The following is a 115,343-nucleotide window of genomic DNA, read 5'->3' as shown; positions in this document are numbered from 1 at the left end:
CAGCAAGCAACCTGGCTCACATGCCTATAAAAAGGCGACGGTGGAGCGGCCGGATATCCCGAACGTGTTGGATCGAGAGTTCACCGTGTCGGCGCCGAATGAGGTCTGGTGCGGTGACATCACGTATGTCTGGGCTCAAGGTCGCTGGCACTATTTGGCGGCTGTGATCGATCTCTTCGCCCGTCGCGTGGTGGGCTGGGCGTTTTCATCGAAGCCTGACGCTGACCTGGTTATCAAGGCTTTGGATATGGCCTATGAGCAGCGTGGTCGGCCTCAAAACGTTCTGTTTCACAGCGACCAAGGAAGCCAGTACGGCAGCCGAGGCTTCCGTCAGCGACTGTGGCGCTATCGCTTCAACCAGAGCATGAGTCGACGTGGAAACTGCCACGACAATGCACCGATGGAACGGTTGTTTCGCAGCCTGAAAACGGAATGGATACCGACCGTGGGCTACATGAGCGCTTCGTTAGCACAGCAGGATATCGGCCGGTTTTTGATGCAGCGCTACAACTGGCAACGGCCACATCAATTTAACAGCGGGCTGGCGCCTGCTGTGGCCGAGGAAAAACTTAACGCAGTGTCCGGGATTAGTTGACCACTACATCCCGATGGAGATGCGCCCTAGCACTGGGGGCGTCAGGGCTAAGCCTTTCAGCATGGTGGTTCTCCTGGAAATAAAAAAAGGCCAGCCACGCAGCGCGAACTGCATGGACTGGCCAAGGGGGGGATGGAGTGAGGAAAGTGAAAATCAGCCGACCAGGAAGCGCCGAGCACCAGCTTTCAGTAGTGGGTACTTGGCCTGCAAGTAAGGCTTGTCCTGGAGCAGTTGAGCGACATTGAGGCCGACGCTGTCCTTGGCTTTTCGCCAGCTGACATAACCGCCGGTGAACTCCGCCCGGCTGGCATCGCCCATGGCCTGCTGTAGCATCTGCTTGAGCTCTGCCTCGCGCTTTTCCTTGCCGGCAATCGACTGGCGGACGGCCTTGAGCTCGATGAAGGCAGCGCTCAGTCCGGCATGGCCACTGAAGTCGACGACTTGGCCGTTGTCCTCCGGATAAAGGCAGCGCAATGCGGATTCAGCAGAGGCGGTGCCATCGGCTGGCGGTGGCGTATCGGTCTCCACGTACTGCCAGAACTTGCGCTCCAGTTCGATCAGGCGCGCGATAAGTTGTTCGTCCCTCTCAATTCGATGGACCTCCAATGTCTGACCGCCGAGCAGCACCGCCACATCTGCAGCCTGCTTGCCAGTGACGGCGAGTTGGTGCATCACTTGAAGCTGAACATACTCGGGGACGTTCTCTTTCCAGAGGCGTGCCCCGTTTATGCCGGCGGTCTTGCATTCGAGGATCTGTACATCGTCGGCACCGATCACCTCGCGGTCGATGTTGGCGAGCATCCAAGGCAACTCCGGATCCGAATGCTGCAGCACGGCGTTGATGCGACGAACTTTATGCCTGGTGCGTTTGCTGTAGTGCCAGGCCACGATGGGCTCTAGGATATTGCCCCAGTACATCGGGCTTTCCTCATCGTGGGGATCGGCCTTGGGCATGCCGGCATCGCGACCGGTTTTCTCCAGCCACAGCTCCAGCTGGGACTTGTAGGGATTCAGGCCTACGGCAGCGGCTGCATCCGAACTGCCGATGCCTTGCTTGCGTATCTGCAGCCAGTCCTCGCGAGGCAGCTCCTTGGTGCTGACCAGGCGCAGGGCTGGGCGTTTCTTGCAGGTGCTGCCGTTCAATGACCTTGCTTTCATGGTATTCACCTGTAGATATAAGAACGCCCGATCAGCACAAGGCTGACTGGGCGCGAGGATTGATGTGAGTGAGGGTTAAGCGGCGAGCTGCAGCGCAGCATCCAGGGCGCGTTGCTTGATCTGCGCGCCCTGGCCGAACCAGGCCGAGTCCATACGGTACTCGTTGCTGCGCGCACGGCGCTCGTGGTCGACGTACTCGGTCACGGCGTTGAGCAGGCCCCAGGCGGTACCGCGCGCCGAGTCCAGCTCGCTACCGCGTCCACGACCTTCGTACAGCTCCTGAACCTTGCGCAGGGCGCGCTCGTTGGGTAGTTGCTCCGGCAATACTCCGGCCGGACTGGTCTCGCACATCACGGTCATGAAGAAGCCCAATGCCTCATGCCACTGCACCTTGCGCTCAGCTAGGGCACGCATGCGGTACATGAAATCGTCCCATTGCGATACGGCGATACCGAGTTGCTTCTTCACCGCCTTCGGATCGAAACGGGTGTTGTGCGGCACCTTGATCGCCCGGCAGGTGCCATCCAGGGCGATGGTCAGGGTGTTGTTGCACACGACGCGTACCGTGGTTGGTGTGGCTGTGGTGGCCAGTGTGCCGTCGCAGGAGGTCGCCAGCAGCAAATAGCCATTCACCTGGTCGTCGCCCTTGAGCGTCGCGCCTTGCCCAGTACGCGCCAGCGCCCAGAACTTGCGCCCACCCTTGAGCACGCCGGCCGTTTCCAATTCGTAGCCGGAAACTTCGGTGAGGTCACGATAAAATTCGAGTACCTCTCGGGGCTGCACCTTGTGGTAGCGCTGAGAGACCACCGACAGCGGCGCCTTGCTGTCGGATCGATAGAGCACCTTTTGCTCGGGGAAGGAGTGGATCGCGCCCAGGTGGCCGATGGCATCCGATTTGAAATGCACGGGGCTTTCCAGAATCTGCCAGTCCATTCCAGCTTCGCGTTGCCAGACTTCGATAGGTTGATTCTGACTGAGCTGATTACCCAGGCCATGCCACGGGGTAGCGCCAGCGTAGGCCATGGTTTCGATGAGATGTGCCATCTGAGTGATTCCTTTTAGTACAGGCAGGCATAAAACGCTGCGCGAGGCGCAGCACCGGACGGATAAATGAAGAGAGGGCCAATCAGGTCGGCAGGTTGAAGCGATGACCGCATTGCAGGCAGAGGTTGTGGGCCAAGATGTGGCGGTCGAGTGATTCACCGAGCTGAGCGCCGAGCACGCAGCCACCGACACCGCTGGCCAGGCCGCCGAATATGGCACCTGATAGGGAGCCGAGGGTGATACCGACTGGTCCGGCGATAGCGCCGATGGCTGCGCCAGTCTGACCGCCAGATAGGGCCGCGCTGACACCACGCGCAACACCGCCCACGGTGCCGATGGTCGCACCGACCTTCATGGCGTGATGGAAGGAGGCGATTCTAGGGGAGTGGCAGAGAGGGCATTGCAACGACATGGGGGTGAACCTCAATGGTGATGATGTCGTTGGGGTTATGTGTGATTCAAATTTTTTTGAGTAGATTTTTTGCTGAACATCTTTCTCGCGTCTGTCCGATCGGTGTCCTCAATGTTGATTTCTATAGCAATTCATCAGCATTTAAAGGGCCAGTTAGCCACTTTTGCTGAAAGAGCAACCGTGCCAAAGAGAAGAGCGTCCGAGGATAAATACAGACTAGAGTCGATGGCAGGCTAATGGCCATCATTGCGTCGGTTAGATAATCAAGAAATCCCTTCACAAGCCGATGACCTCACTAACATTGCGCGTGTTTCAACAGGAGTAGTTGATGAAAGCCCCCCTGATCAAAGACATGGAAACCACTGTAGCCGGTGTGCTCAAGATCTCGGCCGAGCTGAAGACTCGTAGCAACCCCCGCCCAGCCTTGGTCTCGATCCTCCGCAAGCTGCGCATCGCCCGCGAGCTGTCCTCGGTCTACTACATCTGCGTAGCCGGCAGCCAAAGCGCCGGCAAAACCCGCCTGGTTCGCGAACTCTATGACCTGGGCGATAGCTGGCTGGCAGACAACCAGGGCCGTGGCGAGCGCATCCCGGTGTTCATCCTCGAAAAGGACTGCGACGCCCCTTACGCTGTAGTCGTAAAGTACGACGCCCAAGGCAACGAGCAAGAAGAAGAGATCTCCCAGAGCGTCTTCCGAGCGCTGATCAGCGGCTACGACAATTCCGGCGACCTCGACTGCCTGTTCCCAAAGCTCTACGTCCCACGCCGCTACTTCGACGGCCAGCGCTGCGGCTTCGTGCTGCTCCCAGGCTACGAAATGCTGAACCCGGACAACGTCGAGTGGCAGGGCCTCATGCGCCACACCCTGGTGCACTCCCTGGGCAGCATTCTGGTTACCGACCGCACCCGCGTCGCCGACAACAGCCAAAAGCAGATTCTCAACGATCTGGTCGCCCGCTACTTCCCCGATCGCAAACCCGCCATCGCCGTCACCAAGACCGAAACGCTCACCCCAGGGCAGATGGATGAACTGGCAGGCACTGTGGCCGAAGTCTTCCAGATCCGCTCTGACGAGCTAGACCGTGTGATCTTCACCGGCGTCGGCAACGAAGCCTACCGCTCCGCCTGGACCAGCCACCTCATCCAGGTCATCAACAAGTACGCACTGTCTGCAGGTGGCTCGGATGCAGGCCGTCTGCGTGAATTGGAGAAGCTGCTGGACACTGAACTGGCGACGGTCAAGGCGGCGCTGGAAAGCGAGCTGGACGCGCAAAGCATCAGTGAACACTTGACCGAGCGTCAGGCGGAGCGGATGCGAGAGGTGTTCACCAAAGCCTCGGAGCGCTACCGGAACCGTTATGCCAAAAGGCTCCGCGAGCACACCAACAACTACCTTGGCCAGGTTAGGGACATCGCGGAGGAGAAGTACAACAAGGAAGAAGAGGGCTTTACCAACAAGCTCAGGCACGCGGCCAACTTCCTCACACTGCAGTCCGGTGAAAACGAGACCCGCTTCAGGTCGCGCATTATCGACTGCTGGTGCAATGGCACCGACATTCTGCGATCCCCGCTGGAATCCGATTACCTGGCCATCTCGGACATGTCCGCGAAAGAGCTCGGCATCCAGGAAATCAAATCCACGGAGCTCGCCGCGATCAAGCACGAGGGCCTGAACAAACTGTTGGGTTACGAAGGAGCCTCTCTGGAAGTTCCTTCGGCGGGTACCCAGGAGCTGCAGCATGATTTGCGTCTGCTGCTTTCCAAGACCACCAATGAGGTCTCGCGATTCAAAGCGGAGCATGTCGAAGAGGTGCTCAAGGCGCTGCCCGCGATGACCATGGAGTACTTCCGTCTCAACCAGGCAGTTGCCATCCGCACCCCTGAGTTGGCCCGCACTGAACTGGAAGCTTTCGACTTCGGCAAGCTTGCTTCGTCCATTCAGCAAGACCTCCCCAAGGTCACTGCCTCGGCCAAGCCGCTGCTCAATACCCTGGCGGCAATTCTCGCAGTGGACGTGGTCATAGACGGCTCCATCGACACCATCCCGGCCATCGCGGGCACGCTGACGGGCGGTCAGACCGCTGCTGCTTCGCTGGGTGCTTCTTTGTCCATGGCCGCTGCCGGCGCGATCACCCTGGGCTTCATCGCCTACCGTGGTGCCACCGAAATCCAACGCTACGACGCTGCGCGCAGAGGCTTCATCGCCGAAAGCCTCAACCAGTTCGCCGAGGCCCATATCAAGAAGGGTCTGGAGCTCTACGACGACCTGATGGAAACCCTCGAAGAGCGCTTGGTGCGCAACCTGCGCGTGGCCTATGGCTTGGGCGCTGACCTCACGGTAAAAGACGCACTGGCGCGTGGGTTGACGCGCCTGGAGCACGCTCGGGTGAACCTGGTCAAAGCCATCGACGATGCGCAAAGCCGCCATGTGGCTTGAGAAGTACAGCAACCGTTATCGCTGGGCCTATAACGCGTATCAGCGCTTTATCGACGAGGTGGACCCAAGCCTGGCTGGAGACTTTAACCGCTCCAGCCATGTGACGGTCGCCGTCTATGGCGCCACCCAGGTAGGCAAGACTACGCTGATTCTGGACTTGCTGGGCGTGACCGGTGAGGCACTGGAGCGCGCTTCCAGCGTACTGCGGGGCGATCAACGCATGGGCAAGTCTTCGACGGCCTGTGCGATTCGTTATGGCCGCTCGAAGGATGATTACTGGTATATCGGCGACGACAGAAGTGCGCTGGATGATGAAGCCGCAAGGGTACGGTTTTCCGCGATACGCACTGAAATGGAGGAGGGCCGGGCACAGTCCGTTGATGTGTTGTCCGTGCGGCTGCCATCGAAGTTCTTCGAGCACTGGGGAGGGGATGCGCTGAGCCTGGACCTGCGCATTCTTGATATCCCGGGTATCAATGCGGTCAACGAGGCTGAGCAGGCCCAGGTCGCGCGGGTGGCGGAGAAGTATGTGGCCACGGCCGATCTGATCTTGCTGGTCGGGCGTGCGGATGATCTGGGCTTCCTTCATCCCAACAAGCTCAAGCTGGAGGCGTTGGGTGACTGGATGCTGCAACCCAACCGCTATCGTGTGGTGCTCTCTTATACGTTCTCGCCTGCCAGTTTCAAGACCTGGTTCGGGCAGGACGAGCGCACGCTGGCTCAGGTCAGGTCCAAGCTCTACCAGGAGCTGGGTACCCATGACTACAAACCGCCGAAGTCCGTCGAGGCGATGCTGTATCCACTGGAGTTCGGCGACTCGCTGCAAAGCCTGGGTGCGACGCCGGAGTATCACCAAGCTGCCGTCAAATTGATCCAGCAGCTACGACGCGAGCTATTGGCAAGCATCACCGAATCGGCCAGCCCCTATGGCCGACTCGCTTCCGCCTTCAAGATGAAGACCTTGATCGACGCCAGGCTTGAGCGAGAGCAGGCTCATTACGAAAAGCACAGGAAGGACCTGGAAGTCGACCTTCAGCTAGCACTGGATGAACTGGAGCAGGCGGAAGGCTTGTTGAGTAACTGCCAGAAAGAAAGCGGGGCGCTCGATCATCACAGGCGTCGCCTGCACCGCTACCTGAAGGTGTACCAGGGCAGCGATGTTCGCCGCTTCTTCACCCAGCCTTTGCCGAGCACTACCGAGTCAGTCAGTGCCCTGAAGTTGGTTGCCATGCAGTTCGAGAACGGTATCCAAGCCAAATGGAAGGCAATGTGTGAACGCCACGCCCATCGTCAGTCCAATTTCCGGCTGGCCGAGCTTTCGCCTCCTACGACCAGCGCGCTGAACAGCTTCTATCAGAAGATGAACGGCTACCTTACCGACGGCTACTGGTGGTCCAGCGAGAACTTCCGTACCGATCGCAGCATGCTGCTGGGGGCGGCCGAGAAGGTCGTGGACGCCTACACCGAAGCCGCCACCCAGGAAATCCGCAAGTACATGGAGCATCAGGCGAATGGCCTGAAGCGAAAATACTCGGATTACCAGCGGCGGCTGGCCGTGATGAAAACAGCCGTAGCAGAGCGCCAGCAGGCGGTGGAGGGCATACAAGGCAAGCGCCACCATCTTGAACAGGCCCACGCGCAATTCAAAGCGCGCATGCAGTTCAGCATGGAACACTCGCACAAGTTTGAACAATACATCCTCGAAGCTTTCAAGGCCGAGCTCGATCGTGTCAGGGAAGCCATCCGCCGTCCGCTCAATGCGATAGAACAGCTCTACGACATGTTCTACCTCCATGTACTGCTGGGCGAACTCGACAAAATGTTGGAAGGGAAAAAGTTCTGATGGAACGATCCGATTTGGATGCCGAAATCGCAGCCGCTGATCAAGAGCTGTCAGCGCTGTTGGAAAAGCACATCAATGTGCCGGTGAAACGAAACATCGAGGAAGTGAGCGGGGGGCTGTCGCTCACGCTCAAGGGTGACTTCGAGTCCAGCGTGCTCAGCCTGCGGTCGGAGCTGAAAAAGCTGCACAGCGCGTTCGAGGACTTGGGCGACGACCTTGGCATCGTCCGCCAGGTGTCCAAGCGCATCGAGACAATGGTTCAGCAGGCTGAGTCTGCGCAGGATGGCCGGTTCGAGAAGGCTGGCGCGCAGGTTGTCGAAAGCGCTCGCCTGGTTACCGAAGGGATTGCCGGTGTCGAGGAGCGCCTGAGCAAACTTGGCGCCGCCCAGCTGCATCACCTGAACGCCGCGTTGAAAGCGCTGGCTGCAGACATTCAAACCCAGCGTGCTGAACGCCGTGATGACCAGCAACAGTCGTTGGCCAAGCTTGATGAAATCGCGTCTGCGGTTGCAGCGCAGCAGGCTCAGTCGCAGACGATGCAACAGTTGTCCAAGCGGCGCTTTATCTGGGTCTGTGTGGCGCTTGGCTTGAATCTTGGTGTTCTCGTAGCCGTGCTGGTCAAAGCATTCCTGTAGGGGCTTGCCAGGGTGCCCGGCATTATCGCGGCGCCCGAATGTTGCAGTCGGATCGTCACCTTCCTCGTTATTGAACCGGTCAAGGACAGCCCCTCGTGAGTTCCTCAAACGTACTTTCTTCCCCTGATACCCCTGTACAAAAGCTCCTCGAAGAACACGAGCAGGAGCGGCAAGCCGATCTGCTCGGCCACGTTGCTTTCGCTGATGCAGCCAGCGCACCGAAGGTGGTTGCGGTCATCTGGAGCTTCATTCGCTCTTATGACCAGCACCGCAACGAGATGCCGCTGGAACAGTGGCTCACCCAGGAACTCAACAAGTACCCGCAACTTTGGCAGGGCAATGCTGAGGTCGAGGCTATTGCACGTACGTTGATCAATTCGATTTCGCGAACCAATCAGCACAAAGCGTCGTTGCAACAACATCTCGACAAGGGAAAGAGCCCGGTCAATTGGCTGGCCAGAGAGCTGGAACAGGATGCGCAGAACAACCCCGAGTTGAATCCAAGTGAATACGCGTGCCAGGTGCAGAGCATGTTGGCGTCAGCCAATGTGTCGCTGGCGCAAACACTTGATCCGGGTGTGCGCCATTCCACTGTCCCTGGCGATGTCATCCATAGTCCTTCGTCGATTCTTGCTGAAACCCAGGCGACCATTTGGGACGAAACCTCACGCTTGGAAATTTCCAGGGAGATCAACAAGCAAGCGCTGCTGAATGCCGCCCTGAACGCTTCGTACCACGGTGCCCGTATCCTCGGACAGCGCACCTGGAACTGGCTGCGAGGTGAGGAAAACGCACCGGCGAGCGTGGCAATGCAGGCGTTTTTCGACAGCTCGCTGAAGTCGGCCGACCATGTCGGTGCGCAGGTCGCTGTGTCGGGCGGCGTCATGGTTGCGGCAAAAAGTGGCTGGTTGAGCTTTTTCAGCAACGCGTCAGCCGAGGAAGTTGCGACCACTACTTACGTTGGCCTGGAGCGTGCCAAAGCCCTGTACAAGCTTGGGCAAGGCGACATCCTTGCGGATACCGCGATCAACGCTATCGAACAGACCACCATGGTGGCTGCTCGCTCATTGGCCCAGGCCGCTGAACAAAAAGGCGCGGCGCTCGGCGCCGAGTGGGGTGCTGCTTTGGGCGCTGTGTTTGGTCCAGGAGGTACGGCCATCGGTGGAATTGTCGGTGGAGTCGTTGGCCGCGCGGCTGGGAAGGCCGTCGGCACCCTGATCGAGAAGGGCGGCAAAAAGGTTGTCGAGGTTGCCAGCAAGGTAGTTCGCAAGGTGGTCGGCACACTCAAGGATGTAGCGACGAAGGCCGTCGAACGCGTGTCAGATTTCTTTTCGTCGTTGTTTAGTTGAGGTCGAGAGATGACTGATAAAAAGAGTTTTGACGCCCAACTGGAAGAGCACTTTCTGGCTGGCGCTCCCGCCATCTACATTCAGTCGGCCGAAGAAGCGCGTGTCGATCAGTTGCTGAACGGACTCAAGGACAAGGCCAAGCTCAAACGCATCCACGAGTGGAACCTTGGCTATGGCTGGGTGGATGTCGAGAACAAGCGCCCCTTGAGTAACCTCGATTCCAGTAAAACAGAGCTGGAACACGCGCTGCTGGCGTTGCTGGATGCAGACCTGGAAGAATCGCTGATCGTCATCAAGGGGGCTCGGCTCGCGCTGGAGAACAACACGCTCGCGGTCGCCCGACTCAAACAGCTGTTGAACTCGATCGAACGCAACTATGCAGGCGAATGCTCGGTCATTCTGGTCTCGGAAGCCCTGTGCATTCCCGCGCCGATCGAGGCCCAGGTCACGCTCCTGCCTTTGCCGCTGCCGAGCCGTGCTGAAATCAAGACGTTGCTGGCCGAGGTCGAGTCTCGCGGGGAACTGACCGTTCCGGATCACCTCAGTGACCTGGCCGTCTCTGGGCTGAGTGGGCTGACCTCCAGCGAGATGGCTCAGCTACTGAGGATGGTTGGGCGCCAGACCCAAACCCTCGATGAAAAGTCGTTGAACACGATCCTCCACGAGAAAGAGCAGGTCATCGTCAAGAGCGGTGTGCTGGAGATGGTCCGCGTCGATGTGAGCGTTAGCGATATCGGCGGCCTGGAAAATCTGAAGCAGTGGCTTGAGCAACGCTCGACCATCATCCGCCGCCTGGACGAGGCGACAAGCCAGGGGGTAAAGACGCCCAAAGGCGTGCTCATCGCCGGCATGCCTGGCTGCGGTAAATCGCTGACGGCCAAGGTGGCTGCCGGTTTGTTCCAGCTGCCGCTGTTGCGTCTGGATATCGGTTCGCTGCTGGGCAAGTACGTGGGGGAGAGCGAGCACAACATGCGGCGCGCGCTCAGCATGGCCGAGACCGTCAGCCCCTGCATCCTGTGGGTCGATGAACTGGAGAAAGCGTTTGTAGGCATGGGTGGCGGGAACGCTTCGGAGGTGACTGCACGGCTGCTGGGCTACTTCCTCACCTGGATGCAGGAAAAGACCGGCGCCGTATTTGTCATCGCCACGGCCAACGACATCACCGCATTGCCACCGGAGTTGCTGCGCAAGGGGCGCTTCGACGAGATCTTCTATGTCGGCTTCCCCAACCCTGTGGAGCGCGAAAAGATCCTGGGCATCCATCTGGGCAAATCGGGCCAGCGGGTCGCGGATTTGAGGATGGATGAGCTGGTGAACCTCTGTCGGGATTACTGCGGTGCCGATATCGAGAACTCGATCAACGAGGCCGTTGCCAACGCCTTCATCAGCGGAGGTGCGCTGACGCAGCAGCACTTGGAGGACGCTATTCAGTCCACCATCCCTCTGCGTGAAACCTTGCGTGACCAGGTCGGCAAGTACGAGGAGCTGTTCGAGAAACTGAAGCTGCGCCCGGCATCCGAGCATCAGGGGCTGAGCGTGGCGCAGATGATCAAGATGGCTGCTGACCCTAACCATGTGAAGCGGGAGGAGGTAGCCCGTAATCCTGATTGCCCTGGTGATCAGTTGGAGAAACTCTCCATGGATGCCCAGCGCAGTGTGGCGGAGGCGGTCTATGCAAATCCGCGGTGTCCTGAGCACGTGCTGTCGATTCGGCTCAACCTCGTCAAGGGTCAACCGCAGTATGACCATGGGATGTTCAAGCTGGCTTGCTTGAATGGCAATGCGCCGCAAGATCTGCTGATACGCATGATCGATGAGGATGTACTCGACGATGATTTACGTGCGTCGTTGGCGGCCTGTGCCAAAGGCGAAGCCCTCCAGTTCAAGTTGGCTCGCGACCGACTTGCTTCGGTTGTGGCTGGCCTGATCTTGAATCCCTCACTACTGGCCAGTGTGAAGTCCAAGTTGCTTGAGGAAGGCAAAAGCAGTGTGAGGCAAGCGTTCGCCAAGCATCCCGGTTTGACTGAGGATGAACAGCGTTCGTTGCTCAGCAATGCGAGCCCTGCACTCAGAGGGACCCTCAGCAAAAATCCCAAGCTGTCTGCCGCCTTGCAACTGAACCTTGCCAACGATCCTGATCCGGATGTAAGAGAGAAGCTGGCCAGCAATCCTTCGCTGATCAAAGAGGCTCAGCAAATCTTGGCCGAGGACGGCAGTTATCAGGTCAAGCGAGCCCTGTCAGACAATCCAGCCCTCTGCCTTGATCACGAGCAAAAAATGAAGTTCAAGAAGTACATCATGGAGAACAGGCACCTGGGTGGGAGTGGGGGTGGTTTTTTCTCCAGCATTCATCGCAGTTTCTAGCAGTACCCACCCGTGAGCCAGGCTTGCGCTGGCTCACGTTCACATCCGGGGGACTTCAGCTCTCGGGCGCCACTCCCAGCAGCATCTGAACCTGACGCCGCAGCTGCCCCACCAGCTCACGTTCAGCGCGCAACTCGGAGCGCAGTTCATTGTTCTCGTGCTCGTGAATCCGAGCGATGCGCTGCACATCCCGATCGTTTCTGACCACTTCCCAGACCTCTCCCATCCGCGAGTGCACCAGCACGAGAACGAGCAGAGTGATGCCGCTTAGGCTCAGCAATGCGAGCTGCAGGGTTTCCATTTATCGCTTCCTTGAGTAGTGGCTGTTTGCCGGTAAGCGAAACGATATGTCTAGTAAGACTACATGTCTATATTGGCTACTTGTACAGGTAAAGGATTGGTGCAGATGCCGCCTGGGCTCGGCTGGAGCGAGGACTGATGGATGAAGGCAATGTGCTATCGTGCAGGCCACGAATGGCGTGGCCTTAAGAGGGAAGCGCTCTCGAAATGGAGGTGTACGACCATCCGCTGGATATGTACAAATTCTTTACATATCCAGCGCGTGTTGATCGTAATTGAGCAGACACGTAGGATTTCACGACACGTCACTCGCCTGGTCGCTACCCGCTGCCAACCATTCAGGGCCCACGATGAAACACAAGCAAAGCATGGATCAAATCCGCTGGGACCTTGCCCTGCGCTACCGCCTGATCGAAACGGTGGTCTGGTGGGAGGGTCGCCTGACCACCAATCACCTAGTGCAATGCTTCGGCATCAGCCGGCAGCAGGCATCGAAGGACATCAACACCTACATCACCGACTACGCCTCGAAGAACCTGGTCTACGACAAGCAGATCAAAGGCTACGTGCCGACCCGGCAGTTCAAGCCGTTGTTCATCGACGACAGCGCTAGTGCCTACCTGGACCTGCTCAACCACAACGATGAGCGTGCGCCGCATATCGAAGGGTTGAACCTGGCTTACGCGCACACTGAAGTGCTGAAGGTACCTGATCGCTCCGTGAGGCCCGAGGTGCTGCGGCCGCTGCTCAAGGCGTGTCGTGAAAAGCGGCGTCTGGACATCGAGTACGTGTCGTTCAAAACACCGGAAGTGGAAGGCCGCACCATCGCGCCGCATACGTTGGTGTACACAGGCATGCGCTGGCACGTGCGGGCCTACTGCGAGAAGAACCGGGAGTACCGGGACTTTGTGCTGAGCCGTTTCCGAGGCGAGCCGGACCTGCTCGACGATCAGACGGAAAATGGTATCGAGCACGACGTGGAGTGGAACACCAGGATCGATGTGATCTTCAAGCCGGACGAGCGCCTGACGCCGGCGCAACGGTCGATCATTGAATTGGACTACGCGATGACTGATGGGCAGCTTGTGGTCAAAAGCTCACAAGCATTGGCGAAGTATGTAGTGAAACGATTTCACGTAAATCCGAACCTGCATGACGCCCGCCCTGAAGCCCAGCAGTTGGTGTTGGCGAACCGGGCTGAGTTGAAACTCTGGCTGAGCTTAGACTAAAGACGTCCCTGGTCGACCTCGCGGTTTTACCAATGCTAGGCATTAAAGCCGATGTATGAGTCATTATGTTCGAGGATAGATACATTGCCGCTGTTTCGGCTGCGGGGTTGAGCAAAGCCTCATTAGCGACCACGCTGATCGCGGATGACCGCCTTTGGCCGTTAGGCTGTTGGGACTGGCTACTTCGAGGCAGTGCCAGATGATCTAAACGATCTCCCTGTGCCGATTTTCTTGGATAGCTGACACTGACAGATTACCCGTCGCTGCTTCCTGGATATGCTCACTCCACCAGATCATCATCGGCCGTCTCCGCTCGATGTAGTCCGCACGGTTGTAGGCGCTGCGAACCTCGTCTTTATCGACGTGGGCAAGTGCTACCTCGATCAATTCGGGATTCCAGCCATGCTCGTTGAGGATGGTGCTGGCCATCGACCGCATGCCGTGGCTGACCAGACGCCCCTCGAAGCCCATTCGTTTCAGCGCCATGTTGGCGGTCTGGCTGTTGCAGTGAGTACGTGGGTTTCGGTCTGCGGGGAACACAAATTCCCGATGTCCACTGTAGGGCCTGATCGCTTCGAGGAGTGCACGAGCCTGCTCCGTGAGCGGGACAATGTGCGCGCGGCGCTTTTTCATGCGCTCCGCAGGAATCGTCCAGATCTTCTTCTCGATGTCGATATCTGCCCAGCGGGTGGTCGCTGCTTCGACTGGCCGGGTCATGGTGTGAAGCTGCCACTCTATCAGGCAGCGTGTTGTTCTTTTTATGCTGGCATTGGCGATTGCCACCATGAGCTCTTTCAGCTCATCGGGAGGTAGTGCCGCCATGTTTTTCTTTTTCGGTTTCTTGAAAACGGAACGGATGCCACTGAGCGGGTTTGCGTGAATCAGTCCCGAGTTTACCCCGTAGGTCATGATCTCGTTGAGCCGCTGTGTCAGTCGTTTTACGGTTTCAAGACTGCCCTTGGTTTCGAGTGGCCGGAGCAGGTTAATGACCTGAGGAGCACTAATGGTCGAGAGTGGGGTGTGCCCCAGATACGGAAAGATGTGCAGCGTGAGGGAGCGCCAGATGTCTTCAGCGTAGGCCTGTGTCACTGCATCCTTTTTCAGCTCATACCAGGCCGTGGCCACGTTCTGGAAAGTATGCTCAGTCGCTGCCTTCTTAGCTTGCTGCACTGCATCCCGTTTCTCTTTGGGGTCAATGCCGTGAGCGAGGAGCTCGCGTGCCTCAACGGTACGCTTGCGGGCTTGCGCCAATGAAACCTCGGGGAAGGTCCCGAGGCCCATGTTGATCCTGTTCTTCGTCACCGGATGCCGGTAATTGAAATTCCAGAGTTTAGATCCATTGCTTCTCACTCGCATTTGAAGGCCGTTACCATCGCTTAGGACGTAGTCCTTCTCTTGAGGCTTGGCGGCTTTGACTTTGAGGTCAGAGAGGCGGGTGGCTTGAGCGCACATGCGGTATTCCAAGAGCGGTTTCGGTATTCCAAAAATTACCAGTAGATGGCTTGGAATACCACTTGGAATACCGGATCTCGTAGATCCTGTTGGACGCTATCGGATCCTGATGGCGCTGAAAGCCCCGTATTTACTGAGTTTTAGGCACAAAAAAAGACGTCCGTGGACGTCTTTAGATGGTTATTTGGTGGAGCCGGGGGGATTTGAACCCGCGTCTAGCCCTTATAATTAGCGGCCTCCAGCCGAAAAGCTGGCATAAAGCTGTCATATGTCGCGATGCCGGCATGAATGTGCCATTCTTAGATCACCTTAAGCAGCTCTATCGCCTTTAGCATCCATACGGAAGGAATCGAATGGCCGTGCCCATTGCTGTAGCTCCTGGTGACGCCAAGCGCGCCGAACGTACTGTGTTCGACGATCACGGCGCATACTTGAAATCGCTGACACCTGAAATTGTCATAGCGCTATGCGGCCCGATGGGCACTCCGCTCCATGAAGTGGCTAAGACATTTCAAGAGCTGATTCGCGGAACGGATTTTGGATACGCGGAAGTCAAGATATTGCGTTTGAGTAAGGAGATTCGCCGTTTAAAGGGCTTGGAAGAAGAGAAGTCCATTGAGCGGCTGATTGATGCTGGGAACGAACTTCGCCGCGATTACGGTAACGCGATCCTCGCGAAGTTGGCTATTCAAGACATTTTGTTGTCAAGGGCGACACATCAGCATCTTCACGATGCAGAGCTAAAACAGAAAGACCCTGAGGCGGCAGAAGATCCCGCAGCAGTGATGCCTAGAGCGGCTAGAAAATGTTGTCATATTATTGATTCAATAAAAAATATTGATGAACTAACACTTTTGAGGTCTGTTTACGGCGATATGCTCCACGTTGTCGGTGTGTACTCTCCAATCGAGATGCGACTGGAGCGCCTGGCACGGATCAAAGGTCCTAGCGATGAGATCCACAGGCTTATTGATCGCGACTCCGGGGAGGAGGTCAAGTATGGCCAAAGTGTTGAGGATACGTTCCCTCGATGTGATTTTTTCTTGAGAGTTGATTCGGCTACAGATTCGCAGCGAAACACAAGGGTTCGACGTTTTCTTGAATTAATGCTGGGGACGAGAATTATAACCCCAACCGTCAACGAGCGTGCCATGTATGCGGCTTACTCAGCCGCGCGCAACTCTGCTTGTCTTTCGCGGCAGGTAGGCGCAGCCATAACTAACTCGGAAGGCGAAATACTTGCTTCAGGTTGGAATGATGTGCCAAAGGCGTTTGGCGGTTTATATCACACGGTTGATCAAAACTCTTCTACCGACGATGATCGTAGATGCTGGAACATTGAAGGTGGACGCTGCTTTAATGATGACGAAAAGACCACAATTGCTAACGCAATGGTTGATAGACTCATTGCAAATGGTCTTGTTGAAGAGAAAAAACGCTCATCTGCATTTGAAATGCTTAGAAAAGATTCTCAGCTAAAGAGCCTTATTGAGTTTTCACGCGCGGTCCATGCGGAAATGCACGCTCTTTTGACAGCTGGAGAGACAAAGGGAGGGCAGATCAGGAATGGAAAGCTATTCGTTACCACTTATCCTTGCCACTCGTGTGCAAGGCATCTTGTTGCAGCAGGCGTCAAAGAGGTGTATTTCCTCGAACCCTATAGGAAAAGCTTAGCAACTAGATTGCACTCAGACTCCATCACCGAGCGAGAAAGCGATGAATCCAAGGTTCGAGTGATGCCCTTTGACGGTGTCGCGCCCTCCCGGTTTTTGCGGTTTTTCTCGGCACATCCAGGCGGCAGAAAGGACCCGAAAGGTATCATGCACGTCCACGAGGCCTCCCCCGTGACAGCGATCACTCTTGAGGCTATACATACGCTTGAAGCATTCACCTTAAGGGCATTAGAATCCGCCGGCTTGAACAAACGGTGACCACCAATGTCAGACAGAGACCAGCCTCCTATGGGGACTATCATGGAACAGCAGATGCAGCTTTCCCTGGATTTTCAGTCTGTTACGATTCCGTCTGGTGAGCGTTCAGCTGGCTCAGATGCCGCTGGCGGTGCGAGGTACTGCGCTGAAGTCTCGGCACCTCGCTCAAACGTGGTGCAGTTCAGGGGCGACCGCACCCTCGCAACTTCACATTCCGGATCGACGGTAGCCACGGACTCCAGCGCAGACCTGATCAACCGGATCCTTAGCAGTGTTCGCTTCTACGAGTGACTGACACTGTTCCATCGTTAGGAGCCCAAAGCTTTTCAGCTTTGGCTCCGGCATGGATATCCGCGTTAGGCATCCACCGCCCATACACTCTCGCAATCATCGTCCAGTCGCTATGGCCCATCTGCTTTGATACCCACATCGGATGTTCTCCGGCGGAGAGCATCATTGAGGCATAGGTGTGCCGCGTCTGGTAGGGGCGACGGTAGCGCACGCCAGCCTTCTTCAGTGCCGGTTGCCACATCGTCTTTCTGATCGGCTGATCGCCGGCCCAGCGCTCCAATGTTCGCGGGTTTTGAAAGACCTCACGCCCAGCCTGGAAGGTGACGGTCTTCTGTATGTTAAGCGCCTCTAGCGCCGGCCCAAGCAGCTTGACGCTGCGCTTACCTGAAATTGTCTTGGTCACCTCGGCCTTGCCCTTGGCGTCTTGGGTCATCGCCCGGGTGACGTGCACCTCCTTGCGGATCCAGTCAATGTCGCCCCAGTCCAGCGCTACTAACTCGCTAGTACGCATGCCGGTCCAGAACGCGAATTGCACCAAGTTCCGGCCTTGGCCATCGAGGGCAGCTAGGATGGCTCTCTGCTCCTCGGGCGAGAAGGGGTCCACGTCATCCAGGCGCACCTCGCCCTTGCGTGCGTAGGTCCACCCGGCTAGCGGGTTGAGGTCGATCAGCTCTTCGTCAACGGCGTCATTCAGCGCCGAGCGAAGGCAGCTCTGAATGTTACTTAGGGTCTTGTTGCTTACCGGCAGCGTGTCTAGCCAGCTCTTCACTGCCTTGCGCTTGAGCTCCACCACTAGACTGTCACCGAGCGTGGGAACCAATCGCAGCTCCACGATCTTCCTGTAGCCTTCCCATGTGCTGCTGGAGACGTGCTTTTTCTTTCCGGCCAGCCAGCGGGTGAGGAAACCAGCCACGTTTTCCCGGCAAGCCTCTGGCGCGAACTTTGCTGCACGTGGGGAGCCAGGGAAGGTAGCTGAATAATCAAAGATGCCTGTGGCGATGGCCTCCTCAATAGCAATTTTGTGCCGCTCGGCGAGCTTCAGATTAGTGGCGGTGGGCTTGCGCGAGATGCGCTCACGGCACCGAACCCCACGGTACATGAACGTGATTTCGATACTCGAGTCCGAGACCGCCCGAACTCCCCGCCCATCTCTACCCATGACTCATATCCCTCTACATCGATTAAAATCCGGCCATCTGGGGCCTTGATCCATATTTCACCGACCCGCCAAATCCCGTCGCGAAGCTTCGAGCGGATAGCGTCTTCGGAGTAGCCAGACTCGCTGGCAAATTTCCTGACGGTTACGTAGCGCATGCGTCGTTAGTCCTGGCTATTCAGGGGTGACGATTGCGCGTAGGCCGCGTATCGATTTGTCGATGCCGGCTTGCAGGAACACGTTGTCCGATTTGCCGTAGAGGACTTGCTCACGCAAGCAGCGTCTAACAGTACTGTTGGTCATATCCGACTCCCTTTAACTACTCGGATACAGCCTACGGACGGCTCCCAGGCGTGTGTTTCGCTTTCACGCAACAAAAGCGACGGAAATTAGAAATCAGGAAGTTCCCCACCAGGGGCATGGGCAAGCCGCACGACGCAATCAGATTGCTGGCTGCTCTGAAACCCAAGGCCAACGTCAGGTCTGATGCAGCTTTTTCTGCTCGAAAGTGATGCGGTTCATTACGCAAACTGGAATTGCGAACCCTTGGATATTTGTTTTGAGTGTTTCGCAACCGTCTTCGACGATTCCACAGGGCACACCCCGGCGGAAACGCATTCCCCTCCCGATGTAATTGCGCAGGATGATTTCCCAAGACTCGTCATCGTAATAGAAGCCCGTGATCTCAGCCCACCTGGCCGTAACGCCGCTTCCAACAATGCCTTCAGATGTCAGGCAGAAAATTTCTACTTGGTTTTCCTGGGTGACAGGTACGGCGTAAATCCGGCCGTTCGGTGCTACAGGTGGGAAAGTCTGTCCATTCCCTAAGTGGCGAAATTCCATGGTGCTACTCCGCATGCATGAGGTTGCATGACACGCTATGCCAAGGTCTGGAAATCCCAAGCCTGCAGAGCTCACCGCCTTATGCCATTGGGTTTCCTGAAAGCCTTCGTAAGCTGTGGCAATCAAAACAGGGAGTGGCGCAATGGGTAACAAATCAACTACGGTCCGAATCGGTTTGCTGGCAGCGACAGTAGCTCTTCTGGTTGGGTGTTCTGGCACTCAGGGAGCTAGGACTGCGCAGCTTCCTGAGCCAAAGTATGTGCCGAGAGAAAAATGGTCGGATGCTATGCATGTTCTGACCGCCATGGGGATTTCCGGGCAGCGGGACGTTCCGATCGAGCTGTCGGGGGGAGTTGATGGAGCTAGCCCTGTTGGCGGCTCTGGGGCAGTGCTTGGGGATGCTGGATTAAGCGCGGTTGGCTCTGCATCTCCATCTACAGGTCTGAGTGGCGGCGCAGCAGCGGGAATTGGCTTGGGTTTGATGCTATTGGGTGGGGCGAGCGATCCGGCGCGCACAACTCAGGTTGTCGCGTGGGTGCCCGCTGACCAGGCAAGCTCGCCGGACGCGGCATCTGCTCTTGCATTGCGTAAGGTCGAAGACGCTCGTAAGAAGGTTTTTGCCAATGGCCTATCGAAGCTGCCAATGCAGACAGGTAAATATCCTGATGGTCATGCCCGCGGCTATGCATCCTTGGCAGATAGCTACGCGGAGCGGCCGATTCCATACAGTGATGAGGTTTCTAAATCGCCGAGCTTTCTGAGATCGCCGCTCAGCTACGGGCCGATCTTCATCCGTGACAACCAGTTCACGCTTGATGCCTACAAGAACGACATGACGACTTCGGAAGCCATGCAGCTTGCATCGCAACACCTGCCTGAGTGGATCTACATCTACCACCCTGGCCAGCGGCTGAGGAAAAACTCGATCCCTGCGGCAATCTTCAATCAGGGCAGGGGACTCTACTTCGTAGGGAAGTAATTCTGCTGCTCTGTATCGCCGTGGGTTTTCGCAAATCTGCGGAGATTTTTTAGGTATGCCTTAGCTGATACGTTCGGGAGCAAGTTTTCCCTGGTGCTCGAATTTGTAAGTAACGGTCTAACTGATACGCCTGAAAAACACCACCCAAACTGATACGTGAAAGGAAATCTTATGTTTGTCCGCGCCTACCTTCGTGCGTCCACTGCCGAGCAAGACGCCAATCGTGCCCGTGGCGCTCTGCAGCAGTTCGCTGCCGACCATGGCAGGGCCATCGCTGCGCAATATATCGAGAACGCCAGTGGGGCCAGAACTGACCGAGCAGAGTTGTTGAGACTGATAGCGGACGCCCACAACGGGGACGTATTGCTGCTGGAAAGCATCGACCGGCTTTCCCGATTGCCGGTGGCTGATTGGCAGGCACTCAAGGCTGCGATTGATTCCAAGGGGCTGCGTATTGTCGCCCTGGATCTTCCGACCAGCCACCAGAGCATGAGAGACACGGCTGGTGACGAATTCACTGGCCGAATGCAGGCCGCGATCAACGGCATGATGATCGAGATGATGGCGGCTATCGCGCGCAAGGACTACGAGCAGCGTCGTGAGCGTCAGGCCCAGGGAATTCATCGGGCAAAAGCTTCCGGCGCTTACAAGGGTCGGCCGGCTGACAAGAACCTACATCAGCGCATCGGTGAACTGCTGGGCGCTGGTCTGGGTATTCGCGCGACTGCTCGCCATGCAGGTTGCAGCACCACGACGGTGCTTAAAGTTCGCGATCAGATGAGCGGCAGTAACGTGATTTGAAGGGGGCGAGGTGAGCGGGTTTAACGTCTCAAACGCTGCCGCAGCACGCTGATAATTCTGCTGCGTAGTAAGAAGGCTGTGACGGATACAGCAAGCACTATCCCGCCCCCCAGTTCTCCGAGACGGACGAAGGCAACGATGTTTAGTAGGGCGAGAACCAAAATGCCGTAGAACTCTGCATTGGCCCTGCCAACGGCCAGAGCCTGGCGCTAGGTGAGCATCCATTTCGGCGACAGACAGAAGGGGCATACAGATGACTCGGGATCACCACCGCCTAGGGGAACTCCGCTTATGTAGATCGGCGCGCCGGTGATCACCTTCGGAACCATCCTCTTCCTACAGCACTGGCATTCAACTTTGCTCACGATGTCATCCTCCTTGACTTGGCACGTGCTTGAACGTGACCTGATCGCTCACTTGATCCAATTAATCAGCAGTCGAGTTCGGGCGTGTTCCGCTGTGTTTGCTGTTGTCGTGCTGCTTGTCCAGGTAAGCGGCGATCCTGTAACCAATCGCGGCTGTTACCCCCAAGGCGCAGAGCACGCCGAACACTGAATAGATTAGTAGCTCAAACCGGTCCATGTCCTTCTCCCGTGCTGATGGGCATCAGAGTCTAAGAGACTCGTTCACTGTACAGAAACGCACAGCAATTTTGCATGCTGGTTCAACGTTCTAGCGCCGGCAACTGGCGGGCGCTGATTCAGTCTGCGAACGCGCCACCGTGATCGAACCACAGACTGTCGCTCATCGAGTCCATGCCGTAAGCATTGCCCATGACATCGACGCAGCCATCCATCATCGGCAGCCCGTTGGCCGGGTTTACCCAAGCGTTGTCCATCAGATCCATGAAGCTGCTCTGCAGGCTGCAATTGTCAGCCTGAGTCTGCATGACGGGCTCGACCCAGACCGCGTTATCGTCGTTGTGAAGATCGAACGGGTAGGTCGACTTCTCTTCTTCGCCGGTCAGCGACTCGGGATACTGGTACCACGTGCGCTCACTGAGTAGGTTGAGACCGTCATGCAGCACTACTGCTTTCCCTTGGGTGGGATATACCACTGTGGTGTACAACGGTTTTGTCGGCTGGACGATTGAGGCCATCAGGTTGGCAATGGTGGCGAGCAGATCCATGGTAGTGCTCCTCGATGTAGGTGAGCACAGTCTCCCCTCGATCTCGGAAAACCCAAATCTCTGATCAGGCGCTTTTGGGTGGCCCTGACATCCGCTTCGCGACACATCGTAAAAAACAGGGCTCACCTCCCATCTATTGCTTATGGGAGTCTGACGCTTCACCTCCCATAGAGAAACTTACCGATTTGCTGGAAGGGGTGTCGTGAAGGGGTGTTGTGGCTGCAAGCCGCATGAATACTGGACTTCAGCGTTTTCACGGGCTTTTTCCAGGTGGTTGGCGTTGTGAAGGGGTGTCGTCAAGAGGTGTCGTGAAGGGGTGTTGTGGCCGCAAGCCGCATGAATACTGGGTTTCAGCGTTTTCACGAGCTTTAGCCGGGCAATTGGCGTTGTGAAGGGGTGTCGTTAAGAGGTGTCGTGAAGGGGTGTTGTGGCTGCAAGCCCATGAATACTGGGCTTCAGCGTTTTCACGAGGTTTTTCCAGGCAATTAGCGTTGTGAAGGGGTGATGTCAGTATGATGCCGCTCCTGAGGGGTTAATCTGTTCGCGGGGAAGACCCAGTGGTAGCGACAAACCAGCGTCAGACGACGATCCGGCATCAAAGGTGTAAATGCAAGGCTCCGGCTGCGACGAGAAACGGACGGCAGATGACGGTGTGTTTTCCTGAGCGCAGGGCCAGTACGGTGAGTGGGCAACAAATGACGACGGTGACGTGCGTTCATGATAGCCAGATAGTGATCGGTAGACCGAGCCGGTCAAGAATGGTCGCCGAAGGTGGCTGCTTGCGACCCTGGCTGTGTGAAAACGTTAGGCACGATCCGACTGGTTAGAGAACGATCAAAATTTCGCGCTCCTGCGCGAAATCTGGGTTAGCTGAATAGCCAAGCCATTGCAGATTTTACGTACGCTCGCGCTCCTCAGAGATCCGTTTGGGTTTTCACACAGCCTGGACCAAAAGCAGTCATCCAGGTTTCCAAGCGTGGCACCGAAGGCAACCAGCCTCACCACGTGGAGGGTTCTACCGGCCAGAGATGAATACCCGGAGGACTCTGGATTTCCCAGTTTGGTTTGCAGCCATGCTAGCCGGATGGAACCAACCCTCAACTATTTCGTCTTGCGAGTACTTGCTGTATCACAAGGCCTTCAGGCTATAAGCTAAGGCCTCAGTCAGCCTGACGCCCCCCTAAAATGCACACACTATTTCACGTAGATACAGCGGACATAAAATCCCTGAACGACGAGCAAGCGCGCGCACTGATCGCAAGATTGTGTCGGGCTGAGATTCGCAAGCACGGTGGCTCCGAGTCGGCCGTCACCTGGGGTGGCGATCAAAGAGCAAAAGATGGAGGGGTGGACGTCAGGGTAGAGATAAATCCGCCACTGGGGATATCCGGCTATCTACCCAATGACAACACAGCCTTTCAGGTAAAGGCCGAGGTGTTCACCCCCGGCAAGATACCTGGGGAAATGGCGCCCAAGGGAGTGCTAAGGCAAGCAATACGTGACCTCGCCACGATCAAAGGAAGTTACGTCATCGCCGCAACGCGAGACGATACCTCCGAATCCGCTCTCGATCTTCGACTCAATGCGATGAGAGATTGCTTGTCGGCCAACGGCCTCGGCTCCTCGCCGCATATTGCCTTCTATGACGCGAGAAAGATTGCAGACTGGGTCGAGCAACACCCAGCGATCGTCGCCTGGGTAAAACACCAGCTAGGCAAGCCACTTGTGGGTTGGCGCCCATACTCGGGATGGGCCTACCAAGAGACGACCGTCGACTCCGAATATCTGATCGATGATCGAGTCAATGTGTTCACGCCTGACGCAGAGAAGGGCATTAATGTTTCGGCCGCCATTGATCGCCTGCGTATCGACCTGTCGAAGGGGGCAAGCGTACGCATTGTCGGCTTATCTGGCGTCGGTAAAACGAGACTGGTACAGGCGCTCTTCGATCCGCGCGTGAGGGCACATCAGGCTGCGCTGAGTGCTGACGACGTGCTGTACACGGACCTTTCAGATGGACCTTCACCTCAACCTTCAGCGATGCTCGAAGCGCTGATTGAAGACGGTAGTCAGTGTGTTCTCGTCGTGGACAACTGCGGAGCTGACACTCATCAGAGGCTCACCGAGCTGCTGAAAAAGTCTGGCAGCAAGATAGGCTTGGTCACTGTTGAGTACGACGTTCGGGACGACTTACCAGACGCCACGAAGTGCTACCGTCTCGAAGGCTCCTCCGATGATGTAATCAAGCAGCTTCTTCAGCGGCGTTATCCAGTCCTATCGTTCAGTGATGTCGATACCATCACCGCATTCTCCGACGGTAACGCTCGCGTCGCGTTTGCGTTGGCAGCGACTGTTACGACGACTGGTGAGCTGGCGCGGTTGCGAGACTCCGACTTGTTCAAGCGCCTGTTTCATCAGAAGAACGCGGAGAATGAAGATCTCCTCCGCTGCGCAGAAGCGGCCAGTATTTTGTACTCGTTCGACGGCGAGGACGATGGCCCTGGCTCAGAGCTCAACAAAATTGCCGCTGTTGCTGACGTTTCATTGATCACCCTAAAGCGAAAAGTGTTTGATTTACAGCGAAGAGGTCTCGTACAGGTGCGCGGCAAATGGCGTGCTGTTTTGCCACACGCGATTGCTAATCGACTTGCAGCCCAGGCACTAGAAGCGATACCCAAATCGCAGATCGTGAATGCCTTTGTCGATAACGCGACCGACCGTGTTGCCCGGTCGTTCTCGCGGCGACTTGGTTACCTACATGAAAGCGCAAAAGCCGCCGAGCTCGTACGGGACTGGCTCTCGCCATCCGGGCGCTTGGGCGATCTAACGGCTCTCAATGACATTGGCCATGAGATCTTTCACAACATTGCGCCTGTATCTCCAAAGATCGCTCTAGCGGCAATTGGACGGGCTGCCAATATCCCTAGCTTTCTTTCGGATGAAAACAGGCAACGTGCCCAGTATGCGCACACGTTGAAAGCCATCGCGTTCGAAGACGAAGACTTCGATATCGCCGCCGATATTCTTGTCCGATTCGCCTTGGCGGAGCCCCAAGAAAATGGGGGGCACGAATCCACTGTAGGAATTCTGACGTCTCTGTTTTTCTGCGTGCTATCCGGAACGAATGCCCCACCCACTCAAAGGGCAAAATTCGTCAGAGAACTACTTGAATCGGGGGACTCCAAACGAGAGCAGTTGGGGCTTTTAGCGCTCGAAGCGGCGCTTGAGACAGGATATTTTACCTCCGTGAGCAGATTCGATTTTGGAGCCCGAAAGCGCAGCGAGGGATGGGCTCCTGCATCCAGCTCAGATGTTAATGCGTGGTACATGCCATTCATTCGCATGGCACTAGACATTGGTAAGCAGACGTCCGAGCTTTCTGAAAGTTGCAGATCTATTTTGGGACGCCGCTTAAGAGGACTTTGGGTTGACACGAATCTGAGGCCAGAAGTGTGTGCAGCAATAGAAGAACTGGCTTCAGTCGTGAGCTGGCCTCAGGGTTGGTTTGGGATCAAAAACATTCTCCGCTTTGACTCGGGTCAACTCGATGAGTCGGTTCAAAACGAGCTGCGCGAACTGGAGAAACTTCTCAAGCCGAAGGCTATACCCGACATGATTCGAGCTCGACTTCTAGAATCGAATCAATTCGACCTAGATCTTGATGACGATGATACAGATCAGAGCGCTGAAACGACTGGGGAGCGCATCCGCAGATCAAACCAGGCCGCGGAGGAGCTTGGGGAGGCTGCTGCCACCATTGAGGGCCTTCTCTTCGAGTTACTCCCGCAATTGATTTCAACCAAGTCAGGAGCCAGTGCATTTCATTTTGGGGTTGGGGTTGGAAAACAGATTGCGGACCCGAGCTGGATTTTGGATGCGGCAAAAGAACATATCGCCACTGCCATGCCCGGAACCGTCGGTGTCTTGTTCCTCCGCGGCTTGCTTAACGGCTGGCATCACGCATCTCCCGCTTCTGCCGAGGAGTTTCTCGACAGCGCGGTGAGTGATGCAGTTTGGGTCAAATGGATCATGGACCTGCATTGCAGCATACCGATGAACCAAGCGGCTTACGCTCGAATCCACCAATCAATCAAGGGTGGAAATACTCCTGCCTGGCAATATTCCTATCTCGGGATGGGCAGACAAACTGACTCATTCTCTGTTGCGGAGATTGGCGAGCTGCTTTCTGCGATAGCACTGCTGCCAGATGGTGGTGTCGTGTTTCTCGACATCCTCGCCATGGTCGTCCACTGCGCATCAGATCACGATGATGCGTATAAGGAGCCACTGGCGGCAGCCTGCCTCAATCTTCTGGGCTCAGCCGAGTGGGGAAAGGTTCTTGGAGATCGTGCCAATAGCGGTTACCGCCTTGAGAGCATACTGGAGTTTTCATTGAAGCGATTAGCTTCTTCCGAAGCAGCGCTGGAGGTGTTGAACGGTCTAGTTGCCTTTGCGCGCACGAAGGAATGTAGTTACCTCAATAGGGACGTCATCAAAAACGCTATCTCGCCGTTCCTCAGGCACATGCCGCGACGAGCGCTCGACGCGATTTATATTCCCGGTGAAGAAGCTTACTACCGTCAGGTGTCGCCGGTGATTGGGCGCGCTTTCAGTGATCGGAAAGAGACAGCACTCAGCGTAGTCCCAGTGGACATGTTGATCGATTGGTGTAATGCCTCGCCGTCTGATCGTTACGTGTTCGCGGCGCGGAGCTGCAAGCTATTCGACACTCGAAGTCAAGCAAGTGAAGAGCATACCAATATCGACTCTGTGGACGATTCTGAGTTGGTTATTTCGGATGCCGCGCTGGCTGTGCTCGCTAATGCTCCTGATAAGAAGTCTGTGATTGAAGCCTATTTGAAGCGATTCACGCCTTCAGGCTGGTCCGGGTCTTTGGCCGAAATCTTGAAGAAACGGATTCCGCTTCTCGATGCTCTGAGTCTCGATAACGAAGAACAGCTGAAGCCAGTATTGGCGACAGCCAGAGCGAGCCTCGAACGAAGAATCGCAGCGGAAGAGCTTCGAGAGGACGAAGAGGAGCGCGAGCGTACTGGGAGCTTCGAATAAGCTAGCCCTACGTCCCATTGGCCAGTAAATGCCTGTCCTTACCGGCAGCTATTGGCCCAGGCTGTGTGAAAACCCAAACTGCTCTTGGAAGAACGCGAGCGTACGTGAAATCTGTCAAAGCTTGGCTATTCAGGTTACCCAGAATTCGCGTAGAAGCGCGAAATTCTGGCTGTTTTTCAACCAGCCAGATCGCGCCGGAGGTTTTCACACAGCCTGGGCCGATTCCGGCCTGATTCGATAGATTCTGAGCGGCCGGTTCGCAAGCCTGGAAGTTGCCCTAAGCGCTCCGGGACGTCCATTTTGGCGCTGATTACTTATCCCAACCAGTAAAAGGGTGCCTACAAAACCTACAGAACTTGGTTTCGTAGGTTGTGTAGGTTGCCCTACCGGCTTTTTGGTAAACAGGTTGGGTCGAGGCTACGGATTTCGCCAGATGTAGCGTGTTGATGGGCGGCCACCTTTTTCTCCGGCCACTTCGTAGCCAATGATTAAGTCGTGTTCAGCCAGAACTGCGAGTGCGTTGTTCACAGCGTCCTGTGAGCCCAGTCCTATCCAGTCCTTCTGACGCACCTCGCGTGGGGTAAACGGTTCGGGTAATTTCCGCTGACGCTCCAAGATCAGCCTGGCACCGAGTAGTGGGGCGTTGATAGCTGCGCCGTAGAGTCGCAAGGCATGGCTCATCAGGTAGCTCGCCCAGTTAATGGCGCGGGACGTGGACTCTGTGCCCACGGCTCGCTGTCCACCTTCGACCAGTTCGAACAGTAGGGCCAACCCCGCAATGGTCTGCGGCATTTTTAGATAATGGGATTGCAATGCTGGGTGAAGTTCTTCGCTCCGGCTTTGTCGCATATGACGCGTATACCAGGCGTTAAATATTTCCTGTGCTTCTGGGCTGAACCTGAGAGCAGCACGAGGCTCGGATGGGAGCTGGTCGAGGTGGTTAATAATCTGTTCCACCTGCTCAGCGGCAGCTTGGTTCGGCCAGCGATCGATCAGACGCCACTCACGGATGTCGTCGGGATAGACGGCGAGTTGTAGGCGCTGAATCAGGCCGTCATCCACTTCTCCGCTGATCGCGGCGTTCACCAGGGAAGCGATTCGTGAGGGTTGGATTCCGCCTATCAGCGATAAACAACATGACTCGATGAACAGGGTGCCTCGGCCAATACGATCGTAGGTAAATGAGCCGTTGCCATCGAAGCACTCCAGGTAGAAAGCGCGTGCCACTGAGCCGTCCTCGCTCTGTATTGTTGCGAGCCAGCCCCCGAGCTCGTCACGTACTAGCAGCAGGCCATTTGGGTTTTCGTTGAGCAGCTCTCCGAGCTTTTCTACCGTTGAGTCGTTGACGGTGTAACGACGCTGCACTGGAGGCAGCACATCACTCGAAACCTTGGTAAGTTCCTCCCGCGCTCCAAGTTTGTCGCCGCTGCCTATAAGTTTCGTGGCCTTGCTCTTAGCAGCCTTGCGCTCGATGTCGAGCAGCTCACTGTTGGTCCTGTACTCCTCCAACGCCATGGAATGCCGATTTCGCTCTCTTGTCTCCAATGCGTCCAAGGGACGAAGCGCTTGCTTGAGCGCTGGTGTTTTCATCGCAGACGGTCGTCCAATGATGACTCCCCATTGGTTGGGAACGACAGTCCAATCATCATGCTGTTTCGGATGGATGGTGAATTTGCGCCCGACCACGGCGCTGACAGCAACTACAAGCGCGACCCCAACAAAATCCGGCGGGCACTGGGTACGCTCAGCGACATCCCGCACGTATTCTTGAAGAACAGCAGGCAGTAGCTCTCCACGCCAGGGCATAACCCTGGCCAATCCGCTCGGCAGAGGCTTTGGCACGATGCTTGGATTCAGATACGAAGCACGTGCTGCCTCCGGCATTTCTGCCAAGAACGACGGTATCTGCTCGTGTGTGGTCATTGCTCATCTCTCTCAGAGAGAGCCCGAGTGACTCCATCACGCTCGCTGATCTTGCTCTCCAGCCAGGCTTCCACCTCCGCGACGACGAAGTAAACGCCAGCCTGTTTGCTCGGGCCAAACTTGATGGGGCGAGGGAAGCTGGGGTCGCTTTCGCGCAGCTTCTCGAGGCCAGAGCGGCTCTTGTCAAAGCAGTGCTGCAGCGAGGCGTGACTGATCAGGTACTTTTTGGGGGCATGTGTCGGCATGTGCGGGTCTCTGTGTGTAAGCCGACACAAATTTAATAACCCCGACAGCTCTCTGGGGCGCGATTTCAAACCACAAAAGCGACGGAAAACGTTTTCTCGGTCATTAGGGGAAATACGGCAGCAGCGGATAAGCTTCGTCGCGGGCAGCGAGCCTGTCATAAAGCTCGCATACTCCAGTCATTTTCCAGCCACAACAGCCATAAAAGGCACTTGCGATAATCGCTAAGCTCATGATTTTTAATTATTATTTGGTGGGTAGGGGAGTTTAAATCCTCGCCTACCCTTTGTTTTTAAGGCTTACAGCCTAGACACTGTCATTTTGTAATTATTGTAGAACGATCGCTGGCTTAGCTACGTCCTGTTCAGCAAACTCCGAAGCCATTAGGTAAAGAAATTGCATCGGTTGCCCGGTGATAAAATCTTGAATCAGAGGGCCAAATATATCTTTCGATATTTTCGGAAGCTGGTGGGGTCGGTATCGTGTAATAGAGCCTAGATAGTATGAAATTGCATAAATGCTTAATAGCTGCGGAATAACGTGCTGCTGCTCATTTTGTGGGCATGCGTATACGTAGTGCTTTCTGTATGGAGGCACTGTAGAAACGACCGACCAAACTCGATCCTTTATGAGTCTTGAAAGCTCATGGATTTTATCTGAGGCGTATCCTGTTATTGGAAGGGGGGTTTTCATTTCCAGGGTTGTAAGAGTCTTGTCTGTGCTGAAGTCTTGAGAAACAATTCGGAAATCCGAATGTAGCCCTGTGTCTTTCAGGAGACGGGAGCGAGACATACCATGTCGGGTGAGATTTTCGTTCTCAAATAATACTCGAAGCCAGATGCTCTTTCCGTCCGTGCTCTTCCAGTACTGAATATCATGGATAGGGAACATCCGCTCATCAGCGCCTGCAGCTGAGCACCAGAGTCTATGTCCACTCACTGTCTGCGGTAATAGCTTTACAAGGTCATAAGCGAAGTTAGCGGTCAGCGGTGCTCCAGTCAATGCTTTGAGAAATTCATCAAAGTTTTGAAGTTCACCTCTTTGGTTTGGACTCGTGAACGCAGAGAGAAAAGCGTCAATCAACTCTTTCCCTGCTGGGCGTAGTCTTTCCGAAAGACCATGTTGAGCTTTATCGAATGTCGTCTGAGTGCCTTTTGTAAGACAAAAAGCTTTTACTAAGTTCATGTAGCTATAATAAAGCGAGAGAGGCCTCGACTCCAATGTGCCAGCCTGATTGGCCGCCTGAAAAAAGTCTCTTGCTTGATTCAGGCAGGCCCGAGCCTCGTCCATTGAATTGGCGGGGCATTTGCGGCCAATGCTTCCTTCAATAATTGCCCAAGGATCAAGTGCAAATAAAGTTGATATTACTCGGTAGCGATTCTTGTGAGCATGTGCAGTTGGCCAGAAAGAAAAATCTACAACACGCTGCCTAGCTTTGACTCTTTCACCTTTCCTTGCCTGTTGAAGCTTCATCCATTACTACCCTTGATGTCGAAATTGCACATAGTTTAGGCTTTTGCACCTGCCGTCAAATCGGTACTCGGCATCCATCTACCGTACACTCGGACGTTAATTGTCCAATCGCTATAGCCCATCTGCTTAGCAACCCACATTAGATGCCCACCCGCAGAGAACATCATCGAGGGTAAGGTGTGCCTAGTCTGGTAAGGACGGCGGCACCGTGTGCCGGCCTTCTTCATCGCCGGATGCCAGATTGTCTTGTGAATCGGCTGGTCGCCGATCCAGCGCTCAAGCATACGTGGATTTTGGAAATCTCTCTGTCAGCCATGAAGATATGCACCTTCTGCGCCTTGAGCGCTTCGAGGCTGGACGGAGCAACTTCACTGACCGCCTGCCGCGCGACGGCCAGGTAGAACCACAGATCCATTAGGTGCGCGAACAGGTTCCGGTGCAGGTGCCTTGCCGCGTTCCCGAAGTAGATGTGACGATTTGGGCAACTGCCGGCTTGCGCAAGACCGACAGCCTGGAAGTGAGGTTTCGGGCGTTGCTGGCTAAGCGACGTCAGTGGATCGGCTACAGGAAGGAGCTGGAAGAAGCGACAAGATCATGTCGCTGAGTAGGTTCAGGCGGCCATGTCCGAGCCCATGGCCTCCCTAGCCTTACAACATCGCCAAGACGACAGTAGCCAAAAGCGCCAGTGCAACAGCGGACACTGGATCGATGCCCATCAAGCCGAAGCCGATGGCCATGCTACCGAACGCACGAATGCGCTTGTGCAAAACTGCTGAACCAGCCTGATTCATATCACCCATGAGGTGACCTCCTCTAGCTGTTTCTCCTGGTCTCATAAAGCAGTGGGCGAGGAGGTTCAGACTTCGCTGCCTGTTGTTTCTTTTCACCAGAGTCCGGCGGCAGCGTCCCAACTGGACAGTTGCAGGGCGAAGCAAGGCTTCGCTTCCTGGCATCTTGCAGTGGCGCGACAGTATCAGTAAATCGCGCCGCCTGTCGATTATCTCCTCGCCCGAATAGCCTGAATGCGTGCAGTGAGATCGACTGTCAATTGGTGCAGGTCATTCGCGAAATACCGGATGTGCCGGATGTGTGCTAGGTCGAAGGGCACGTCCCCGCCACTCTGTGTGATCAGGATAACCTCCTTTCCTAGCGCATGAGCCACTCCGATCTCATAGAAAACGTTGGGATTCCGGTTAGTACAGTCGCAGACCACAATCGAGGACCTATCAATCAGGTCGACAACATCCTGAATGATCGCGTGATTCTCCCAAATATCATCAGCTCGGTGGCAGCGCATGAGATTGTTTGCAGCTGCTCCTTGGATTGCGTGGTAAACCCCACCGAAACCAGCAAAGGGCATCATCGCACTCAACAAGTCCTGTTCTACAAGTTGCGGCTCTCGCAACTGGAAAACCCTCGGGGTTCGGTCTGTCCGACTGACTTCAGTAGCGATCACTTTGTACAGATCGGCCCTAGGTACACGCCAGTGGCTGTGCTCAAAAGCAGTAAACCCTCGCGTAGGCATTGGGATATCCAAGGCTGCAGCTAAACGCATCACCTCATCGTGGGGGATAGGTGGAACGTTAGGCTCGTAGCTATATTGAATGCTTACACTGGCGCCCGCAGCCGTGATGGAGGTGATGCTGCCCACTCTGGCAAATTGCGTCTCGCCCCGTGCAGTCTCTTCGACGAAGAGAGCTGGGATTTGGGTCAGTGCTGCGAAATTGACTGAACCGTCAGGAAGACGGTGAACCGGGTCATCCTGTGGAACATAGATTCGGCTGAGCGATACCTCGTCACGGCGACCGCTCCATCCGCCGTACCGCACCAAGAGATTGTACAAGCCTGCCTCCTGCCTACTTATCGCTTCATGAGGCTGTCATAAAGCTGGCATTCCCCAGCCAAAACAGCCCATTTGGACACAAAAAAGGCACTTGCGAAATTCGCTAAGTGCCTGATTTGTAAGGATTATTTGGTGGAGCCGGGGGGATTTGAACCCCCGTCCGCCAGTACTCCGCTGTCGGTACTACATGCTTAGCCGTGTCTATTGAGTTAATCCGCAGCCGCCCGACGGGCAGGGTGCTTTGGACGAGTTGGGTAAGTTTTAGTCGCTTTGCCCCCAACGTGCTACACGACGATCCTGTTCTGTATGACAATCACTTCGGGTTTACAGGCATCCCCTAGTGATTGCTGGAGCCGAAGCTACCAGGAGAGCGGGCTCGGCTGCTTACGCAGCGAGAGCGTAACCCTCGTAGTTTTCGTCATTGGCAACTATAGAAAGTTGCAACAGTGGATTTACGAGTTCTGTTACCAACTCGGCATGCACCTAGAGTTTCATCACCGGCGTCGAATCCTAATCGGCCCCATTTTTTACTGCTCTAGCGCTAGCACCGTTTCGGGTGCATGTGACGGAGTATACGCCATCGGTCGGGCGACGTCGACTACCGGTCCGGTCGCCCACCGAGGTTACTGACCGTTGCCGCCCTTGTCGGTCTTCTCGAGGCGCGACAGCACCTTGGCGCTGATGGTGATGCAATCCTTGTCGTTGCCCGCCGCCTGCGCGGCCTTGGCGTCAGCCACATGCTGTTTCAGCGCATCGTCCAGCCCTTCGGAGGTCGCGCCCATGGTTGCCATCTGGTCGTCGATCTTCTGCAGGTTGCTGGTACACAGGTCTTTATCCGCCGCGAACACAGGCGAGGCTAGCAGTGCGGCGCTGAGGAACAGTCCGGTAATCGCAGTACGCTTCATGTGAATCTCCTTGGCTGGGAAGGCCTCAGGATAAGGGGCCTATTTGCATGGACTGCGGCCGATGCCAGGGGTTCAGACGGATGTTGTGGCAGATGGCCTGTTCGCCGGCAAGGCCAGCTCCTGCCGGTGTGCAGGAGCCGCCTTGGCTCACAGCGCCCTGGCTCTGGTCACCCGGTCCACCAGGTACACCAGGCCGTGATAGTCGATGCCGCCATGCTCGCTCAGGCCGATTTCACAGGTGCGGCTGGTGGAGATGCCTTCGCTGCAGTACTGCACGGCGTCCTTTAGGCTGCGCAGTGAATGTGCGTTCAGTTCGGGGGTGGTGAAGCCCTTGTCGCCGGCGAACCCGCAGCAGTGGATGCCCTCGGGTATCACCACCTCTTTGCTGCAACGCCGCGCCAGGTCGATCAGGGCCTGGCTCTCGCCCAGGTGCTGGGTGCTGCAGGTCACGTGCACGGCAATGGGTGCGTCCTGCGGGGTGAACTCCAGCTTGTCCACCAGGTGGGTGCGGATGAAGCGCACCGGGTCATACAGGTCCAGGCGCGAGTCCTTGAGGTCTTGCACCAGGCGCAAGGTGCACGGGCTGGTGTCGCAGTAGATCGGGTCGAGCCCGCCGCGGCTGGCATGCAGCAGCGCGCCAATCAGTTCCTGGCGCTTGTGCTCGGCCTGTTCGGCATAGCCCTTGGAGGCGAACGGCTGACCGCAGCACAGGCTGTCCTGGTTCTCGGGGAACACCACCTGGTAGCCGGCCTTTTCCAGCAGGCCGCGGGTCTTGTCCAGCAGCGAGGTCTGTTCGCGATCGCCCGCGGCCGGGCCCATGACGCGCGATACGCAGGCCGCCAGGTACACCACGCGGGGCCGCGCATCGTTGCTCGCGGGGCTGAACTGGATGGGCTGCAGGGGCTGCGGCATGGCCGGCGTCCAGAGCGGCAGGCGGCCGTTGCTGGCTTTGCTCAATGACTGGCTGATGCGGGCCAGCCGTGGCGCGCCCAACAGGCGGCGGGCACCGTTGGCTGCGCGCAGGGTGAGGCGGGCGCCGCTTAGCGCGGTGTGGAAATGCTCCGCCAGCCAGTCGGCTGTCTTCACGTGGCTGGCAGCCTGGGCGCGCAGTTTCTTCACCAGTTCGCCGGTGTTGATGCCTACCGGGCAGCGCTGGGCGCACAAGCCGGTGGCGGCGCAGGTGTCGATGCCCTGGTACTGGTAGTCGCGTTCAAGCGCGGTGGTATCGACCCCGGCGCGCTTCTTGGCCTGGATGTCGCGCCACATCACGATGCGCTGGCGCGGGCTCAGGGTCAGCCCCTTGGACGGGCATACCGGTTCGCAGAAGCCGCACTCGATGCACTTGTCGACGATCTCGTCGGCGGCCGGCAACGGCTTGAGGTTTTTAAGGTGGATCTGCGGGTCGTCGCTGAGCACCACATCCGGGTTGAGGATACCGTTGGGGTCGAGCAGGCGCTTGAGCGTCCACATCAGCTGGTAGGCATCGTGGCCCCATTCCAGTTCGACGAACGGCGCCATGTTGCGCCCGGTGCCATGCTCGGCCTTGAGCGAACCGCCGAATTCGACCGCCACCAGGTGTGCCACGTCGTCCATGAACGCCTGGTAGCGGGCGACCTCTTCGGCACTGTTGAAACCCTGGGTGAACACGAAGTGCAGGTTGCCCTCCAGCGCATGGCCGAACAGGATGGCTTCGTCATAGTGGTGCCGCTCGAACAGCTCGATCAGGCGGTTGACGCCGATGGCCAGTTGCTCGACCGGGAAGGTCACGTCTTCGATGATGACCGTGGTGCCGGTCTTGCGCACGGCGCCGACGGCCGGAAAGGTGTCCTTGCGGATGGCCCAGAGCTTGGCGTTTTCCTTGGCGTCTTCGGTGAAGTCGACCTGTTTCTCGACCGGAAATTGCGCCAGCGAGGCCATGATCAGGCCCAGCTGCTCGTGCAGCAGTGTCTGGGTGGCAGCACGGGACTCGATCAGCAGGGCGCACGCACCCTCGGACAGCTGCTGCACGAAGGCCGGCATGCCGGGCTTGTCCTGCACCGAGCGCAGGCTGCGCCGGTCGAGCAGTTCCACTGCCGATACCGGCTGGCTTTTCAGCACGGTGACGGCGGTGCAACAGGTTTCCACGTCCGGGAACACGATCAGCGCCGACGCCTTGTGCGGGTGATCGATCACAGTGTCGTAGGTAACCGCGCTGATGAAGCCCAGGGTGCCCTCGGAGCCCACCAGCAGGTGGTTGAGGATGTCCAGTGGCTGGTCGTAGTCGACCAGCGCGTTGAGCGACAGGCCGGTGGTGTTCTTGAGCCGGTACTTGTGGCGGATTTTCGCGGCCAGTTCGGTGTTGGCGCGGGTCTCGCGGCCCAGGCGCGCGAGCGATTCGAGCAGGTCGGCATGGCTGCTCTGGAAGGCCGCGACGCTGGCCGGGTCTTCGCTGTCCAGGCGGGTACCGTCGGCCAGCACCAGGCGCAGGCCGGCCAGGGTGTGGTAGGTGTTCTGGGCGGTGCCGCAGCACATGCCACTGGCGTTGTTGGCAACGATGCCGCCGATCTTGCAGGCGTTGATGGACGCCGGGTCGGGGCCGATCTTGCGTCCGAACGGCGCCAGCCAGGCGTTGGCCTGGGCGCCGATCACGCCGGGTTGCAGGCGGATCTGCCGGCCTTGCTCGCGAATCTCGCGACCGTTCCAGTTGTCGCCCAGCACGATCAGCACCGAGTCGCTGATGGCCTGGCCCGACAGGCTGGTGCCGGCGGCGCGGAAGGTCACCGGCACGCGGTCGCGCTGGGCCAGCTGGAGCAGGCCCACCACTTCGTCTTCGCTTTCCACGCGTACCACCAGCTTGGGGATCAGCCGGTAGAAGCTGGCGTCGGTACCGAAGGCCAGGGTAGACGTGGGGTCGTCGAAGCGGCGCTCACGGGGGATCAGGCGTTCAACCGAGTCGAGAAACGCGGTGGGCAGGCTCATGCAAACTCCTCGCGGGGCCACGGCGTCTATCGCGCCGCGTGCCCCGGACAATCAGGCGGTGATGGGGCAGGCGGTCAGGCGCCGAATTCGCGTACCAGCGAATCGCGAGTGATCTCGCTGATGGACTTGGCGCCGGTCAGCACCATGGCCACGCGCATTTCCTTTTCGAACAGGTCGAGCAGGTTCTTCACGCCGGCTTCGCCTGCGGTGGCGAGGGCATAGAGGAAGGCACGGCCGATCAGTACGGTGTCTGCGCCCAGGGCGATCATGCGCACCACGTCCAGGCCGCTGCGGATACCGGAATCGGCGAGGATCTTCAGGTCGCCCTTGACCGCATCGGCGATGGCCGGCAGGGCACGGGCGCTGGACAGCACGCCGTCGAGCTGGCGACCTCCGTGGTTGGACACCACGATGCCGTCGGCACCGAATTTCACGGCGTCGCGCGCGTCGTCCGGGTCGAGAATACCCTTGATCACCATCGGGCCATCCCAGAACTCGCGGATCCATTCCAGGTCCTTCCAGGAAATCGACGGGTCGAAGTTGGCGCCCAGCCAGCCGATGTAGTCGGCCAGGCCGGTGGGGCTGCCGCGGTATTTGGAGATGTTGCCCAGGTCGTGGGGCTTGCCCAGCAGGCCTACATCCAGCGCCCACTGGGGGTGGGTCATGGCCTGCCACATGCGCCGCAGCGGTGCGTTAGGGCCGCTCATGCCGGAGTGGGCGTCACGGTAGCGTGCGCCGGGTACGGGCATGTCCACGGTGAACACCAGGGTGGTCACGCCGGCGGCCTTGGCACGCTCCAGGGCATTGCGCATGAAGCCGCGGTCCTTGAGCACATAGAGCTGGAACCACATGGGCCGGTCGATGGCCGGGGCCACTTCCTCGATCGGACACACGGACACGGTCGACAGGGTGAAGGGGATGCCCTTGGCCGCCGCGGCACGTGCCGCCTGCACTTCGCCACGCCGGGCGTACATGCCGGTCAGGCCGACCGGTGCCAGGGCCACGGGCATGCTCAGGGTTTCATCGAACAGGCGGGTCTCGAGGCTGAGCTCGGACATGTTCTTCAGAACGCGCTGGCGCAGGGCGATGCTGGCCAGGTCTTCGACGTTGTGGCGCAGGGTGTACTCGGCGTAGGCGCCGCCGTCGGCGTAGTGGAACAGGAAGGGCGGCAGCTTGCGTTGGGCTGCGGCGCGGTAGTCGGTAGAGGCTGAAATGATCATGGTGTCTCGCAGCGTCGGTTGAAAGGGGCAGCTGCCGGGCGCCCTTGGGGCGCCCGGCCTCTTTCACTTTAGTGAACCAGCATGCCGGTCAGCCAGTACGCCTGGATCAAGGTGATCAGGCCGACGATGGTGGCGAAGAACAAGCTGTGCTTGAGGGTGAAGCGGAACAGGTCCGACTCCTTGCCGACCAGCCCGGTGGCCGCGCATGCCACGGCGATGGACTGTGGCGAGATCATCTTGCCGGTAACGCCGCCGCTGGTGTTCGCGGCCACCAGCAGGGTGTCGTTGACCCCGATCTGGTGCGCGGTGGTGGCCTGCAGCGAACTGAACAGCGCGTTGGACGAAGTGTCCGAACCGGTCAGGAACACGCCCAGCCAGCCAAGGAACGGCGAGAAGAACGGGAACGCTGCGCCGGTGCCGGCCAGTACCAGGGCCATGGTCGACGACATGCCCGAGTAGTTGGTGACGAAGGCAAAGGCCAGCACCATGCCGATCGACAGGATCGGCCAGCGCAGTTCGAAGAAGGTTTCCTTCAGCGTGGTCAGGCCGGTCTTGAAGTTGATCTTCAGCACCAGCATCGACAGCAGCGCGGAGAAGAAGATCGCGGTACCGGTGGCCGAGATCGGGTCGAGCTTGAACACCGCCGGCATGGCGGTCGGGGCGGCGACGATCGGCGCGGTCTTGATCACCAGCTGGTCAAGGTGCGGGATGGCGAAGTTGAACACCCAGCTGTACATCGAGCCACCGGCGGCAAAGGCTGCCTTGAATGGCTTGAGGGTCCAGATGGTGACCAGCACGGTGAGGATCAGGAACGGCGACCAGGCCTTGAAGATCTCGCCAAAGCTGTAAGGCGAAGGCTGGCTGCCGCCACCGTTGACCACGGCTGCACCGACGCTGCCGGTGGCGGTGGTCATCGAGCGCTTGGGCTGCCAGACCTTGAGGAACAGGGTCAGGGAGATCAGGCTGGCCAGTGCCGAGGTGATGTCCGGCAGTTCCGGGCCGATGAAGTTGGAGGTGAAGTACTGGGTGACGGCGAAGCTCAGGCCGGCCACCAGGGCTGCAGGCCAGGTTTCCTTGACGCCGCGCAGGCCGTCCATCATGAACACCAGCCAGAACGGCACGAACAGCGACAGCAGCGGCAATTGACGACCGGTCATGGCGCCGATCTTGAAGGCGTCGATACCGGTGACCTGGCCGGCCACGATGATCGGGATGCCCAGGGCGCCGAAGGCCACCGGGGCAGTGTTGGCGATCAGGCACAGGCCGGCGGCGTACAGCGGGTTGAAGCCCAGGCCCACCAGCAACGCAGCGGTAATGGCCACGGGTGCGCCGAAGCCTGCCGCGCCTTCCAGGAAGGCGCCGAAGCAGAAGCCGATCAGCAGAACCTGCAGGCGCTGGTCGTCGGTGATCGACAGCACCGAGCTGCGGATCACTTCGAACTGGCCGCTCTTGACCGTCAGTTTGTACAGGAACACCGCCGCGACGATGATCCAGGCGATGGGCCACAGGCCATAGGCAAAACCGTACCCGGCAGCAGCCAGGGCCATGTCGGCGGGCATCTGGAAGGCGAAGATGGCGACCAGGATCGACAGCGCCAGCGTGATGCTGCCTGCCACATGACCCTTGAGGCGGAACACGGCCAGCGCCAGGAAGAAGAACACGATAGGGATGACTGCCGCCAGGGCGGACAGGCCGAGACTACCAAGCGGACTATAGAGTTGTTGCCAGGTTTGCATATGGGGTGGCCCCTAATTGTTGTTGGTCATGCAGTGGCATTGGCTAATTGGTCATACCAATTTACAATGTCGAGCCGCTAGGTTAAGAGCCCTGTGGTGGGTGTGTCAATTTGCCCCGCTAAAACTTTCGTCGGACGGTTGAAAAAAGGTCGGCTGAGCGGCTTCGAAATTCGCCAACTGGTGGGTGTGGCGTGGGCACCGATAGGCCAAAATAGGCGGCCCCGAACGAACTCGGGATTGTGGAGAGCATGTGATGGTTTTCAACCAGGTCCGCCAACGCCGTTTGTCCGACGATATCGTCGAGCGGCTTGAGGGGATGATTCTTGAAGGCACCTTGACCGCCGGTGAGCGGTTGCCGGCCGAGCGGCAACTGGCCGAGCAGTTCGGGGTGTCACGCCCGTCGTTGCGCGAGGCGATCCAGAAGCTGGTAGCCAAGGGCATGCTGGTGAGCCGACAGGGTGGCGGCAATTATGTTGCCCAGTCGATGGGTTCGACGTTCAGCGACCCCTTGTTGCAATTGCTGGAGAACAATCCGGAGGTCGAACGCGACCTGCTGGAGTTTCGTCATACGCTGGAGGCGTCGTGTGCCTATTACGCCGCATTGCGTGCCACCGCGGTGGATCGCGAGCGGTTGAAGGTGGCGTTCGATGCGCTGCAGGACTGTTATGCGCGTGCCGATGAGGTGAGCCGAGCCGAGGAAGGGGCGGCGGATGCGTCGTTCCACCTGGCGATTGCCGAGGCCAGCCATAACGCGGTGCTGCTGCATACCATTCGCGGGTTGTTCGACCTGCTCAAGCGCAACGTGGTGACCAACATCGGCGGTATGTACAAGCAGCGCAGCGAGACCCGCGACATGCTGATTGCGCAGCACCGGGACCTGTACCTGGCGATTGTCGAAGGGCGTGCGCAGGATGCACGGGAGGTGTCGAGCCAGCACATTCTGTATGTGCAGGAGGTGCTCGAAGAGGTGCGTCAGGAGGTGCAGCGGGTCGCGCGGGCAGAGCGGCGCAACGGGCGCTAGACAAGCGTTGCGGCTTTCGCCGGCAAGGCCGGCTCCTACAGGGTTTCGCTTGGCCTGTAGGAGCCGGCCTTGCCGGCAAAGTGGCTAGAGCAGGCGTGCCTACTCGTCGCGGCCCTTGCTGCGCACGGCGCGCTGCAACTCGCGATCGGAATCACGCTCGCGCTGGGTATCGCGCTTGTCGTATTCCTTCTTGCCCTTGCCCAGGGCAATCTCGCACTTGATCAAGTGCTTGCTCCAGTACATCGACAAGGCCACGCAGGTATAGCCCTTCTGCTGTACGCCCACGAACAGGCGCTCCAGCTCGCGGCGATTGAGCAGCAGTTTACGGGTACGGGTCGGGTCGGCGATCACGTGGGTGCTGGCTGCGGTCAGGGGGGTGATATGGCAACCCATCAGCCATGCTTCACCGTCCTTGAGCAGCACGTAGCTGTCCACAAGATGCGCCTTGCCGGCACGCAGACTTTTTACTTCCCAACCGGACAGGACCAATCCGGCCTCGAACTTGTGCTCGATGAAGTAATCGTGACGCGCTTTTTTATTCTGCGCGATGGTCCCTGTCGGATGCTTCTTTTGTTTAGCCATAGGGGCGGCATTATAGGCAGTCGTCGCGCTGTCGGCTACGGGGTAGCGGTACGCTTGAGCCGTTGGAGTGAATCCCGGACAATACGCGCTGTTTTTCCTCTTGATGCGCTATGTGGCGCCCCTCGGCATTCGCATCGTGTTTACCGCTCAGCTTTGGAAGTGACGCCTGGATGACTACCCATATTCAACGTTCGGCACTGTTGCCGTACCCCGCTCAGGCGCTGTATGACCTGGTGAATGACGTCGCCCGCTATTCGGAATTTCTGCCGTGGTGCTCCTCCAGCACGGTGCTGGAGCAGAGCGAGACCCTGATGCGAGCGCGAGTCGAGGCGGCCAAGGGCGGCATGAGCCAGAGTTTTGTAACGCGAAATGAGTTGGTGCCAGGGCAGTCCATCGAGATGAACCTTGAGGAGGGGCCGTTCAATCAGCTGCACGGGCTGTGGACGTTCAAGGCACTCGGCGACAAGGCCTGCAAGATCAGCCTGGACCTGTCGTTCGATTACGCCGGGCCGCTGGTGCGCGCCACCCTGGGGCCGATCTTCAACCAGGCGGCCAACACCCTGGTGGATGCGTTCTGCCAGCGGGCCAAGCAACTCAATGGCTGAGCCGATGCTGCCCATCGAAGTGGTCTACGCCACCGCCGAGCAGCAGCTGTTGCTGGCGCTGGAGGTGCCAGCGGGTACGTCGGTGAGCGAGGCGGTTCGCTTGTCGGGCATCGCCGGGCAGTTGCCGGGCGTGTCGATCGGGGATTGCCCGATGGGTATCTTTGGCAAGGTGGTTGCGTCGCAGCATCCGGTCGAGGCGGGTGATCGGATCGAGCTGTATCGGCCGCTGCTGATCGACCCCAAGGAGGTGCGCAAACAGCGCGCGGCCAAGGTAGCCAGGGTGTTCAAGAAGGCCAAGCGGTGAAACGCCGCGCATGAAAAAGCCCGGAATGATCCGGGCTTTTTATTGCCTGCGCCTTGCTTACTGCGGCGAGGTGTCCAGCGGTTCCGGCACTGGAACCGGGATGACTTCGATGGTATCGACGTCGCGCTGGATCGTGTCTTCCAGCGAGCCAGGCTTGGCGGGGGCTTCCTGCTTGGCAGGTGTCTCGCCTTCGGCAGGGCTGACAGTGGTGCCCGCTGCGCCGCCAAGGATTTCCTGATCGCGGCTCACACCCGGCATGAAGTCACCCGACAGGCTGGCGAGCTGGTCGTTCTCGTTGAAGAACACGCTCATCCGTTCCTGCTGGCGCTCGCCCCCACCTGGTTGCAGACTGTACAGGTAGTCCCAACGGTTGGTGTGGAAGGTGTCCTGGATCAGAGGGTTGCCCATGATAAACCGTACTTGCCGGCGGGTCATTCCCGGCCGCAATTGGTCTATCATGTCCTGCGTGACGACATTGCCCTGCTGGATGTCGATTTTGTAAACCCCGGGGAACGAGCAACCGGCGAGTGCGAGCAGTCCCACAAAGGTGAGGCTGGTTAGCAAGAGCTTGGTGTTTTGCATCGGTGGGCGACTTCCACTATCTTGGCTGGACAACGTAAACCCCGATCATACCCGTATTCAGAGAAGCTGCGAAGCAGCATCGGCGAGAAAGCTGACCATGGTTGAAAATAGCGAATTACGCAAAGCCGGTCTCAAGGTGACCCTGCCTCGAGTCAAGATTCTACAGATGCTCGACTCCACCGAGCAGCGCCACATGAGTGCTGAAGACGTCTACAAGGCGTTGATGGAGGCAGGCGAGGACGTCGGTTTGGCCACGGTTTACCGTGTTCTGACCCAGTTCGAGGCGGCAGGTCTTGTCGTTCGTCACAACTTCGACGGCGGTCATGCAGTGTTTGAACTGGCCGACGGCGGCCACCACGACCATATGGTCAACGTGGAGTCTGGCGAAGTCATCGAGTTCTTCGATGCCGAAATTGAAAAGCGCCAGAAGGAAATCGTGCTGGAGCACGGCTACGAGTTGGTAGATCACAATCTCGTGCTGTACGTGCGCAAGAAAAAGTAAGCACTTTGCTTTGAATTGCACGGCATTGAAGGCGACCCTGGGGTCGCCTTCGTGCTTTGTGGGGGCTGTAATGTTGTACGCCGGTAAGGCCGGCTCCTGCGGGGGCAGTCAGGCTTTGCTGGTGACGACCATCTTTCTGGCATGCGCCAGTGATTCCTTGGTCAGGTCGATGCCGCCCAGCATGCGCGCCACCTCTTCGACCCGCTCGCGTTTGCCCAGGCTCGCCACCGCCGTATGGGTCGCATCGCTGTTGCGCACCTTGTGCACGAACAGGTGATGGTGGCCCTGCGCGGCAACCTGCGGCAGGTGGGTGACCGTCAATACCTGCCCACGCTCGCCCAGGCGACGCAACAGCTGCCCCACGATTTCCGCAGTCGGGCCGCCGATACCCACGTCGACCTCGTCGAACACCAGGGTCGGAATGCGCGAGGTCTGAGCGGTAATGACCTGGATCGCCAGGCTGATCCGTGACAATTCACCCCCGGAAGCCACCTTGGCCAGTGCCTTGAGCGGCTGGCCGGGGTTGGCGCTGACCAGCAGTTCGACCTGCTCCAGGCCCTGGGGCAACAAGTCTTCGCCACTGTTGGGGCGAAGTTCGATGCTGAAGCGTCCACCAGGCATGCCCAGGCGCTGAATCTCAAGCTCCACCGCGCCAGCCAGCTGGGTCGCGGCCTGCTGGCGCAGGCGGCTCAGCTCCGAGGCCTTTTCCTGGTAATGGCGGGCAAAGGCGGCAAGTTCGTCACCCAGTCGGGCAATGGACTCGTCGTTGGCGTTGAGGCCTTCGAGCTCCTCCATCAAGCGTTGCTGCAGGTCGGCCAGCTCGCTGGGGTGCACGCGGTGTTTGCGCGCCAGGGTGTACAGGGCGTCGAGACGTTCTTCCAGCTGCTGCAGCCGCGCGGGGTCGGCGTCGAAATGGTCGAGAAAGCGGTTGAGCTCGCCCACTGCTTCTTCTACCTGAATCTGCGCACTGGCGATCATGTTGGCCGCCTCGGCCAGCGCCTTGGGGGCATTCTGTACGGCGGTCAGGCGATTGAGGCTGACGGTCAGCGCACTGAGCACATTGCCCGAGTCGCTCTCGCTGCAATGGTCGATGACCTGGCGGCAGATACCGAACAGGGCCTCTGCATTGGTCAGGTTCTTGTGTTCCTGTTCCAGTAGCTCAAGTTCGTTTTCGCCCAGGTTGAGGTTTTCCAGCTCTTCGAGCTGATAGCTGAGCAACTGGTGCTGCGCGCGCTGTTCGTCCCCGGAGTTGCTCAGCCGCTCGAGCTCCTGGCGGGTCTGCCGCCAGCGCTGCGCCGCCAGCTGCACCTGGCGTGCAAGGTCGGTGGCGCCGGCGTATTCGTCGAGCAGGCGGCGATGGGTGTCGGTCTTCAGCAGCGACTGGTGTTCGTGCTGGCTGTGGATGTCGATCAGCAGCTCGCCCAGGGCCTTGAGGTCGCCCAGCGGGCAAGGCGTGCCGTTTATATAGCCGCGGCTGCGGCCTTCGGCGGTGATCACCCGGCGTAGTATGCACGGGCCGTCGGTGTCCAGGTCGCGCTCGGCCAGCCAGGTACGGGCCTCGGGAATGTCGCCCAGGTCGAAGGTGGCCAGGATGTCGGCCTTGTCTGCCCCGGGGCGCACCACGCCGCTGTCGGCGCGATCACCCAGGGTGAGGCCGAGGGCATCGAGCATGATCGATTTGCCGGCCCCGGTTTCACCGGTGATGACGCTCATCCCGCGGGCGAGTTCGAGGTCCAGGTGTTCGACGATGGCGTAGTTGTGTACGGAAAGATGCACCAGCATTGGGGCGGCTCCCAGGCGTAAGGTCTGGTTATTTATACAGTGTTTTTAAAACCCCTGACAATGCTTGTGCTTAGTTTGATTCGGTTGCTCGGTGAGGGTTTTGATCGCAAGGGGTTATGAGGGTAATGCTGCGGACTGTTCATCAGCCCTTGAAGCTGCATTTTCAGACCCCATATAGCCGGCAGACGTGCGAGTAAGTTCGCTGACGAAATTGCAAAGGAGAGATTTTATGGCTGACGAACAGACGCTGGATGAACAGAATCTGAACGCCGAGGCGGCCGGCGATGAGCTGAGCACGCGCGTGCAGGTGCTCGAAGAGCAACTGGCGGCGGCCCAGGATCAATCCCTGCGCACCGCCGCAGACCTTCAGAACGTGCGCCGTCGCGCCGAGCAGGATGTCGAGAAGGCGCACAAGTTCGCCCTTGAGAAATTCGCTGGTGACCTGTTACCGGTGATCGACAGCCTTGAGCGCGGCCTGGAGCTGTCCAGTGCCGAAGACGAGAGCATCCGCCCGATGCGTGAAGGCATCGAGCTGACCTTGAAGATGTTCCACGACACCCTCAAGCGCTACAACCTCGAGGCGATCGACCCGCACGGCGAACCGTTCAACGCCGAACTGCACCAGGCCATGGCCATGCAGGAGAGTGCGGACGTCGAGCCCAACAGCGTGCTCAAGGTGTTCCAGAAGGGCTACCAGCTCAATGGGCGTCTGCTGCGCCCGGCCATGGTCGTGGTCAGCAAGGCTCCGGCTCCGGTTTCGCCCTCGATTGACGAGAAGGCTTGAAATTAGCCTGGCGGCCCCCATTTAAGTGTCAAGCGTTTAAGTGCTACCGCAGTTGGCAACCACCGCTGCGGCAACCAAATCCAAAGTTTCGGGAGAGTTAACATGGGCAAAATTATCGGTATCGACCTGGGGACCACCAACTCCTGTGTCTCCATTCTGGAAAACGGCAACGTCAAGGTCATCGAGAACGCCGAAGGCGCTCGTACCACCCCTTCGATCATTGCCTACGCCAATGACGGCGAGATCCTGGTCGGCCAGTCGGCCAAGCGTCAGGCGGTGACCAACCCGCACAACACCCTGTACGCGGTAAAGCGTCTGATCGGCCGTCGTTTTGACGAAGAAGTCGTTCAGAAAGACATTCAGATGGTCCCTTACAAGATCGTCAAGGCTGACAACAACGACGCCTGGGTGGAAGTGAACGGCCAGAAGATGGCTCCGCCTCAGATCTCGGCTGAAATTCTGAAAAAGATGAAGAAAACCGCCGAAGACTATCTCGGCGAGGCAGTGACCGAAGCGGTCATCACCGTACCTGCCTACTTCAACGACAGCCAGCGTCAGGCTACCAAGGACGCCGGTCGCATTGCCGGTCTGGACGTCAAGCGCATCATCAACGAACCGACCGCAGCCGCACTGGCCTACGGTATGGACAAGGCCAAGGGTGATCACACCGTGATCGTCTACGACCTGGGTGGCGGTACCTTCGACGTGTCGGTGATCGAGATCGCTGAAGTCGACGGCGAGCACCAGTTCGAAGTACTGGCTACCAACGGCGACACCTTCCTGGGTGGTGAAGACTTCGACATTCGTCTGATCGACTACCTCGTCGACGAATTCAAGAAAGAAAGCGGCATGAACCTCAAGGGTGACCCGCTGGCCATGCAGCGCCTGAAAGAAGCTGCCGAAAAAGCCAAGATCGAGCTGTCCTCGAGCCAGCAGACCGACGTGAACCTGCCGTACATCACTGCAGACGCCACCGGTCCTAAGCACCTGAACGTGAAGATTTCCCGCGCCAAGCTGGAATCGCTGGTCGAAGACCTGGTTCAGCGCACCATCGAGCCATGCCGCATCGCGCTGAAAGACGCCGGTATCGACGTGAGCAAGATCAACGACGTGATCCTGGTCGGCGGTCAGACCCGTATGCCACTGGTGCAGAAGCTGGTGACCGACTTCTTCGGCAAGGAAGCACGCAAGGACGTGAACCCTGACGAAGCTGTCGCCATGGGTGCTGCCATTCAGGGCGCCGTACTGGCTGGTGACGTGAAAGACGTGCTGCTGCTGGACGTCAGCCCGCTGACCCTGGGTATCGAAACCATGGGTGGCGTGATGACTGCGCTGATCGAGAAGAACACCACCATCCCGACCAAGAAGTCGCAGGTGTTCTCGACGGCCGACGACAACCAGGGCGCCGTGACCATTCACGTGCTGCAGGGCGAGCGCAAGCAAGCTGCGCAGAACAAGTCGCTGGGTAAATTCGACCTGGCCGAGATTCCGCCAGCACCACGTGGCGTACCGCAAATCGAAGTGACCTTCGATATCGACGCCAACGGCATCCTGCACGTAGGTGCCAAGGACAAGGCGACCGGCAAGCAGCAGTCGATCGTGATCAAGGCCAACTCGGGTCTGTCCGAGGAAGAAATTCAGCAGATGGTGCGTGACGCTGAAGTCAACGCCGAGGAAGACCGCAAGTTCGAAGAGCTGGCCGCTGCCCGCAACCAGGGTGACGCGCTGGTTCACTCGACCCGCAAGATGGTCGCCGACGCCGGTGACAAGGTAACCGCGGACGAGAAGGCTGCTATCGAAGCTGCCGTTGTCGCCCTGGAAGCCGCTGTCAAAGGCGACGACAAGGCTGCCATCGAAGCCAAGGTCGAAGAGCTGTCGAAGGTCTCCGCGCCAGTGGCTCAGAAGATGTACGCCGAGCAGGCCGAACAGCCTCAGGGCGGTGCTCAGCCAGAAGCTGAAGAGCCCAAGCACGACGACGTGGTCGACGCTGAGTTCGAAGAAGTAAAAGACAACAAGTAATAGCTACAGGTTGTCGCCCGGTTGACTGCTGTTCGGCAGTGACTGGTAGGATGTCGCCGCGCGGGGGCTTGCTCCCGCGTTGGCGTGTCTGGAATACCCGAATTTTTACAGCATTCGAGCGTGCTCGAATGCTGGCGGCACAGCGCGGTATGCGCCGAGGTATGCCGAACGTCCTCAAGAGTGCAAAGAATTATGGCAAAGCGTGACTATTACGAGGTTCTGGGAGTCGAGCGCGGCTCGAGCGAGGCCGACCTGAAGAAGGCCTATCGTCGCCTGGCGATGAAGCACCACCCAGACCGTAATCCTGATGACAAGGCCTCGGAAGAGCTGTTCAAGGAAGCCAACGAGGCTTACGAAGTGCTCTCCGATGCCAGCAAGCGTGCTGCGTATGATCAGTATGGTCATGCCGGTGTCGATCCGAGCATGGGTGGCGGCGGTGCCGGTTTCGGTGGCGCCAACTTCTCCGACATCTTCGGTGATGTGTTCAGCGACTTCTTCGGCGGTGGCCGGGGCGGTGGTCGCGGTGGCGCTCAGCGTGGCAGCGACCTGCGCTACACCCTCGAGCTGAACCTGGAGGAGGCCGTGCGCGGCACCACGGTCAACATCCGTGTGCCGACGCTGGTCAACTGTGCGCCGTGCGATGGCTCGGGTGCCAAGAAGGGCTCGTCGCCTTCGACCTGCCCGACCTGCGGCGGTATTGGCCAGGTGCGCATGCAGCAGGGCTTCTTCTCGGTGCAGCAGACCTGCCCGCGCTGTCACGGCCAGGGCAAGATCATCACCGATCCGTGCGATTCGTGCCATGGCGAAGGCCGTGTCGAAGAGTACAAGACCCTCTCGGTCAAGGTGCCGGCCGGCGTCGATACCGGTGACCGCATTCGCCTGTCGGGCGAAGGCGAGGCAGGTTCCCAGGGTGGCCCGACCGGCGACCTGTACGTGGTGATCAATGTGCGCGAGCACCCGATCTTCCAGCGCGACGGCAAGCACCTGTACTGCGAAGTGCCGATCAGCTACACCGATGCGGCGCTGGGTGGCGAGCTGGAAGTGCCGACCCTCGATGGCCGGGTCAAGCTGAAGATCCCCGAGGGGACCCAGACCGGCAAGCAGTTCCGTCTGCGCGGCAAGGGCGTTGCGCCGGTGCGTGGCGGTGGTGCGGGCGACCTGATGTGCCGGGTGGCGGTAGAAACGCCGGTCAACCTGAGTCGTCGTCAGCGTGAGCTGCTCGAAGAGTTGCGTGTTTCGCTGGATGGCGACAGCTGCCATTCTCCCAAGGCCAATGGCTGGTTCGAAGGCGTGAAGCGCTTCTTCGGCGATCTGTAAGAAGGAACAGGGCATGCGACGTATAGCGGTAATGGGCGCGGCAGGGCGGATGGGCAAGACCCTGATCGAGGCAGTGCAGCAGACGCCGGGGGCGGGCCTGACCGCCGCCGTGGATCGTCCGGACAGCACGCTGGTCGGGGCTGACGCCGGCGAGCTGGCGGCGCTGGGGCGTATTGGTGTGCCGCTGTCGGGTGATCTGGATCGGGTGGTCGACGAGTTCGATGTGCTGATCGACTTCACCCATCCTTCGGTGACCTTGAAGAACCTGGCGTTCTGCCGCAAGGCGGGCAAGGCGATGGTCATCGGCACCACCGGTTTCAGTGTTGAAGAGAAGCAACTGCTGGCCGAGGCGGGCAAGGACATCCCTATCGTGTTTGCCGCCAACTTCAGCGTTGGCGTCAACCTCAGCCTGAAGCTGCTGGACATGGCGGCGCGTGTGCTGGGCGACGATGTGGACATCGAGATCATCGAGGCCCATCACCGTCACAAGGTGGATGCGCCGTCGGGTACCGCGCTGCGCATGGGCGAGGTGGTGGCCAATGCACTTGGCCGTGACCTGCAGGAAGTGGCCGTGTATGGCCGGGAAGGCCAGACCGGTGCGCGGGACCGCAAGACCATCGGCTTTGCCACCGTGCGTGCCGGTGACGTGGTGGGTGACCACACCGTGCTGTTCGCCGCTGACGGCGAGCGCCTGGAGATCACCCACAAGGCCTCCAGCCGCATGACCTTCGCCAAGGGTGCGGTACGTGCCGCGCTGTGGCTGGATGGGCGTGCGCCGGGCCTGTACGACATGCAGGACGTGCTCGACCTGCGTTGATCGCTGCACCAGGGGCTGCCATGCGGCCCCTTCGCCGGCCTCCCTGGCCGAGCGTTTGAAACAAGCGACTTTCTGTCGCATTCCCATGCCTTTCAGGCACATCAGTGGTAGACCGAAAAAGCCTTTTTCTGTAAGCTACAGCTTTAGTGTGTCCACTAAAAGCGCGCAGATAATTCGACGAAGAAAGCGGGGTGACGTGTCTATACGTCATTCCGCTTTTTTGCAACCTGCGATCGCCCCTTCAGGCTTTATTTTTGGGAGGTCTTCTTGACTAAGCCAGCCATACTCGCCCTTGCCGATGGCAGCATTTTTCGCGGTGAGGCCATTGGAGCCGACGGTCAGACCGTTGGTGAGGTGGTGTTCAACACCGCAATGACCGGCTATCAGGAAATCCTGACTGACCCTTCTTACTCGCAGCAGATCGTTACCCTGACCTACCCGCACATCGGCAACACCGGCACCACGCCGGAAGACGCCGAGTCCGATCGGGTCTGGTCGGCCGGCCTGGTCATCCGTGACCTGCCGCTGATCGCCAGCAACTGGCGCAACACGATGTCGCTGTCCGATTACCTCAAGGCCAACAATGTGGTGGCCATTGCCGGTATCGACACCCGTCGCCTGACCCGCATCCTGCGTGAGAAGGGCGCGCAGAACGGCTGCATCCTGGCTGGCGACAACATTTCTGAAGAGGCGGCCATCGCAGCCGCGCGCGGCTTCCCAGGCCTGAAGGGCATGGACCTGGCCAAGGTCGTCAGCACCAAGAGCCGCTACGAGTGGCGCTCCAGCGTGTGGAACCTGAAGACCGACAGCCACCCGACCATCGACGCCGCCGAGCTGCCGTACCACGTCGTGGCCTACGACTATGGCGTCAAGCTGAACATCCTGCGCATGCTGGTAGAGCGCGGCTGCCGCGTCACCGTGGTGCCGGCGCAAACCCCGGCCAGCGAAGTGCTCGCGCTCAACCCCGATGGCGTGTTCCTGTCCAACGGCCCGGGCGACCCCGAGCCTTGCGACTACGCGATCCAGGCGATCCGCGAAATCCTCGAAACCGAAGTGCCGGTGTTCGGTATCTGCCTGGGCCACCAGCTGCTGGCCCTGGCCTCCGGTGCCAAGACCGTCAAGATGGGTCATGGTCACCACGGTGCCAACCACCCGGTCCAGGACCTGGACACCGGCGTGGTGATGATCACCAGCCAGAACCACGGTTTCGCGGTAGATGAAGCGACCCTGCCAGGCAACGTGCGCGCCATCCACAAGTCGCTGTTCGACGGTACCCTGCAGGGCATCGAGCGCACCGACAAGAGCGCCTTCAGCTTCCAGGGGCACCCTGAGGCGAGCCCGGGCCCGACCGACGTCGCGCCACTGTTTGATCGTTTCATCGATGCCATGGCCAAGCGCCGCTGAGCACCCCCGGAGGCAGCCCTGAACCGGCACAGGCCGCGTTCAGGCGCTCCTCGAGTGGATTGTTCGACACAGCTTGCCCACTGACCCGCGGATTTGAGTGACAACCCATGCCAAAACGTACAGACATCAAAAGCATCCTGATTCTCGGCGCCGGCCCGATCGTGATCGGCCAGGCCTGCGAATTCGACTACTCCGGCGCCCAGGCCTGCAAGGCCCTGCGCGAGGAGGGTTTTCGCGTCATCCTGGTGAACTCCAACCCGGCCACCATCATGACCGACCCGGCCATGGCCGACGCCACCTACATCGAGCCGATCAAGTGGCAGTCGGTGGCCAAGATCATCGAGAAGGAGCGCCCTGACGCGCTGCTGCCGACCATGGGCGGCCAGACCGCGCTGAACTGCGCGCTGGACCTGGAGCGCGAAGGCGTCCTGGAAAAATTCGGCGTGGAAATGATCGGTGCCAACGCCGACACCATCGACAAGGCCGAAGACCGCTCGCGTTTCGACAAGGCCATGAAGGCCATCGGCCTGGAATGCCCGCGCTCGGGTATCGCCCACAGCATGGAAGAGGCCAATGCGGTGCTCGAGAAGCTGGGCTTCCCGTGCATCATCCGTCCGTCCTTCACCATGGGCGGCACCGGTGGCGGCATCGCCTACAACCGTGAAGAATTCGAAGAAATCTGCGCCCGTGGTCTGGACCTGTCGCCAACCAAGGAACTGCTGATCGACGAATCGCTGATCGGCTGGAAAGAGTACGAGATGGAAGTGGTCCGCGACAAAAAGGACAACTGCATCATCGTCTGCTCCATCGAGAACTTCGACCCGATGGGCGTGCACACCGGTGACTCGATCACCGTCGCACCGGCGCAGACCCTGACCGACAAGGAATACCAGATCATGCGCAACGCCTCGCTGGCGGTGCTGCGTGAAATCGGTGTCGAAACCGGCGGCTCCAACGTGCAGTTCGGTATCTGCCCGGACACTGGCCGCATGGTCGTGATCGAGATGAACCCGCGGGTTTCGCGTTCCTCGGCCCTGGCCTCGAAAGCCACCGGCTTCCCGATCGCCAAGATCGCCGCCAAGCTGGCTGTTGGCTACACCCTCGATGAACTGCAGAACGACATCACCGGTGGTCGCACGCCGGCCTCGTTCGAACCGTCGATCGACTACGTCGTCACCAAGCTGCCGCGCTTTGCCTTCGAAAAATTCCCGAAAGCCGATGCCCGCCTGACCACCCAGATGAAATCCGTGGGTGAAGTCATGGCCATCGGCCGCACCTTCCAGGAGTCGCTGCAGAAAGCCCTGCGCGGCCTGGAAGTCGGTGTATGCGGGCTGGACCCGAAAGTGGACCTGGCCAGCCCGGAAGCTGCCAGCATCCTCAAGCGCGAGCTGACCGTGCCGGGCGCCGAGCGTATCTGGTACGTGGCCGACGCCATGCGTTCGGGCATGAGCGTGGATGAAATCTTCGCCCTGACCATGATCGACCGCTGGTTCCTGGTGCAGATGGAAGACCTGATCAAGGAAGAAGAGAAGGTCAAGACCCTGGGCCTGGCCGATATCGACAAGGCACTGATGCTGCGCCTTAAGCGCAAGGGCTTCTCTGACCAGCGCCTGGCCAAGCTGCTGGGCATCACCGACAAGAACCTGCGTCGTCACCGCCACAAGCTCGAGATCTTCCCGGTCTACAAGCGCGTCGATACCTGCGCTGCCGAGTTCGCCACCGACACCGCCTATCTGTACTCCACCTACGAGGAAGAGTGCGAGGCCAACCCGTCGACCCGCGACAAGATCATGATCCTGGGTGGCGGCCCCAACCGTATCGGCCAGGGCATCGAGTTCGACTACTGCTGCGTCCATGCGGCACTGGCACTGCGTGAAGACGGCTACGAGACCATCATGGTCAACTGCAACCCGGAGACCGTCTCCACCGATTACGATACCTCCGACCGCCTGTACTTCGAGCCGCTGACCCTGGAAGACGTGCTGGAAGTGGTGCGTGTCGAGAAGCCGAAAGGCGTCATCGTGCACTACGGCGGCCAGACTCCGCTGAAACTGGCCCGTGCCCTGGAAGAAGCCGGCGTACCGATCATCGGTACCAGCCCGGACTCCATCGACCGTGCCGAAGACCGTGAGCGCTTCCAGCAGATGGTTCAGCGCCTGAACCTGCTGCAGCCGCCAAACGCCACCGTGCGCAGCGAAGACGAAGCGATTCGTGCTGCCGGCGTCATCGGTTACCCGCTGGTGGTGCGCCCGTCCTACGTACTGGGCGGCCGTGCGATGGAGATTGTCTACGAACTGGACGAACTCAAGCGCTACCTGCGTGAAGCGGTGCAGGTGTCCAACGACAGCCCTGTGCTGCTGGACCACTTCCTCAACTGCGCCATCGAGATGGACGTGGATGCGGTCTGCGACGGCACCGACGTGGTGATCGGCGCGATCATGCAGCACATCGAGCAGGCCGGTGTTCACTCCGGTGACTCGGCATGCTCGCTGCCGCCGTACTCGCTGCCTGCCCACGTGCAGGACGAAGTGCGCGACCAGGTCAAGAAGATGGCACTGGAGCTGGGCGTTGTCGGCCTGATGAACGTGCAGCTGGCGCTGCAGGGCGACAAGATCTACGTGATCGAGGTCAACCCGCGTGCTTCGCGTACCGTACCGTTCGTGTCCAAGTGCATCGGCACCTCGCTGGCGATGATTGCGGCTCGCGTCATGGCCGGCAAGACCCTGAAAGAGATCGGTTTCACCCAGGAAATCATTCCGAACTTCTACAGCGTGAAGGAAGCGGTGTTCCCGTTCGCGAAGTTCCCGGGCGTCGATCCGATCCTCGGCCCTGAAATGAAGTCCACCGGTGAAGTCATGGGTGTCGGTGACACCTTCGGCGAAGCCTTCGCCAAGGCCCAGATGGGCGCCAGCGAAGTGCTGCCGACCGGCGGCACCGCGTTCATCAGCGTGCGTGACGACGACAAGCCGCAGGTGGCTGGCGTTGCCCGCGACCTGATCAACCTGGGCTTCGAAGTGGTTGCCACGGCCGGTACCGCCAAGATCATCGAGGCGGCAGGCCTGAAAGTGCGTCGCGTGAACAAGGTGACCGAAGGTCGTCCGCACGTGGTCGACATGATCAAGAACGACGAAGTGTCGCTGATCATCAACACCACCGAAGGTCGCCAGTCGATTGCCGACTCCTACTCGATTCGTCGCAATGCGTTGCAGCACAAGATCTACTGCACCACGACTATTGCGGCCGGTGAAGCCATCTGCGAAGCGCTGAAGTTCGGTCCGGAAAAAACCGTACGTCGCTTGCAGGATCTGCATGCAGGACTCAAAGCATGAGTATTACCAAATACCCGATGACCGTTCAGGGCGCTCGCGCCCTGGAGGAAGAGCATCTCTTTTTGAGCAAGACCGAGCGCCCGCGCCTGAGCCAGGCGATTGGCGAAGCCCGCGAGCTGGGCGACCTCAAGGAAAACGCCGAGTACCACGCTGCCCGTGAAGAACAGGGCATGGTCGAGGCGCGTATCCGCGATATCGAAGGCCGCCTGCAGAATGCGGTAGTGATCGACGTTACCACCATTGCCCACACGGGCAAGGTGATCTTCGGTACCACCGTGAACCTTGAAAACACCGAAACCGGCGATCAGGTGACCTACCAGATCGTTGGTGAGGACGAAGCGGACGTCAAGAACGGCAAGCTCTCGGTCGGTGCTCCGATCGCCCGCGCCATCATCGGCAAGGAAGAGGGTGACACTGTGGTGATCAAGACGCCGAGCGGCACAGTCGAGTACGAGATTGTCGAAGTCCGTCACATTTGATCGCCCGCGCGGCTTTGCCGCGTCGGCAGTGATCTGGCAGCTGGCCCAGGTGCTCTGGGTCGGCGGCGTGTGGATGCTGCATTTTGCGGTACTGCCGGTGCTGGGCCAGATTGGCCTGGCGCCGCTGTTGATCGAAGATTTTGGCGTGCTGGCCGCGTCGCTGCTGGTCGCCTTTGCGGCGGTGGGCTGCGGCGTGCAGGTGCTGGTGCTGATTCAGGCCGAAGGGATGGCCAGCCTGTGGCGAGACATGCGTGGGCAACTGCTGCTGATGGCAGTGGCGGCGTGCGTGATGTATTTCGTCTTGCGGGTTGGCGGGGCGGGGCAGTTGCGTTGGCAGCTGTTCTGCTACCTGGTGCTGGGCCTCAGCGGTTTGCTGCTGGTGCTGCAGCCGCCGCCGGGCAGGGCGCGCAAGGCGCGCCACTGAACGGCGCGAACATCACTTGTAGCGGTGGATGTTCGACAGTTGCTTGTTGGGCTGCGGGTTGCGGCGATAGATCAGTGCCTTCTTGCCGATGGTCTGCACCAGTTCGGCGCGGCCGGCCTTGCACAGTGCGGCAATGGCGGCGGCACGTTCTTCGCGGTCTTCCGAGCGGATCTCTACCTTGATCAGTTCGTGATCGGCCAGGGCGCGCTCGAGTTCGGCGATAACCCCTTCAGTCAGGCCGTTGCCTGCCACAATCAGAACTGGTTTCAGGTCGTGGCCAATGGATTTGTACTGTTTCTTCTGCTCGTTATTGAGCGGCATAATCTGACCCTTTGTCTAGATTCTGTAAAAATGGCGGCCATTTTACCCGAGGGCCCGTGGATCCGCCCAGTTAATCACGACCCTTATCATCGAGGTGCCCAGTGGCGCGTTCCAAGACAAGCCTTGGCTGGCTGAAAGAACACTTCAACGATCCTTACGTCAAAAAGGCGCAAAAGGACGGATATCGCTCGCGCGCGAGCTACAAATTGCTCGAAATCCAGGAAAAGTACCGTTTGATCCGCCCGGGCATGAGCGTGATCGATCTGGGCGCGGCGCCCGGTGGCTGGTCGCAGGTGACCAGTCGTCTGATTGGCGGTCAGGGGCGTCTGATCGCCTCCGACATCCTTGAAATGGACAGTATTCCCGACGTTACCTTCATCCAGGGCGACTTTACCCAGGATGAAGTGCTCGCGCAGATTCTCGAGGCGGTCGGTAATTCGCACGTAGACCTTGTGATTTCCGATATGGCCCCCAATATGAGTGGTACGCCCGCTGTGGATATGCCCAAGGCCATGTTCCTGTGCGAGCTGGCCCTTGATCTGGCGACCCGGGTACTCAAGCCGGGTGGCGATTTTCTGATCAAGATCTTTCAGGGCGAGGGGTTTGACGTCTACCTCAAGGACGCCCGCAAGAAATTCGACAAGGTGCAGATGCTCAAGCCCGATTCTTCACGCGATCGCTCCCGCGAGCAGTACATGCTGGGGCGTGGCTACAAGGGCGAGTAGGGCTTCAGGCCGGCAGCTTCCAGGGTATCCGATAGCTATTTCCAATCGGATGTCCTGCCTGACCTGGATGAACATCGTGTAGTCTAGGTTTCACAAAGGGTTACAGACGGCGCCTGCAGACATGTAGGTAATGTAGTAAGTTAAGCCGGTGATTATCATGCGAGGCACGGCTGCGCCTAAGGCCTGCCTCAGAGGGTAGCTAATTGAACGACATGGCAAAGAATCTGATCCTGTGGTTGATCATCGCCGCGGTCCTGGTGACCGTGATGAACAACTTCTCCAGCCCGAACGAGCCGCAGACCCTCAACTATTCCGACTTCATTCAGCAGGTCAAGGATGGCAAGGTCGAGCGTGTGACGGTCGACGGTGCAGTCATCATTGGTAAGCGTACCGACGGCGACAGCTTCAAGACCGTGCGTCCCGCGATCGCCGACAACGGCCTGATCGGCGACTTGGTCGACAACCACGTCGTGGTCGAAGGCAAGCAGCCTGAACAACAAAGCATCTGGACCCAGTTGCTGGTCGCCAGCTTCCCGATCCTGGTCATCATCGCCGTGTTCATGTTCTTCATGCGCCAGATGCAGGGCGGTGCCGGTGGCAAGGGTGGGCCGATGAGTTTCGGCAAGAGCAAGGCGCGTCTGCTCTCCGAAGACCAGGTCAAGACCACCCTGGCCGACGTCGCAGGTTGCGATGAAGCCAAGGAAGAGGTTGGCGAGCTGGTCGAGTTCCTGCGTGATCCAGGCAAGTTCCAGCGCCTGGGCGGTCGTATTCCGCGCGGCGTGCTGATGGTCGGCCCGCCCGGTACCGGTAAGACCCTGCTGGCCAAGGCCATTGCGGGTGAGGCCAAGGTGCCGTTCTTCACCATTTCCGGTTCCGACTTCGTTGAAATGTTCGTGGGTGTCGGTGCCAGCCGTGTACGTGACATGTTCGAGCAGGCCAAGAAGCACGCACCGTGCATCATCTTCATCGACGAAATCGACGCCGTCGGTCGCCACCGTGGCGCCGGCATGGGCGGTGGTCATGACGAGCGCGAGCAGACCCTCAACCAGTTGCTGGTGGAGATGGACGGCTTCGAAATGAACGACGGCATCATCGTGATCGCCGCTACCAACCGTCCGGACGTGCTTGACCCTGCGTTGCTGCGTCCAGGCCGTTTCGACCGCCAAGTGGTCGTTGGCCTGCCCGACATCCGTGGTCGCGAGCAGATTCTCAAGGTGCACATGCGCAAGACGCCGATCGGCGACAACGTGAACCCTGCTGTGATCGCCCGTGGTACGCCCGGCTTCTCCGGTGCCGACCTGGCCAACCTGGTCAACGAGGCGTCGCTGTTCGCTGCGCGCGGCGGCAAGCGTGTGGTCGAGATGAAGGAGTTCGAGCTGGCCAAGGACAAGATCATGATGGGCGCCGAGCGCAAGTCGATGGTCATGTCCGAGAAAGAGAAGCAGAACACCGCTTACCACGAGGCGGGTCATGCCATCGTCGGTCGCGTGGTGCCCGAGCACGACCCGGTGTACAAGGTCTCGATCATTCCGCGCGGTCGCGCCCTGGGCGTCACGATGTTCCTGCCGGAAGAGGACCGCTACAGCCTGTCCAAGCGTGCGCTGATCAGTCAGATCTGCTCGTTGTACGGTGGTCGTATCGCCGAGGAAATGACCCTTGGCTTCGATGGCGTTACCACGGGTGCCTCCAACGACATCATGCGAGCCAGCCAGATCGCTCGCAACATGGTCACCAAGTGGGGCTTGTCGGAAAAACTCGGCCCGCTGATGTACGCCGAAGAAGAAGGCGAAGTGTTCCTGGGCCGCAGTGCCGGTTCCCAGCACGCCAGCGTTTCGGGCGAGACGGCCAAGTTGATCGACTCCGAGGTGCGCAGCATCATCGACCAGTGCTATGCCACTGCCAAGCAGATCCTCACCGAAAACCGTGACAAGCTCGATGCCATGGCCGATGCGCTGATGAAGTACGAGACCATCGATGCCGACCAGATCGACGACATCATGGCCGGTCGCGAGCCGCGTGAGCCCCGTGACTGGGAAGGTGGTTCGGGCACTTCGGGCACCTCTGCAACGCAAGGTGATCGCCCCGAGTCCCCGATCGGTGGTCCGGCGGCGCAGCTCTAAGGGTTGACATGACTTCACAGCAGTACCCAACCCGGTTGCCTTGCGGCAACCGGGTTCTCGACCTTTCCCGTACCCATGTGATGGGTATCCTCAACATAACCCCTGATTCCTTCTCGGACGGCGGTCGCTTCACCCAGCGTGATGCGGCCTTGCGCCATGCCGAAGCGATGGTGGCGGCCGGTGCTACGCTTGTCGATGTCGGTGGGGAGTCCACCCGGCCAGGTGCACGCGTGGTCACTGCTCTCGAAGAGCTCGAGCGGGTTGCACCCATTGTCGAAGCGATCAGTCGCGAGCTGGATGTCATCATCTCGGTCGATACCTCGACGCCGGCGGTGATCCGCGAGACTGCCCGCCTGGGCGCGGGGCTGATCAACGATGTGCGCTCGCTGACCCGCGATGGCGCCCTGGATGCCGCTGCAGCCACCGGTTTGCCGGTCTGCTTTATGCACATGCGCGGCGAGCCCGGCGACATGCAGAACAACCCGCACTACGACGATGTGACCGTCGAGGTGGCGATGTTTCTCGAGCAGCGCATGGCAGCCTGTGCTTCGGTGGGTATCGGCGCCGAAAAGATTGTGCTCGATCCGGGCTTTGGTTTTGCCAAGACGCTTGCGCACAACCTCAGCCTGTTCAAGCATATGCAGGACCTTTATCGCCTGGGCCGTCCCCTCCTGGTGGGCGTTTCGCGCAAGAGCATGATCGGCCTGGCGCTGGAGCGTCCGGTCGGTGAGCGGCTTTATGGCAGCCTGGCGCTTGCTGCGCTGGCGATGACCCGGGGTGCGAGCATCCTGCGGGTTCACGATGTTGCCGAGACCGTCGACGTGGTACGGATGATTGCAGCGGTTGAAGCCGCCGAATAAGAGTGACGGAGCATTTCACTATGAGCAGAAAATATTTTGGTACCGACGGCATTCGTGGCCGTGTCGGCGAATACCCGATCACGCCGGATTTCATGCTCAAGCTCGGTTGGGCCGCAGGCATGGCCTTTCGCAAGCTCGGCGCCTGCCGGGTGCTCGTAGGCAAGGACACGCGTATCTCCGGCTACATGTTCGAGTCGGCCCTTGAGGCCGGTCTGTCTGCGGCGGGCGCAGATGTGCTGCTGCTCGGCCCGATGCCGACGCCGGCCATCGCCTACCTGACCCGCACCTTTCATGCCGAAGCCGGGATCGTCATCAGTGCGTCGCACAATCCGCATGACGACAACGGCATCAAGTTCTTCTCCGGTCAGGGCACCAAGCTGCCCGACGATGTGGAGCAGATGATCGAGGAGTTGCTCGACAAGCCCATGACCGTGGTCGAGTCGAGCAAGCTGGGCAAGGTGTCGCGCATCAACGACGCGGCCGGCCGCTACATCGAGTTCTGCAAGAGCAGCGTGCCGACCAGTACCGATTTCGCCGGCCTCAAGCTGGTGGTCGACTGCGCCCACGGCGCCACGTACAAGGTGGCCCCCAGCGTGTTTCGCGAGCTCGGCGCCGATGTCACGGTGCTGGCAGCGCAGCCGGATGGCCTCAACATCAACGAGAACTGCGGTTCGACCCATATCGAGTCGCTTCAGGCGGCGGTCCTGGTAGGGCATGCCGACCTGGGGATCGCGTTCGACGGTGACGGTGACCGGGTGCTGATGGTCGACCATACCGGCGCGATCGTCGATGGTGACGAATTGCTGTTCATCATTGCCCGTGACCTCCAGGAGCGTGGCAAGCTCAATGGTGGCGTTGTGGGTACGCTGATGAGCAACCTGGGCCTCGAACTGGCCTTGCAGGAGCTCTCGATACCGTTTGTGCGTGCCAAGGTGGGTGACCGCTATGTGATGGCCGAACTGCTGGAGCGCGACTGGAACATCGGCGGCGAGAATTCCGGGCACGTGGTGTGCTTCAGTCATACCACCACAGGAGATGCGATCATCGCTGCCCTGCAGGTGCTGATGGCGCTCAAGCGTCGCGGTGAAACCCTGGCTCAGGCCCGTCAGGCGCTGCGCAAATGCCCGCAGGTGCTGATCAATGTTCGCTTTGGCGAGAGCAAGGTGGACCCTGTCGAGCACCCGGCGGTCAAACAGGCCTGCGAGCGGGTCACCGAGGCCATGGCGGGTCGTGGTCGCGTGCTGCTGCGCAAGTCCGGCACAGAGCCACTGGTGCGTGTGATGGTCGAAGGTGACGACGAAAGTCAGGTGCGCGGCTACGCCGAGGAACTGGCAAAGCTGGTAACTGAAGTTTGCGCCTGATTAGCGCTTGCCAGTGGTGATCGGGTTGGGTAACATCTGCGCCCACTTTGACCGACGAGGTACAGCATGCGTCGCCCTATGGTAGCTGGTAACTGGAAGATGCACGGTACCCGCGCCAGCGTCGCTGAGCTGATCAAGGGCTTGAGCAATCTAGCCCTGCCGAGCGGTGTTGAAGTCGCGGTGTTCCCGCCCTGCCTGTACATCAATCAAGCGATTGAAGGGTTGCAGGGCAAGTCGATAGCCGTGGGTGCTCAGGATTCTGCGGTAGAGCCCCAGCAAGGCGCGCTGACCGGTGAGGTTGCTCCGAGTCAGCTGGTCGATGCGGGATGTGAGCTGGTGCTGATCGGGCACTCGGAGCGTCGCCAGATACTGGGCGAAAGCGACGAAGTGCTGAATCGCAAGTTCGCTGCGGCTCAGGCTTGCGGGTTGAAGCCTGTGCTCTGTGTAGGGGAAACCCTGGAGGAGCGCGAAGCTGGCAAGACGCTTGAGGTTGTAGGGCGTCAGTTGAGCAGCATCATCGACGCATTCGGTGTTGAGGCCTTCGCCAGTGCAATCATTGCCTATGAGCCTGTATGGGCCATCGGCACCGGCCTCACGGCCAGCCCGCAACAGGCTCAGGATGTGCACAAGGCCATTCGTGAGCAACTGGCGGCAAAGAATTCAGAGGTCGCGATGAATGTGCGGCTTCTATACGGCGGCAGCGTGAAGGCGGCCAATGCGGCTGAGCTGTTCGGCATGCCGGATATCGATGGGGGGCTCATTGGTGGAGCTTCCCTGAACGCAGACGAATTCGGTGCAATTTGTCGCGCCGCAGGAAACTGAAAAATGCTGGAAACAGTCGTAGTAGTTTTTCATCTGTTGGGCGCACTGGGTTTGGTAGTGCTGGTGTTGCTGCAACAGGGTAAAGGTGCGGAAGCAGGTGCATCTTTCGGCGCAGGGGCTTCAAATACTGTGTTCGGAAGCCAAGGTTCTGCTACCTTTCTTAGTAAGTTTACTGCTATACTTGCCGCCAGTTTCTTCATAACCGCCCTAGGGTTAGGTTACTTTGCTAAAGAGAAAGCTCATCAGCTGACTCAGGTAGGGCTTCCAGATCCAGCGGTACTTGAAGTGAAGCAGCAAAAACCGGCAACAGATGATGTACCGGTGCTCCAGGAGCAACAGGCACCCGCCAGCAACACCGGCGATGTACCTCCAGCTCAAGAGCAGAAGTAACGGGTTTCAAAGTAGTATTGCCGAGGTGGTGGAATTGGTAGACACGCAACCTTGAGGTGGTTGTGCCCATAGGGTGTAGGGGTTCGAGTCCCCTTCTCGGTACCAATTGAAACAAGACAGCCCGCTACAGCGGGCTTTCTTGTAGGTGGAGGTTAGATTGACCCCTCGCGGGGTTCGGTCGTATACTTTCGCCCCAGCTTTGACGCGGGGTGGAGCAGTCTGGTAGCTCGTCGGGCTCATAACCCGAAGGTCGTTGGTTCAAATCCAGCCCCCGCAACCAGTTTCAGCAGAGCCCCTTTTCAGGGGCTTTTTGTTAGCTGATCAGTTCTCAGCGCCGGTATTCACCCGGCGTATCAGGGATGGGCGCTTCGCCCATTTTTTATTTGCATAGCATGCACAAGGGGGTTCAGGTGTCGAGCAAGCTAGAAGAGTTGCAGGCCTTGTTGGCCCCGGTGGTCGTGGCCCTAGGCTATGAATGCTGGGGTATCGAGTTTTCGGCTCAAGGCCGCCACTCAATGTTGCGCGTTTATATCGACAAAGAAGGCGGTGTGCTGGTGGATGACTGCGCCATCGTCAGCCGTCAGATCAGCGGCATTCTGGATGTCGAAGATCCCATTTCCGTTGAATACACCCTTGAAGTTTCCTCTCCTGGCATGGAACGCCCGCTGTTCACACTTGAACAGTTTGCAAAGTATGTCGGTGAGCAGGTGAAGATTAAACTGCGCTCGCCTTTCGAAGGTCGACGTAATTTTCAGGGCCTTCTGCGCGGTGTGGAAGAGCAGGATGTCGTGGTGCAGGTAGATGACCACGAATTCCTTCTGCCGATCGACATGATCGACAAGGCCAACATTATTCCCAGTTTTGACTGAGACATGCCGGGTCCGATAGTTCGTGCGGACCCAATGGCTTGCGAAAGGCGAGGCGTACGATGAGCAAAGAAGTACTGCTGGTTGTTGAGTCGGTATCCAATGAAAAGGGTGTACCGGCAGACGTGATTTTCGAAGCATTGGAAGTGGCCCTGGCCACTGCTACCAAGAAGCGCTTCGAAGATGAAGTCGACCTGCGTGTGGAGATCAACCGCCACACCGGTAACTACGAGACCTTCCGTCGCTGGACGGTGGTCGAGGAAGAGGATCTTGACGATCCTGCGATCGAAACCTGGCCAAGCAAGATTCAGGAAACCCATCCTGAAGCCAAGGTTGGCGATGTCATCGAAGAGAAGATCGAGTCCATCGAGTTCGGCCGCATCGCTGCACAGACCGCCAAGCAGGTCATCGTGCAGAAGGTCCGCGAAGCCGAGCGCGCACAGGTGGTCGATGCCTATCGCGAGCGTCTGGGCGAAATCATCTCGGGTACCGTCAAGAAGGTTACCCGTGACAACGTGATCGTCGACCTGGGCAACAACGCCGAAGCGCTGCTGGCCCGTGAAGACATCATCTCCCGCGAGACTTTCCGTGTCGGTGTGCGTGTACGTGCGCTGCTCAAGGAAATCCGCACCGAAAACCGCGGCCCGCAGCTGATCCTGTCGCGTACCGCGCCCCAGATGCTGATCGAACTGTTCCGCATCGAAGTGCCGGAAATCGCCGAGGGCCTTATCGAGGTCATGGCGGCTTCCCGTGACCCGGGTTCTCGCGCCAAGATCGCTGTCCGCTCCAAGGACAAGCGCATCGACCCGCAAGGCGCCTGCATCGGTATGCGCGGTTCGCGCGTACAGGCAGTGTCTGGCGAGTTGGGCGGCGAGCGAGTGGATATCGTCCTGTGGGACGACAACCCGGCCCAGTTTGTCATCAACGCCATGTCGCCGGCAGAAGTCGCGGCGATCATCGTTGATGAAGATGCCCACGCGATGGACATCGCTGTAGCCGCGGACAACCTGGCGCAAGCCATTGGCCGTGGTGGTCAGAACGTACGTCTGGCCAGCCAGTTGACCGGCTGGACCCTGAACGTGATGACCGAGTCGGACATCCAGGCCAAGCAACAAGCTGAAACCGGCGACATTCTGCGTAACTTCATCGAAGAGCTGGAAGTCGACGAAGAGCTGGCGCAGGTTCTCGTTGACGAAGGTTTCACCAGCCTGGAAGAAATTGCCTACGTACCGCTGGAAGAAATGCTCAACATCGATGGCTTCGACGAGGAGATCGTCAACGAACTCCGCGCGCGTGCCAAGGACCGCCTGTTGACCAAAGCCATCGCTACTGAGGAAAAACTGGCAGACGCCCATCCGGCCGAAGACCTGCTCTCGCTTGAGGGTATGGACAAGGATCTGGCGGCGGAACTGGCGGTGCGCGGCGTGGTTACCCGCGAAGACCTGGCCGAGCAGTCGATTGATGACCTGCTCGACATCGACGGCATCGACGAAGAACGTGCCGGCAAGTTGATCATGGCCGCCCGAGCCCACTGGTTCGAGTAAGTAGGCTGGCCTGAGGAGAGAAGTGCATGACGCAAGTCACGGTGAAAGAATTGGCCCAAGAGGTCGCTGCACCGGTAGAGCGCCTGCTGCAGCAGATGCGTGAGGCAGGTCTGCCGCACACCGACGCCGGTCAGGTAGTGACCGACAGTGAGAAGCAGGCTCTGCTGACCCACTTGAAAAGCAGCCACAAGGCGAAGGTGGAAGAGCCGCGCAAGATTACCTTGCAGCGCAAGACCACCAGCACCCTGCGTGTTGCTGGTAGCAAGAGCATCAGCGTAGAAGTACGCAAGAAGAAAGTTTTCGTACAGCGCAGCCCCGAAGAAATCCAGGCTGAGCAGAATCGCGAGCTGGAAGAACGTCGTGCCGCTGAAAACGCAGCACGCGAAAAGTCTGAAGCTGAAGCGCGTAAACGTGCCGAAGAATCCGCCAGCCGTCAGCCGGCCAGCGCCCCTGCGCCAGCCGCTGCAGCACCGGCCGTGACAGCTGCGCCTGCAGCTGCCGAGCCGGTTGCAGCTCCGGCCCCGGGTGTCGAGCGCAAGAAAGCCGAAGACGCCCGTCGCAACGACAAGTCGCGTGACGACGACCGCCGTGGTGGCGAGCGCCGCAACGAGGCCCCGCGCGTATCGGTCAAGGTCAAGGAAAAGGAAAAGGCGCCAGCTCCACGTGCCGCCCCACGTACCACCGAAGAGGAAAGCGACAGCTTCCGCCGTGGTGGCCGTGGCAAGGGCAAGATGAAGAAGCGCAATGCCCACGGCTTCCAGAGCCCGACCGGTCCGGTTATCCGCGACGTGGCCATTGGCGAGACCATCACCGTTTCCGAGCTGGCACAGCAGATGTCGGTCAAGGCCGCTGAAGTCGTCAAGTTCATGTTCAAGATGGGTACTCCGGTCACCATCAACCAGGTGCTCGATCAGGAAACTGCTCAGCTGATCGCCGAAGAGCTGGGCCACAAGGTCACGCTGGTCAGCGACAACGCGCTGGAAGATTCCCTGGCCGAGTCCCTGAAGTTCGAAGGCGAGTCGTTCTCCCGTGCGCCGGTCGTGACCGTAATGGGCCACGTTGACCACGGTAAGACTTCCCTGCTCGACTACATCCGTCGTGCCAAGGTAGCTGCCGGCGAAGCCGGTGGTATCACCCAGCACATCGGTGCGTACCACGTGGAAACCGACCGTGGCATGGTCACCTTCCTCGACACCCCGGGTCACGCCGCGTTTACCGCAATGCGTGCCCGTGGTGCTAAGGCGACCGACATCGTGATCCTGGTGGTCGCGGCGGACGACGGCGTAATGCCGCAAACCCGTGAAGCGGTACAGCACGCCAAGGCGGCAGGTGTTCCACTGGTCGTTGCAGTGAACAAGATCGACAAGCCAGGTGCAGACCTGGACCGCATCCGCAACGAACTGGCCGTCGAAGGCGTGACCTCCGAGGACTGGGGTGGCGACACGCCATTCGTCAAGGTTTCGGCCAAGATGGGTACCGGCGTCGACGAACTGCTCGAAGCCGTTCTGCTGCAAGCCGAGATCCTCGAGCTCAAGGCCACCCCATCGGCCCCTGGCCGTGGTGTCGTGGTCGAGTCGCGCCTGGACAAGGGCCGTGGCCCGGTGGCTACCGTGCTGGTTCAGGACGGTACCCTGCGTCAGGGCGACATGGTGCTGTGCGGTTCGAACTACGGCCGTGTACGGGCCATGCTCGACGAGAACGGCAAGCCTGTTAAGGAAGCCGGCCCGTCGATCCCGGTCGAGATTCTCGGCCTGGATGGCACCCCGGATGCCGGTGACGAACTGAGCGTGGTTGCCGACGAGAAGAAAGCCCGTGAAGTGGCTCTGTTCCGTCAAGGCAAGTTCCGCGAAGTCAAACTGGCACGTGCCCACGCTGGCAAGCTCGAGAACATCTTCGAGAACATGGGCCAGGAAGAGAAGAAAACCCTCAACATCGTACTCAAGTCCGATGTGCGTGGTTCTCTGGAGGCCCTGCAGGGCTCCCTCAGCGGTCTTGGCAACGACGAAGTACAGGTTCGCGTGATCGGCGGCGGTGTCGGTGGTATCACCGAGAGCGACGCCAACCTGGCCCTGGCTTCCAATGCAGTACTGTTCGGCTTCAACGTGCGTGCCGATGCCGGCGCGCGCAAGATCGTCGAGCAGGAAGGTCTGGATATGCGTTACTACAACGTGATCTACGACATCATTGAAGACGTCAAGAAAGCCCTGACCGGCATGCTCGGCAGCGATGTTCGCGAGAACATCCTGGGTATCGCCGAAGTGCGTGACGTGTTCCGTTCGCCGAAGTTCGGCGCCATCGCCGGCTGTATGGTCACCGAGGGTGTGGTTTACCGCAACCGTCCGATTCGCGTACTGCGCGACGACGTGGTGATCTTCGAAGGCGAACTGGAGTCGCTGCGTCGCTTCAAGGACGATGCGTCCGAAGTACGTGCCGGCATGGAGTGCGGTATTGGCGTCAAGAGCTACAACGACGTCAAGGTCGGCGACAAGATCGAAGTCTTCGAGAAAGTCCAAGTGGCTCGCACGCTCTAAGCCGCGAGCTTGGGAGCCGCAGACCGCCCGCCGCAAGGCGCAGGTCGGCGGCTCTGAACGCAACGCCCGGTCAGGCCCAAGCCTGGCCGGGCGTTTGCCGCTTTAGTTACAGGTAGCAAAACATGGCAAAAGAATACAGCCGTACCCAACGTATCGGCGATCAGATGCAGCGCGAACTGGCGCAACTGATCCGTCGCGAAGTCAAAGATCCGCGCGTCGGCCTGGTGACCATCACCGCCGTCGACGTCAGCCGCGATGTCGGCCACGCCAAGGTGTTCATCACCGTGATGGGCGAGGACAGCGCAGAAGACATCAAGCAAAGCCTCAAGGTGCTCAACAGCGCCGCCGGTTTCCTGCGCATGCAACTGGGCAAGGAAATGAAGCTGCGCAGCGTGCCGCAACTGCACTTCCACTACGACGAGAGCGTGACCCGCGGTGCCCATCTGTCGGCACTGATCGAGCGCGCGGTCGCCGAGGACAGCCAGCACAAGTCCGACGATACCCCCCTGGACACCAAGGAGTAAGCGGTGGCTCAGGTCAAGCGTATCCGTCGTAACGTCAGCGGCATCATCCTGCTCGACAAGCCGTTGGGGTTCACCTCCAATGCTGCCCTGCAGAAGGTGCGCTGGCTGCTCAACGCCGAGAAGGCCGGACATACCGGCAGCCTCGACCCGCTGGCCAGTGGCGTGCTGCCGCTGTGCTTCGGCGAGGCGACCAAGTTCTCGCAATACCTGCTCGAGTCCGACAAGGGCTACGAGACGGTGATGCAACTGGGGCAGACCACCAACACGGGCGACGCCGAAGGCGAAATTCTGCAAACCCGCGAAGTGACCGTTGGTCGCAGCGACGTTGAAGCCGTACTGCCACAGTTTCGTGGTCCAATCAGCCAGATACCGCCGATGTACTCGGCGCTCAAGCGCGATGGCCAGCCGCTGTACAAGCTGGCACGTGCAGGCGAAGTAGTGGAGCGTGAAGCGCGTTCTGTTACTATTAACCGCTTGGAGCTGCTCGAGTGCGAAGGCACCCGGGTACGCCTCTCGGTAGGCTGCAGCAAGGGCACCTACATCCGTACGCTGGTAGAGGACATCGGTGAGCAGCTGGGCTGCGGCGCCTATGTTGCAGAACTGCGCCGTACGCATGCAGGCCCCTTCGAACTGGCCCAGACCGTCACCCTCGAAGAGCTCGAGCAGGTGCACGCCGAAGGTGGCAACGAAGCGGTCGACCGCTTCCTGATGCCATCGGACAGCGGGTTGCAGGACTGGCCGTTGCTGCACTTCTCCGAGCACAGCGCGTTCTACTGGCTGCATGGTCAGCCGGTACGTGCACCGGATGCGCCGAAGTTCGGCATGGTCCGCGTGCAGGATCACAACGGTCGTTTCATCGGTATCGGTGAAGTGAGCGAAGACGGGCGCATTGCGCCACGTCGACTGATTCGGTCGGAATGATCGAAACCTTCAGTGTCGGGTTCAGGCCCGGCACTGGCGGGCAAGAGGATGGCTGTCAATAGGCACGGTCACGCCTCACTTTTAAATACAGGGATCTGTCCCTGGCCTATTGGAAACCGTGTGTACGGTTTCCCTTGATATTGGAGAAGCCAGATGGCACTCAGCGTTGAAGAAAAAGCAAAGATCGTTGGCGAATACCAGCAAGCAGCCGGTGACACCGGTAGCCCGGAAGTGCAGGTTGCCCTGCTGACCGCCAACATCAACAAGCTGCAAGGCCACTTCAAGGCCAACGGTAAAGACCACCACTCCCGTCGTGGTCTGATCCGCATGGTAAACCAGCGTCGCAAGCTGCTGGACTACCTGAAAGGTAAAGACACCACTCGTTACAGCGCCCTGATCGGTCGTCTGGGCCTGCGTCGCTAATAGCGGCCTGGTCAGTGGTGTGCACGGCGTGCTGCTGTCATCCGCCGAGGGCTTCGGCCCCCGCGCGGGTGAGCACGCCGCGCGTATCTATGAGGTTGGCTGTCTGCCTCGCCCGCGCGGTTTACCGCAAGGGCAGGGCAGGCTCCCAACCTCTAGTTTTATCTGGACTGCCAACAGGGCCGATTCCCTGTGCTGCCCAAGAATTCGCAAGAACCAGTTCCCCCAGAGCCACTGAAGAAGGTAGGAAACCGTGAACCCGGTAATCAAGAAATTCCAGTTCGGTCAATCGACCGTTACCCTCGAGACGGGCCGTATTGCTCGTCAAGCGTCCGGCGCCGTATTGGTCACCGTCGACAACGATGTCACCGTGCTGGTGACCGTGGTCGGTGCCAAACAGGCCGATCCAGGCAAAGGCTTCTTCCCCCTGTCCGTTCACTATCAGGAAAAGACCTACGCCGCCGGCAAGATCCCTGGTGGTTTCTTCAAGCGTGAAGGCCGTCCTTCCGAGAAAGAGACCCTGACCTCGCGTCTGATCGACCGTCCGATCCGTCCGCTGTTCCCTGAAGGCTTCATGAACGAAGTGCAGGTTGTCTGCACCGTCGTTTCCACCAGCAAGAAAACCGATCCGGACATCGCTGCCATGATCGGTACCTCGGCTGCGCTGGCCATCTCCGGCATTCCGTTCGAAGGCCCTATCGGCGCCGCCCGTGTCGCTTTCCACGAAAGCACCGGCTACCTGCTGAACCCGACCTACGAGCAACTGGCTGCCTCGAGCCTGGACATGGTCGTTGCCGGTACCTCCGACGCCGTGCTGATGGTCGAATCGGAAGCCAAGGAGCTGACCGAAGACCAGATGCTGGGCGCCGTGCTGTTCGCCCACGACGAATTCCAGGCCGTGATCCAGGCTGTCAAGGAGCTGGCTGCCGAAGCCGCCAAGCCTACCTGGGACTGGACTGCCAAGGCCGAGAACACCCCGCTGCTGAGCGCCATTCGTGGCGAATTCGGTGCCGCGGTGTCCGATGCCTACACCATCACCGTCAAGGCCGACCGTTACGCTCGCCTGGGCGAGCTGCGCGAGCAGGTCATCGCCAAGTTCTCCGGCGAAGAAGGCCAGCCGACTGCCGCTGAAGTCAAAGAGATCTTCGGTGAAATCGAATACCGCACCGTTCGCGAAAACATCGTCAACGGCAAGCCACGTATCGATGGTCGCGACACCAAGACCGTGCGCCCGCTGAACATCGAAGTCGGCGTGCTGCCGAAAACCCACGGTTCGGCCCTGTTCACCCGTGGCGAAACCCAGGCCCTGGTCGTTGCGACCCTGGGTACTGCACGTGACGCACAGCTGCTGGACACCCTGGAAGGCGAGCGCAAAGACCCCTTCATGCTGCACTACAACTTCCCGCCGTTCTCGGTGGGCGAGTGTGGCCGCATGGGCGGTGCTGGTCGTCGCGAAATCGGTCACGGCCGTCTGGCCCGTCGTTCGGTCCAGGCCATGCTGCCGGCCGCCGACGTGTTCCCGTACACCATCCGCGTGGTGTCGGAGATCACCGAATCCAACGGTTCGAGCTCGATGGCTTCGGTCTGTGGCGCTTCCCTGGCCCTGATGGACGCTGGTGTACCGATGAAGGCGCCGGTAGCCGGTATCGCCATGGGTCTGGTCAAAGAGGGCGAGAAGTTCGCCATCCTGACCGACATTCTGGGTGATGAAGACCACCTGGGCGACATGGACTTCAAGGTAGCCGGTACCGCCAAGGGTGTGACCGCGCTGCAGATGGACATCAAGATCAACGGCATCACCGAAGAGATCATGGAAATCGCCCTGGGCCAGGCCCTGGAAGCGCGCCTGAACATCCTCGGCCAGATGAACCAGATCATTGGCCAGTCGCGTACCGAGCTGTCGGAAAACGCACCGACCATGATCGCGATGAAGATCGACACCGACAAGATTCGCGACGTCATCGGCAAGGGCGGCGCAACCATCCGTGCCATCTGCGAAGAAACCAAGGCGTCGATCGATATCGAAGACGACGGTTCGATCAAGATCTTCGGCGAAACCAAGGATGCTGCAGAAGCTGCGCGCCAGCGCGTTCTGAGCATCACTGCCGAAGCCGAGATCGGCAAGATCTACGTCGGCAAGGTCGAGCGCATCGTCGACTTCGGTGCATTCGTCAACATCCTGCCGGGCAAGGACGGTCTGGTTCACATCTCCATGCTGAGCGATGCTCGCGTCGAGAAAGTGACCGACATCCTGAAAGAAGGCCAGGAAGTCGAAGTACTGGTACTGGACGTGGACAACCGCGGCCGTATCAAGCTGTCGATCAAGGACGTTGCCGCCGCCAAGGCGTCGGGCGTCTGATGATGCAGCAGGGCAGGTAACTGCCCGGTAGTGCCAATGCCCCGTATCGCAGGATACGGGGCATTTTTTTTGCTTTCAGCCGGCAGCGCCGGCAAAGCGCCTGCGCCCCAGGTTGGTGATGATCAGGCTCAGCGAGTCGGCGTTGGCCAGGATCAGGTCGGTGCGTACCTGCGGATCGCTGTAGAACGCAGTGCGTGCAGCTGCCAGGGTGTTTGTCTTGCTTAGCCGAAAGATCGCGGGCAGGGCTCGTCCATCCTTTTTCCTGATATCTCTCCAGGTCTGGCTCGAGGTGTCGAAGGTTCTGAACAGCGCCTGGGCGGGGGTGTTGATCGAGAGCCCGTTCTGTTTGTAGCCAAGGATCGTCTGATAGGCGATACGCCCGCCCCGCGTGTGCTGGCTGATCTGGTCCGGGAAGGGGGCCGCGGCTTCCACGTAGGCGATATCCACGGTTCGAAGTACCTGGTGTGACAGCTCGTGTATCAGCGTCGTTGCTTGCTGGTGGGCGAGCAGCTCGATGGCCGGTGGCGTTGCGTAAATCGAAACGTCCCATGGCAGGGTGAACACGCGCTCGGTGAGAAAGATCCGCTTGCCGGGGTCGTTGTGGTAGGTGAAACCGTAGGTATCGCGCTGACCGGGCATGTTCATGCCCACTACGAGGCGTTTGGAGGTGACCGTGTCCATCGAGGCTGACAACAGCTCGTCCAGTATCCGCTGGGTATAGTCACGCAGCAGGCGTACTGTCTGGTCTGAGGGAGGGTGGTCGAACACGTTTTGCAAGATGCTCAGTGTCTCGGGCGGCAGGGGCGCCTGGGGCGAAGACAGGTTGAGGTTCTTCAGGCAGGTGTCCAGATAGTGGCGGCTCAAGGCATGGGCACGCAGTAGCATCTGGTACTTGGTCGGCTGGAGCGCGGCAATGTTCTTCATTCCCGAAGCCAGCGTGGTGTAGCGCAGGGATATGTCTTCGTTGGCCAGGGCCGTTTCGAAACTGCTGTAGGCCGCGCCGCCGCCACGCAAGCCTTCCTGCAGATCAACCTGCCACTGATTTCCCGTTCTTTGCAGCGTGGGCCCGAGTCGGCCCTGCTTGATGATCTGCCACTGCTGTGCTGGCTTGGCCACTTCATAGACGTGGCCCGCGATCACGCAATAGAAACGCTCGGTACCCGGGGCGAAATAAAGCCCCAGGGTGGTGTTGCGGACCATGTCCTTGAGTTGCACGTTCTGCGCCTGCAGGTCACTCAGCCGGTTGGGTACCAGGGGGTTGAGCAGTACCTCGTTCCAGGCAGGGTCCAGTTCCAGTGCAGGCGTGACTGGTGAAGGCTCGTCAGGTGTCTTCCTGCTCACGCTCGAGCCACCTGGGCGCATCATGACCAGGCCACTCAGGGCGGTGACGAACTCCGCAAGCGATTCGCCCCAGTTGTGCTGCAAAGCGGCGTTACCGGATGCCTGCAACCACTGGACACTCTGTAGCGAGCTGAGCATGGCTGCCAGCTTTCCAGGCAGGAAAAACGAACTCTGCTCGATGGCAAGGCCCATTACATAGCGCAGCACATTCCAGTATTCCTCGGCGGTAGTTACCGTGCGTGCCTTGGTCAGTGCCCGCAGGAATGCCACGTTCTCGGTGAACAGGTAGTCAAGGGCATTGCCTTCGATCTCGCTGCGCACCAGTTGAACCGCACCGGGGGTGGGCGAGAAATCGAACAGGTCCGATGAGGACCAGAACAGATGGGGGTGAAGAAAGCCGTTGTGGTCGTATCGCGACTGCACCGTGTCGGGAAGCCGGTTCAGAATATCTCGTTGCAGCTCTGGGTCCGAGAGGATGGCACTGCGCAGTGCGCCCTGGTCCTTGAACTCGAGCAACATCTTGTGTGGCCGGTAGGCACAGTACAACACCAGGGGCCCGTCCTGTTCGCCCTGCGGTCCGATCACATACATGCCCCTCACGGTATCGGGGGCGAACCCTTGCTCGGCTCGTAGCTGCAATTGGCACAGGGTGATCTTCCTGCCCTCGACCAGGTCGCGGGCGAGGGCATCCGGCTTGGCCAGCACATGGGAAAAGTAGTAAAGCGCCTTGGCCGATAGTTTGTTGTCCAGAAAATGCTGATACCCCTCTTCCATCAGGTAGGCGGTGGATACCAGCGTGTAGCGATGACGGCGTTCGAGGTAGTCGGGATCCTGCGGGGTTAACTTCTTCTCGAGCAGGGCACGGTATGCACTGGCCACGTCGAGGCGGTCGATCATGTTGCGGATGGTGGCTGCTTCCAGCGCTTCAGGTGCCATGCCTGGTCGCGTGACGCTGACCTTCATGCTTGTCGCTGTGCCGGTCAACCGGCTGTGGGTCAGGGCGTACTCGCTCAGTGTCTTGGTGGTGGTGGCCAGGTCCGAGGAAATCGGCGAGGGCGTCTGGCCGGGCATTACCGGGTTGGGGGTGAAGTGCGTGAAGGTGACGGTAATCAGGTCGGGATCGTCCGGTGCGCTCGGGTAATCCTGGGCGAGCCCTGCCTTGAGCTGCTGGTTGGCGAAGTCGTTGAGCGTTGGGATCGAGAACAGGTAGTTGAACTTGGGGTTGCTGACACGGGCGCAGGCCTGCACCAGTTGCGCGTAGTTTTTCATTTGCTGCGGTGTCGCGTTGCATAGCCATGCCGGTAGAAGGGTGCGCAAATACTGAACCTCGAGGCTGTCGCGTACCCGCTGCAAGGCCCCTTCGAACGGGTGCCTGGCGGCCTGGTTATCGATGAAGCGTTGCAGCAATGAGGTGCCGAGCCTGCTGCGCAGGGCATAGCCCAGGTAGTAACGCCGGGTTGCAGCACGAAAGCGTGCCGCACTGTGTTCAACAAACGCGAACAGCTCGCTTTGTTCGATGAGGCGTACGCTGGGCTGACTGGCACCTGGAAGCTGCGCCAGGGTGTGCCAGTTGCGCAGGTCTTCGGCGTTCACCAGGCTCAGCCACTGATGAAGCTTCTCCGGGTCGTCGAATGCGCCGGTCATTTCAGAGCGCAAGGCTGCTTCGCTGCTGAATTGACTCAGTGGCTCCAGCGGTGACCAGAGCAACAGGCTGTCATTGTCGGCCGTTGCCCGCTGCAGCACGAATGCATCGGCCAGTGGCAGCAGCCCGGCCTTGCCGGGTACCGACAAGCTCAGGCTGTGCAGGCGAATGGCACTGTGCCCCGGCCGGTCCAATGCTTGCTGCAGCAGGTCGAGCAGCGCGTCATCGATCACGCCGTTCTCGCGGGCTTGCTCCAGTTCGATGCGCAGCAGCGCTTCGTACAAGCTGCGCATGCTCGTGAGCGGGGACACCACACTGTCCTTCAGGCGCAACCGACCCGTGTCGAACGCCTCGAGTTGTTCAAGGTAGGTCGAGGCAAAGCCCGCTTTAAGGGTGTCGATCTGTTGCCGGATCACGGGTGCCGACGGCCACGACAGTGGCAAGCCTTGCCGGTCCTGCACCTGATCCTGCGGCGCGTGCTGGTTGCCTGTTTCGCCCAGCTGTTCGAGAAACCTGTCGACCACCGTGCCAGTCTTTTCTGCCCATTTGAGCTGGATGTCCAAGGGGTGCAACTGGCCGTCGCTGATGGCGTCGAGGCTGGGGGCAAGCATGTCCAGAACACAGGACTGCACCTTCGGCTGGGCGGTGGCCAGGGATTGAAACAGCTGATGCAGTGCCCTGGCACGGGTGAGGCGCTCTACCAGCGTAACGCTCTGGCTGGGTGGCACGGGCAGCCTCATGGCGACTGCTGGCTGTGCATCGGGCAGCCATCGACCGTTGACCCCCAGGTGGGTCAGGCGCCTGTCCACCAGCGCGCGCATGTCCAGTGCATCTTCGACCCCGGCCATGGCCGTGCTGCTCTGGGCACCGGGGAAGCGTAGTGCGTGGGCAAGACGCCGGTTGACCAGTGCGATCAGCGCATCAGCAAGTGCGAGGAACATCGGTTGGCCGACCTCGACCAGCCTGACCACAGGCGTCGCGCTGGTTTGCAACTGCTCCCAGTCATCGCGGCTGATCGAGGCGGGGCAAGCAGGTTGTGTGAGCAGGGCCTGGCAATGCCGTTCAAGGGCGGCCTGATCGGCGAAGTATTGGAACCCGGTTCGTGTGCTGAACAGGAACACCCCCTTGCTGGTATCGGTCGGTTGTTGCAGGGCCAGGCTGTCGGCCAGCAGCACCGTCCTACCCATGCCCTGAGCCGCTGGCACCAACGCCAGGCTACACACCCGCAAGGCGCCCAGGTCGGGGATCAGCGCTTCACGCAGCCATTGCAACTGAGGGGTGTCGATGCGTTGTTCATTGGCCGCTCGCAACAGCGTACGACAGTAGTTGTCGGCAAGGCCAAGTGCCAGGGCTTCGCGGTTATCGCTGCCCACGTCGTTGTCGACACTGCTCCAATAGCTTCGCAGGGCCTGTGCAAAGGCCCCCGGAACGGCCTTGGCAGTGCTGGCAAGGGCCTGCTCGCAGGCGAGCGGGTCGGGCGTGTCGTGCGTTGCGGTGCCATCGCGTACGAAACGGCGCTTCAGGTCGATGCCCAGCGGCTGGCCGCTGAACGCGTCCAGTGCAACATCGGCCAGGGCCTGCGTGCGCACCACGCTGGGATTACTGGCAATGACCTGGACCCGTTGTTGCGCGATGTCGTCGACGCCCTCCAGCAGCGTCGAGAAGGCTGTGCTCAAGCAACTGTCGAGAACACCGGCCAGGGTGGGCAGTTTGGCCAGCCCGCTGGCTTGCCCCCGCAGCAGATCGATTTGCTGTTGCATCAGGTGGTGTGACCACCGGGTGAACACGGCATCGCTCAGGTTCACGAACTGCAGCGGTTCGCTCGGCACGCCCAGGTGAGTCAGCTGGGCCTGCAGGGCACTTTCAAGTTGTTGCAGCGTGTTGAAGCCCTGTACGCCATGCAATGGGCTGTACAGGTAGGTCGCCTCAAGCAGTGGGTCGCGCTGATGAATGACCAGGCAATTGGCAGACAGTGGCTGCAGGTTGCCTGTCACCTCCACCCGCATGCTCGCCGGCAGGGTCGTTTGATCGGCCAGGCGACGCAGCCACCGCGCTTCGATGATGCTCAGGCTCAGGTCGCGCTGTGCGGTCTCCAGCGCGGTGATGAAGCCTGCGCGCAAGGTGCCGGGCTCAAAGTAGGGCATCACGATCATGGCGTTTCCTGCAGCGGGGGACCCGGTTCATCCGGCTCACGACGCCTGCCACGTTAGAGGGTGCCCTGTTGAAGGCAGTGGTACATATTGCAACGCCCGTTGGATTCCCGGGCATGGGTGCGGCGGTATTTTGTGAACATGCAACTTGCACGCGCATCCATCGCAAAGCATGCAATGTGCACGATGGGCTATTTTTTGGTGATTTTTAAGCTGTTGATTTTTAAAGGTTTTATTTTTTATTCGGGTTGGCACAGCTTCTGCACTATCCCTGTTACCTGCTGCCAGGAATGACGGCGCAGACCTTTCGAAAAACAGGAGTGTCTCGTATGAAGAAGTTCGCTATTGCTGCTGCTACTGCCACCGCGCTGACCCTGACCATGGCTAACGCCGCCTTTGCAGCCCAACCTGCATCGCAAGCACCGATGATGCTGGCTGCTGGTGAAATGACCAAGGCCAAAGAAGAAACTTCCGATACCTGGATCACCACCAAGGTCAAAGCCGACCTGGTCACCGAGAAAGGCATCCCGGGTACCGACATCAAGGTCGAAACCAACAAAGGTGTGGTTTCCCTGTCCTCGACCACCGCGATCACCGAAGCGCAGAAAACCACTGCGGTGAACATCGCCAAGAAAATCAAGGGCGTGAAAGCCGTTTCGGCTGATGGCCTGAAAGCTGAGTAAGCGTTTCGCTCGCTGATCCTGACGGTTCATGCGAAAGGCCACACGGAGGTGGCCAACCCTAAAGCCCCGGCGCAGTCAGCCGGGGCTTTTCTTTGTGCGCTGGAACGCTGGCCTGGCGCCAGTGCTCCCGCCAGCCCTACTCGGCGTCCAGGTGCAGGGGCGAGATCACCCGGCCATCCGCTTCGGCCTGGCCCAGCGTGGCGTCGATGAAGTACACCCGGTCGTCTTGCAACTGACCCTTGTCGACCAGGTAGTCCTTGATGCTGCTGGCGCGTGCCTGACCGAGCTGGCGCAGCAGCACGGTGCTCTCGGCCCATGACTTGATCACCGCTTCCTGCAGCTTGGCAGTACGCTGTGCACGGTCCAGCTGCTCCCACTCGGCCGGTGGCTGCTGCTTGAGACGGGTACGGTAGATGCCCTCGAGCATGGCCGGCTTGTCGCCATCGGGCACCTGCAGTTGCGAGGCCTGTGCCGGCACCTTGTCGCCGCGACGCTGAAGGATCTTGTAGTAGGTGCTCTGGTACTCACGATCCAGACGCTGTGCGGCAATCAGTGGCCCGTCGCTGCTCTGGGCGCTGGTGCCTTCGATTTCCAGGCGCAGGGCAGGGCGTTCCTTGAGTGCTGCCGCCAGCTTGTCCAGCGAGCCCTGGGCATCGCTGCTCAGCTCGCTTGAGCCAGGGGCGAAGGACACGGTGCCCAGGTCTTCGGACCCGCCACCACTGACCAGCCCGCCGATGAACTTGAACGGCGCCTGGGCGGCGCGCAGCACCAGGTTGCGCAGGGTCTGCCACACGATCGGCATTACGCTGAACTGCGGGTTGTTGAGGTCGCCCGACACCGGCAGCTCGATGGAGATCTTGCCCTCGGTGTCCTTGAGCAGCGCGATCGCCAGGCGAATCGGCAGGTTGACGGCGTCGGGGCTGTCGACCTTCTCACCCAGTTGCAACTGCTCGACCACCACCTTGTTCTCGGCCTTGAGCTGGCCCTTGGTGATCAGGTAGTGCAGGTCCAGGTTCAGGCGGCCCTTGCGAATCCGGTAGCCGGCGAACTTGCCCGAATACGGCGTCAGGGTCGTCAGCTCGACACGCTTGAAGCTGGTGGCGATGTCCAGGCTGGCCATCGGGTCGAACGGGTTGAGCGCGCCCTTGATGGTGACGGGCGCATAACGGTCCACCTTGCCCTTGATATCGACCTTGGCCGGGTGTGGCTGGCGGTTGTCGATGGTGCCGATCTGGCCGTTCAGCTGCTGGATGGCGGTAGCGAAGTTGGGCGTCAGGCTGAAGTCGGCGAAGTTGGCCGAGCCATCGTTGATGTCGATGCCACCGATACGGATACCCAAGGGCTTTTCATTGCTGGCCGTGCGCTTGCCCTGGGGCTTGGCGGCGCCGTTGGCCGGCTGCGGAATCAGCAGGTCATCCACGCTGGTGGTGCGGTCTTCGTTGATCATGAAGCGGGCATAGGGCTGCTGCAGGGTCACCTTGGCAATGCTCAGCGTATCGCCGTGGCGATAGTCCAGGCCGTCCACGTTCAGTTGCTGCCATTTGACGAAGTCACGGCCCTTGATGGTGTCCAGGGTATGCAACTGATTGACCTGCGCCTTGCCGGTGACGCTGAACGCCAGCGGGGCGGTGTTCTTCAGGTCCACGTTCAGGTCGCTGCCGAGCATGCCGCTGCGCAGCTCCAGGCGAATGAACGGGCTGATGTAGGCCTGGGCTACCCGCAGGTCGATGTCCTGTGTGCTGACCTTGAGCCGGGCGCTGACCGGTGCCAGGTTGACCTCACCCGATGCCTGCAGCTTGCCCTGGCGGCCGACGCCGCTGTCGAGCTTGAGGGTGAAGGGGCTCTTGTTGAGGCTGTCGAAGTTCTGCAGGTCGAGATTGAGCGGGCCTACATCCAGCGCCACCGCTTCTTTCTGCGAGCGATCGGCCAGATGAACCTGGTAGTTGCGCAGTTGCACGTCGCGCAGCAGCACCTGCCACGGCTTGCCGGGCGCGGCCTTGGCGCTGGCTTCCTGCGGCGCGGCCCCGGCAGTGGCCGGCTCGGCCTTTTCCTTGGGGGTGGCCTTGGCAGGCTGGCTGGCGAAGAGTTTTTGCCAGTCGAGCTGGCCGTCGGCTTCCAGGGCCGCCCAGGTTTCCAGCTTTTCGCTGCGGATCTTGCCGACCGTGACCAGCTGTTTGGCCAGGTCGACCGTGGTTTCACTCACGTCCAGCCTGGCCAGGCGGGCCAGCGGGCGACCATCTGGGGCCTTGATCGCGAAGGGGGCGATGCTGAGCGAGGCGTTGTCCAGCAGCAGCTCGGTTTCCTTCGACAGGTTGAGCTTGTAATGGGTGTCCAGGTTGAGCACGCCGTCTTCCAGCACCAGCGGCAGGGCGTCGCGCACGTACGGCCACCACACCTTCATCTTGCCGTCGGTGACCTTGAGGGTGCCTTCGGAGGCGATCGGTACCAGGCTGATGGTGCCGGCCCAGTCGATGCGCCCGCCCTCTGGCCCGGCGGCCACCAGGGTCATGTCGGCATTGTCGTCGGGCAGGGTGCTGAGGTTCTTCAGCTCCAGGTTCATCGAGTCGTAGAGGAATTCGATCGGCTCGCTCGGGCGCAGGTCCTGGAAGTGCAGGTAGCCCTCGCTCAGCTTGATGCTGCCGATGCGCAGCGGGAACGGTTCGCTTGCCGGCGTCTCGGGCTTGGGCTCGCTGGGCGGCAGCTTGAACAGCTGGGTCAGGTTCAGGCTGCCGTCCTTGGCGAACAGCAGCTCGGTGCGCGGCTTGTCCAGCTCGACGGCTGCCAGGTGCAGGGCACCGGACCACAGGCTGTCGAGCTGCAGGTTGGCGTAGAGGCGTTCGAAGCCGACCTGCTCCTTGCCGGTCTCGCCGATCTGCAAGCCCCATAGCGTCAGCTCGAGGCTGAACGGATTGAGCTCGATACGCTGGATGTGCGCCGGCACGGTGGCGTAACTGGCCAACTGCTGATTGGCGATGCGCAAGGCTACGCCAGGCAGGATCAGGAAACCGAGGAGGCTGTACAGGGCCAGGCCGGCCAACAAGGCGCCGAGGGCGCGTTTCAATCCTTTGGGCATGTGCGGCGTCGTCTGTCTAGAGCGGGAGTGCTTGGAGTATGGCACGTTAATTCGGTTCCGAAGGTAGTCCGAAATACCGGACTACCTGCGGTTTTTTCCACTTACAGCTGCAGGATCAAGCACTTCAGGGGCGGCTGTCCGTCCAGTGACGGGAAGTCGTCTGCCGGCTTGAGCACCTGCCATTCCCGCACCGGGCGGCCGATCTTCTGTGCGCAACGCAGCACCTGCTCGCGCCAGTCGTCGAGGCCGACCTTGGCCAGGTTGTTGCAGCAGATCAGCACGCCGCCTTCGGCCGTGCTCAGCAGGGCGGGCTTGAGCAGGCTCTGGTAATCACGCAGCAGGTCGACGGTGCCGAACGCGCTCTTGGCCCAGGCAGGCGGGTCGAGCAGTACCAGGTCGAACTCGCGCGGCTCCAGGCGCGGGTAGGCCGGCAGCTTGTGCCCGCGACGCTGGCTGACCGGCAGGCCTGCCAGCTGGCGAATGGCCGGAAAGTAGTCGGACTGGATGAACTCCATGGGCGCCAGTTGCGGGTTGAGTGCGCCGTTCTCGAGGCCAACGGCCAGGTTGCCTTCGGCGAAATCCAGGTTGCACACCGCGCTGGCACCTCCGGCGGCAGCGCTCAGGCCTACCCCGCAGGTATAGGCGAACAGGTTGAGCACGCGTTTGCCGGCACTGTGTTGCTTGACCCAGCCACGGGCATTGCGCAGGTCCAGAAACAGCAGCGGGTCCTGGCCGGCATGGCGACCGCGCACGCGGTAGTTCAGGCCCCACTCGTGACCGACCAGGTCGGCCAGCGCGGCCTCGCTGGGCTGGTAGACCGGGTCGCGCCGGTCGATGCGGCTGTTGCCCTGGGAGCGGTCGTTGTACACCAGCAGCAGTGGCAGGCCCAGTTCGCGTTCGATGTGCCCATGCAGGTCCAGCAGGGCATCGCGCTCGAGGGTGTGGTGAAAGCTCTGTACCAGCAACTGCGGGCCATAGCGGTCGACGGTCAGTCCGCCCGCGCCTTCCTGGCTGCCGTGGAACAGCCGGTAGCAGTCGGTGCCCTGGGCGTGCAGCTCACTGAGAAGCTGCTGGCGGGCGTCGAGGGCGGCGCGCAGCGCCTGATTCAAGGAGGACATGCACGTAGCCTTGGTTTGCGGGCGTGCAGTTTAACAGCAGGCGGGTGCCTTGCACCTGTTCAGGCGCAGCCCACTCGCCGTCTGGCCCGGTGCAGCGAACTGTCGCGCATGGCCCAGCGCAGCACCGGCGCCGTGCTGTCGATGCCCAGGCCTACCAGCCGCCGCTTGAGCGGGTGCGGCGTGCGTTTGAGCAGTTCGCCGGCCCAATCGGGCAGCAGGTTGATCCCAGCCTGCATCATCAGGTTGGCCACCGGTTTGGCCAGGCGGCTCGGCGCCGGGGCCTCCAGCAACACACGCACCACTTCGCGGCTGCGCTCGTCGCATACCAGTTGCGGGCGCATGGCTTGCAGGTAGTGCGCCACCGCCTGGCGCGAACGCGGCACGTTGCGAGCCCCCAGGCGTTCGGCCACCAGGGCGATCTCGGCGTAGTAGGCGTCCTGGTCGGCCAGCGAGAGGTGCGGGTTGCGGTAGCGCAGGTGCGCGGCCATGAAGCTGCTGACTTCGGCCACGTGCACCCAGGTCAGCAGGTCCGGGTCACTGGCGGCATACGGGCGGCCATCGGCCGCGGTCCCCACCACCTGCAGGTGAATGGTGCGTACCTTGTCGATCAGCCATTCGGCGTCGCGGGTGGAGCCGAAGGTGGTGCCGGAGATGAACTGGCTGGTGCGGCGCAGGCGGCCGATGATGTCCTGGCGAAAGCTGGAGTGGTCCCACACCCCGGCCAGGGCCAGCGGGTGCAGCACCTGCAGCAGCAAGGCGCTGATACCGCCGATGAGCATGCTGGGAAAATCCCCGTGCACCTGCCAGCTGATGCTGCGCGGACCGAACAGCCCGGGGTCGCCCTTGGGCTGTTCGAGGTCGAGTTGGCCCAGGGCCAGGCCCGTGAGGCTCAGCAACTGTGTTTCGATACGGCGGCGTAGCGCTTCCATGGATACCTTGAGGCACCGTCGCCGCGGTGCCGTTCATTGATTCAGGCGTTTGTCGATCAGGCCTTGGACCACGCTCGGGTCGGCCAGGGTCGAGGTGTCGCCCAGGTTGTCCAGCTCGTTGCAGGCGATCTTGCGCAGGATGCGGCGCATGATCTTGCCCGAGCGGGTCTTGGGCAGTGCTGGCGCCCACTGGATCAGCTCGGGTTTGGCAAAGCTGCCGATCTCCTTGCTGACCAGCGCCAGCAGCGCCTGCTTGAGGTGGTCGTCCGGGGTCACGCCGTTCATGGGCGTGACGAAGGCATAGATGCCCTGGCCCTTCAGGTCGTGAGGGTACCCGACCACGGCGGCTTCGGCGATGCTGTCGTGCAGCACCAGGGCACTTTCCACCTCGGCAGTGCCGATGCGGTGCCCGGACACGTTGATCACGTCGTCGATGCGCCCGGTTATCCACAGGTCGCCATCGGCATCGCGGCGCGCGCCGTCGCCGGTGAAGTAGTAGCCCGGCAGGGGTTTGAAGTAGGTGTCGATCATGCGCTGATGATCGCCGTATACGCTGCGGATCTGCCCCGGCCAACTGGCCTTGATCGCCAGCAGCCCGCTGCCGGGGCCCTCGATCAGCGCGCCCTTGTCGTCCAGCAGCACCGGCTGCACGCCGAACAGCGGACGGGTGGCGCAACCGGGCTTGATGTGGCGGGCGCTGACCAGCGGGCTGAGCATGATGCCGCCGGTCTCGGTCTGCCACCAGGTGTCGACGATCGGGCAGCGCTTCTCACCGACTTTCTCGAAGTACCATTCCCAGGCTTCCGGGTTGATCGGCTCGCCCACGCTGCCCAGCAGGCGCAGGCTCTTGCGCGAGGTACCGTCGAGCGGCGCCGAACCTTCGCGCATCAGTGCCCGCAGAGCGGTGGGGGCGGTATAGAAGATGTTCACCTGGTGCTTGTCGACCACCTGCCAGAAGCGCGAGGCATCGGGGTAGTTGGGCACGCCTTCGAACATCAGGGTGGTGGCGCCGTTGGCGAGCGGGCCGTAGACGATGTAGCTGTGGCCGGTTACCCAGCCGACATCGGCGGTGCACCAGAACACCTCGCCGTCGCGGTAGTCGAACACCACCTTGAAGGTCAGGGCGGCCTGCAGCAGGTAGCCGGCGGTGGTGTGCAGCACGCCCTTGGGCTTGCCGGTGCTGCCGGAGGTGTAGAGGATGAACAGCGGGTCTTCCGCATCCATCGGCTCGGGCGGGCAGTCGTCGCCCACCTGGCCGATTGCCTCGTGGTACCAGAGGTCGCGGGCTTCGTTCCAGTCCACCGGGCCGCCGGTGCGGCGTACCACCACCACGCTGCTGACGTCCGGGCAGCTTTGCAGGGCCTTGTCGACGTTGTTCTTCAGGCCAATGCTCCTGGCGCCGCGCACGCCTTCGTCGGCGGTAATCACCGTGCGGCAGTCGGCGTCGAGGATGCGATCGCGCAGGGCGTCGGGGGAAAAGCCGCCGAACACCACCGAGTGAATCGCGCCGATGCGGGTACAGGCCAGCATGGCGAAGGCAGCTTCGGGAATCATCGGCATGTAGATGCACACCCGGTCGCCCTTGTTCACCCCGCGCTGCTTGAGCACGTTGGCCAGGCGGCACACCTGCTGATGAACCTGGCGGTAGGTGAGGGTGGTGGACTGCTGCGGGTCGTCGCCTTCCCAGATGATCGCCGGCTGGTCGCCGCGCTGAGCCACGTAGCGGTCCAGGCAGTTGTAGCTGACGTTGAGCTTGGCATCCTTGAACCAGGTTGCCTGGCCCGTGCGCAGATCGCTCTGCTGAACAGCCGACCAGGGGCTGATCCAGTCCAGGCGCCTGGCTTGTTCGGCCCAGAAGGTGTCGGGATCGTCTACGGACTGGCGATACAGGCGCTGGTAGTCGGCCTGGGAGAGTTGTGCCGCCTTGCTGACGGCATCGGCTTCGGGGTAGTCGCTGATATCGAACATTGGGGGGCCCTTTCCTGTTGGATAGGTGTCGCTCCCATCGCGGGCCAAGCCCGCTCCCACGAGGTGTACATCGTACCTGTGGGAGCGGGCTTGGCCCGCGATGGGGATAACAACATCCCGACAGTGTAGCCCTTAGCCCCGGTGACGCCCGCGGAAGTAGTTGATCAGGCCCTGGGTCGAGGCATCTTCGGCCGGCTCTTCGATACCGCCGGTCAGGCGCTGGTACACGCCCTTGCCCAGTTCCTTGCCCAGCTCCACACCCCACTGGTCGAAGGCATTGATGCCCCACACCACGCTCTGCACGAACACCTTGTGCTCGTACATCGCCACCAGCGCGCCCAGGCGCCGCGGGCTGATACGCTCGACCACCAGGGTGTTGCTCGGACGGTTGCCCGGGATCACCTTGTGCGGCGCCAGGCGCTGCACCTCGGCTTCGGCCATGCCCTTGTCGCGCAGCTCGGCCTCGGCCTCGGCGCGGGTCTTGCCGAGCATCAACGCCTGGCTCTGGGACAGGCAGTTGGCGTACAGCCACTGGTGGTGGTCGGCCACCGGGTTGAAGCTCACCACCGGCACGATGAAGTCGGCCGGTATCAGTTGGGTGCCCTGGTGCAGCAACTGGTGATAGGCATGCTGGCCGTTGCAGCCCACGCCGCCCCAGATCACCGGCCCGGTGTCGTGGTCGACCGGGGTGCCGTCCTGGCGCACGCTCTTGCCGTTGGACTCCATGTCCAGTTGCTGCAGGTGCTTGGTGATGTTGCGCAGGTAATGGTCGTACGGCAGGATCGCGTGGCTCTGGGCGCCCCAGAAGTTGCCATACCACACGCCCAGCAAGGCCAGCAGCACCGGCATGTTCTGCTCGAACGGTGCGGTCTGGAAGTGCTGGTCCATGGTGTAGGCACCCGACAGCAGCTCCTTGAAGTTGGCGGTGCCGATGGCCAGGGCGATCGGCAGGCCGATGGCCGACCACAGCGAATAGCGTCCGCCTACCCAGTCCCACATCGGGAAGATGTTCTCTTCACGGATACCGAAGGCCACCGCAGCGGCCTTGTTGCTCGATACGGCGATGAAGTGCTTGTACAGCTCGGCTTCCGAACCACCCTGGGCCAGGTACCAGACCCGAGCCGCCTGGGCGTTCTTCAGGGTTTCCAGGGTATTGAAGGATTTGGACGACACGATGAACAGCGTGGTCTCGGCACGCAGCTTGGCCGACAGCTCGTGGAATTCGCTGCCGTCGATATTGGCCAGGTAGTGGCAGCGCACGCCGCGCTGGGCGTAGGGCAGCAGGGCCTCGGAGACCAGCTCCGGGCCGAGGAACGAGCCGCCGATGCCGATGTTGACCACGTCGGTGATCGGCTTTTCGCTGTAGCCGCGCCACAGGCCGTCGTGGATGCGCCCCACCAGCTCGGTGACCTGATTCAGCACCTTGTGCACGTCGGGCATGATGTTCACGCCATTGACGCTCAGCTTGTCGCCCACCGGGCGCCGCAGCGCGGTATGCAGGGCCGGGCGGCCTTCGGAGGCGTTGACGATTTCGCCGGCAAACAGCGACTTGATCGCGTCCTGCAGGCCCACTTCATTGGCCAGCCCCACCAGCAGGTCGCGGGTCTGGTGGTCGATGAGGTTTTTCGAATAGTCCAGAAACAGCCCGCAGCTGCTCAGGCTGAACTGCTCGAAGCGCTGCGGGTTGGCGTTGAACGCATCGCGCATGCTGAAGCCCTGCATGGCGCTGCGGTGTTGCTGGAGCGCCTGCCAGGCGGGCAGCGTAGTGACATCGTGGGGGGTGCGGTAGTACGCCATCGCTGCAGGTTTCCTTGGTACGTGAACTGCCTTTGACACTGGAAAGACGGGCCCGTTTCCAGTGTGGCAGGTTAATTGCCCGGCAGCCCGGCCGGGTGCGTTGTCACTGTTCGTCGAGGTTCAGGTGCAGGTTGTCGATCAGGCGCGTGGCGCCCAGTACCGCTGCCACCAGAATCACCAGGTCGCGGTCGTGCGCCGCTGCCGGGCGCAGGTTCAGCGCCTGACGGATTTCCAGGTAGTCGGGCTTGAAGCCGGCCTCCACCAGTTGTTGCCGACCTTCGGCGATCAGCACCTCGAAGTCACGGCGGCCCTGGCCGATTGCCTGGGCGATCCGGCTCAGGGTGCGGTAGATCGTGGGCGCAGTGGCACGTTGTGCGTCGGTCAGGTAACCGTTGCGCGACGACAGGGCCAGGCCGTCCTCGGCGCGCACGGTCGGCTCGCCGATGATCTGGATGGGCAGGTTGAGGTCGCGCACCAGCGCGCGGATCACCGCCAGTTGCTGGAAGTCCTTCTGGCCGAACACGGCCAGGTCGGGCTGGACCATGTTGAACAGCTTGCTGACCACCGTGGCAACACCCTCGAAGTGCCCAGGGCGGCTGGCGCCACACAGCCCTTCGGACAGGTGCGGCACGCTGACCAGGGTCTGGGCCGCCATGCCATCGGGGTACATTTCTTCGACGTTGGGGGTGAACAGCAGGTGGCAGCCGGCCTGCAGGAGTTTTTCCTGGTCGGCGGCGAGGGTGCGCGGGTACTTGTCGAGGTCTTCGTTGGCGCCGAACTGCAGCGGGTTGACGAAGATGCTCGCCACCACGAAATCGGCCCGCTGCGCGGCCTTGGTCACCAGCGCGGCATGCCCGCTGTGCAGGTTGCCCATGGTGGGCACGAAGCCGATGCGCTTGCCCTCGCTGCGTGCGCGGGCGACCGCAGCGCGCAGTTCAAGGATGGTCTTGACGGTATTCATGCGCTGAACCCATGTTCGGTGCCGGGGAAGGTCACGCCCTTGACGGCTTGCACGTAGGCACCGAAAGCACCGGCAATGTCGGGCTGGCCGAGCATGAAGTTCTTCACGAACTTGGGCACGCGGCCGCTGAGCGACAGGCCGAGCATGTCGTGCATCACCAGTACCTGGCCATCGGTGGCGCTGCCGGCACCGATGCCGATGACCGGAATGGTCACGGCCTGGGTGATTTCCGCCGCCAGCTCGCTGGGCACACATTCGAGCAGCAGCATGGCTGCGCCGGCCTGCTCCAGGGCGATGGCGTCGGCGCGCATCTGCCGTGCCTGGTTCTCCTGGCGGCCCTGGACCTTGTAGCCGCCCAGGATGTTCACGGTCTGCGGCGTGAGGCCCATGTGCGCACACACCGGCACGCCGCGTTCGGCCAGCAGGCGAATGGTCTCGGCCAGCCAGGCGGCGCCCTCGACCTTGACCATGTGCGCGCCGGCCTGCATCAGTGCGCCGGCATTGGCGAAGGCCTGCTCGGTGGTGGCGCAGGCCATGAAGGGCAGGTCGGCCAGAATCAGCGCACCCTGGTTGCCGCGCTTGACGCAGGCGGTGTGGTAGGCCATTTCGGCGTTGGTCACCGGCAAGGTGCTGTCATGGCCCTGCAGGACCATGCCCAGGGAGTCACCCACCAGCAATATTTCCACGCCGGCCTGACTCGCCACCTTGGCAAAGGTCGCGTCATAGCAGGTCAGCATGGTTATTTTCTCGCCCTTGGCCTTGAGGCCTTGCAGGGTGGTCAGGGTTACTTCTGGCATGAAAGGAATCCTCGTTCAGGCGCTGTGAAAAACGACTGCGTACAACGCGTGTATTCATCTACTGGAACAGCACATCATCGATTGTGGTGTTTGGAGTACAACCCTGTTCCAGGCCTATATACGCCTTATGCGGCGCCGGGGCGCTGCGGGACGCCTATAGTCGTGAGCACGAAGACTGAAGTCAATTACCCTGTTACCGCATTGTTACGAAGGCGCTGTTACGGGCGTTACCGCGTGGGGGAGCGCCCGGTTACAGGCGCTCGAGGCCAACGAATGGGCATTCTGCCAGCCATTGCGCGAGGGGGCGCTGGTCGGGCAGGCAGAAGTCGCCGGGCACCAGCTCTGCCAGGGGGTACAGCACGAACGGGCGTGCGTGCATGTGGTAGTGGGGAACCTTCAGGCGCGGCTCGTCGAGCACCTGATCGGCATACAGCAGGATATCCAGGTCCAGGGTGCGTGGGCCCCAGCGTTCCTTGCGTTCGCGGCCCTGGTCGGCCTCGATGGCCTGCAGGGCATCGAGCAGCGCCAGCGGCGCCAGCGAGGTATCGAGGGCCGCAACCGCGTTGGTGTAGCGCGGCTGGCCAGGCGACAGCGAGTCGCTGGCGTAGAACGACGACACACCGGCCAGTTGCGAACCCGGCAACCGGCCCAGCGCCTCGAGGGCGCTGCGCAGTTGCTGTTGCGGGTCGGCCAGGTTGCTGCCCAGGCCGATGTAGGCACGCACCATGCGGCGTTACTCGCCTGCGCCGTCGGCGCGCTTGCGCTTGCTCGGGCTGCGCTTGCGTTTGCGCGGGCCCGCGCCTGCGCCGTCGTCGCGGCTGCCCAGGTCACGGATCATGTCGCGGCGCTCGCTGTCGTTGCAGTCCTGGTAGTCGGTCCACCATTGGCCCAGGCCGTCGGTTTCCTCGCCCGCGCTCTCGCGCAGCAGCAGGAAGTCGTAGCCGGCGCGAAAACGCGGGTTGTCCAGCAGCAGGTCGGCACGTTTGCCGCTGCGCCGTGGCAGGCGCTCCTGCATGTCCCAGATCTCGCGGATCGGCATCGTGAAGCGCTTGGGGATCGCAATGCGCTGGCACTGTTCGGCGATCAGCTCGTGGGCGGCTTCCTGCAGGGCCGGGATCGGCGGCATGCCGCGGCTCTGCAGGCGCAGGGCACGCCCTGGCAGCGCCGGCCAGAGCATGGCGGCGAACAGGAAGGCCGGGGTGACCGGCTTGCCTTGCTTGATGCGCAGGTCGGTGTTGATCAGCGCCTGGCTGATCAGGGTGTGGGTGTAGGTCGGCTGGTCTTCCAGCGCCTGGGCACTGGCCGGGAACAGCGGGTCGAACAGTTGCAGGTCGACCAGCATCTCGAAGGTGTCGGCCGCATAGCCGGACAGGAACAGCTTCAGGGTTTCTTCGAACAGGCGTGCGGCAGGGATTTCGCGCAGCATCGGGGCCAGCTCGCGGATCGGCTGCACGGTGTGCTTTTCGATACCGAAGTTGAGCTTGGCCGCGAAGCGCACCGCCCGCAGCATGCGTACCGGGTCTTCCTGGTAGCGCTGCACAGGGTCGCCGATCAGGCGGATCAGGCGGTTGCGGATATCGTGCACGCCGTTGGCGTAATCGAGAATGCGCTCGCTGACCGGATCGTAGTACAGGGCATTAATGGTGAAGTCGCGGCGCTGCGCGTCTTCTTCCAGGGTGCCGTATACATTGTCACGCAGGATGCGCCCGCTCTCGTTGCGTGAAGAGGTGTGGCTGTTCTCTTCCTCGACCTCGGGATGGTTGGCGCGGAAGGTGGCGACTTCGATGATTTCGCGACCGAAATGGATATGCACCAGCTTGAACCGCCGGCCGATGATCCGGGCGTTGCGAAACTCTGCACGGACCTGTTCGGGGGTGGCACTGGTGGCGACGTCGAAGTCCTTGGGGGTAATGCCCAGGAGTTGATCGCGAACGCAACCGCCGACCAGGTAGGCCTGGTAGCCTGCGTTCTGCAGGCGCTCGACGATGTTCACCGCGTGGCGGCTGAACTGGCCACGTTGCAGTGAATGCTGGCCGCTATTGATCACTTCGGGCGTGGTGCGAATGTGGTGCTGGCCACGCACGGTAGGACGGAATGACTGGAACAACTTCTTCAGCATGGGATGCACTGTTTGAAGGAATGTTCGGCCAAAAACGAAGAATGGCCGCATGATGGGCGGGGATTCTAGCATTTACTCGAAGGATGGTGTAGGCGGGTGCATCGGGCGGGCTGAAAGCCGGAAACTACAAGGGGAGCCGAAGCTCCCCAAGAAGTAGTTGCATGCTCTTATTGTTCTTTTGCCGGGCTTCTTGTTTTTGTTGAGTGCCCTACCCACAAAACCGCAAGGCTTGTGGGTGTTCTCCCTAACCGGGAGTCAAGAGCAAACGGATTGCTTTGGTCGCTGAGGTTGCAGTGATCATGCGATCCAACCAGTTCAGGCCCTGCTTGAGTGCAGTTTTTGTTGTTCTCTGCCTGGTTGTGGGGCAAGCCCCAAATACAACTCCTCTCCAAAAGAATCAGTTAGCTGCGCCTCCGCCGTCTTGTTCTTATTGTGCGTGAGCCGATTCGTCTTATTTTTATTGTCTTTTGCAGTGCTTGTTATTGTTCTTGTACCGAACATATAGCAGGTGCCGTGCCAACTTTTGCAAACCCCAGTAAAACAAGGGGTTAGGCGGTTTTTGGGGCGTCTGGCGGGCATAAAAAAACCGGGGATTCGTTACCGTATGCCCCGGTTTCTGTTACGTGATCAGCGTGAGGTAACATTTTTTTCACACGCCCTGGTGTTACCTGCCGGTAACACCGGTGCGCGTGCTGGCTCAGCTTTCGCTGGTGGCCCCGCTCTTGCGCCGCGGGATACCCAGGCGCTGACGACGTTCCCACAGGCATTTGCGGCTGACACCGAGCTTGCGGGCCAGCTCGGTCTCGGTCATGTGGTCCTGGTGTTCGAGTACAAAGTGCTGGAAGTAGTCTTCCAGTGACAGGTCTTCGGTCGGTTCGTGGCTGGTGTTGCTGGCGGCGCCGCCGGCAGACGGCAGGCCGGCGAACACGTCATCGTCTTCCAGGTCGGCCAGCTCGATGTCGATGCCCAGCAGGTCGGCAGAGATTTCCGGGCTTTCGCACAGGATCACCGCGCGCTCCACAGCGTTTTCCAGCTCTCGCACGTTGCCCGGCCAGGAGTAATGACGAATGGCCTGTTCGGCGTCATGGGCGAACTTCAGGTCGTTGCGCCCGATGCGTGCGCTCTGGCGGGCGAGGAACGCATTGGCGATCTCGTTGACGTCGGCGCCACGCTCGCGCAGGGCGGGCAGCTTGAGGGCGATCACGTGCAGGCGATAGTAAAGGTCTTCGCGGAACTGGCCGACCTTGGCCAGGTTCTTCAGGTCGCGGTGGGTGGCGGCAATCAGGCGCACATCGACCTTTTGCGATTGCACCGAGCCCACCCGTCGGATCTCGCCTTCCTGCAGTACGCGCAGCAAGCGGGCCTGGGCTTCGAGCGGCAGTTCGCCGATCTCGTCGAGAAACAGCGTGCCCCCGTCGGCCGCTTCGACCAGGCCGGCACGGCCGGCGCTGGCGCCGGTGAACGCGCCCTTTTCGTGACCGAACAGCTCGGACTCGATCAGGCTTTCGGGAATCGCCGCGCAGTTGACCGAAATCATCGGCGCCTTGGCCCGGCGTGACAGGTTGTGCAGCGCGCGCGCCACCAGCTCCTTGCCGGTACCCGATTCACCCTGGATCAGTACATTGGAGTCGGTGGGCGCGACCTTGCGGATCTTGCCGTACAGGTCCTGCATCGGCGGGCACGAGCCGATGATGCCGATTTCGCCATTGGCATTGCCCGGCTTGTCCGCCGGGGCCGCCTTGGCGCCGGCGCTGCTGCGCTCGGCAGGGGCGGCGGGGGCGTTCTGGCGGTCGCGCAGGATGCGGGCGACGGCCTGGAGCATCTCGTCGTGATCGAAGGGCTTGGCGATGTAGTCCACTGCGCCCATCTTCATCGAGTCGACGGCCGAGCGCAGGCTGGCGTAGCTGGTCATGATCAGCACCGGCTTGCCTTCGCCCAGCTTGATCAGCTCGGTACCCGGTGCGCCGGGCAGGCGCAGGTCGCTGACAATCAGGTCGAAGCTCGGAATGCTGAAGCGTTCCTGGGCCTCCTGTACCGAGCCGGCTTCGCTGACCTGGTACTGGTTGCGTTCGAGCAGGCGACGCAAGGCCGAGCGGATGATGGTTTCGTCTTCGACGATCAGAATATGCGGCATTGATTCAATTCTCTCGACGGTCTCAGTTCACAGCGGACGTCGCTACGACATGACGCGGCAGGGTCACACGGATCCGGGTGCCACGCTGGCTTTGAGTATCGGCCGGGCTGTCGATGGTGATTTGTCCATAATGCTCTTCCACGATGGAATAGACCAGAGCGAGCCCCAGCCCGGTGCCTTCGCCCGGATCCTTGGTGGTGAAGAAGGGTTCGAACAGCCGGTCCATGATGCTCTTCGGAATGCCGCTGCCTTCGTCCTCGACGATCAGGTCGACGGTGTGCTCGCTGGCTTCGCTCTTGACCCGTACCGCCGTGCCGGCCGGCGATGCATCGCGGGCGTTGGACAGCAGGTTGATGAGTACCTGCGCCAGGCGCTGCGGATCGCCGTCGACCCAGTGCTCGGGGTCGCACAGGTTGAAGAACTGTACTTCGAAATTGCGCCGGTTCAAGGCCAGCAGACCGATGGCATCCTGCGCCACTTCGGCCAGGCACACCGGTTCGTCACTGTGCTGGTGGCTGCCGGCGTGGGCGAAGCTCATCAGCGACTGGACAATGCGCGAGATGCGTTTGGTCTGCTCCAGGATCTGGCTGCTCAGCTCGGTGATCTCGCCGTCGTCCTCGCGCTCTTCACGCAGGTTCTGCGCCAGGCAGGCGATGCCGGTGACCGGGTTGCCGATTTCGTGGGCGACCCCGGCGGCCAGGCGGCCGATGCTGGCCAGGCGCTCGGAGTGAACCAGCTTGTCTTCGAGCATCTGGGTTTCGGTGAGGTCTTCCACCAACAGCACCAGGCCGCTGTTGCCCGGTGCCAGGGGCTCGTCGATGGCGGCCTTGTGCAGGTTGAGCCAGCGGGTCTGCCCGTCCAGGCCCAGGCGCTGTTTGTGCAGGTGCTCGTCGGGCACGTTGATGAACCCCAGCAACAGGCCGCGCCAGGGTTCGCCGATGGTGGTCAGGCGCGAGCCGACCACACGCTTGGCGGGGATGCCGGTCAGTTCTTCCATGGCCCTGTTCCACATCAGGATCTCCTGATCCTTGGCCAGCGAGCAGACGCCCATGGGCAGCTCCTGCAGGGTCTGGCGGTGGTAGCGGCGCAGGGCATCGAGCTCGGCGGCCAGGCCGGTGAGGCGCGAGTGATAGTCTTCCAGGCGGCTCTCGATGAAATGGATGTCTTCGGTCACGTAGTTCTCGCTGCCCGACTTGTACGGCAGGAAGGTCTCGACCATGTCCTGTGCCACGCTGGGGCCCATCAGGCCCGACAGGTTGGCCTCGATGCGGTCGCGCAGACGTCGCAGGGCGTACGGGCGGCGTTCGTCGAAGGGCAGGTACAGGTCGCGCAGGGCTTGCTCGACTTCTTTCTGCGCGGCCTTGGCGCCCAGCGGCTTGGCCAGCTGGGTGGCGAATTCCTGCGGCGAGGCGGCGTGCAGTTCGCGCCGTTGCGGACGGCGCACGTTATCCACGGCGCAGGCCTCGGCGGCGGCGACTTCCTCGGCGCTGGCGTTGCTGAACAGCGAGATCAGGGTGAACAGCAGCACGTTGGCCGCCAGCGAGGCGATCGCCGCCATGTGCCAGCTGGTGTCGTCGAGCACATAGATCATGTTCAGCAGCGGAATGTAGAAGCCCTGCAGGTTGCCCACCAGCGGCAGCAGCATGGTCACCATCCACACCAGGATCCCCGCCAGCAGGCCGGCGATGAAGCCGCGCCGGTTGGCGGTGGGCCAGTACAGCACCGACAGCACGCCTGGCAGGAACTGCAGGGTGGCAACGAAGGCGACGATGCCCAGGTTGGCCAGGTCCTGCTGGGCGCCGAGCAGCAGATAGAAGCCGAAACCGGCGGCGATGATCGCCACGATCAGCGCGCGGCGCGTCCACTTCAGCCAGCGATAGATGTTGCCTTCGGCCGGCGGCTGGTACAGCGGCAGCACCAGGTGGTTCAGCGCCATGCCCGACAGCGCCAGCGTAGTGACGATGATCAGCCCGCTGGCAGCGGATAGCCCGCCGATGTAGGCCAGTAGCGCCAGGGCCTGATTGTTGGCGGCGATGCCCAGGCCCAGGGTGAAGTATTCCGGGCTGGTGCTGGCGCCCAGCTTGAGCCCGGCCCACAGGATCAGCGGTACCGCCAGGCTCATCAGCAGCAGGAACAGCGGCAGGCCCCAGCTGGCGCTGACCAGCGAGCGCGGGTTGAGGTTCTCGGTAAAGGCCATGTGGTACATGTGCGGCATCACGATGGCCGAGGCGAAGAACACCAGCAGCAGGGTGCGCCACGGGCCTTCCTGCAAGGGTGTGTGCAGCGCGGCGAGGGCGGTCTGGTTCTGCAGCAGCCACACCTCCAGCTCGTGCGGGCCGCCGAACACCCCGTACAGCGCATACAGGCCGATGCCGCCCAACGCCAGCAGCTTGACCACCGACTCGAAGGCGATGGCGAACACCAACCCCTCGTGTTTCTCGCGAGTGGCGATATGGCGTGAGCCAAAGAAGATGGTGAACAGCGTGATCATGGCGCAGAAGGCTAGGGCCACGCGACTCTTGACCGGCTCGCCGGTGAGGATGCTGATGGAGTCGGCCACGGCCTGGATCTGCAGGGCCAGCAGCGGCAGCACGCCGATCAGCATGAAGATCGTGGTGAGGGCGCCGGCCCAGGTACTGCGAAAGCGAAACGCGATGAGGTCGGCCAGCGACGAGAGCTGGTAGGTGCGGGTGATCTTCAGGATCGGATAGAGCAGCACCGGGGCGAGCAGGAATGCACCGGATACTCCCAGGTAGCAGGCCAGGAAACCGTAGCCGTACTGGTAGGCCAGGCCGACTGTACCGTAGAAGGCCCATGCGCTGGCGTACACGCCCAGCGACAGGGTGTAGGTCAGTGGGTGGCGGATGATCGAGCGCGGGATCATGCCGCGCTCGCTGATCCAGGCCACGCCGAACAGCACCAGCAGGTAGGCGGCGCTGATCAGGATCATCTGGGTCAGGCTAAAGCTCATCGGCATCACGTTGGCTCTGCAGGATAAAGGTCACGACGATCAGGATCAGCCACAGCAGGTAGGGGCGATACCAGGCGCCGGTGGGTTCGATCCACCAGTCCATGATGGCCGGGGAGAACAGGTAGATCCCCACTACCAGAAGCAGGACCAAGCGATAGATGTACATGCGGGCCTCGTTGGCTGTGGACGCTGCGTGCCTGGGCTTATTATTGGCGCAAATCGGCGTCGATGGTAACGGAAGGGCCGGTGCCTGCAAACGACCTTCGCCAGAATGCCCAACGAATTGAATTTGTTGGGCTTTGTGCAAGCTGTTCCGGCCTCTTCGCTGCCCAGGTTGTGCATTGGCCTCGAGGGCAACGGTGCACCGATGGGCGCTGGCCTGCCAGCGAACGGCTCAGCGCCTGTGTCAGCAGTGGGCACCGATCAATGAAGGTCGGCTTCGGGCACGCTCAGGCGCCGGGGCAGGGCGTCGGTATTCCAGTGCTGGGCGGCGTGCGCGAGTACCTCGCTCGGCGTACCCAGCGCCATGCCCGCCTCGACCGGTTGGCCGAGCGCACGCAAGGCCCGCAACAGCAAGGGTGTGGCCTGGTCCGCCGGCAACGGTGCCGAGCGATACGACTTGCCCAGCTTGTGCCCGTCGGGCTGGGTGATCAGCGGCACATGCAGGTAGCGCGGCTGCGACAGGCCCAGCAGCTCCTGCAGGTACAGCTGGCGCGGGGTGTTGTCGAGCAGGTCGGCACCGCGCACGATATCGGTCACGCCTTGCCAGGCATCGTCCAGCACCACTGCCAGCTGGTAAGCGTACAGGCCATCGCGGCGCCGGATCACGAAGTCGCCCACCTCGCGTCCCAGGTGCTGCTCGAAGCGGCCCTGCAGACGATCGGTGAAGTGATAGCTCAGCTCGGGCACGCGCAGGCGAATGGCCGCGTCCTCCTGGGCGTGGCCCAGGTTGCGACACAGGCCCGGATAGATACCGTTGTACCCTTCCAGCTGCTTGCGCGAACAGGTACAGGCGTACGCCAGGCCCTCCTGGAACAGGCGCTGCACCACGGCGGCATAGGCGTCGTGACGCTGGCTCTGGTACACCACTGCGCCGTCCCAGTGCAGGCCGTAGTTTTCCAGGGTGTGCAGGATGGCGGCCTGGGCGCCGGGGGCTTCGCGCGGCGGGTCGATGTCTTCCATGCGCAGCAGCCATTGCCCGCCCACCGCGCGTGCGTCCAGCCACGAGGCGAGGGCGGCGACCAGCGAGCCGAAATGCAGAAAACCACTGGGGGTGGGGGCGAAGCGCCCGATGTAGCGCGGGGTGTTCATCACAGGCGGGTAGATCCGACAGCCATAAATGAAACGGGGCGCCTTGAGCGCCCCGTTCTGTTCAGGTCAGGCCTTGCCGACCTGTTTTTCCTTGATTTCCGCAAGGTTCTTGCAGTCGAAGCACTTGTCGGCGGTAGGGCGGGCCTCCAGGCGGCGCACACCGATTTCAACACCGCAGTCTTCGCACCAGCCGTAGTCCTTGTCCTGGATCAGTTGCAGCGTCTTGTCGATCTTCTTGATCAACTTGCGCTCGCGGTCACGATTGCGCAGTTCCAGCGCAAACTCTTCTTCCTGGCTGGCACGGTCTGCCGGGTCGGCAAAGTTGGCTGCCTCTTCCTTCATGTGGTCTACAGTCCGATCCACTTCCTTCATCAGGTCCTGCTTCCACTTGTTCAGGATGGAGACAAAGTGGGCCCGCATGTCATCGCTCATGTACTCCTCACCCTTACCAGCTTCATAGGGGGTGAAGTCGCCAACGGCTTGAACGGTTTGTTTCTTTTCTTGGGTGGACATGAATAGACCGCCTCTCACTCTTCTAATCCATTGCGCAGGCTTCTCCATCTCCGGCGCCCGCCGGCCCTGCGACTGCGAGCCGCCGAACTTACCAGATCGAATCGGGGCGCGCTACTCCCGGTTGTCTCCCCGGTTGACCACGGCTTTACCCACACGTTCGTTCCCATGCATGGGTAGAATCATCATTTTAGACCCATTTGAGAGAAGGCCATGGCCCAGCCCTACAGTGCGCGCAGTCGCGCCATCGAACCCTTTCATGTCATGGCGCTGCTGGCGCGGGCCAACGAACTGCAGGCAGCCGGGCATGACGTGATCCACCTGGAGATCGGCGAGCCGGACTTCACCACTGCCGCGCCCATCGTCGAAGCCGGCCAGGCTGCCCTGGCCGCAGGCCACACGCGCTACACCGCGGCACGCGGCCTGCCTGCGCTGCGCGAGGCGATTGCCGGGTTCTATGCCCAGCGTTACGGGGTGAACATCGACCCGCAGCGCATCCTGATCACCCCGGGCGGCTCGGGCGCATTGCTGCTGGCGGCCAGCCTGCTGGTCGACCCAGGCAAGCACTGGCTGCTGGCCGACCCGGGCTACCCGTGCAACCGGCACTTTCTGCGCCTGGTCGAGGGCGGTGCGCAACTGGTGCCGGTCGGCCCCGAGGCCAACTACCAGCTCAATGCCGACCTGGTCGAGCGTTACTGGGACAACGAGACCGTCGGTGCACTGGTGGCCTCGCCCGCCAACCCCACCGGCACGGTGCTCGACCGCGAGCAACTGGCCAGCCTGTCGCAGGCCACCCGTGCGCACAATGGCCACCTGGTGGTCGACGAGATCTACCACGGCCTGACCTACGGCATCGACGCCCCCAGCGTGCTGGAAGTCGATGACGACGCCTTCGTGCTGAATAGTTTCTCAAAATATTTCGGCATGACCGGCTGGCGCCTCGGCTGGCTGGTAGCGCCGCCTGCAGCGGTCGCCGACCTGGAGAAGCTGGCGCAAAACCTCTACATCAGTGCGCCGAGCATGGCCCAACATGCTGCGCTGGCCTGTTTCGAACCGCGCACGCTGGCGATTTTCGAGGAGCGTCGCGCCGAGTTCGCGCGGCGTCGCGACTTCCTGTTGCCGGCCCTGCGCGAGCTGGGCTTCGGTATCGCGGTGGAACCGCAAGGGGCGTTCTACCTGTACGCCGATATCAGCGCGTTCGGCGGTGATGCCTTCGCGTTCTGTCAGTACTTCCTCGAAACCGAGCACGTAGCCTTCACCCCGGGCCTGGACTTCGGTCGTCACCAGGCCGGGCACCATGTGCGGTTTGCCTACACCCAGAGCCTGCCGCGCCTGCAGCAGGCGGTCGAGCGGATCGCCCGCGGTTTGCGGAGTTGGCAAGGCTGATGCGTTTTTTCCCCGAACTTGAGCAGGCGCGCCTGCTGCGGCGCTACAAGCGTTTTCTGGCCGACATCGAACTGGCCAACGGCGAACAGATGACCATCCACTGCCCCAACACCGGGTCGATGCTCAACTGCATGCTGGAGGGCGGCAAGGTCTGGTTCAGTCGTTCCAGCGACCCCAAGCGCAAATTGCCGGGCACCTGGGAAATCGCCGAGACCCCGCAAGGCCGGCTGGCCTGTGTGAACACCGGGCGGGCCAATGCCATCGTCGAAGAGGCGCTGCACGCCGGGCGCATCACCGAGCTGGCCGGCTTCACGGCGCTCCGGCGGGAGGTGGCCTATGGCGAGGAACGTAGCCGCATCGATTTTCGCCTGGAGTACCCCACAGGGCCGGCCTATGTCGAGGTCAAGAGCGTGACCCTGGGCTTCGACGGCTCGCGGGTGGCGGCGTTTCCCGACGCGGTGACCCAACGTGGCGCCAAGCACCTGCGCGAACTGTCGGCACTGGTGCGCCAGGGCGTACGGGCGGTGCAACTGTATTGCGTGAACCTGAGCGGCATCGATGCGGTGCGCCCGGCCGAGGAAATCGACAGCGCCTATGCCGCGGCCTTGCGTGCAGCGGCAGCCGAAGGTGTCGAGGTGCTGGCCTACGGCGTGCACTTGGACGGCGAGCAGATCAGCATCGACCGCGCATTGCCGGTGATGCTCACGTCGTAATGAGCCAGATGCCCTGGCTGTCTTCCCGGCAGTCCAGGGCCTGCAATGCATCCCCGGTACAGGGGCCGGCCACGCATTCACCGGACTCCGGCACGAACAGTGCGCCGTGATGAACGCAGGCGATCAGTTGGGCGCTGGGGTCCAGGAATTGGTCTGCCTCCCAGTTCAGGCTGATGCCACGATGAGGGCAGCGGTTGCGGTACAGGTAGACGCGGCCCTGGCGACGTACGCCGAACAGGTCGATGCCTGCGGCCTTGAAGCCACGGCTTTGGCCCTCGCCCAGATCGGACGGGCGGCAAAGAAGGTGCATGGGTAGGTTCACTTGAAGAAACGAGAGTCGGCTTGACGTCCAAATGCAAATAATTATCAAATTGCCCGCAATGGCCGTGCCCGGCGTCTTTATACCGCGAGTACGGGCACTGCCCAACCGTTATCCATCTGGACAACGGTCCGCCTTCATCTAAGGAAGCCTTGCTATGCGCCGACGTGCCAGCCTGATCGCCCTGTGTATCGGGCTTGTTTTCAACTCGGCGGCCCAGGCCGAACCCCTGGCCGCCCGCTGGGTCAGTGCCGGCGGTGCGCTGAGCGAGTGGGTGGTGGCGCTGGGCGGCGAGTCGCGGCTGGTGGGCGTCGACACCACCAGCCAGCACCCGGCGAGCCTCAAGGCGCTGCCCAGCATCGGCTACCAGCGTCAGCTGTCGGCCGAAGGGGTGCTCAGCTTGCGCCCGGACCTGCTGGTGGGCACCGAGGAAATGGGCCCGCCAGAGGTGCTCAAGCAGCTCCGGGGGGCCGGGGTGAAGGTGGAGTTGTTTTCGAGCACGCCCGAGCTGCAGGCCGTGCATGGCAACCTCCGGCAATTGGGCCGCCTGATGGGCGACGAGGCGCAGGCAGAGCGCCTGTTCGGCGAGTACCGGCAGCAGCTTGACGGGCTGGCGGCACGAATCAAGGCAGTGCAGGGCAGTCAGGCGGCCCCGGGCGTGATTCTGCTGGTGGGGCATGGCGGTGCCAAGCCGATGATCGCGGGCAAGGGGACCGCAGGCGACTGGATGATTCGCCAGGCCGGCGGGCGCAACCTGGCCGACAATGACGGCTACAAGAACTTCTCGGTCGAGGCGCTGGCGGCGCTGAACCCCCAGGTGCTGGTGTTTGCCGATCGCAGCCTGTCGGGCGAGGCGGCGCTGCAGGCCCTGCTCAAGGAAAACCCGGCGCTGGCGGCCTCTCGCGCAGCACGGGACAAGCGTCTGGTCGAACTTGACCCGACCTTGCTGGTGGGCGGCCTCGGGCCGCGTCAGCCGGCCAGCCTGCAAGCGCTGGCGCAAGCCTTCTACCCGGCGGCCAAGGCGCAACTGGCCCCATGAATCGACTGGTACCACCGCGTGCTCTGTTCATCGGCCTGAGCCTGCTGTGCCTGTTGGCGGTGTGGCTGTCATTGGCACTGGGGCCGGTCAGCCTGCCGTTGCTCGACACCCTGCGAGCCGGGCTGCGCCTGATAGGCGTGCCGATTCAGGCCCAGGGGCTGGAGCAGGCCGAACTGATCCTGGGCCAGATTCGTCTGCCGCGCACCTTGCTCGGGCTGGTGGTCGGCGCGGTGCTGGCGATTTCCGGGGTGGCGATGCAGGGCCTGTTTCGCAACCCGCTGGCCGACCCCGGCCTGGTCGGGGTGTCCAGCGGTGCTGCACTCGGGGCGGCGGTGGCGATTGTGGGCGGCAACTGGCTGGGGGGCGTGCCCGAGGTGTTCGCGCCCTATCTGTTGTCGATCTTCGCCTTTCTCGGCGGGCTGGGCGTGACGGCGCTGGTCTACCGGTTGGGCCGGCGGGACGGTCAGACCAGTGTCGCCACCATGCTGCTGGCGGGCATCGCCCTGACCGCCCTGGCCGCCTCGGTGGTGGGGCTGTTCACTTATCTTGCCGATGACGCCACGCTGCGTACGCTGACGTTCTGGAACCTGGGCAGTCTCAATGGCGCAAGCTACCCGCGCCTGTGGCCGCTGTTGCTGGTGGCGGTGGTGGTGACCTGGTGGCTGCCACGCCGGGCCGAGGCGCTCAATGCCCTGCTGCTGGGTGAGTCGGAGGCGCGCCACCTGGGTATCGAGGTCGAAACACTCAAGCGCGAACTGGTGTTCTGCACCGCGCTGGGCGTGGGGGCGGCGGTAGCGGCGGCGGGGTTGATCGGTTTTGTCGGGCTGGTGGTGCCGCACATGGTGCGACTGTTGTCCGGCCCCGACCATCGCGTGTTGCTGCCGGCGTCGCTGCTGGCCGGAGCGTCGCTGCTGCTGTTCGCCGACCTGATCGCGCGGCTGGCACTGGCGCCGGCAGAACTGCCGATTGGCATCGTCACTGCATTTATCGGCGCCCCCTTCTTCCTTTTTCTGCTGCTACGGGGGCGTGCCTGATGCTACGGGTGGAGAACCTGCAGGTGGTGCGCGGGCAGACCCGGGTGCTCGATGGCATCACCCTGGGCATCGAGCCGGGGCAGGTGCTGGGTGTGCTGGGCCCCAATGGTGCTGGCAAGAGCACCTTGCTCGCAGCGTTGTGCGGCGAATTGCCTGCCCATCATGGCCGTGTGCTGCTGGATGAGCGTGCGTTGGGCGACTGGAGCGGGCATGAGCGGGCACAACGCCTGGCGGTACTGCCGCAGACTTCAAGCCTGGGCTTTGCGTTTCGTGTCGAGGAGGTGGTGGCCATGGGGCGACTGCCCCACCGCACTGGTCAGGTGCGCGACCAGGCAATCGTGGCCGAGGCGCTGGAGGCGGCGGATGCCGGGCACCTGGTCGGGCGCAGCTACCTGGCGCTGTCGGGGGGCGAGCGTCAGCGAGTGCACCTGGCGCGGGTGCTGGCGCAGCTCTGGCCAGGGGACGACGGCTGCACGCTGTTGCTCGACGAGCCGACGTCCATGCTCGACCCCCTGCATCAGCACACCACGTTGCAGGCGGTCAGAGCCTTTGCCGACCGTGGTGCGGCGGTACTGGTGATCCTGCATGACCTGAACCTGGCGGCGCGCTATTGTGACCGCATCCTGCTGCTCGAACGTGGCTGCCCGCACGCGCTGGATATCCCTGAACAGGTGCTTCGGCCCGAAGCGCTGCGCGCCGTGTTCGGCCTTGAAGTACTGGTTCAACCTCACCCCGAGCGGGGGCACCCGCTCATCATCGCCCGCTAGGAGCTCGCCCATGCCTCGCACGTTGCTGTTTGGCACCCTGTTGCTGCTGGCGTTGGGACTGAGCGCTTGCCAGTCCGGCGCAACGTTGGCGCCACTGCCGCAGTGGCAAGGTCCGCAGGGGCGCGAGCATGCCGACCTGGGGCAGATCCGCGAGTTGAGCACAGGCCGGTTACTGACACCGGAGCAACTGGTCCGGCGCCTGGCTGCGGCACCGCGGGTGCTGGTGGGGGAGCAGCACGACAACCCCGATCACCATGCCTTGCAGTTGTGGTTGTTACGCGCGCTGGAGCAGCAACGGCCGCAGGGCAGCCTGCTGTTGGAGATGCTGGAGCCGGCGCAGCAGGCGCGGGTGGATGCACTCAAGCAGCAGCCCACGCTACCGGTCGACCTGGTGTCGGCGCTGCACTGGCAATCAGGTTGGGATTGGGCCCTGTATGGCCCGATCGTGCGCCATGCGCTGGGGCAGCCCTATCCGTTGCTGGCGGCGAACCTTGATCGCGCCGAGGTGCGGGATATCTACCGCCAGGTACCGAAGTTGGAGGGCCAGCACGCTACGACAGCTAGGGTTACCCAGGCCTTGCTCGACCAGGTACGTGAAGGGCATTGCGGGCTGCTGCCTGAATCGCAGATGCCGGCCATGCTGGCGGTACAGCAGCAGCGTGACCGGCGAATCGCCCAGCGCCTGATGCAGGCGCCGACGCCGGCCCTGCTGTTGGCGGGGGCCTATCACGTGCGCAACGACCTGGGCGTGCCCTTGCATCTGCTGGACCTGGGGGTAGAGCAGGGCACCAGCGTGCTGATGCTGGCGCAGGTGGGGGAAAAGGTGGACGCAGGCATGGCCGATTACGTGTGGTTTACCGCTGGCGTGGCCGAGCAGGATTACTGTGCGAGCCTGCGCAAGGGCGGGTGATACAGGCTGGGAATGTGTGGTGGCCCTTTTTTGCTGGCTTGCCAGTGCATAGGCCATGACAGGCAACTCAAATCCCAGGCAAAAAAAAGACCCGGCAAAGTGCCGGGTCAATAACCGTGATTAGCCTGATGAGGAGATAATCTGAGAGTCCGAACCAAGGTCTTTCAGAATATCCAACCAGTCTCGCGACCAGTTGTGATAATCATAACGATTCTCATTTCGAAGTCAATCCTTTCATTCTGCTTATTTCAATTATTTTTGCAGGGCGCCTTGGCATCCAGCTGTTTGTTCAGCGCATCCTTGCGTTCAACGGGGATGTCGTTCCAGTGCACATCCAGCAGCGCGCCTTCTATCGCGTAGAGCAGCACCTTCGAGGCACGAAAGCCGCGGCTGCGTACCGCGTGGTAGGCGTTCACCGCGCCCAGCCGACGAAGGTCCGAGAGACTGTGGATGCCCACCGCATGCAGCCACTGCGCCGACGTCTTGCCAAGATTTTTCAGATGCTGAAGTTCATCGTTCATCAAGCCTCCTTGCGACGGCTGAACGGGTCCTGGAGATTGATTCGTGGGCAGGTCAAGAAGGAGTGTAGCGGCAGTTGGAAAATACGCGGCGTTTTGCCATGGGCGGTGCACGGCGGGGCCTGCAGCCACCGCCGGCGTTGCCAGGCGGTGTCTGTAGGCAGATGCTTTCAGCGGGTGCGGTAACGCAGGCGGGTGCCGAAATTGACCGACATCAGAATCTCGTCGGCACTCAGTTCTGCGGGGAAGTAGGTGCCGGAGATCTGCGCATGGGCCAGGCTGGCACCTTCGAGGCAGTTCTCGCGCAGGTCCAGCCCACGCAGGTCGGAGGCGCGAAAGTAGGCGCCACTGAAATCGATGCCCTCGGTGTCCAGCTTGCGCAGGTCCAGCCCTCGAAAGTCACCGTCCTTGAAGTCGACAATGGCGTTCCTGGGCTTCTCACGATTGAATTCCGCGATGTGTTCCTTGTGCACCAGAGCGTATAGCGCGCTGTCGAGCTGGCGTGGCTGGTTCATGAGGGCGCCTCCTTGTGTGGCCTGATGATGGCATTATAGTGCCACTGTGCGGAGGCGCCCGAGATAGAGGCGTGAAGTGTGGACTGCTTCACGCCCTCGCCGTTTTAAAGGCCGGGCAGGCGCTGGCGAATCTGCTTGACCAGTTCATCCAGGCTGCCGCTTTCGTTGGTTTCCACGCGCTTGGCCTTGAGCAGCTCTTCGCCTGTCAGCGGGTCGCGACTGGCTTGCTGGGCGGCGACCACTTCCAGAGTGGCGTCGGACGGGTCGTTCTGGTCGGCCTGGCGCTGTGCCAGCCAGCTGGCGATCACGGCGTCCGGTGCATTGCAGTCGAGGATCAGGAAGGGAACGCCGGTTTCGCTGGCAACGTCGGCGGCGGCCTGGCGCTGTGCCTGCTTGAGGTACGTGGCATCGATCACCACCGGGAACCCCGCGCGCAGGATTGTTCCGGCCAGCTGATGCAGGTGCTGGTAGGTCTTCTGGCTGGCGTCATCGGCGTAGATGCCTTGTTGCAGCTGACCGGCGGCCTGCTCGGCCTGCTCGCCGAACAGGCGCTTGCGTTCAACGTCCGAGCGCAGGCGAATGGCACCCAGTGCTTCGACCATGCGCATGGCGACATGGCTTTTGCCAACGGCCGACACACCGTGGGTGATGGCCAGCAGGCGCGACGGGATGGCGCTGTAGCTTTCGGCCAGGTTGGCGTAGTTGCGGTACTGACGCAGGGTGGTGGCCCGTTGTACGCCATCGGCGTCGGCCGGCATGCTGAACAGCGCGACCTTGGCCCGCACCAGCGCACGGTAGGCCTTGTAGAAGTTCAGCAGTTCGAGGCCGGCGTAATCGCCGGTGATTTCCAGGTACTGGCTGATGAAGCGCCGCGCCAGCGACTTGAGGCCGCGGTCTTCCAGGTCCATGGCCAGGAACGCCGTATCGGCGTACACATCGGTCAGGCGGAAGGGTTCGTTGAATTCGATGCAGTCGAAAATCACCACCTTGCCGTCGATCAGTGTGGCGTTGCCCAGGTGGATATCGCCATGGCACTCGCGTATGAAACCTTCGGCCTTGCGCGTTTCGAACAGGCCATGCAGTCGATCGAAGCTGCTGCGCGCCCAGGCCTGCAACGCATCGAGCTGCACCAGGTCGGCCTTGTCGCTGAGGAACGGGCGAATCTGTTCGAAGTTCTGTTCAACCGGAGCCATCACGCTGTCGGGCGTGCCCAGCGGGTGTTCGACAGCCACTTTCGGTGCGGCCAGGTGGAACTGGGCGATCTGGCGGGCCATCTGGTCGATATGCGCAGCGGTCAGTTCGCCATTGGCCTGCAGCGTGCTGAGCATCTGGTTCTGGGGGAACTGGCGCATTTTCAGCGCGTACTCGATCGGCGCGCCGTCACCTCCCAGCTGCGGGGCCTCGACGCTGCCGGTGATGGGCAGTACTTCCAGGTACAGGTCGTCGGTCAGGCGCTGGTTGAGGCGCAGTTCTTCGGCGCAGAAATGCGCGCGACCCGACAGCTCGGTGAAGTCCAGGAAGCCGAAATTCATCGGTTTCTTGATCTTGTAGGCGTATTCGCCCGTGAGCAGCACCCAGGAAATGTGCGTCTCGATGACCTGGAATTCCTTTACAGGGTGCGCAAACAGGGCCGGGTTTTGCAGGGCGGCGATCAAGGCTTGGCTCACGGTCGATCCTTCTGGGTCGTGGGAGATTCGAATCGACCATTATGGCGGCAAGCGGCGCCGCTGCAAACCGCCGGAGGGCGTCTGTCGACAAGCCATAAAGTGCGTATAATCCGCCGCCATGACTCGTACCCGATCTTCCCGTACCTCTAAAAAACGCCCTTCTGGCCGCGCGCGCGCTTGGTTGGGCTGGGCCCTCAAGCTCAGCCTGGTCGGCCTTGTGGTGCTGGCCGGCTTTGCGGTTTATCTCGATGCCGTGGTCCAGGAGAAATTCTCCGGCAAACGCTGGACCATCCCGGCCAAGGTCTACGCACGCCCGCTCGAGCTGTTCGTCGGGCAGAAGCTGAGCAAGAACGACTTCCTGATCGAGCTCGACGCCCTGGGCTATCGCCGCGAAAGCGTGGCCAACGGCCCGGGCGCAGCCTCGGTCAATGGCAACACCATCGACCTCAATACCCGCGGCTTCCAGTTCTATGAAGGCATGGAAAAAGCCCAGGGCGTGCGCGTACGCTTCTCGGGCGACTACGTTGCCGGCCTGAGCGGTACCAATGGCTCTAAGCTCGACGTGGTGCGCCTGGAGCCGCTGCTGATCGGCGGCATCTACCCGAAGAACCTTGAAGACCGCATCCTGATCAAGCTCGATCAGGCGCCGCCCTATCTGCTCGAAACCCTGGTGGCGGTGGAAGACCGTGACTTCTACCACCACTTCGGGGTGTCGCCCAAGTCGATTGCGCGGGCCATCTGGGTCAACACCTCGTCCGGCGCCATGCGCCAGGGCGGCAGTACCCTGACCCAGCAGTTGGTCAAGAACTTCTACCTGACCAACGAGCGCAGCCTCAGCCGCAAGCTCAACGAAGCGATGATGGCGCTGCTGCTCGAAGCCCACTACAGCAAGCGCGACATCCTCGAGGCGTACCTCAACGAGGTGTTCGTGGGCCAGGATGGCCAGCGTGCGGTGCACGGTTTCGGCCTGGCCAGCCAGTTCTTCTTCAGCCAGCCGCTGTCCGAGCTCAAGCTGCACCAGGTGGCGCTGCTGGTGGGCATGGTCAAGGGGCCGTCCTACTACAATCCGCGTCGTTCCCCGGAACGCGCGCTGACGCGTCGCAACCTGGTGCTCGACCTGCTGGCCGAGCAGGGCGTGGCGACCCCCGAGGCGGTCGAAGCTGCGAAGAAAATGCCACTGGGTGTGACCAAGCGCGGCAGCCTGGCGGACAGCTCGTTCCCCGGCTTCCTCGACCTGGTCAAGCGCCAGTTGCGCCAGGACTACCGTGACGAAGACTTGACCGAGGAGGGGCTGCGTATCTTCACCAGCTTCGACCCGATCCTGCAGATGAAGTCCGAAGCGGCGATGAACGAAACCTTCAAGCGCCTCAGCGGGCGCAAGGGGGCGGACGAAGTCGAGGCGGCGATGGTGGTGACCAACCCGGAAACCGGGGAGGTGCAGGCACTGATCGGCAGCCGCCAGGCCGGGTTTGCCGGTTTCAACCGTGCCATCGACGCCGTGCGTCCCATCGGCTCGCTGGTCAAGCCCGCGGTGTACCTGACCGCGCTGGAAAAACCGAGCCAGTTCACCCTCACCAGCTGGGTGCAGGATGAACCCTTCTCGGTGAAGGGCGCCGACGGCCAGGTGTGGAAGCCGCAGAACTACGACCGGCGCGCCCATGGCACGATCTTCCTGTACCAGGGGCTGGCCAATTCCTACAACCTGTCGACCGCCAAGCTTGGCCTGGAAGTGGGCGTGCCCAACGTGCTCAAGACCATTGGCCGCCTGGGTGTCAACGTCGACTGGCCGGCCTTCCCGTCGATGCTGCTGGGTGCCGGGGGCATGTCGCCGGTGCAGGTTGCGACCATGTACCAGACCCTGGCCAATGGCGGCTTCAACACGCCGATGCGAGGCATCCGCAGCGTGCTGACCGCCGAGGGCGAGCCGCTCAAGCGCTACCCGTTCCAGATCCAGCAGACGTTCGACCCGGGGTCCATCTATCTGGTGCAGAACGCCATGCAGCGGGTGATGCGTGAAGGTACCGGACGCTCGGTTTACAGTGTATTGCCCAGTTCGTTGAACCTGGCCGGCAAGACCGGTACCAGCAACGATTCGCGTGACAGCTGGTTCGCAGGGTTCAGCCAGGACCTGCTGGCAGTGGTGTGGCTGGGTCGCGATGACAACGGCAAGACACCGTTCACCGGCGCCACCGGCGCGTTGCAGGTCTGGACCAGCTTCATGCGCAAGGCCGACCCGCTGCCGCTGGACATGCCACAGCCTGACAACGTGGTGCAGGCCTGGGTCGATCCGCATACCGGCCAAGGTTCCGATGCCAGCTGCCCGGGCGCGGTACAGATGCCGTATATTCGCGGCAGTGAGCCAGTGGCCGGCGCCGCCTGTGGCGGCGAGCAGGCACCTGCCGAGTCCGTGATGGACTGGGTCAAGGGCTGGATGAATTAAGCCAAAGCACAGCAAAGAGGGTGTGACGTGAACAAGTGGTTGTTTCCTGCCTTGACGGCACTGGCTTTGCTTACAGGTTGCGCCAGCGTGCAGCGTGGCTCGATCCCCGTAGTGGATTCAGGGACGCGGGTTTCCAACAGCGAGCGAGTGTCGGCCAACCGTGCCGGCGCTGCCGTGAACACCGGTACTCGCCAGGCGCAGGCGATGCCGCAGGATTCCGGGGTGACGGTGATGGTGCCCCAGGGCGCCGGCTCCGAGCCGATCCAGACCTTTGCGGCGCCTACCGGGCCCGCGTCGATCGACACCGGGCCGATTACCCCAGGCCCGCAGAATTCGGCGCCGTTCCCGAGCACCAGCAGCGGTGGCTACAGCGCACCGAGCGCACCCACCGGCATTCCCAGTTCGAACACCGGCAGCGGCGGCCTCTCGGCTGACGAACAGCTCGATGGCCCGGTGCTGGCGCTGTTGACCACGGCGCAGACGCAGCAGACCGGCGGCGATCTCAACGGCGCCTCGTCCAGCCTTGAGCGTGCCCAGCGCATTGCCCCGCGTGAACCGCAGGTACTCTACCGTCTGGCCCAGGTGCGACTGGCCCAGGGCGATGCGGCGCAGTCCGAACAGCTGGCGCGCCGTGCCCTGACCTACGCCAACGGTCGCCCCGATCTGCAGGCCGGCCTGTGGGACATCATCGCCCAGGCGCGCGACAAGCAGGGTGACGCCGCCGGCGCCGCGCTGGCTCGCCAGAAAGCCAAGGTCAGCCTGTAATGGAGGCGCGCATCCTGGCGATTGCAGACCACCTGCTGCTGATAGAGCACGAGCTGCACAGGCAGGGCTGGTGGTCCGCCGAGGCGCCCAGTGCGCAAGCCCTGGCCAGCACCACGCCGTTCGCCGTCGACGCCATGAACTTCGATCAGTGGCTGCAGTGGATCTTTCTGCCGAAGATGAAACAGATACTCGAAAGCGGTGCGCCGCTGCCCAGTGCCTCGGGCATCCTGGTGATGGCTGAAACGGTGTACGTGGATCGGCCGCAAGAAAGTCGCGAGTTGCGTCGTCTATTAGCAGAGTTTGACCAATTGATCAGTGCTTCTGCCTGAATTTCCCTATTTTCACCCTAAGAGCCGCAGATTGTGGCTCTTTTTGTTTCTGAAGTTTGTTTTTCTGCTGCTGTCTTTGTAATTCGTGGTGGCTGCGGATCGTCATTTGGAAAAATTGGCAATAATTTTTCTTGACTTGCAGGCGCAGAATCAGAAGAATCCAGTTTCCGCTGTAGAGGGACTGCCAGAAGCAGACCCGCTAAGCAGATCATGAGGCGCACACCCGCGCCGACCTGTTACACCCCGCAACGCGTTACCTCGCGCTGGGTGGGAAAACCCCGCAACACTTTGGGGCGCTCCCAATACTTGCTCAGTCAGTGCTGACGTAGTCGGCGATTTCGTCGCTCATGCTCTGCTTGGCAGTAAACCTATTAAGACCCGTCCTGCCTGGACGGTATTCTGGCGTTTTAGAGGTGAACAACGTGGAGCTTTTATCTGGCGCTGAAATGGTCGTCCGCTTTTTGCGTGACGAAGGCGTTAAGCACATCTACGGGTACCCTGGCGGTGCTCTCCTGCATGTATACGATGCCCTGTTCAAGGAACCGGAAGTAAGCCACATCCTGGTTCGCCACGAGCAGGCGGCAACCCACATGGCCGACGGCTATGCCCGTGCCACCGGCAAGGCCGGCGTGGTACTGGTGACTTCCGGTCCGGGTGCCACCAATGCCATCACCGGTATTGCCACGGCGTACATGGACTCCATCCCGATGGTCATCCTCTCCGGTCAGGTGCCCAGCACCATGGTCGGTACCGATGCCTTCCAGGAAACCGACATGATCGGTATCTCGCGGCCGATCGTGAAGCACAGCTTCATGATCAAACATGCCTCGGAAATTCCTGAAATCCTGAAAAAAGCCTTCTACCTGGCTGAATCCGGTCGTCCTGGCCCGGTTGTCGTCGATATTCCGAAAGACATGACCAACCCGGCCGAGAAGTTCGAGTACGTCTACCCGAAAAAGGTCAAGCTGCGCTCCTACAGCCCGGCCGTTCGCGGGCACTCGGGTCAGATCCGCAAGGCCGCCGAGATGCTGCTGGCCGCCAAGCGTCCGATCGTCTACTCCGGCGGTGGCGTGATCCTCGGTGGTGGCTCGGCTGCGTTGACCGAGGTCGCGCAACTGCTCAACCTGCCGGTCACCAATACCCTCATGGGGCTGGGTGGCTATCCGGGCACCGACCGTCAGTTCCTGGGCATGCTCGGCATGCACGGCAGCTACACGGCCAACCTGGCGATGCACCATGCCGACGTGATCCTGGCCGTCGGTGCGCGTTTCGACGACCGTGTGGTCAACGGCCCGGCGCGGTTCTGCCCGAATGCCAAGGTCATCCACATCGACATCGACCCGGCATCGATCTCCAAGACCATCAAGGCCGATGTGCCTATCGTCGGTCCGGTCGAGAGCGTGTTGAGCGAAATGCTCGCCACCTTGCGCGAAATCGGCGAGAAGCCTGATCAGGCGGCGATGGATGCCTGGTGGAAGCAGATTGCCGAATGGCGTGGCGACGGCATCATGTTCCCGTACAACAAGGGCGATGGCAGCGTCATCAAGCCGCAGACCGTGATCGAAACCCTGTGCGAAGTCACCAAGGGGGATGCGTTCGTCACCTCCGACGTGGGTCAGCACCAGATGTTCGCGGCGCAGTACTACCGCTTCAACAAGCCGAACCGCTGGATCAACTCCGGTGGCCTGGGCACCATGGGCTTCGGTTTCCCGGCGGCCATGGGCGTCAAGCTGAACTTCCCGGACCAGGACGTTGCCTGTGTCACCGGCGAGGGCAGCATCCAGATGAACATTCAGGAGCTCTCTACCTGCCTGCAGTACGACCTGCCGGTAAAGATCGTCAACCTGAACAATGGCGTGTTGGGCATGGTTCGCCAATGGCAGGACATGGCCTACAACAGCCGTCACTCGCACTCCTACATGGAATCGCTGCCTGACTTCGTCAAGCTGGCCGAAGCCTATGGTCACGTGGGTATCCGCATCACCGACCTGAAGGACCTCAAGCCCAAGCTCGAGGAAGCCTTCGCCATGAAAGACCGGTTGGTGTTCATCGATATCCAGGTCGACAACAGCGAGCACGTCTACCCGATGCAGATCAAAGACGGCTCGATGCGCGATATGTGGCTGAGCAAGACGGAGCGGACCTAATCATGCGGCACATTATTTCCCTGCTGTTGGAAAACGAACCAGGTGCCTTGTCCCGTGTGGTCGGCCTGTTCTCGCAGCGCAACTACAACATCGAAAGCCTGACCGTCGCCCCGACCGAAGACCCGACCCTGTCGCGCCTGACGTTGACCACGGTTGGTCATGACGAGGTGATCGAGCAGATCACCAAGAACCTGAACAAGCTGGTTGAAGTGGTCAAGCTGGTCGACCTGTCGGAAAGCGCGCACATCGAGCGTGAACTGATGCTGGTCAAGATCAAGGCCACGGGTGCGCAGCGTGCCGAGATCAAGCGCACCACCGATATCTATCGTGGGCAGATCGTCGACGTCAGCAGCACGGTCTATACCGTGCAGCTGTCGGGCACCAGCGACAAGCTGGACAGCTTCATCCAGTCGATTGGTACCGCGTCCATTCTCGAAACAGTACGCAGTGGTGTCACCGGCATTGCCCGTGGCGACAAAGTGCTCAGCATCTAACTCAAAAAATTAGCGAATGGCCTGAAAGGGCCGAGATAACCAGGGGTATTTTCATGAAAGTTTTCTACGACAAAGACTGCGACCTTTCGATCATCCAGGGCAAGAAAGTTGCCATCATCGGTTACGGTTCCCAGGGCCACGCTCAAGCGTGCAACCTGAAAGACTCCGGTGTGGATGTCACTGTCGGTCTGCGTAAAGGTTCGGCCACCGTTGCCAAAGCCGAAGCCCACGGCCTGAAAGTGGCTGACGTGGCAAGCGCTGTTGCCGGTGCCGACCTGGTCATGATCCTGACCCCGGACGAGTTCCAGTCGCAGCTGTACAAGAACGAAGTCGAGCCGAACATCAAGAAGGGCGCCACCCTGGCCTTCTCCCACGGTTTCGCTATCCACTACAACCAGGTCGTTCCACGTGCTGACCTGGACGTGATCATGATCGCGCCAAAAGCGCCTGGTCACACCGTGCGTTCCGAGTTCGTGAAAGGCGGCGGTATCCCTGACCTGATCGCCATCTACCAGGACGCTTCCGGCAATGCCAAGAACGTTGCCCTGTCCTACGCCGCAGGCGTTGGTGGCGGCCGTACCGGCATCATCGAAACCACCTTCAAGGACGAGACCGAAACCGACCTGTTCGGCGAGCAGGCCGTTCTGTGCGGCGGTACCGTCGAGCTGGTCAAGGCCGGCTTCGAAACCCTGGTTGAAGCGGGCTACGCGCCAGAAATGGCCTACTTCGAGTGCCTGCACGAACTGAAGCTGATCGTTGACCTCATGTACGAAGGCGGTATCGCCAACATGAACTACTCGATCTCCAACAACGCCGAATACGGCGAGTACGTGACCGGCCCTGAAGTCATCAACGCCGAATCCCGTCAGGCCATGCGCAATGCCCTGAAACGCATTCAGGACGGCGAATACGCCAAGATGTTCATCAGCGAAGGCGCTACCGGCTATCCTTCGATGACCGCCAAGCGTCGCAACAACGCTGCCCACGGTATCGAAGTCATCGGCGAGCAACTGCGCTCGATGATGCCTTGGATCGCAGCGAACAAAATCGTCGACAAGGCCAAGAACTGATCTTGATCTGATGCGATGAAAACGCGGCTTCGGCCGCGTTTTTTCGTTTAGGCAGTCAGCTTCTGGTATAAAGCTTCATCGTTTGCCGGCGAACCCTCGTCGCAGACGTCTGTCGAAACTTTCCAAACCGTTGCAAGGTAATGTCCATGAGCGAACGTCCCGAAGAGCCGAACAAGGCCTCTGACGCCGAAAGCCTGCTACCGATCGATGAGCATGTTGAAGAAGGGCATGACGCCGAAGGACGCAAGGTACGGCATCGCGGCATCTATCTGCTGCCCAACCTGTTCACCACTGCGAACCTGTTCGCCGGTTTCTATTCGATCATCAACTCCATGAGTGCGCAGAGCGCCCTGAGTGCCGGTGATCCGCGCGAAGCGAGCAAGTACTTCGCTTTCGCCGCCATCGCGATCTTCGTCGCCATGGTGCTCGATGGTCTGGACGGGCGTGTTGCCCGCATGACCAACACCCAGAGCGCCTTCGGCGCCGAGTACGACTCGTTGTCCGACATGGTCGCCTTTGGCGTGGCCCCGGCGTTGCTGGCCTTCGGCTGGGCGCTGGGTGACATGGGCAAGGTCGGCTGGATGGTTGCCTTCATCTATGTGGCGGGTGCGGCATTGCGTCTGGCACGCTTCAATACCCAGGTCGGCAAGGCCGACAAGCGCTACTTCATCGGCCTGGCCAGCCCGGCGGCAGCCGGCGTGGTTGCGGGTACGGTCTGGGCGTTCAGCGACTATGGCATCCAGGGTTCCAAGCTCTCGTTCCTGGTGGCGCTGCTGGTGGCGGCTGCCGGCATGCTGATGGTCAGCAACATCAAGTACAACAGCTTCAAGGAGCTGGACCTCAAGGGGCGGGTGCCGTTTGTGGCGATCCTTGTGGTGGTGCTGGTGTTCGCGGTGGTGTTCAGCGATCCGCCACGCATTCTGCTGCTGATTTTCCTCGCGTATGCCGCGTCGGGTCCTATCCAGTACCTGTTGCGTTCGCGTCGCAAGAAAACCACCGAGCAGTGATGTAATTTCCCCAAGGCTCCGTAGTCTACTGGTGCATCAGCTCACCGGTTCTACGGAGTCTTTATGCTTATCAAGCTGTCCCGGCCTTCCGACTGCAAAGAATCGGATATCACGCCTGAGTCCCTCTATCTCTCCCGACGCGCTCTGCTGGGTGGCACTGCGGCTGCATTGGCGGTCGGCAGCTTGCCGCGCTGGGCCGCTGCCGCCGAGGTTTCGCAGTATGCGGACGTCGACGCCGGTGCTGCCCCCAACTGGTTTGCCGAAAAACTGCCGGGCACCCAATGGCAGGCGGTAACGGTCAAGGGTGAAGCGATCACGCCGTTCAAGGATGCCACGCACTACAACAACTTCTACGAGTTCGGTACCGACAAGGGCGACCCTGCTGCCAACGCGGGTGCGCTGCCGACTTCGCCATGGACGGTGGTGGTGGATGGCGAGGTCGGTAAGCCGGGCCGCTATGCGCTCGAAGACTTCATGAAGCCTTATCAGTTGCAAGAGCGCATCTACCGGCTGCGTTGTGTGGAGGCCTGGTCGATGGTGATCCCCTGGTTGGGGTTTCCGATTTCGGCATTGCTCAAGCAGGTGGAACCGACCTCCAAGGCCCGGTACATCCGCTTCGAAACCCTGCAGGATCCAAAGCACATGCCCGGGCAGCGTTCGGGCTTCGCCCTGATCGACTGGCCCTATGTGGAAGGGCTGCGGCTGGATGAGGCGATGAACCCGCTGGCCATCCTGGCGGTGGGCATGTATGGCCGCGAACTGCCCAACCAGAACGGTGCGCCGCTGCGCCTGGTGGTGCCGTGGAAATACGGGTTCAAGAGCATCAAGTCCATCGTGCGTATCAGCCTGGTCGAGCAGCAGCCGCGCACCACCTGGCAGAACATCGCGCCTGAAGAGTACGGGTTCTATGCCAACGTGAACCCCACGGTGGACCACCCGCGCTGGACCCAGGCCCGTGAGCGCAGGCTGCCCAGCGGCCTGTTCAGCCCCAACGTTCGCGATACGCAGATGTTCAACGGCTATGCGGACGAAGTGGCTTCTTTATATAGCGGCCTGGACCTGCGGAAGAACTACTGATGCGCTATCCACTGTTTCGTTTCGCGGCCTTTCTGTTGGCTTGTGTCTGGCCGCTGTACTGGCTGGCCCAGGCTGTGCTCGATGCGCTGGGCCCCGATCCGGGCAAGGTGCTGGTGGACAGGATGGGGCAGGGTGCTCTGGTCATGCTGCTGGTAACGCTTTGCATGACGCCGTTGCAGAAGCTGACAGGCTGGGCTGGCTGGATCGTGGTGCGCCGGCAGCTCGGCCTGTGGTGCTTTGCCTATGTGCTGATGCACTTGTGTGCCTACCTGTTCTTTATCCTCGGGTTGGACTGGGGGCAGTTGGGCGTCGAGTTGCGCAAGCGCCCTTACATCATTGTTGGGAGTTTGGCGCTTGTCGGGCTGCTGGCACTGGCGGTGACCTCCAACCGCTACAGCCAGCGCCGCTTGGGCGCGCGGTGGAAGAAGCTGCACCGGCTTGTTTACGTGATCCTGGGTCTGGGGCTGCTGCATTTTCTGTGGATAGTGCGCGCAGACCTCAAGGAATGGACGGTGTACGCGGTCATCGGTGGGTTGTTGATGCTGCTGAGAGTGCCTTCTATAGAGAAGCGCATTCCCCGTGTGGGAGGACGCAAGCGTGTATCGGTGACG

The 115,343-nt window shown here is 60.8% G+C and carries 93 protein-coding genes, 2 tRNA genes and 1 other RNA gene (1 of these 96 running past the window's edge); 54 read left to right on the top strand and 42 right to left on the bottom strand.

The features are described 5' to 3' along the window. The coding region annotated (locus tag DN387_RS15730; RefSeq protein WP_254506113.1) for an IS3 family transposase crosses the window boundary (this coding region is incomplete at its 5' end): on the top strand, positions 1-595 show 595 of its 909 nt. Its footprint begins 314 nt before the window's first position. A gap of 153 nt (positions 596-748) precedes the next feature. On the opposite strand, the gene DN387_RS15725 is transcribed toward DN387_RS15730, so the two are convergent. The 3 genes from DN387_RS15725 to DN387_RS15715 all read right to left on the bottom strand — a co-directional run bounded on the left by DN387_RS15725 (position 749) and on the right by DN387_RS15715 (position 3,209). Further along, positions 749-1,753 carry a YqaJ viral recombinase family protein gene (locus tag DN387_RS15725; protein ID WP_236171704.1) on the bottom strand — a complete coding sequence of 335 codons (1,005 nt, stop codon included), beginning with the start codon at positions 1,751-1,753 and terminating at the stop codon, positions 749-751. A gap of 75 nt (positions 1,754-1,828) precedes the next feature. Continuing rightward, the gene (locus DN387_RS15720) at positions 1,829-2,797 is read right to left on the bottom strand and encodes a DUF932 domain-containing protein (protein ID WP_236165760.1); all 969 of its coding nucleotides are present in this window, start codon (positions 2,795-2,797) and stop codon (positions 1,829-1,831) included. An 82-nt stretch (positions 2,798-2,879) separates the two neighbouring features. Beyond that, the gene (locus DN387_RS15715) at positions 2,880-3,209 is read right to left on the bottom strand and encodes a DUF3482 domain-containing protein (RefSeq protein WP_236165759.1); all 330 of its coding nucleotides are present in this window, start codon (positions 3,207-3,209) and stop codon (positions 2,880-2,882) included. A gap of 328 nt (positions 3,210-3,537) precedes the next feature. On the opposite strand from DN387_RS15715, the gene DN387_RS15710 reads away from it, so the two are divergent. From DN387_RS15710 to DN387_RS15690, 5 genes are all read left to right on the top strand, one after another. Then, positions 3,538-5,646, top strand: coding sequence for a hypothetical protein (locus tag DN387_RS15710; protein WP_236171703.1), 2,109 nt, complete (start codon positions 3,538-3,540; stop codon positions 5,644-5,646). After that, positions 5,621-7,489 carry a dynamin family protein gene (locus DN387_RS15705; RefSeq protein ID WP_236171702.1) on the top strand — a complete coding sequence of 623 codons (1,869 nt, stop codon included), beginning with the start codon at positions 5,621-5,623 and terminating at the stop codon, positions 7,487-7,489. Before DN387_RS15710 ends, DN387_RS15705 begins: the two co-directional genes overlap by 26 nt. Continuing rightward, the gene (locus DN387_RS15700; RefSeq protein ID WP_236165756.1) at positions 7,489-8,124 is read left to right on the top strand and encodes a hypothetical protein; all 636 of its coding nucleotides are present in this window, start codon (positions 7,489-7,491) and stop codon (positions 8,122-8,124) included. Before DN387_RS15705 ends, DN387_RS15700 begins: the two co-directional genes overlap by 1 nt. Positions 8,125-8,219: 95 nt before the next feature. After that, positions 8,220-9,473 carry a DUF1269 domain-containing protein gene (locus DN387_RS15695; protein WP_236171701.1) on the top strand — a complete coding sequence of 418 codons (1,254 nt, stop codon included), beginning with the start codon at positions 8,220-8,222 and terminating at the stop codon, positions 9,471-9,473. 9 nt (positions 9,474-9,482) lie between these two features. Next, the gene (locus DN387_RS15690; protein ID WP_236165754.1) at positions 9,483-11,837 is read left to right on the top strand and encodes an AAA family ATPase; all 2,355 of its coding nucleotides are present in this window, start codon (positions 9,483-9,485) and stop codon (positions 11,835-11,837) included. A 55-nt stretch (positions 11,838-11,892) separates the two neighbouring features. On the opposite strand, the gene DN387_RS15685 is transcribed toward DN387_RS15690, so the two are convergent. Next, positions 11,893-12,138, bottom strand: a complete 246-nt coding sequence (locus DN387_RS15685) for a hypothetical protein (RefSeq protein ID WP_003258085.1) — start codon at positions 12,136-12,138, stop codon at positions 11,893-11,895. A gap of 349 nt (positions 12,139-12,487) precedes the next feature. Here DN387_RS15685 and DN387_RS15680 point away from each other — a divergent pair, with 349 nt between their 5' ends. Further along, complete coding sequence (locus DN387_RS15680) at positions 12,488-13,366, top strand: YafY family protein (protein WP_003258084.1); 879 nt, start codon at positions 12,488-12,490, stop codon at positions 13,364-13,366. 204 nt (positions 13,367-13,570) lie between these two features. Here the strand turns inward: DN387_RS15680 and DN387_RS15675 are convergent, their stop codons facing one another. Then, complete coding sequence (locus DN387_RS15675; protein WP_236171699.1) at positions 13,571-14,818, bottom strand: integrase domain-containing protein; 1,248 nt, start codon at positions 14,816-14,818, stop codon at positions 13,571-13,573. A gap of 353 nt (positions 14,819-15,171) precedes the next feature. On the opposite strand from DN387_RS15675, the gene DN387_RS15670 reads away from it, so the two are divergent. After that, the gene (locus tag DN387_RS15670) at positions 15,172-16,749 is read left to right on the top strand and encodes an anti-phage dCTP deaminase (RefSeq protein WP_052229604.1); all 1,578 of its coding nucleotides are present in this window, start codon (positions 15,172-15,174) and stop codon (positions 16,747-16,749) included. A gap of 265 nt (positions 16,750-17,014) precedes the next feature. On the opposite strand, the gene DN387_RS15665 is transcribed toward DN387_RS15670, so the two are convergent. The 3 genes from DN387_RS15665 to DN387_RS15660 form a co-directional block, all read right to left on the bottom strand. Further along, on the bottom strand, positions 17,015-18,199 hold the full coding sequence (locus DN387_RS15665; RefSeq protein ID WP_052229603.1) for a DUF3596 domain-containing protein: 1,185 nt from the start codon (positions 18,197-18,199) through the stop codon (positions 17,015-17,017). Positions 18,200-18,370: 171 nt separating this feature from the next. Next, positions 18,371-18,499: a hypothetical protein gene (locus DN387_RS26080; protein WP_276574342.1), complete on the bottom strand. Its 129-nt coding sequence runs from the start codon at positions 18,497-18,499 to the stop codon at positions 18,371-18,373. A 174-nt stretch (positions 18,500-18,673) separates the two neighbouring features. Continuing rightward, entirely contained in the window at positions 18,674-19,039 is a 366-nt protein-coding gene (locus DN387_RS15660) for a hypothetical protein (protein ID WP_034115154.1), read from the bottom strand. A 286-nt stretch (positions 19,040-19,325) separates the two neighbouring features. Here DN387_RS15660 and DN387_RS15655 point away from each other — a divergent pair, with 286 nt between their 5' ends. Continuing rightward, on the top strand, positions 19,326-20,018 hold the full coding sequence (locus DN387_RS15655) for a hypothetical protein (protein ID WP_236171697.1): 693 nt from the start codon (positions 19,326-19,328) through the stop codon (positions 20,016-20,018). A 171-nt stretch (positions 20,019-20,189) separates the two neighbouring features. Further along, positions 20,190-20,819, top strand: coding sequence for a recombinase family protein (locus tag DN387_RS15650; RefSeq protein ID WP_236171695.1), 630 nt, complete (start codon positions 20,190-20,192; stop codon positions 20,817-20,819). A gap of 700 nt (positions 20,820-21,519) precedes the next feature. Here DN387_RS15650 and DN387_RS15645 read toward each other — a convergent pair. Beyond that, positions 21,520-21,948, bottom strand: coding sequence for a hypothetical protein (locus DN387_RS15645; RefSeq protein ID WP_236171694.1), 429 nt, complete (start codon positions 21,946-21,948; stop codon positions 21,520-21,522). A gap of 1,185 nt (positions 21,949-23,133) precedes the next feature. On the opposite strand from DN387_RS15645, the gene DN387_RS15640 reads away from it, so the two are divergent. After that, positions 23,134-27,015 carry a hypothetical protein gene (locus DN387_RS15640; RefSeq protein WP_236171692.1) on the top strand — a complete coding sequence of 1,294 codons (3,882 nt, stop codon included), beginning with the start codon at positions 23,134-23,136 and terminating at the stop codon, positions 27,013-27,015. 417 nt (positions 27,016-27,432) lie between these two features. Here the strand turns inward: DN387_RS15640 and DN387_RS15635 are convergent, their stop codons facing one another. From DN387_RS15635 to DN387_RS15580, 10 genes are all read right to left on the bottom strand, one after another. Further along, the gene (locus DN387_RS15635; RefSeq protein ID WP_236171689.1) at positions 27,433-28,938 is read right to left on the bottom strand and encodes a YfjI family protein; all 1,506 of its coding nucleotides are present in this window, start codon (positions 28,936-28,938) and stop codon (positions 27,433-27,435) included. After that, on the bottom strand, positions 28,935-29,183 hold the full coding sequence (locus DN387_RS15630) for an AlpA family transcriptional regulator (RefSeq protein ID WP_021205333.1): 249 nt from the start codon (positions 29,181-29,183) through the stop codon (positions 28,935-28,937). Before DN387_RS15630 ends, DN387_RS15635 begins: the two co-directional genes overlap by 4 nt. Before the next feature lie 325 nt (positions 29,184-29,508). After that, entirely contained in the window at positions 29,509-30,654 is a 1,146-nt protein-coding gene (locus DN387_RS15625) for a YaaC family protein (protein WP_236171687.1), read from the bottom strand. Positions 30,655-31,301: 647 nt separating this feature from the next. Continuing rightward, positions 31,302-31,454, bottom strand: coding sequence for a hypothetical protein (locus DN387_RS15610; protein WP_021205331.1), 153 nt, complete (start codon positions 31,452-31,454; stop codon positions 31,302-31,304). Between the two features lie 197 nt (positions 31,455-31,651). Further along, the gene (locus DN387_RS15605) at positions 31,652-32,497 is read right to left on the bottom strand and encodes a hypothetical protein (protein WP_218186788.1); all 846 of its coding nucleotides are present in this window, start codon (positions 32,495-32,497) and stop codon (positions 31,652-31,654) included. 130 nt (positions 32,498-32,627) lie between these two features. Continuing rightward, positions 32,628-33,019, bottom strand: a transfer-messenger RNA (tmRNA) gene (gene ssrA / locus DN387_RS15600). A 101-nt stretch (positions 33,020-33,120) separates the two neighbouring features. Then, on the bottom strand, positions 33,121-33,402 hold the full coding sequence (locus DN387_RS15595; RefSeq protein WP_043863844.1) for a hypothetical protein: 282 nt from the start codon (positions 33,400-33,402) through the stop codon (positions 33,121-33,123). Between the two features lie 147 nt (positions 33,403-33,549). Further along, a complete protein-coding gene (locus tag DN387_RS15590) occupies positions 33,550-36,360 on the bottom strand; it encodes an FAD-binding and (Fe-S)-binding domain-containing protein (RefSeq protein WP_054916544.1) in 2,811 nt (936 codons plus the stop codon). 74 nt (positions 36,361-36,434) lie between these two features. Beyond that, complete coding sequence (gene lldD, locus DN387_RS15585; RefSeq protein WP_043863842.1) at positions 36,435-37,580, bottom strand: FMN-dependent L-lactate dehydrogenase LldD; 1,146 nt, start codon at positions 37,578-37,580, stop codon at positions 36,435-36,437. A gap of 68 nt (positions 37,581-37,648) precedes the next feature. Continuing rightward, on the bottom strand, positions 37,649-39,316 hold the full coding sequence (locus DN387_RS15580) for a lactate permease LctP family transporter (protein WP_043863841.1): 1,668 nt from the start codon (positions 39,314-39,316) through the stop codon (positions 37,649-37,651). 253 nt (positions 39,317-39,569) lie between these two features. Between DN387_RS15580 and DN387_RS15575 the strand changes: the two genes are divergently transcribed. Continuing rightward, on the top strand, positions 39,570-40,337 hold the full coding sequence (locus tag DN387_RS15575) for a GntR family transcriptional regulator (protein ID WP_043863840.1): 768 nt from the start codon (positions 39,570-39,572) through the stop codon (positions 40,335-40,337). A 99-nt stretch (positions 40,338-40,436) separates the two neighbouring features. Here DN387_RS15575 and smpB read toward each other — a convergent pair whose 3' ends face one another. Then, positions 40,437-40,919 (bottom strand): SsrA-binding protein SmpB, encoded by a 483-nt coding sequence (smpB, locus tag DN387_RS15570; protein ID WP_043863839.1) that lies wholly within the window; start codon positions 40,917-40,919, stop codon positions 40,437-40,439. A gap of 170 nt (positions 40,920-41,089) precedes the next feature. Between smpB and DN387_RS15565 the strand changes: the two genes are divergently transcribed. Both DN387_RS15565 and DN387_RS15560 read left to right on the top strand, forming a co-directional pair. After that, on the top strand, positions 41,090-41,524 hold the full coding sequence (locus tag DN387_RS15565) for a type II toxin-antitoxin system RatA family toxin (protein ID WP_043863838.1): 435 nt from the start codon (positions 41,090-41,092) through the stop codon (positions 41,522-41,524). Further along, positions 41,517-41,828, top strand: coding sequence for an RnfH family protein (locus DN387_RS15560; RefSeq protein WP_078481341.1), 312 nt, complete (start codon positions 41,517-41,519; stop codon positions 41,826-41,828). The genes DN387_RS15565 and DN387_RS15560 overlap by 8 nt, the downstream gene beginning before the upstream one ends. Positions 41,829-41,885: 57 nt before the next feature. Here the strand turns inward: DN387_RS15560 and DN387_RS15555 are convergent, their stop codons facing one another. Beyond that, positions 41,886-42,410: an outer membrane protein assembly factor BamE gene (locus DN387_RS15555; RefSeq protein ID WP_043863836.1), complete on the bottom strand. Its 525-nt coding sequence runs from the start codon at positions 42,408-42,410 to the stop codon at positions 41,886-41,888. 97 nt (positions 42,411-42,507) lie between these two features. On the opposite strand from DN387_RS15555, the gene fur reads away from it, so the two are divergent. Continuing rightward, a complete protein-coding gene (gene fur, locus DN387_RS15550; protein WP_043863835.1) occupies positions 42,508-42,912 on the top strand; it encodes a ferric iron uptake transcriptional regulator in 405 nt (134 codons plus the stop codon). Between the two features lie 108 nt (positions 42,913-43,020). Here fur and recN read toward each other — a convergent pair whose 3' ends face one another. Further along, on the bottom strand, positions 43,021-44,694 hold the full coding sequence (recN, locus tag DN387_RS15545) for a DNA repair protein RecN (protein WP_054916543.1): 1,674 nt from the start codon (positions 44,692-44,694) through the stop codon (positions 43,021-43,023). Positions 44,695-44,923: 229 nt separating this feature from the next. On the opposite strand from recN, the gene grpE reads away from it, so the two are divergent. The 8 genes from grpE to DN387_RS15505 all read left to right on the top strand — a co-directional run bounded on the left by grpE (position 44,924) and on the right by DN387_RS15505 (position 55,267). Further along, positions 44,924-45,478, top strand: coding sequence for a nucleotide exchange factor GrpE (grpE, locus tag DN387_RS15540; RefSeq protein ID WP_043863833.1), 555 nt, complete (start codon positions 44,924-44,926; stop codon positions 45,476-45,478). Positions 45,479-45,580: 102 nt separating this feature from the next. Continuing rightward, the gene (gene dnaK / locus DN387_RS15535) at positions 45,581-47,497 is read left to right on the top strand and encodes a molecular chaperone DnaK (protein ID WP_043863832.1); all 1,917 of its coding nucleotides are present in this window, start codon (positions 45,581-45,583) and stop codon (positions 47,495-47,497) included. Between the two features lie 192 nt (positions 47,498-47,689). Then, the gene (dnaJ, locus tag DN387_RS15530) at positions 47,690-48,814 is read left to right on the top strand and encodes a molecular chaperone DnaJ (protein WP_043863831.1); all 1,125 of its coding nucleotides are present in this window, start codon (positions 47,690-47,692) and stop codon (positions 48,812-48,814) included. Positions 48,815-48,827: 13 nt separating this feature from the next. Continuing rightward, positions 48,828-49,631 carry a 4-hydroxy-tetrahydrodipicolinate reductase gene (dapB, locus tag DN387_RS15525; RefSeq protein ID WP_043863830.1) on the top strand — a complete coding sequence of 268 codons (804 nt, stop codon included), beginning with the start codon at positions 48,828-48,830 and terminating at the stop codon, positions 49,629-49,631. Between the two features lie 267 nt (positions 49,632-49,898). Beyond that, positions 49,899-51,035 (top strand): glutamine-hydrolyzing carbamoyl-phosphate synthase small subunit, encoded by a 1,137-nt coding sequence (gene carA / locus DN387_RS15520; protein WP_043863829.1) that lies wholly within the window; start codon positions 49,899-49,901, stop codon positions 51,033-51,035. Between the two features lie 107 nt (positions 51,036-51,142). Then, a complete protein-coding gene (gene carB / locus DN387_RS15515) occupies positions 51,143-54,364 on the top strand; it encodes a carbamoyl-phosphate synthase large subunit (protein ID WP_043863828.1) in 3,222 nt (1,073 codons plus the stop codon). Then, positions 54,361-54,843, top strand: coding sequence for a transcription elongation factor GreA (gene greA, locus DN387_RS15510; RefSeq protein WP_078481340.1), 483 nt, complete (start codon positions 54,361-54,363; stop codon positions 54,841-54,843). The genes carB and greA overlap by 4 nt, the downstream gene beginning before the upstream one ends. Before the next feature lie 28 nt (positions 54,844-54,871). Then, entirely contained in the window at positions 54,872-55,267 is a 396-nt protein-coding gene (locus DN387_RS15505) for a hypothetical protein (protein ID WP_043863827.1), read from the top strand. A 12-nt stretch (positions 55,268-55,279) separates the two neighbouring features. Here the strand turns inward: DN387_RS15505 and yhbY are convergent, their stop codons facing one another. Continuing rightward, positions 55,280-55,588: a ribosome assembly RNA-binding protein YhbY gene (gene yhbY / locus DN387_RS15500; protein ID WP_038606752.1), complete on the bottom strand. Its 309-nt coding sequence runs from the start codon at positions 55,586-55,588 to the stop codon at positions 55,280-55,282. 101 nt (positions 55,589-55,689) lie between these two features. On the opposite strand from yhbY, the gene rlmE reads away from it, so the two are divergent. From rlmE to pnp, 15 genes are all read left to right on the top strand, one after another. Further along, positions 55,690-56,313: a 23S rRNA (uridine(2552)-2'-O)-methyltransferase RlmE gene (gene rlmE / locus DN387_RS15495; protein ID WP_043863826.1), complete on the top strand. Its 624-nt coding sequence runs from the start codon at positions 55,690-55,692 to the stop codon at positions 56,311-56,313. A gap of 212 nt (positions 56,314-56,525) precedes the next feature. Beyond that, positions 56,526-58,433 (top strand): ATP-dependent zinc metalloprotease FtsH, encoded by a 1,908-nt coding sequence (ftsH, locus tag DN387_RS15490; protein WP_043863825.1) that lies wholly within the window; start codon positions 56,526-56,528, stop codon positions 58,431-58,433. Between the two features lie 8 nt (positions 58,434-58,441). Continuing rightward, a complete protein-coding gene (folP, locus tag DN387_RS15485) occupies positions 58,442-59,293 on the top strand; it encodes a dihydropteroate synthase (protein WP_254506110.1) in 852 nt (283 codons plus the stop codon). Between the two features lie 20 nt (positions 59,294-59,313). Continuing rightward, positions 59,314-60,654, top strand: coding sequence for a phosphoglucosamine mutase (gene glmM, locus DN387_RS15480; RefSeq protein WP_054916542.1), 1,341 nt, complete (start codon positions 59,314-59,316; stop codon positions 60,652-60,654). A gap of 66 nt (positions 60,655-60,720) precedes the next feature. After that, a complete protein-coding gene (gene tpiA, locus DN387_RS15475; protein WP_043863822.1) occupies positions 60,721-61,476 on the top strand; it encodes a triose-phosphate isomerase in 756 nt (251 codons plus the stop codon). Between the two features lie 3 nt (positions 61,477-61,479). Then, positions 61,480-61,866, top strand: coding sequence for a preprotein translocase subunit SecG (secG, locus tag DN387_RS15470; RefSeq protein ID WP_078481335.1), 387 nt, complete (start codon positions 61,480-61,482; stop codon positions 61,864-61,866). Positions 61,867-61,885: 19 nt separating this feature from the next. Next, a tRNA-Leu gene (locus DN387_RS15465) sits at positions 61,886-61,971 on the top strand. A 98-nt stretch (positions 61,972-62,069) separates the two neighbouring features. Further along, positions 62,070-62,146, top strand: a tRNA-Met gene (locus tag DN387_RS15460). A 130-nt stretch (positions 62,147-62,276) separates the two neighbouring features. After that, on the top strand, positions 62,277-62,735 hold the full coding sequence (rimP, locus tag DN387_RS15455) for a ribosome maturation factor RimP (RefSeq protein WP_043863937.1): 459 nt from the start codon (positions 62,277-62,279) through the stop codon (positions 62,733-62,735). Positions 62,736-62,794: 59 nt separating this feature from the next. Then, complete coding sequence (gene nusA, locus DN387_RS15450; RefSeq protein WP_043863821.1) at positions 62,795-64,276, top strand: transcription termination factor NusA; 1,482 nt, start codon at positions 62,795-62,797, stop codon at positions 64,274-64,276. A gap of 26 nt (positions 64,277-64,302) precedes the next feature. Beyond that, positions 64,303-66,807: a translation initiation factor IF-2 gene (gene infB / locus DN387_RS15445; RefSeq protein ID WP_054916541.1), complete on the top strand. Its 2,505-nt coding sequence runs from the start codon at positions 64,303-64,305 to the stop codon at positions 66,805-66,807. Positions 66,808-66,929: 122 nt separating this feature from the next. Beyond that, positions 66,930-67,331, top strand: coding sequence for a 30S ribosome-binding factor RbfA (gene rbfA / locus DN387_RS15440; protein WP_043863819.1), 402 nt, complete (start codon positions 66,930-66,932; stop codon positions 67,329-67,331). 3 nt (positions 67,332-67,334) lie between these two features. Then, positions 67,335-68,252, top strand: a complete 918-nt coding sequence (gene truB, locus DN387_RS15435) for a tRNA pseudouridine(55) synthase TruB (protein WP_043863818.1) — start codon at positions 67,335-67,337, stop codon at positions 68,250-68,252. 153 nt (positions 68,253-68,405) lie between these two features. After that, on the top strand, positions 68,406-68,675 hold the full coding sequence (gene rpsO / locus DN387_RS15430; protein WP_010222985.1) for a 30S ribosomal protein S15: 270 nt from the start codon (positions 68,406-68,408) through the stop codon (positions 68,673-68,675). A 250-nt stretch (positions 68,676-68,925) separates the two neighbouring features. After that, entirely contained in the window at positions 68,926-71,031 is a 2,106-nt protein-coding gene (gene pnp / locus DN387_RS15425; protein ID WP_043863817.1) for a polyribonucleotide nucleotidyltransferase, read from the top strand. 75 nt (positions 71,032-71,106) lie between these two features. Here pnp and DN387_RS15420 read toward each other — a convergent pair whose 3' ends face one another. Continuing rightward, the gene (locus DN387_RS15420; RefSeq protein WP_054916540.1) at positions 71,107-76,167 is read right to left on the bottom strand and encodes a hypothetical protein; all 5,061 of its coding nucleotides are present in this window, start codon (positions 76,165-76,167) and stop codon (positions 71,107-71,109) included. Positions 76,168-76,493: 326 nt separating this feature from the next. Here DN387_RS15420 and DN387_RS15415 point away from each other — a divergent pair, with 326 nt between their 5' ends. Continuing rightward, complete coding sequence (locus DN387_RS15415) at positions 76,494-76,847, top strand: BON domain-containing protein (protein ID WP_043863815.1); 354 nt, start codon at positions 76,494-76,496, stop codon at positions 76,845-76,847. A gap of 136 nt (positions 76,848-76,983) precedes the next feature. On the opposite strand, the gene DN387_RS15410 is transcribed toward DN387_RS15415, so the two are convergent. The 14 genes from DN387_RS15410 to dksA form a co-directional block, all read right to left on the bottom strand. Further along, on the bottom strand, positions 76,984-79,920 hold the full coding sequence (locus DN387_RS15410; protein ID WP_054916539.1) for a DUF748 domain-containing protein: 2,937 nt from the start codon (positions 79,918-79,920) through the stop codon (positions 76,984-76,986). 101 nt (positions 79,921-80,021) lie between these two features. Next, positions 80,022-81,038, bottom strand: a complete 1,017-nt coding sequence (locus DN387_RS15405; protein WP_054916538.1) for a class I SAM-dependent rRNA methyltransferase — start codon at positions 81,036-81,038, stop codon at positions 80,022-80,024. A gap of 59 nt (positions 81,039-81,097) precedes the next feature. Continuing rightward, positions 81,098-81,967, bottom strand: coding sequence for an oxygenase MpaB family protein (locus tag DN387_RS15400; RefSeq protein WP_054916537.1), 870 nt, complete (start codon positions 81,965-81,967; stop codon positions 81,098-81,100). 33 nt (positions 81,968-82,000) lie between these two features. Further along, a complete protein-coding gene (acs, locus tag DN387_RS15395) occupies positions 82,001-83,935 on the bottom strand; it encodes an acetate--CoA ligase (protein WP_054916536.1) in 1,935 nt (644 codons plus the stop codon). Positions 83,936-84,067: 132 nt separating this feature from the next. Continuing rightward, positions 84,068-85,732 carry a glucose-6-phosphate isomerase gene (gene pgi / locus DN387_RS15390; RefSeq protein ID WP_054916535.1) on the bottom strand — a complete coding sequence of 555 codons (1,665 nt, stop codon included), beginning with the start codon at positions 85,730-85,732 and terminating at the stop codon, positions 84,068-84,070. 103 nt (positions 85,733-85,835) lie between these two features. Then, positions 85,836-86,693: a pantoate--beta-alanine ligase gene (gene panC / locus DN387_RS15385; RefSeq protein ID WP_054916534.1), complete on the bottom strand. Its 858-nt coding sequence runs from the start codon at positions 86,691-86,693 to the stop codon at positions 85,836-85,838. After that, positions 86,690-87,490 carry a 3-methyl-2-oxobutanoate hydroxymethyltransferase gene (panB, locus tag DN387_RS15380; protein ID WP_043863808.1) on the bottom strand — a complete coding sequence of 267 codons (801 nt, stop codon included), beginning with the start codon at positions 87,488-87,490 and terminating at the stop codon, positions 86,690-86,692. Before panB ends, panC begins: the two co-directional genes overlap by 4 nt. Positions 87,491-87,740: 250 nt before the next feature. After that, positions 87,741-88,217, bottom strand: a complete 477-nt coding sequence (folK, locus tag DN387_RS15375; RefSeq protein ID WP_043863807.1) for a 2-amino-4-hydroxy-6-hydroxymethyldihydropteridine diphosphokinase — start codon at positions 88,215-88,217, stop codon at positions 87,741-87,743. 6 nt (positions 88,218-88,223) lie between these two features. After that, entirely contained in the window at positions 88,224-89,609 is a 1,386-nt protein-coding gene (locus tag DN387_RS15370; protein ID WP_043863806.1) for a polynucleotide adenylyltransferase PcnB, read from the bottom strand. 697 nt (positions 89,610-90,306) lie between these two features. Further along, positions 90,307-91,743, bottom strand: coding sequence for a sigma-54 dependent transcriptional regulator (locus DN387_RS15365; protein ID WP_043863805.1), 1,437 nt, complete (start codon positions 91,741-91,743; stop codon positions 90,307-90,309). A gap of 22 nt (positions 91,744-91,765) precedes the next feature. Beyond that, the gene (locus DN387_RS15360) at positions 91,766-94,720 is read right to left on the bottom strand and encodes a sensor histidine kinase (RefSeq protein WP_162484883.1); all 2,955 of its coding nucleotides are present in this window, start codon (positions 94,718-94,720) and stop codon (positions 91,766-91,768) included. Further along, complete coding sequence (locus DN387_RS15355; RefSeq protein ID WP_003250005.1) at positions 94,704-94,880, bottom strand: hypothetical protein; 177 nt, start codon at positions 94,878-94,880, stop codon at positions 94,704-94,706. Before DN387_RS15355 ends, DN387_RS15360 begins: the two co-directional genes overlap by 17 nt. Before the next feature lie 257 nt (positions 94,881-95,137). Beyond that, positions 95,138-96,025: a tRNA glutamyl-Q(34) synthetase GluQRS gene (gene gluQRS, locus DN387_RS15350; protein ID WP_054916533.1), complete on the bottom strand. Its 888-nt coding sequence runs from the start codon at positions 96,023-96,025 to the stop codon at positions 95,138-95,140. Positions 96,026-96,091: 66 nt separating this feature from the next. Next, the gene (dksA, locus tag DN387_RS15345) at positions 96,092-96,538 is read right to left on the bottom strand and encodes an RNA polymerase-binding protein DksA (protein WP_043863802.1); all 447 of its coding nucleotides are present in this window, start codon (positions 96,536-96,538) and stop codon (positions 96,092-96,094) included. 210 nt (positions 96,539-96,748) lie between these two features. Between dksA and DN387_RS15340 the strand changes: the two genes are divergently transcribed. Both DN387_RS15340 and sfsA read left to right on the top strand, forming a co-directional pair. After that, on the top strand, positions 96,749-97,921 hold the full coding sequence (locus tag DN387_RS15340) for a pyridoxal phosphate-dependent aminotransferase (RefSeq protein ID WP_054916532.1): 1,173 nt from the start codon (positions 96,749-96,751) through the stop codon (positions 97,919-97,921). Next, on the top strand, positions 97,921-98,634 hold the full coding sequence (gene sfsA, locus DN387_RS15335; protein ID WP_054916531.1) for a DNA/RNA nuclease SfsA: 714 nt from the start codon (positions 97,921-97,923) through the stop codon (positions 98,632-98,634). The genes DN387_RS15340 and sfsA overlap by 1 nt, the downstream gene beginning before the upstream one ends. On the opposite strand, the gene DN387_RS15330 is transcribed toward sfsA, so the two are convergent. Next, positions 98,624-98,944 carry a Rieske (2Fe-2S) protein gene (locus DN387_RS15330; RefSeq protein WP_054916530.1) on the bottom strand — a complete coding sequence of 107 codons (321 nt, stop codon included), beginning with the start codon at positions 98,942-98,944 and terminating at the stop codon, positions 98,624-98,626. The genes sfsA and DN387_RS15330 overlap by 11 nt on opposite strands. A 166-nt stretch (positions 98,945-99,110) precedes the next feature. Here DN387_RS15330 and DN387_RS15325 point away from each other — a divergent pair, with 166 nt between their 5' ends. The 4 genes from DN387_RS15325 to DN387_RS15310 are packed head-to-tail and all read left to right on the top strand — an operon-like array spanning position 99,111 to position 102,703. Then, on the top strand, positions 99,111-99,992 hold the full coding sequence (locus DN387_RS15325; RefSeq protein ID WP_054916529.1) for a hemin ABC transporter substrate-binding protein: 882 nt from the start codon (positions 99,111-99,113) through the stop codon (positions 99,990-99,992). Positions 99,993-100,042: 50 nt separating this feature from the next. Further along, entirely contained in the window at positions 100,043-101,026 is a 984-nt protein-coding gene (locus tag DN387_RS15320) for an iron ABC transporter permease (RefSeq protein ID WP_177333020.1), read from the top strand. Next, positions 101,026-101,793: a heme ABC transporter ATP-binding protein gene (locus DN387_RS15315; RefSeq protein WP_054916527.1), complete on the top strand. Its 768-nt coding sequence runs from the start codon at positions 101,026-101,028 to the stop codon at positions 101,791-101,793. The genes DN387_RS15320 and DN387_RS15315 overlap by 1 nt, the downstream gene beginning before the upstream one ends. A gap of 10 nt (positions 101,794-101,803) precedes the next feature. Next, complete coding sequence (locus DN387_RS15310; RefSeq protein ID WP_054916526.1) at positions 101,804-102,703, top strand: ChaN family lipoprotein; 900 nt, start codon at positions 101,804-101,806, stop codon at positions 102,701-102,703. A 248-nt stretch (positions 102,704-102,951) separates the two neighbouring features. Here DN387_RS15310 and DN387_RS15305 read toward each other — a convergent pair whose 3' ends face one another. The 3 genes from DN387_RS15305 to DN387_RS15295 all read right to left on the bottom strand — a co-directional run bounded on the left by DN387_RS15305 (position 102,952) and on the right by DN387_RS15295 (position 105,403). After that, the gene (locus DN387_RS15305) at positions 102,952-103,224 is read right to left on the bottom strand and encodes a TfoX/Sxy family protein (protein WP_043863794.1); all 273 of its coding nucleotides are present in this window, start codon (positions 103,222-103,224) and stop codon (positions 102,952-102,954) included. 167 nt (positions 103,225-103,391) lie between these two features. Then, positions 103,392-103,736, bottom strand: a complete 345-nt coding sequence (locus DN387_RS15300) for a pentapeptide repeat-containing protein (RefSeq protein WP_043863793.1) — start codon at positions 103,734-103,736, stop codon at positions 103,392-103,394. Between the two features lie 104 nt (positions 103,737-103,840). Beyond that, positions 103,841-105,403 (bottom strand): bifunctional aminoglycoside phosphotransferase/ATP-binding protein, encoded by a 1,563-nt coding sequence (locus DN387_RS15295; RefSeq protein ID WP_043863792.1) that lies wholly within the window; start codon positions 105,401-105,403, stop codon positions 103,841-103,843. A 118-nt stretch (positions 105,404-105,521) separates the two neighbouring features. On the opposite strand from DN387_RS15295, the gene mrcB reads away from it, so the two are divergent. From mrcB to msrQ, 9 genes are all read left to right on the top strand, one after another. Next, positions 105,522-107,843 carry a penicillin-binding protein 1B gene (mrcB, locus tag DN387_RS15290; RefSeq protein WP_054916525.1) on the top strand — a complete coding sequence of 774 codons (2,322 nt, stop codon included), beginning with the start codon at positions 105,522-105,524 and terminating at the stop codon, positions 107,841-107,843. A gap of 27 nt (positions 107,844-107,870) precedes the next feature. After that, a complete protein-coding gene (locus tag DN387_RS15285; RefSeq protein ID WP_054916524.1) occupies positions 107,871-108,608 on the top strand; it encodes a hypothetical protein in 738 nt (245 codons plus the stop codon). Beyond that, positions 108,608-108,937, top strand: a complete 330-nt coding sequence (locus DN387_RS15280) for a YqcC family protein (protein ID WP_054916523.1) — start codon at positions 108,608-108,610, stop codon at positions 108,935-108,937. The genes DN387_RS15285 and DN387_RS15280 overlap by 1 nt, the downstream gene beginning before the upstream one ends. A 422-nt stretch (positions 108,938-109,359) precedes the next feature. Continuing rightward, complete coding sequence (locus DN387_RS15275; RefSeq protein ID WP_043863936.1) at positions 109,360-111,084, top strand: acetolactate synthase 3 large subunit; 1,725 nt, start codon at positions 109,360-109,362, stop codon at positions 111,082-111,084. 2 nt (positions 111,085-111,086) lie between these two features. Then, the gene (gene ilvN / locus DN387_RS15270; RefSeq protein ID WP_043863788.1) at positions 111,087-111,578 is read left to right on the top strand and encodes an acetolactate synthase small subunit; all 492 of its coding nucleotides are present in this window, start codon (positions 111,087-111,089) and stop codon (positions 111,576-111,578) included. 53 nt (positions 111,579-111,631) lie between these two features. After that, entirely contained in the window at positions 111,632-112,648 is a 1,017-nt protein-coding gene (ilvC, locus tag DN387_RS15265; RefSeq protein WP_043863787.1) for a ketol-acid reductoisomerase, read from the top strand. 146 nt (positions 112,649-112,794) lie between these two features. Beyond that, positions 112,795-113,655: a CDP-diacylglycerol--serine O-phosphatidyltransferase gene (gene pssA, locus DN387_RS15260; RefSeq protein ID WP_043863786.1), complete on the top strand. Its 861-nt coding sequence runs from the start codon at positions 112,795-112,797 to the stop codon at positions 113,653-113,655. A gap of 63 nt (positions 113,656-113,718) precedes the next feature. Beyond that, the gene (msrP, locus tag DN387_RS15255; RefSeq protein ID WP_054916522.1) at positions 113,719-114,732 is read left to right on the top strand and encodes a protein-methionine-sulfoxide reductase catalytic subunit MsrP; all 1,014 of its coding nucleotides are present in this window, start codon (positions 113,719-113,721) and stop codon (positions 114,730-114,732) included. Further along, the coding region (gene msrQ / locus DN387_RS15250; protein ID WP_054916545.1) for a protein-methionine-sulfoxide reductase heme-binding subunit MsrQ at positions 114,732-115,343 on the top strand (612 nt) is incomplete at its 3' end. The genes msrP and msrQ, both read left to right, overlap by 1 nt.

It is taken from the genome of Pseudomonas sp. FBF18, assembly GCF_024261405.1.
GTDB classification, from domain to species: Bacteria; Pseudomonadota; Gammaproteobacteria; order Pseudomonadales; family Pseudomonadaceae; genus Aquipseudomonas; species Aquipseudomonas palmensis.
The sequence above is the reverse complement of the archived record's forward strand: the minus strand, read 5'-3'. Positions and strand labels throughout refer to the sequence as shown.

Bases quoted from the DNA above. Each gene is read 5' to 3' on its own strand.
- DN387_RS15725 (WP_236171704.1), bottom strand. From the start codon at position 1,753: ATGAAAGCAAGGTCATTGAACGGCAGCACCTGCAAGAAACGCCCAGCC.
- DN387_RS15720 (WP_236165760.1), bottom strand. From the start codon at position 2,797: ATGGCACATCTCATCGAAACCATGGCCTACGCTGGCGCTACCCCGTGG.
- DN387_RS15715 (WP_236165759.1), bottom strand. From the start codon at position 3,209: ATGTCGTTGCAATGCCCTCTCTGCCACTCCCCTAGAATCGCCTCCTTC.
- DN387_RS15710 (WP_236171703.1), top strand. From the start codon at position 3,538: ATGAAAGCCCCCCTGATCAAAGACATGGAAACCACTGTAGCCGGTGTG.
- DN387_RS15705 (WP_236171702.1), top strand. From the start codon at position 5,621: ATGCGCAAAGCCGCCATGTGGCTTGAGAAGTACAGCAACCGTTATCGC.
- DN387_RS15700 (WP_236165756.1), top strand. From the start codon at position 7,489: ATGGAACGATCCGATTTGGATGCCGAAATCGCAGCCGCTGATCAAGAG.
- DN387_RS15690 (WP_236165754.1), top strand. From the start codon at position 9,483: ATGACTGATAAAAAGAGTTTTGACGCCCAACTGGAAGAGCACTTTCTG.
- DN387_RS15685 (WP_003258085.1), bottom strand. From the start codon at position 12,138: ATGGAAACCCTGCAGCTCGCATTGCTGAGCCTAAGCGGCATCACTCTG.
- DN387_RS15680 (WP_003258084.1), top strand. From the start codon at position 12,488: ATGAAACACAAGCAAAGCATGGATCAAATCCGCTGGGACCTTGCCCTG.
- DN387_RS15675 (WP_236171699.1), bottom strand. From the start codon at position 14,818: ATGTGCGCTCAAGCCACCCGCCTCTCTGACCTCAAAGTCAAAGCCGCC.
- DN387_RS15670 (WP_052229604.1), top strand. From the start codon at position 15,172: ATGGCCGTGCCCATTGCTGTAGCTCCTGGTGACGCCAAGCGCGCCGAA.
- DN387_RS15665 (WP_052229603.1), bottom strand. From the start codon at position 18,199: ATGGGTAGAGATGGGCGGGGAGTTCGGGCGGTCTCGGACTCGAGTATC.
- DN387_RS26080 (WP_276574342.1), bottom strand. From the start codon at position 18,499: ATGACCAACAGTACTGTTAGACGCTGCTTGCGTGAGCAAGTCCTCTAC.
- DN387_RS15660 (WP_034115154.1), bottom strand. From the start codon at position 19,039: ATGGAATTTCGCCACTTAGGGAATGGACAGACTTTCCCACCTGTAGCA.
- DN387_RS15655 (WP_236171697.1), top strand. From the start codon at position 19,326: ATGCATGTTCTGACCGCCATGGGGATTTCCGGGCAGCGGGACGTTCCG.
- DN387_RS15650 (WP_236171695.1), top strand. From the start codon at position 20,190: ATGTTTGTCCGCGCCTACCTTCGTGCGTCCACTGCCGAGCAAGACGCC.
- DN387_RS15645 (WP_236171694.1), bottom strand. From the start codon at position 21,948: ATGGATCTGCTCGCCACCATTGCCAACCTGATGGCCTCAATCGTCCAG.
- DN387_RS15640 (WP_236171692.1), top strand. From the start codon at position 23,134: ATGCACACACTATTTCACGTAGATACAGCGGACATAAAATCCCTGAAC.
- DN387_RS15635 (WP_236171689.1), bottom strand. From the start codon at position 28,938: ATGACCACACACGAGCAGATACCGTCGTTCTTGGCAGAAATGCCGGAG.
- DN387_RS15630 (WP_021205333.1), bottom strand. From the start codon at position 29,183: ATGCCGACACATGCCCCCAAAAAGTACCTGATCAGTCACGCCTCGCTG.
- DN387_RS15625 (WP_236171687.1), bottom strand. From the start codon at position 30,654: ATGAAGCTTCAACAGGCAAGGAAAGGTGAAAGAGTCAAAGCTAGGCAG.
- DN387_RS15610 (WP_021205331.1), bottom strand. From the start codon at position 31,454: ATGGGTGATATGAATCAGGCTGGTTCAGCAGTTTTGCACAAGCGCATT.
- DN387_RS15595 (WP_043863844.1), bottom strand. From the start codon at position 33,402: ATGAAGCGTACTGCGATTACCGGACTGTTCCTCAGCGCCGCACTGCTA.
- DN387_RS15590 (WP_054916544.1), bottom strand. From the start codon at position 36,360: ATGAGCCTGCCCACCGCGTTTCTCGACTCGGTTGAACGCCTGATCCCC.
- lldD (WP_043863842.1), bottom strand. From the start codon at position 37,580: ATGATCATTTCAGCCTCTACCGACTACCGCGCCGCAGCCCAACGCAAG.
- DN387_RS15580 (WP_043863841.1), bottom strand. From the start codon at position 39,316: ATGCAAACCTGGCAACAACTCTATAGTCCGCTTGGTAGTCTCGGCCTG.
- DN387_RS15575 (WP_043863840.1), top strand. From the start codon at position 39,570: ATGGTTTTCAACCAGGTCCGCCAACGCCGTTTGTCCGACGATATCGTC.
- smpB (WP_043863839.1), bottom strand. From the start codon at position 40,919: ATGGCTAAACAAAAGAAGCATCCGACAGGGACCATCGCGCAGAATAAA.
- DN387_RS15565 (WP_043863838.1), top strand. From the start codon at position 41,090: ATGACTACCCATATTCAACGTTCGGCACTGTTGCCGTACCCCGCTCAG.
- DN387_RS15560 (WP_078481341.1), top strand. From the start codon at position 41,517: ATGGCTGAGCCGATGCTGCCCATCGAAGTGGTCTACGCCACCGCCGAG.
- DN387_RS15555 (WP_043863836.1), bottom strand. From the start codon at position 42,410: ATGCAAAACACCAAGCTCTTGCTAACCAGCCTCACCTTTGTGGGACTG.
- fur (WP_043863835.1), top strand. From the start codon at position 42,508: ATGGTTGAAAATAGCGAATTACGCAAAGCCGGTCTCAAGGTGACCCTG.
- recN (WP_054916543.1), bottom strand. From the start codon at position 44,694: ATGCTGGTGCATCTTTCCGTACACAACTACGCCATCGTCGAACACCTG.
- grpE (WP_043863833.1), top strand. From the start codon at position 44,924: ATGGCTGACGAACAGACGCTGGATGAACAGAATCTGAACGCCGAGGCG.
- dnaK (WP_043863832.1), top strand. From the start codon at position 45,581: ATGGGCAAAATTATCGGTATCGACCTGGGGACCACCAACTCCTGTGTC.
- dnaJ (WP_043863831.1), top strand. From the start codon at position 47,690: ATGGCAAAGCGTGACTATTACGAGGTTCTGGGAGTCGAGCGCGGCTCG.
- dapB (WP_043863830.1), top strand. From the start codon at position 48,828: ATGCGACGTATAGCGGTAATGGGCGCGGCAGGGCGGATGGGCAAGACC.
- carB (WP_043863828.1), top strand. From the start codon at position 51,143: ATGCCAAAACGTACAGACATCAAAAGCATCCTGATTCTCGGCGCCGGC.
- greA (WP_078481340.1), top strand. From the start codon at position 54,361: ATGAGTATTACCAAATACCCGATGACCGTTCAGGGCGCTCGCGCCCTG.
- yhbY (WP_038606752.1), bottom strand. From the start codon at position 55,588: ATGCCGCTCAATAACGAGCAGAAGAAACAGTACAAATCCATTGGCCAC.
- ftsH (WP_043863825.1), top strand. From the start codon at position 56,526: ATGGCAAAGAATCTGATCCTGTGGTTGATCATCGCCGCGGTCCTGGTG.
- folP (WP_254506110.1), top strand. From the start codon at position 58,442: ATGACTTCACAGCAGTACCCAACCCGGTTGCCTTGCGGCAACCGGGTT.
- glmM (WP_054916542.1), top strand. From the start codon at position 59,314: ATGAGCAGAAAATATTTTGGTACCGACGGCATTCGTGGCCGTGTCGGC.
- tpiA (WP_043863822.1), top strand. From the start codon at position 60,721: ATGCGTCGCCCTATGGTAGCTGGTAACTGGAAGATGCACGGTACCCGC.
- secG (WP_078481335.1), top strand. From the start codon at position 61,480: ATGCTGGAAACAGTCGTAGTAGTTTTTCATCTGTTGGGCGCACTGGGT.
- nusA (WP_043863821.1), top strand. From the start codon at position 62,795: ATGAGCAAAGAAGTACTGCTGGTTGTTGAGTCGGTATCCAATGAAAAG.
- infB (WP_054916541.1), top strand. From the start codon at position 64,303: ATGACGCAAGTCACGGTGAAAGAATTGGCCCAAGAGGTCGCTGCACCG.
- rbfA (WP_043863819.1), top strand. From the start codon at position 66,930: ATGGCAAAAGAATACAGCCGTACCCAACGTATCGGCGATCAGATGCAG.
- rpsO (WP_010222985.1), top strand. From the start codon at position 68,406: ATGGCACTCAGCGTTGAAGAAAAAGCAAAGATCGTTGGCGAATACCAG.
- DN387_RS15420 (WP_054916540.1), bottom strand. From the start codon at position 76,167: ATGATCGTGATGCCCTACTTTGAGCCCGGCACCTTGCGCGCAGGCTTC.
- DN387_RS15415 (WP_043863815.1), top strand. From the start codon at position 76,494: ATGAAGAAGTTCGCTATTGCTGCTGCTACTGCCACCGCGCTGACCCTG.
- DN387_RS15410 (WP_054916539.1), bottom strand. From the start codon at position 79,920: ATGCCCAAAGGATTGAAACGCGCCCTCGGCGCCTTGTTGGCCGGCCTG.
- DN387_RS15405 (WP_054916538.1), bottom strand. From the start codon at position 81,038: ATGTCCTCCTTGAATCAGGCGCTGCGCGCCGCCCTCGACGCCCGCCAG.
- DN387_RS15400 (WP_054916537.1), bottom strand. From the start codon at position 81,967: ATGGAAGCGCTACGCCGCCGTATCGAAACACAGTTGCTGAGCCTCACG.
- acs (WP_054916536.1), bottom strand. From the start codon at position 83,935: ATGTTCGATATCAGCGACTACCCCGAAGCCGATGCCGTCAGCAAGGCG.
- pgi (WP_054916535.1), bottom strand. From the start codon at position 85,732: ATGGCGTACTACCGCACCCCCCACGATGTCACTACGCTGCCCGCCTGG.
- panC (WP_054916534.1), bottom strand. From the start codon at position 86,693: ATGAATACCGTCAAGACCATCCTTGAACTGCGCGCTGCGGTCGCCCGC.
- panB (WP_043863808.1), bottom strand. From the start codon at position 87,490: ATGCCAGAAGTAACCCTGACCACCCTGCAAGGCCTCAAGGCCAAGGGC.
- folK (WP_043863807.1), bottom strand. From the start codon at position 88,217: ATGGTGCGTGCCTACATCGGCCTGGGCAGCAACCTGGCCGACCCGCAA.
- DN387_RS15370 (WP_043863806.1), bottom strand. From the start codon at position 89,609: ATGCTGAAGAAGTTGTTCCAGTCATTCCGTCCTACCGTGCGTGGCCAG.
- DN387_RS15365 (WP_043863805.1), bottom strand. From the start codon at position 91,743: ATGCCGCATATTCTGATCGTCGAAGACGAAACCATCATCCGCTCGGCC.
- DN387_RS15360 (WP_162484883.1), bottom strand. From the start codon at position 94,720: ATGCCGATGAGCTTTAGCCTGACCCAGATGATCCTGATCAGCGCCGCC.
- DN387_RS15355 (WP_003250005.1), bottom strand. From the start codon at position 94,880: ATGTACATCTATCGCTTGGTCCTGCTTCTGGTAGTGGGGATCTACCTG.
- gluQRS (WP_054916533.1), bottom strand. From the start codon at position 96,025: ATGAACACCCCGCGCTACATCGGGCGCTTCGCCCCCACCCCCAGTGGT.
- dksA (WP_043863802.1), bottom strand. From the start codon at position 96,538: ATGTCCACCCAAGAAAAGAAACAAACCGTTCAAGCCGTTGGCGACTTC.
- DN387_RS15340 (WP_054916532.1), top strand. From the start codon at position 96,749: ATGGCCCAGCCCTACAGTGCGCGCAGTCGCGCCATCGAACCCTTTCAT.
- sfsA (WP_054916531.1), top strand. From the start codon at position 97,921: ATGCGTTTTTTCCCCGAACTTGAGCAGGCGCGCCTGCTGCGGCGCTAC.
- DN387_RS15330 (WP_054916530.1), bottom strand. From the start codon at position 98,944: ATGCACCTTCTTTGCCGCCCGTCCGATCTGGGCGAGGGCCAAAGCCGT.
- DN387_RS15325 (WP_054916529.1), top strand. From the start codon at position 99,111: ATGCGCCGACGTGCCAGCCTGATCGCCCTGTGTATCGGGCTTGTTTTC.
- DN387_RS15315 (WP_054916527.1), top strand. From the start codon at position 101,026: ATGCTACGGGTGGAGAACCTGCAGGTGGTGCGCGGGCAGACCCGGGTG.
- DN387_RS15310 (WP_054916526.1), top strand. From the start codon at position 101,804: ATGCCTCGCACGTTGCTGTTTGGCACCCTGTTGCTGCTGGCGTTGGGA.
- DN387_RS15305 (WP_043863794.1), bottom strand. From the start codon at position 103,224: ATGAACGATGAACTTCAGCATCTGAAAAATCTTGGCAAGACGTCGGCG.
- DN387_RS15300 (WP_043863793.1), bottom strand. From the start codon at position 103,736: ATGAACCAGCCACGCCAGCTCGACAGCGCGCTATACGCTCTGGTGCAC.
- mrcB (WP_054916525.1), top strand. From the start codon at position 105,522: ATGACTCGTACCCGATCTTCCCGTACCTCTAAAAAACGCCCTTCTGGC.
- DN387_RS15280 (WP_054916523.1), top strand. From the start codon at position 108,608: ATGGAGGCGCGCATCCTGGCGATTGCAGACCACCTGCTGCTGATAGAG.
- ilvN (WP_043863788.1), top strand. From the start codon at position 111,087: ATGCGGCACATTATTTCCCTGCTGTTGGAAAACGAACCAGGTGCCTTG.
- ilvC (WP_043863787.1), top strand. From the start codon at position 111,632: ATGAAAGTTTTCTACGACAAAGACTGCGACCTTTCGATCATCCAGGGC.
- pssA (WP_043863786.1), top strand. From the start codon at position 112,795: ATGAGCGAACGTCCCGAAGAGCCGAACAAGGCCTCTGACGCCGAAAGC.
- msrP (WP_054916522.1), top strand. From the start codon at position 113,719: ATGCTTATCAAGCTGTCCCGGCCTTCCGACTGCAAAGAATCGGATATC.